The organism is Nakamurella sp., from assembly GCF_044224575.1.
Taxonomy (GTDB): Bacteria; Actinomycetota; Actinomycetes; order Mycobacteriales; family Nakamurellaceae; genus Nakamurella.
The window spans coordinates 1-113,550 of the sequence record NZ_JBGAKE010000009.1 but is presented as its reverse complement, the minus strand read 5'-3'; the positions used below and the strand labels follow the sequence as shown (position 1 = coordinate 113,550).

The 113,550-nt window shown below is 71.0% G+C and carries 106 protein-coding genes and 5 pseudogenes (1 of these 111 only partly in view); 60 read left to right on the top strand and 51 right to left on the bottom strand.

The features are described 5' to 3' along the window. Positions 1-297 carry the 3' portion of a hypothetical protein gene (locus ACILSK_RS12450; protein WP_395727480.1) on the top strand. The gene continues 1,155 nt to the left of window position 1, outside the view, so 297 of the gene's 1,452 nt are visible here — the last part of the coding sequence; its start codon lies off the left edge, out of view; it ends in the stop codon at positions 295-297. A gap of 37 nt (positions 298-334) precedes the next feature. Here the strand turns inward: ACILSK_RS12450 and ACILSK_RS12445 are convergent, their stop codons facing one another. Next, positions 335-685 (bottom strand): HNH endonuclease, encoded by a 351-nt coding sequence (locus tag ACILSK_RS12445; RefSeq protein WP_395727479.1) that lies wholly within the window; start codon positions 683-685, stop codon positions 335-337. 46 nt (positions 686-731) lie between these two features. On the opposite strand from ACILSK_RS12445, the gene denD reads away from it, so the two are divergent. The 7 genes from denD (at position 732) to sppA (ending at position 10,860) form a co-directional block, all read left to right on the top strand. Next, entirely contained in the window at positions 732-1,697 is a 966-nt protein-coding gene (denD, locus tag ACILSK_RS12440; protein ID WP_395727478.1) for a D-erythronate dehydrogenase, read from the top strand. A gap of 154 nt (positions 1,698-1,851) precedes the next feature. After that, positions 1,852-3,183, top strand: a complete 1,332-nt coding sequence (locus ACILSK_RS12435; RefSeq protein WP_395727477.1) for an SWIM zinc finger family protein — start codon at positions 1,852-1,854, stop codon at positions 3,181-3,183. Further along, positions 3,180-4,667 (top strand): DUF5691 domain-containing protein, encoded by a 1,488-nt coding sequence (locus ACILSK_RS12430; protein WP_395727476.1) that lies wholly within the window; start codon positions 3,180-3,182, stop codon positions 4,665-4,667. The genes ACILSK_RS12435 and ACILSK_RS12430 overlap by 4 nt, the downstream gene beginning before the upstream one ends. Beyond that, positions 4,664-5,761, top strand: coding sequence for an AAA family ATPase (locus ACILSK_RS12425; RefSeq protein ID WP_395727475.1), 1,098 nt, complete (start codon positions 4,664-4,666; stop codon positions 5,759-5,761). Before ACILSK_RS12430 ends, ACILSK_RS12425 begins: the two co-directional genes overlap by 4 nt. Positions 5,762-5,783: 22 nt before the next feature. Further along, positions 5,784-7,994 carry a DUF5682 family protein gene (locus ACILSK_RS12420; RefSeq protein WP_395727474.1) on the top strand — a complete coding sequence of 737 codons (2,211 nt, stop codon included), beginning with the start codon at positions 5,784-5,786 and terminating at the stop codon, positions 7,992-7,994. Then, on the top strand, positions 7,991-9,169 hold the full coding sequence (locus tag ACILSK_RS12415; protein ID WP_395727473.1) for a vWA domain-containing protein: 1,179 nt from the start codon (positions 7,991-7,993) through the stop codon (positions 9,167-9,169). The genes ACILSK_RS12420 and ACILSK_RS12415 overlap by 4 nt, the downstream gene beginning before the upstream one ends. Positions 9,170-9,231: 62 nt before the next feature. Further along, positions 9,232-10,860, top strand: coding sequence for a signal peptide peptidase SppA (sppA, locus tag ACILSK_RS12410; protein ID WP_395727472.1), 1,629 nt, complete (start codon positions 9,232-9,234; stop codon positions 10,858-10,860). Positions 10,861-10,899: 39 nt separating this feature from the next. Here the strand turns inward: sppA and ACILSK_RS12405 are convergent, their stop codons facing one another. Further along, positions 10,900-12,024 (bottom strand): LacI family DNA-binding transcriptional regulator, encoded by a 1,125-nt coding sequence (locus ACILSK_RS12405; RefSeq protein ID WP_395727471.1) that lies wholly within the window; start codon positions 12,022-12,024, stop codon positions 10,900-10,902. Between the two features lie 137 nt (positions 12,025-12,161). On the opposite strand from ACILSK_RS12405, the gene ACILSK_RS12400 reads away from it, so the two are divergent. Beyond that, a complete protein-coding gene (locus tag ACILSK_RS12400; protein ID WP_395727470.1) occupies positions 12,162-12,338 on the top strand; it encodes a hypothetical protein in 177 nt (58 codons plus the stop codon). Positions 12,339-12,345: 7 nt separating this feature from the next. On the opposite strand, the gene ACILSK_RS12395 is transcribed toward ACILSK_RS12400, so the two are convergent. After that, positions 12,346-13,218, bottom strand: coding sequence for an Fpg/Nei family DNA glycosylase (locus tag ACILSK_RS12395; protein ID WP_395727469.1), 873 nt, complete (start codon positions 13,216-13,218; stop codon positions 12,346-12,348). A gap of 66 nt (positions 13,219-13,284) precedes the next feature. Between ACILSK_RS12395 and ACILSK_RS12390 the strand changes: the two genes are divergently transcribed. Together ACILSK_RS12390 and ACILSK_RS12385 are read left to right on the top strand one after the other, a co-directional pair. Then, positions 13,285-13,764 carry a GNAT family N-acetyltransferase gene (locus tag ACILSK_RS12390; RefSeq protein WP_395727468.1) on the top strand — a complete coding sequence of 160 codons (480 nt, stop codon included), beginning with the start codon at positions 13,285-13,287 and terminating at the stop codon, positions 13,762-13,764. Positions 13,765-13,815: 51 nt separating this feature from the next. Continuing rightward, positions 13,816-14,751: a TIGR03621 family F420-dependent LLM class oxidoreductase gene (locus ACILSK_RS12385; RefSeq protein WP_395727467.1), complete on the top strand. Its 936-nt coding sequence runs from the start codon at positions 13,816-13,818 to the stop codon at positions 14,749-14,751. Positions 14,752-14,797: 46 nt separating this feature from the next. Here the strand turns inward: ACILSK_RS12385 and ACILSK_RS12380 are convergent, their stop codons facing one another. Next, entirely contained in the window at positions 14,798-15,361 is a 564-nt protein-coding gene (locus ACILSK_RS12380; RefSeq protein ID WP_395727466.1) for a DUF1707 domain-containing protein, read from the bottom strand. A 143-nt stretch (positions 15,362-15,504) separates the two neighbouring features. On the opposite strand from ACILSK_RS12380, the gene ACILSK_RS12375 reads away from it, so the two are divergent. From ACILSK_RS12375 to katG, 4 genes are all read left to right on the top strand, one after another. After that, positions 15,505-17,208, top strand: a complete 1,704-nt coding sequence (locus tag ACILSK_RS12375; RefSeq protein ID WP_395727465.1) for a M4 family metallopeptidase — start codon at positions 15,505-15,507, stop codon at positions 17,206-17,208. 115 nt (positions 17,209-17,323) lie between these two features. Further along, a complete protein-coding gene (locus tag ACILSK_RS12370) occupies positions 17,324-17,662 on the top strand; it encodes an Lsr2 family protein (protein ID WP_395727464.1) in 339 nt (112 codons plus the stop codon). Positions 17,663-17,746: 84 nt separating this feature from the next. Further along, entirely contained in the window at positions 17,747-18,175 is a 429-nt protein-coding gene (locus ACILSK_RS12365) for a Fur family transcriptional regulator (RefSeq protein ID WP_395727463.1), read from the top strand. Positions 18,176-18,239: 64 nt separating this feature from the next. Next, complete coding sequence (gene katG, locus ACILSK_RS12360) at positions 18,240-20,408, top strand: catalase/peroxidase HPI (RefSeq protein WP_395727564.1); 2,169 nt, start codon at positions 18,240-18,242, stop codon at positions 20,406-20,408. Positions 20,409-20,465: 57 nt separating this feature from the next. On the opposite strand, the gene zwf is transcribed toward katG, so the two are convergent. Then, the gene (gene zwf, locus ACILSK_RS12355; RefSeq protein ID WP_395727462.1) at positions 20,466-21,962 is read right to left on the bottom strand and encodes a glucose-6-phosphate dehydrogenase; all 1,497 of its coding nucleotides are present in this window, start codon (positions 21,960-21,962) and stop codon (positions 20,466-20,468) included. A gap of 148 nt (positions 21,963-22,110) precedes the next feature. On the opposite strand from zwf, the gene ACILSK_RS12350 reads away from it, so the two are divergent. From ACILSK_RS12350 to ACILSK_RS12325, 6 genes are all read left to right on the top strand, one after another. Further along, the gene (locus ACILSK_RS12350) at positions 22,111-23,325 is read left to right on the top strand and encodes an amidohydrolase family protein (RefSeq protein ID WP_395727461.1); all 1,215 of its coding nucleotides are present in this window, start codon (positions 22,111-22,113) and stop codon (positions 23,323-23,325) included. A gap of 615 nt (positions 23,326-23,940) precedes the next feature. Next, positions 23,941-24,894: a RimK family alpha-L-glutamate ligase gene (locus ACILSK_RS12345; RefSeq protein WP_395727460.1), complete on the top strand. Its 954-nt coding sequence runs from the start codon at positions 23,941-23,943 to the stop codon at positions 24,892-24,894. 37 nt (positions 24,895-24,931) lie between these two features. Further along, the gene (locus ACILSK_RS12340; protein WP_395727459.1) at positions 24,932-26,722 is read left to right on the top strand and encodes an ATP-binding cassette domain-containing protein; all 1,791 of its coding nucleotides are present in this window, start codon (positions 24,932-24,934) and stop codon (positions 26,720-26,722) included. Positions 26,723-26,813: 91 nt separating this feature from the next. After that, the gene (locus ACILSK_RS12335; RefSeq protein ID WP_395727458.1) at positions 26,814-27,692 is read left to right on the top strand and encodes an Fpg/Nei family DNA glycosylase; all 879 of its coding nucleotides are present in this window, start codon (positions 26,814-26,816) and stop codon (positions 27,690-27,692) included. A gap of 165 nt (positions 27,693-27,857) precedes the next feature. Next, entirely contained in the window at positions 27,858-28,634 is a 777-nt protein-coding gene (locus ACILSK_RS12330) for a hypothetical protein (protein ID WP_395727457.1), read from the top strand. 95 nt (positions 28,635-28,729) lie between these two features. Next, positions 28,730-29,074, top strand: coding sequence for a cupin domain-containing protein (locus ACILSK_RS12325; RefSeq protein WP_395727456.1), 345 nt, complete (start codon positions 28,730-28,732; stop codon positions 29,072-29,074). Between the two features lie 17 nt (positions 29,075-29,091). Here the strand turns inward: ACILSK_RS12325 and ACILSK_RS12320 are convergent, their stop codons facing one another. After that, positions 29,092-31,335, bottom strand: a complete 2,244-nt coding sequence (locus ACILSK_RS12320; RefSeq protein ID WP_395727455.1) for a hypothetical protein — start codon at positions 31,333-31,335, stop codon at positions 29,092-29,094. 276 nt (positions 31,336-31,611) lie between these two features. Here ACILSK_RS12320 and ACILSK_RS12315 point away from each other — a divergent pair, with 276 nt between their 5' ends. The 3 genes from ACILSK_RS12315 to ACILSK_RS12305 are packed head-to-tail and all read left to right on the top strand — an operon-like array spanning position 31,612 to position 36,263. Next, the gene (locus tag ACILSK_RS12315; protein WP_395727454.1) at positions 31,612-32,802 is read left to right on the top strand and encodes an acyl-CoA dehydrogenase family protein; all 1,191 of its coding nucleotides are present in this window, start codon (positions 31,612-31,614) and stop codon (positions 32,800-32,802) included. Positions 32,803-32,805: 3 nt separating this feature from the next. Then, complete coding sequence (locus ACILSK_RS12310) at positions 32,806-34,338, top strand: carboxyl transferase domain-containing protein (RefSeq protein ID WP_395727453.1); 1,533 nt, start codon at positions 32,806-32,808, stop codon at positions 34,336-34,338. Between the two features lie 5 nt (positions 34,339-34,343). After that, positions 34,344-36,263, top strand: coding sequence for a biotin carboxylase N-terminal domain-containing protein (locus ACILSK_RS12305; RefSeq protein WP_395727452.1), 1,920 nt, complete (start codon positions 34,344-34,346; stop codon positions 36,261-36,263). Here ACILSK_RS12305 and ACILSK_RS12300 read toward each other — a convergent pair. Then, positions 36,250-36,552, bottom strand: a complete 303-nt coding sequence (locus ACILSK_RS12300) for a hypothetical protein (protein ID WP_395727451.1) — start codon at positions 36,550-36,552, stop codon at positions 36,250-36,252. The genes ACILSK_RS12305 and ACILSK_RS12300 overlap by 14 nt on opposite strands. A 23-nt stretch (positions 36,553-36,575) precedes the next feature. After that, positions 36,576-36,830, bottom strand: a complete 255-nt coding sequence (locus tag ACILSK_RS12295) for a hypothetical protein (protein WP_395727450.1) — start codon at positions 36,828-36,830, stop codon at positions 36,576-36,578. A 104-nt stretch (positions 36,831-36,934) separates the two neighbouring features. On the opposite strand from ACILSK_RS12295, the gene ACILSK_RS12290 reads away from it, so the two are divergent. Together ACILSK_RS12290 and ACILSK_RS12285 are read left to right on the top strand one after the other, a co-directional pair. Next, complete coding sequence (locus ACILSK_RS12290; protein ID WP_395727449.1) at positions 36,935-39,835, top strand: AAA family ATPase; 2,901 nt, start codon at positions 36,935-36,937, stop codon at positions 39,833-39,835. Then, positions 39,832-40,659, top strand: a complete 828-nt coding sequence (locus tag ACILSK_RS12285; protein ID WP_395727448.1) for a DUF5995 family protein — start codon at positions 39,832-39,834, stop codon at positions 40,657-40,659. Before ACILSK_RS12290 ends, ACILSK_RS12285 begins: the two co-directional genes overlap by 4 nt. 39 nt (positions 40,660-40,698) lie before the next feature. On the opposite strand, the gene ACILSK_RS12280 is transcribed toward ACILSK_RS12285, so the two are convergent. The 7 genes from ACILSK_RS12280 to ACILSK_RS12250 all read right to left on the bottom strand — a co-directional run bounded on the left by ACILSK_RS12280 (position 40,699) and on the right by ACILSK_RS12250 (position 48,270). Next, positions 40,699-41,292 carry an RNA polymerase sigma factor gene (locus tag ACILSK_RS12280; protein ID WP_395727447.1) on the bottom strand — a complete coding sequence of 198 codons (594 nt, stop codon included), beginning with the start codon at positions 41,290-41,292 and terminating at the stop codon, positions 40,699-40,701. 331 nt (positions 41,293-41,623) lie between these two features. Then, positions 41,624-42,577: a sugar kinase gene (locus ACILSK_RS12275; RefSeq protein WP_395727446.1), complete on the bottom strand. Its 954-nt coding sequence runs from the start codon at positions 42,575-42,577 to the stop codon at positions 41,624-41,626. After that, on the bottom strand, positions 42,574-43,221 hold the full coding sequence (locus ACILSK_RS12270; RefSeq protein ID WP_395727445.1) for a bifunctional 4-hydroxy-2-oxoglutarate aldolase/2-dehydro-3-deoxy-phosphogluconate aldolase: 648 nt from the start codon (positions 43,219-43,221) through the stop codon (positions 42,574-42,576). The genes ACILSK_RS12275 and ACILSK_RS12270 overlap by 4 nt, the downstream gene beginning before the upstream one ends. A gap of 56 nt (positions 43,222-43,277) precedes the next feature. Then, positions 43,278-44,792 carry a GntP family permease gene (locus ACILSK_RS12265; protein WP_395727444.1) on the bottom strand — a complete coding sequence of 505 codons (1,515 nt, stop codon included), beginning with the start codon at positions 44,790-44,792 and terminating at the stop codon, positions 43,278-43,280. A gap of 55 nt (positions 44,793-44,847) precedes the next feature. Further along, positions 44,848-46,482 carry an amidohydrolase family protein gene (locus ACILSK_RS12260; RefSeq protein ID WP_395727443.1) on the bottom strand — a complete coding sequence of 545 codons (1,635 nt, stop codon included), beginning with the start codon at positions 46,480-46,482 and terminating at the stop codon, positions 44,848-44,850. A 44-nt stretch (positions 46,483-46,526) separates the two neighbouring features. Continuing rightward, on the bottom strand, positions 46,527-47,840 hold the full coding sequence (locus ACILSK_RS12255; RefSeq protein WP_395727442.1) for an amino acid deaminase: 1,314 nt from the start codon (positions 47,838-47,840) through the stop codon (positions 46,527-46,529). 52 nt (positions 47,841-47,892) lie between these two features. Next, positions 47,893-48,270, bottom strand: a complete 378-nt coding sequence (locus ACILSK_RS12250; RefSeq protein ID WP_395727441.1) for a RidA family protein — start codon at positions 48,268-48,270, stop codon at positions 47,893-47,895. A gap of 203 nt (positions 48,271-48,473) precedes the next feature. Here ACILSK_RS12250 and ACILSK_RS12245 point away from each other — a divergent pair, with 203 nt between their 5' ends. From ACILSK_RS12245 to ACILSK_RS12215, 7 genes and pseudogenes are all read left to right on the top strand, one after another. Further along, on the top strand, positions 48,474-49,184 hold the full coding sequence (locus ACILSK_RS12245; RefSeq protein WP_395727440.1) for a transcriptional regulator: 711 nt from the start codon (positions 48,474-48,476) through the stop codon (positions 49,182-49,184). An 88-nt stretch (positions 49,185-49,272) separates the two neighbouring features. Beyond that, the gene (locus tag ACILSK_RS12240) at positions 49,273-49,650 is read left to right on the top strand and encodes a DUF2200 domain-containing protein (protein ID WP_395727439.1); all 378 of its coding nucleotides are present in this window, start codon (positions 49,273-49,275) and stop codon (positions 49,648-49,650) included. 68 nt (positions 49,651-49,718) lie between these two features. Next, positions 49,719-50,171: pseudogene (gene rnhA / locus ACILSK_RS12235) on the top strand (ribonuclease HI); the annotation flags it as partial. Positions 50,172-50,412: 241 nt separating this feature from the next. After that, complete coding sequence (locus ACILSK_RS12230; protein ID WP_395727438.1) at positions 50,413-51,111, top strand: chlorophyllase/cutinase-like alpha/beta fold protein; 699 nt, start codon at positions 50,413-50,415, stop codon at positions 51,109-51,111. Positions 51,112-51,207: 96 nt separating this feature from the next. Continuing rightward, positions 51,208-51,429, top strand: a complete 222-nt coding sequence (locus ACILSK_RS12225) for a helix-turn-helix domain-containing protein (RefSeq protein WP_395727437.1) — start codon at positions 51,208-51,210, stop codon at positions 51,427-51,429. A gap of 2 nt (positions 51,430-51,431) precedes the next feature. Beyond that, on the top strand, positions 51,432-52,001 hold the full coding sequence (locus ACILSK_RS12220; protein ID WP_395727436.1) for a Clp protease N-terminal domain-containing protein: 570 nt from the start codon (positions 51,432-51,434) through the stop codon (positions 51,999-52,001). Positions 52,002-52,117: 116 nt separating this feature from the next. Continuing rightward, entirely contained in the window at positions 52,118-53,062 is a 945-nt protein-coding gene (locus ACILSK_RS12215) for an FkbM family methyltransferase (protein ID WP_395727435.1), read from the top strand. 22 nt (positions 53,063-53,084) lie between these two features. On the opposite strand, the gene ACILSK_RS12210 is transcribed toward ACILSK_RS12215, so the two are convergent. From ACILSK_RS12210 to ACILSK_RS12190, 5 genes are all read right to left on the bottom strand, one after another. Next, positions 53,085-54,386, bottom strand: a complete 1,302-nt coding sequence (locus ACILSK_RS12210; RefSeq protein WP_395727434.1) for a glycosyltransferase family 2 protein — start codon at positions 54,384-54,386, stop codon at positions 53,085-53,087. Then, the gene (locus ACILSK_RS12205) at positions 54,383-55,255 is read right to left on the bottom strand and encodes a glycosyltransferase family 2 protein (RefSeq protein WP_395727433.1); all 873 of its coding nucleotides are present in this window, start codon (positions 55,253-55,255) and stop codon (positions 54,383-54,385) included. The genes ACILSK_RS12210 and ACILSK_RS12205 overlap by 4 nt, the downstream gene beginning before the upstream one ends. Further along, entirely contained in the window at positions 55,252-56,262 is a 1,011-nt protein-coding gene (locus tag ACILSK_RS12200; protein WP_395727432.1) for a glycosyltransferase, read from the bottom strand. The genes ACILSK_RS12205 and ACILSK_RS12200 overlap by 4 nt, the downstream gene beginning before the upstream one ends. Positions 56,263-56,311: 49 nt before the next feature. Continuing rightward, positions 56,312-57,475, bottom strand: a complete 1,164-nt coding sequence (locus ACILSK_RS12195; protein WP_395727431.1) for a glycosyltransferase — start codon at positions 57,473-57,475, stop codon at positions 56,312-56,314. Positions 57,476-57,593: 118 nt separating this feature from the next. After that, positions 57,594-58,715 (bottom strand): glycosyltransferase, encoded by a 1,122-nt coding sequence (locus tag ACILSK_RS12190; protein ID WP_395727430.1) that lies wholly within the window; start codon positions 58,713-58,715, stop codon positions 57,594-57,596. Positions 58,716-58,940: 225 nt separating this feature from the next. On the opposite strand from ACILSK_RS12190, the gene ACILSK_RS12185 reads away from it, so the two are divergent. The 9 genes from ACILSK_RS12185 (at position 58,941) to ACILSK_RS12145 (ending at position 67,543) form a co-directional block, all read left to right on the top strand. After that, the gene (locus ACILSK_RS12185) at positions 58,941-59,936 is read left to right on the top strand and encodes a hypothetical protein (protein ID WP_395727429.1); all 996 of its coding nucleotides are present in this window, start codon (positions 58,941-58,943) and stop codon (positions 59,934-59,936) included. A 167-nt stretch (positions 59,937-60,103) separates the two neighbouring features. Next, complete coding sequence (locus tag ACILSK_RS12180; protein WP_395727428.1) at positions 60,104-61,672, top strand: aspartate:alanine exchanger family transporter; 1,569 nt, start codon at positions 60,104-60,106, stop codon at positions 61,670-61,672. Positions 61,673-61,713: 41 nt separating this feature from the next. Beyond that, the gene (locus tag ACILSK_RS12175; RefSeq protein WP_395727427.1) at positions 61,714-62,217 is read left to right on the top strand and encodes a GNAT family N-acetyltransferase; all 504 of its coding nucleotides are present in this window, start codon (positions 61,714-61,716) and stop codon (positions 62,215-62,217) included. 142 nt (positions 62,218-62,359) lie between these two features. Then, complete coding sequence (locus ACILSK_RS12170) at positions 62,360-62,980, top strand: lysophospholipid acyltransferase family protein (RefSeq protein WP_395727426.1); 621 nt, start codon at positions 62,360-62,362, stop codon at positions 62,978-62,980. A 53-nt stretch (positions 62,981-63,033) separates the two neighbouring features. Then, a complete protein-coding gene (locus ACILSK_RS12165) occupies positions 63,034-64,113 on the top strand; it encodes a glycosyltransferase family 2 protein (RefSeq protein WP_395727425.1) in 1,080 nt (359 codons plus the stop codon). Next, complete coding sequence (locus ACILSK_RS12160) at positions 64,110-65,312, top strand: cytochrome P450 (protein WP_395727424.1); 1,203 nt, start codon at positions 64,110-64,112, stop codon at positions 65,310-65,312. Before ACILSK_RS12165 ends, ACILSK_RS12160 begins: the two co-directional genes overlap by 4 nt. 19 nt (positions 65,313-65,331) lie before the next feature. After that, positions 65,332-65,679, top strand: a complete 348-nt coding sequence (locus ACILSK_RS12155) for a lycopene cyclase domain-containing protein (protein WP_395727423.1) — start codon at positions 65,332-65,334, stop codon at positions 65,677-65,679. After that, positions 65,676-66,011, top strand: coding sequence for a lycopene cyclase domain-containing protein (locus ACILSK_RS12150; protein WP_395727422.1), 336 nt, complete (start codon positions 65,676-65,678; stop codon positions 66,009-66,011). Before ACILSK_RS12155 ends, ACILSK_RS12150 begins: the two co-directional genes overlap by 4 nt. Then, positions 66,008-67,543: an FAD-dependent oxidoreductase gene (locus ACILSK_RS12145; RefSeq protein ID WP_395727421.1), complete on the top strand. Its 1,536-nt coding sequence runs from the start codon at positions 66,008-66,010 to the stop codon at positions 67,541-67,543. Before ACILSK_RS12150 ends, ACILSK_RS12145 begins: the two co-directional genes overlap by 4 nt. Positions 67,544-67,582: 39 nt before the next feature. On the opposite strand, the gene ACILSK_RS12140 is transcribed toward ACILSK_RS12145, so the two are convergent. The 9 genes from ACILSK_RS12140 to ACILSK_RS12100 all read right to left on the bottom strand — a co-directional run bounded on the left by ACILSK_RS12140 (position 67,583) and on the right by ACILSK_RS12100 (position 75,842). Then, a complete protein-coding gene (locus ACILSK_RS12140) occupies positions 67,583-68,464 on the bottom strand; it encodes a phytoene/squalene synthase family protein (protein ID WP_395727420.1) in 882 nt (293 codons plus the stop codon). After that, complete coding sequence (locus tag ACILSK_RS12135; RefSeq protein WP_395727419.1) at positions 68,461-69,945, bottom strand: phytoene desaturase family protein; 1,485 nt, start codon at positions 69,943-69,945, stop codon at positions 68,461-68,463. Before ACILSK_RS12135 ends, ACILSK_RS12140 begins: the two co-directional genes overlap by 4 nt. After that, the gene (locus ACILSK_RS12130) at positions 69,942-71,087 is read right to left on the bottom strand and encodes a polyprenyl synthetase family protein (protein WP_395727418.1); all 1,146 of its coding nucleotides are present in this window, start codon (positions 71,085-71,087) and stop codon (positions 69,942-69,944) included. Before ACILSK_RS12130 ends, ACILSK_RS12135 begins: the two co-directional genes overlap by 4 nt. A gap of 192 nt (positions 71,088-71,279) precedes the next feature. Then, the gene (locus ACILSK_RS12125) at positions 71,280-71,936 is read right to left on the bottom strand and encodes an HNH endonuclease (protein WP_395727417.1); all 657 of its coding nucleotides are present in this window, start codon (positions 71,934-71,936) and stop codon (positions 71,280-71,282) included. Continuing rightward, entirely contained in the window at positions 71,921-72,424 is a 504-nt protein-coding gene (locus tag ACILSK_RS12120) for a hypothetical protein (protein WP_395727416.1), read from the bottom strand. The genes ACILSK_RS12125 and ACILSK_RS12120 overlap by 16 nt, the downstream gene beginning before the upstream one ends. A 253-nt stretch (positions 72,425-72,677) precedes the next feature. Next, on the bottom strand, positions 72,678-73,334 hold the full coding sequence (locus tag ACILSK_RS12115; protein WP_395727415.1) for a DUF4389 domain-containing protein: 657 nt from the start codon (positions 73,332-73,334) through the stop codon (positions 72,678-72,680). Positions 73,335-73,499: 165 nt separating this feature from the next. Beyond that, the gene (locus ACILSK_RS12110; RefSeq protein ID WP_395727414.1) at positions 73,500-73,844 is read right to left on the bottom strand and encodes a spore germination protein GerW family protein; all 345 of its coding nucleotides are present in this window, start codon (positions 73,842-73,844) and stop codon (positions 73,500-73,502) included. A gap of 590 nt (positions 73,845-74,434) precedes the next feature. After that, on the bottom strand, positions 74,435-74,665 hold the full coding sequence (locus ACILSK_RS12105) for a hypothetical protein (RefSeq protein ID WP_395727413.1): 231 nt from the start codon (positions 74,663-74,665) through the stop codon (positions 74,435-74,437). Positions 74,666-74,678: 13 nt separating this feature from the next. After that, complete coding sequence (locus tag ACILSK_RS12100; protein WP_395727412.1) at positions 74,679-75,842, bottom strand: anion permease; 1,164 nt, start codon at positions 75,840-75,842, stop codon at positions 74,679-74,681. A 272-nt stretch (positions 75,843-76,114) separates the two neighbouring features. On the opposite strand from ACILSK_RS12100, the gene ACILSK_RS12095 reads away from it, so the two are divergent. Then, complete coding sequence (locus tag ACILSK_RS12095; protein ID WP_395727411.1) at positions 76,115-76,417, top strand: 2TM domain-containing protein; 303 nt, start codon at positions 76,115-76,117, stop codon at positions 76,415-76,417. Between the two features lie 240 nt (positions 76,418-76,657). On the opposite strand, the pseudogene ACILSK_RS12090 reads toward ACILSK_RS12095, so the two are convergent. Both ACILSK_RS12090 and ACILSK_RS12085 read right to left on the bottom strand, forming a co-directional pair. After that, positions 76,658-77,176 (bottom strand): annotated as a pseudogene (locus ACILSK_RS12090) (alkaline phosphatase family protein); the annotation flags it as partial. A gap of 6 nt (positions 77,177-77,182) precedes the next feature. Next, entirely contained in the window at positions 77,183-77,629 is a 447-nt protein-coding gene (locus tag ACILSK_RS12085) for a hypothetical protein (RefSeq protein ID WP_395727410.1), read from the bottom strand. Positions 77,630-77,970: 341 nt separating this feature from the next. On the opposite strand from ACILSK_RS12085, the gene ACILSK_RS12080 reads away from it, so the two are divergent. Then, on the top strand, positions 77,971-78,465 hold the full coding sequence (locus ACILSK_RS12080) for a GyrI-like domain-containing protein (RefSeq protein WP_395727409.1): 495 nt from the start codon (positions 77,971-77,973) through the stop codon (positions 78,463-78,465). 41 nt (positions 78,466-78,506) lie between these two features. Then, positions 78,507-79,619, top strand: a complete 1,113-nt coding sequence (locus tag ACILSK_RS12075; protein ID WP_395727408.1) for an acyltransferase family protein — start codon at positions 78,507-78,509, stop codon at positions 79,617-79,619. Between the two features lie 437 nt (positions 79,620-80,056). Here the strand turns inward: ACILSK_RS12075 and ACILSK_RS12070 are convergent, their stop codons facing one another. Then, complete coding sequence (locus tag ACILSK_RS12070) at positions 80,057-80,206, bottom strand: hypothetical protein (RefSeq protein WP_395727407.1); 150 nt, start codon at positions 80,204-80,206, stop codon at positions 80,057-80,059. Positions 80,207-80,459: 253 nt separating this feature from the next. On the opposite strand from ACILSK_RS12070, the gene ACILSK_RS12065 reads away from it, so the two are divergent. After that, the gene (locus tag ACILSK_RS12065) at positions 80,460-81,170 is read left to right on the top strand and encodes a hypothetical protein (protein WP_395727406.1); all 711 of its coding nucleotides are present in this window, start codon (positions 80,460-80,462) and stop codon (positions 81,168-81,170) included. Here the strand turns inward: ACILSK_RS12065 and ACILSK_RS12060 are convergent. Both ACILSK_RS12060 and ACILSK_RS12055 read right to left on the bottom strand, forming a co-directional pair. Further along, a complete protein-coding gene (locus tag ACILSK_RS12060) occupies positions 81,139-81,630 on the bottom strand; it encodes a nitroreductase/quinone reductase family protein (protein ID WP_395727405.1) in 492 nt (163 codons plus the stop codon). The genes ACILSK_RS12065 and ACILSK_RS12060 overlap by 32 nt on opposite strands. Before the next feature lie 64 nt (positions 81,631-81,694). Further along, a complete protein-coding gene (locus tag ACILSK_RS12055; RefSeq protein WP_395727404.1) occupies positions 81,695-82,387 on the bottom strand; it encodes a hypothetical protein in 693 nt (230 codons plus the stop codon). A 261-nt stretch (positions 82,388-82,648) separates the two neighbouring features. On the opposite strand from ACILSK_RS12055, the gene ACILSK_RS12050 reads away from it, so the two are divergent. The 4 genes from ACILSK_RS12050 (at position 82,649) to ACILSK_RS12035 (ending at position 84,556) form a co-directional block, all read left to right on the top strand. Further along, the gene (locus ACILSK_RS12050; RefSeq protein WP_395727403.1) at positions 82,649-83,224 is read left to right on the top strand and encodes a CBS domain-containing protein; all 576 of its coding nucleotides are present in this window, start codon (positions 82,649-82,651) and stop codon (positions 83,222-83,224) included. Positions 83,225-83,310: 86 nt separating this feature from the next. Next, positions 83,311-83,727 (top strand): PspC domain-containing protein, encoded by a 417-nt coding sequence (locus ACILSK_RS12045; RefSeq protein ID WP_395727402.1) that lies wholly within the window; start codon positions 83,311-83,313, stop codon positions 83,725-83,727. Between the two features lie 3 nt (positions 83,728-83,730). Continuing rightward, entirely contained in the window at positions 83,731-84,369 is a 639-nt protein-coding gene (locus tag ACILSK_RS12040; protein ID WP_395727401.1) for a hypothetical protein, read from the top strand. Then, positions 84,362-84,556, top strand: a complete 195-nt coding sequence (locus ACILSK_RS12035; protein WP_395727400.1) for a hypothetical protein — start codon at positions 84,362-84,364, stop codon at positions 84,554-84,556. The genes ACILSK_RS12040 and ACILSK_RS12035 overlap by 8 nt, the downstream gene beginning before the upstream one ends. A 93-nt stretch (positions 84,557-84,649) precedes the next feature. Here ACILSK_RS12035 and ACILSK_RS12030 read toward each other — a convergent pair whose 3' ends face one another. The 9 genes and pseudogenes from ACILSK_RS12030 to ACILSK_RS11990 all read right to left on the bottom strand — a co-directional run bounded on the left by ACILSK_RS12030 (position 84,650) and on the right by ACILSK_RS11990 (position 94,034). Next, positions 84,650-85,315: a hypothetical protein gene (locus ACILSK_RS12030; RefSeq protein WP_395727399.1), complete on the bottom strand. Its 666-nt coding sequence runs from the start codon at positions 85,313-85,315 to the stop codon at positions 84,650-84,652. Further along, positions 85,312-85,821, bottom strand: a complete 510-nt coding sequence (locus tag ACILSK_RS12025) for a flavodoxin family protein (RefSeq protein WP_395727398.1) — start codon at positions 85,819-85,821, stop codon at positions 85,312-85,314. The genes ACILSK_RS12030 and ACILSK_RS12025 overlap by 4 nt, the downstream gene beginning before the upstream one ends. Before the next feature lie 82 nt (positions 85,822-85,903). After that, on the bottom strand, positions 85,904-87,358 hold the full coding sequence (locus ACILSK_RS12020) for a glycosyltransferase (protein WP_395727397.1): 1,455 nt from the start codon (positions 87,356-87,358) through the stop codon (positions 85,904-85,906). Beyond that, positions 87,355-87,798: a hypothetical protein gene (locus ACILSK_RS12015; protein ID WP_395727396.1), complete on the bottom strand. Its 444-nt coding sequence runs from the start codon at positions 87,796-87,798 to the stop codon at positions 87,355-87,357. Before ACILSK_RS12015 ends, ACILSK_RS12020 begins: the two co-directional genes overlap by 4 nt. Positions 87,799-88,081: 283 nt before the next feature. Then, positions 88,082-89,089, bottom strand: a complete 1,008-nt coding sequence (locus tag ACILSK_RS12010; RefSeq protein ID WP_395727395.1) for a sugar phosphate isomerase/epimerase family protein — start codon at positions 89,087-89,089, stop codon at positions 88,082-88,084. 24 nt (positions 89,090-89,113) lie between these two features. Next, a pseudogene (locus ACILSK_RS12005) lies at positions 89,114-90,203 on the bottom strand (Gfo/Idh/MocA family protein). Positions 90,204-90,231: 28 nt separating this feature from the next. Beyond that, on the bottom strand, positions 90,232-91,335 hold the full coding sequence (locus ACILSK_RS12000) for a substrate-binding domain-containing protein (RefSeq protein WP_395727394.1): 1,104 nt from the start codon (positions 91,333-91,335) through the stop codon (positions 90,232-90,234). Positions 91,336-91,443: 108 nt separating this feature from the next. Continuing rightward, a complete protein-coding gene (locus ACILSK_RS11995; protein WP_395727393.1) occupies positions 91,444-92,502 on the bottom strand; it encodes an ABC transporter permease in 1,059 nt (352 codons plus the stop codon). Further along, positions 92,499-94,034 (bottom strand): sugar ABC transporter ATP-binding protein, encoded by a 1,536-nt coding sequence (locus tag ACILSK_RS11990; protein ID WP_395727392.1) that lies wholly within the window; start codon positions 94,032-94,034, stop codon positions 92,499-92,501. Before ACILSK_RS11990 ends, ACILSK_RS11995 begins: the two co-directional genes overlap by 4 nt. A gap of 107 nt (positions 94,035-94,141) precedes the next feature. Here ACILSK_RS11990 and ACILSK_RS11985 point away from each other — a divergent pair, with 107 nt between their 5' ends. From ACILSK_RS11985 to ACILSK_RS11970, 4 genes are all read left to right on the top strand, one after another. After that, positions 94,142-95,359, top strand: a complete 1,218-nt coding sequence (locus ACILSK_RS11985; RefSeq protein ID WP_395727391.1) for an ROK family protein — start codon at positions 94,142-94,144, stop codon at positions 95,357-95,359. 294 nt (positions 95,360-95,653) lie between these two features. After that, positions 95,654-97,090 carry an OmpA family protein gene (locus ACILSK_RS11980; RefSeq protein ID WP_395727390.1) on the top strand — a complete coding sequence of 479 codons (1,437 nt, stop codon included), beginning with the start codon at positions 95,654-95,656 and terminating at the stop codon, positions 97,088-97,090. A 4-nt stretch (positions 97,091-97,094) separates the two neighbouring features. After that, the gene (locus ACILSK_RS11975) at positions 97,095-97,715 is read left to right on the top strand and encodes a hypothetical protein (protein WP_395727389.1); all 621 of its coding nucleotides are present in this window, start codon (positions 97,095-97,097) and stop codon (positions 97,713-97,715) included. Positions 97,716-97,906: 191 nt separating this feature from the next. Further along, positions 97,907-98,671 carry a DeoR/GlpR family DNA-binding transcription regulator gene (locus tag ACILSK_RS11970; RefSeq protein WP_395727563.1) on the top strand — a complete coding sequence of 255 codons (765 nt, stop codon included), beginning with the start codon at positions 97,907-97,909 and terminating at the stop codon, positions 98,669-98,671. A gap of 31 nt (positions 98,672-98,702) precedes the next feature. Here the strand turns inward: ACILSK_RS11970 and ACILSK_RS11965 are convergent, their stop codons facing one another. The 6 genes from ACILSK_RS11965 to ACILSK_RS11940 form a co-directional block, all read right to left on the bottom strand. Then, complete coding sequence (locus ACILSK_RS11965) at positions 98,703-99,653, bottom strand: carbohydrate kinase (RefSeq protein ID WP_395727388.1); 951 nt, start codon at positions 99,651-99,653, stop codon at positions 98,703-98,705. 98 nt (positions 99,654-99,751) lie between these two features. Further along, a complete protein-coding gene (locus ACILSK_RS11960) occupies positions 99,752-100,645 on the bottom strand; it encodes a carbohydrate ABC transporter permease (protein ID WP_395727387.1) in 894 nt (297 codons plus the stop codon). After that, on the bottom strand, positions 100,642-101,595 hold the full coding sequence (locus ACILSK_RS11955; protein WP_395727386.1) for a carbohydrate ABC transporter permease: 954 nt from the start codon (positions 101,593-101,595) through the stop codon (positions 100,642-100,644). Before ACILSK_RS11955 ends, ACILSK_RS11960 begins: the two co-directional genes overlap by 4 nt. A 64-nt stretch (positions 101,596-101,659) precedes the next feature. Then, entirely contained in the window at positions 101,660-103,039 is a 1,380-nt protein-coding gene (locus tag ACILSK_RS11950) for an ABC transporter substrate-binding protein (protein ID WP_395727385.1), read from the bottom strand. Between the two features lie 143 nt (positions 103,040-103,182). Further along, positions 103,183-103,956, bottom strand: a complete 774-nt coding sequence (locus tag ACILSK_RS11945) for a DeoR/GlpR family DNA-binding transcription regulator (protein ID WP_395727384.1) — start codon at positions 103,954-103,956, stop codon at positions 103,183-103,185. Between the two features lie 311 nt (positions 103,957-104,267). Then, complete coding sequence (locus tag ACILSK_RS11940) at positions 104,268-105,053, bottom strand: helix-turn-helix transcriptional regulator (RefSeq protein ID WP_395727383.1); 786 nt, start codon at positions 105,051-105,053, stop codon at positions 104,268-104,270. A 359-nt stretch (positions 105,054-105,412) separates the two neighbouring features. Between ACILSK_RS11940 and ACILSK_RS11935 the strand changes: the two genes are divergently transcribed. Then, entirely contained in the window at positions 105,413-106,699 is a 1,287-nt protein-coding gene (locus tag ACILSK_RS11935; RefSeq protein WP_395727382.1) for an MFS transporter, read from the top strand. A gap of 78 nt (positions 106,700-106,777) precedes the next feature. Then, the gene (locus tag ACILSK_RS11930; RefSeq protein ID WP_395727381.1) at positions 106,778-107,872 is read left to right on the top strand and encodes a zinc-binding dehydrogenase; all 1,095 of its coding nucleotides are present in this window, start codon (positions 106,778-106,780) and stop codon (positions 107,870-107,872) included. Positions 107,873-107,927: 55 nt separating this feature from the next. Here ACILSK_RS11930 and ACILSK_RS11925 read toward each other — a convergent pair. Next, positions 107,928-108,718: pseudogene (locus ACILSK_RS11925) on the bottom strand (CocE/NonD family hydrolase C-terminal non-catalytic domain-containing protein); the annotation flags it as partial. 37 nt (positions 108,719-108,755) lie between these two features. Beyond that, positions 108,756-109,973 (bottom strand): PucR family transcriptional regulator, encoded by a 1,218-nt coding sequence (locus tag ACILSK_RS11920; protein WP_395727380.1) that lies wholly within the window; start codon positions 109,971-109,973, stop codon positions 108,756-108,758. Positions 109,974-110,231: 258 nt separating this feature from the next. Here ACILSK_RS11920 and ACILSK_RS11915 point away from each other — a divergent pair, with 258 nt between their 5' ends. The 4 genes and pseudogenes from ACILSK_RS11915 to ACILSK_RS11900 form a co-directional block, all read left to right on the top strand. Further along, the gene (locus ACILSK_RS11915) at positions 110,232-110,780 is read left to right on the top strand and encodes a hypothetical protein (RefSeq protein WP_395727379.1); all 549 of its coding nucleotides are present in this window, start codon (positions 110,232-110,234) and stop codon (positions 110,778-110,780) included. Positions 110,781-110,859: 79 nt separating this feature from the next. Next, positions 110,860-112,863: an acyl CoA:acetate/3-ketoacid CoA transferase gene (locus ACILSK_RS11910; protein WP_395727378.1), complete on the top strand. Its 2,004-nt coding sequence runs from the start codon at positions 110,860-110,862 to the stop codon at positions 112,861-112,863. Positions 112,864-112,868: 5 nt separating this feature from the next. Next, positions 112,869-113,336 carry a MaoC family dehydratase gene (locus ACILSK_RS11905; protein WP_395727377.1) on the top strand — a complete coding sequence of 156 codons (468 nt, stop codon included), beginning with the start codon at positions 112,869-112,871 and terminating at the stop codon, positions 113,334-113,336. A 20-nt stretch (positions 113,337-113,356) separates the two neighbouring features. Then, positions 113,357-113,550: pseudogene (locus tag ACILSK_RS11900) on the top strand (poly(3-hydroxyalkanoate) depolymerase); the annotation flags it as partial.

Sequence of the window (113,550 nt, the reverse complement as noted above, 5' to 3'; positions counted from 1 at the left end):
ACCTTCCACGTCGCGCCGTCCACCCGGACCCAGTCGGTGGTGAAGAACCGGGCACTGGCCGCCGCCTACGCCGGTGCCCGCCGGTTCGGGGTCGAGATCTTCGAGCCGGACACCGCCAACACCCTCATGGCCGCCCTGCTGGTCCGGGATCTGGCTGGTGGCGTCGTGCAGCACGAGCATCCCTGGCAGGACGAAGCGCACGCCGCCGTGCACGGCGGGCTCTGGCGGTCGGCCTACGAGCCCCGCAGCATGCTCGGGCTCGCCGCGGTGCTCGGCTACGCGGCGTCCCGGCGCTGACGTCGGCGTCTCCCGGCCGGCCGGGCCTGGCGCCGGGCTAGCCGGTGCCCTTGGTCATCGCCATCAATACCTCCAGATGCCTGGTCAGAAAGCGTTTCTCGTCAAGGCGATGGCGCCGGAGCCAGGCCGTCACCTCGGCGTTGCACTTGGAGGCATTGCACCGCCCGCAGGCGGGCACGACGTTGGCCAGGGTGTACCTACCGCCCCGGGAGATCGGCAGCACGCAATCCCGCTGCAGCGCGTGGTCTGCGGCGCCGCAGTAGGCACAGCCACCCCAGGCCGCTCGCAGGGCCAGCCACTGGACGTCGGTCAGGTCGTGCTCGACCGCTTTCATTCGGCGCGTGCGCCGGCGGGCGGCCCGGGCGCGTCGGGTGCGGCTCACCGTCACCGGGTTACGGTAGTCCCCGGACGACCCCGGGGAAGGGAGATCGGGTATGCGCGTCCTGATCACCGGTGGGGCCGGTTTCCTGGGCACCTTGCTTGCGCGGCGGTTGCTGGCGGGGCCGCACGCCGTGGGCGGGGCGCCCGCCCGCAACGTCACCGAGCTGGTCCTGTTCGACCTGGTCGCGCCGGGGCCGGATGTGGCCGCCGACCCTCGGGTGCGCCCACACGTGGGCGACCTCGGCGCCTTGGGCTCGGTCGGTGATGTCGACGCCGTGTTCCACCTGGCCGGCGTGGTCAGCGGGCAGGCGGAGGCCGACTTCGATCTCGGCCTGCGGACGAACCTGGACGGCACCCGGGCAGTGCTGGAGCGGGCGCGGGCGCACCGGGTGCCGCCGGTGCTGGTCTTCACCAGTTCGCTGGCGGTGTTCGGTCGAGACCCCGCGATCGGGCCGGTGGACGTCGTCGACGACGACACCCTGCCCCGACCTCAGTCCAGCTACGGCTTCCAGAAGTTCATCGGCGAGCAGCTGGTCGCCGACTACACCCGGCGTGGCTACCTGCGGGGGCGCAGCGTCCGGCTGATGACCGTCGCGGTGCGGCCGGGGCGACCGAATGCGGCCGCGTCGGGGTTCCTGTCGGGCATCATCCGGGAACCGATCCATGGCATTCCCGCGGTGTGCCCGGTCGCCCCGGATCTGCCGGTCGCGCTGTCATCGCCGGGCCGGGCGATCGAGGGCATCCTGGCCGCCGCGGCCGCGTCGGACCAGCGGTGGGGGAGCACGACCGCGATGACCCTGCCCGGCCTGGCCACCACGCCCGGGGAGATGGCCGCCGCGCTGGACCGGGTCGCCGGACCGCGGACCAGCGACCTCATCTCATGGACGCCGGACCCGGCGGTGGTCGCCATCGTCGGCAGCTGGCCCGCCCGGTTCCGCACCGAACGGGCGGCGGCCCTGGGGCTGCGACCCAACGCCGACTTCGACGAGGTCGTGCGGGAGTTCCTGGCCTCCGCCTGACTCCGGCCCGCCTACCGGGGCTGATCAACTCGGCGACGAAACCGGCATTTCGGGCGCATGCTGCCGAGTTGATCAGCCCGACAAACCGGCAGGGTCACCCGGCCTGTGCGACGGCCGACCGGCGCTGTCGGTGCCTGGACCTACTGTGGTGGCGATGGAATCCCGGTGGAGCGTCGATCAGGTCATGGCGGCCGCGCCGGATTCCGCGTCCCAGGTGGCCGGGCGCCGGCTGGCCCGGCCGGGGCCGTGGAGCGCGATCGGCACCTCGGACGGGTTGCTGTGGGGCGAGTGCCAGGGCTCGGGCCGGACCCCGTACCGGGTGACCGTGGACACCGGCACCCGCCGCTACCAGTGCAGCTGCCCGTCCCGGAAGTTCCCCTGCAAGCATGCGCTGGGCCTGCTGTTTCTGTGGGCGCAGGGGCAGATCGACGAATCCGGCGCCGTGGCCGGCTTCGCCCGGGATTTCGCCGACCGGGGTCGGCCCGCCGCCGAGTCGGAGACGGTGCCGCGAGAGCAGACGCCGGAGCAGACGCCCGAGCAACGGGCGGCCGCGGCGGCCCGGGCGGCCGTCCGGGAGCAGCGGGTCGCCGACGGGCTGGCCGAACTGGACCGTTGGTTGGCCGACCAGGTCGCCGGGGGCCTGGCCCGGGTCGCCCAGGACCCGTACGGCTGGGCGGAAGCGGCGGCGGTGCGGATGGTGGACGCGCAGGCTCCCGGGGTGGCGGCGTGGCTGCGCCGGCTGCCGGGCGTCGTGGCCTCCGGGTCGCGTTGGCCGCAGCGGCTGCTGGACGAGCTGGCCCTGCTGCACCTGCTGGCCCGCGGCTACGCCCGGCGGGCCGAGCTGCCGGCCGATCTGGTGGCCACCGTCCGCGACCACATCGGGTTCAGCGTGCCCCGGGCGACGGTGCTGACCGGGCCGCCGGTGCGGGACCGCTGGGTCATCGTGAGCTTCCGCGATCTGGACACCGAGACCGTGTCGACCCGGCGGGTCTGGTTGCACGGCCAGGAGTCCGGCCGGTGGGCGCAGGTGTTGTTCTTCGCGGCGGGCGGGGCGACCCTGGATGCCTCGCTGGTGCCGGCCACCGTGCTGGACGCGAATTTGCACTTCTATCCCGGCCGCGCCGGGCTGCGGGCCGCGGTCGGCGAGACCCACGCCGAGCCCATCCCGATGACCGGCTGGCACCCGCCCGCCGATGCGATCGGCGCGGCCGCCGACCGGTGGGCGGCCGCGCTCGCCGCCGACCCCTGGCAGCATCAGATCCCGGTGGTGCTGCGGGGCCGGGTCGACCACGACGACCGGGGCGACCAGGGGTGGTCGTTCACCGATCCCGCCGGCGACGCGGTCGTCGTGCACGGCACCGAGCTCGATCTCTGGCGGCTCCTGGCGCTCACCGCCGGAGCCACGCTCGACCTGGCCGGCGAGTGGAGCCCGGACGGGTTCCGGCCGTCCACCATCGTCACCGACGGACGGATGGTGGTCTTGTGACGATCACCGACCCGTCCACCGCGGACCTGGTGGCCGCCGCAACGGTCGGCACGGCCCACCGCGCCGTCGACCTGGGCGACCTGCCCGGGCCGGTGCGGCCCGACCCGCTGCCGGCCGATCCCGCGGTGGCCCTGCTCGACGCGGCGGCGCTGGCCGCGCTCGCCCGCCGCACCGCGCCGGCCGCCCGGACCGCCCCGAAAGAGTCGACACAGCCTGCGGCCGAACATGTTCCGGTGATCCCGGACGTGGTCCGGCAGATGCTCGGGCAGTTCCAGCGGCAACCGGTGCTGCTGGTCGAGGCGCTGACGCTGATCCGGCAGGCCGGCCTGCGGCTGCCCCCGGAGCTGGTACCGGTCCTGCTCGACGACGGTCGGCCCGCCGTGGTGGCGGCGGCCCGGCCGGTCACCGGGGAGATCGGCCGGTTGCTGATGACGAAGAACCCACGCTGGGCCGAGCCGAGCCCACCCGACCCGGCCGACCGGACCCGCTGGGACGAGGGCGCCCTCGCCGAGCGGGTGACGTGGCTGCGGGCCCTGCGCCGGGCCGATCCCGACGCGGCGCGGAACGTGCTGACGGACGGCTTCGCGCGGGAAAGCGCGACCACCCGGGCCGAGCTGCTGGCCGTGCTGGGCGACGGCTTGTCGCCGGCCGACCAGGACGTGCTGCTCACCGCCGCCGCCGACCGCAGCCGCGCGGTGGCCGAGCGGGCGCTGGACCTGCTTGCCCGGTTGCCGGCGTCACCACTGCGCCGGGACATGCGGGCGCTGGCCGGCCGGCACCTGAGCGTCCGGCGCCGCCTGCGCGGCCCGGCCGCGACCGTCACCCCCATCGCCCCGGCCGAGTTCGCACCCTGGCCGCCCCCGTCCGGCGACCCGTGGACGGCACTGCTCGGTCGGGTCGATCCGGTTGACTGGCCCGCCACCTTCGGTGGCGATCCGCTCCCACTGATTGCCGCGGGCGCCGACCCGCTGCGGCCGCTCACCCCTGGGTTCCGGGCCGCCGCGCTCGCCTTCGGCCATGCGGGCCTGGCCCGCGCGCTGGTGTCGGCCCAGCTGGCCGCCGCGTCCGCCCGAGTCCCGCCCGTGGTCGACCCGGAGCTGTGGTGGATCCTGGCCCCGGCGGACGCCCGCGAGCTGCTGGAGCGGTTGCTCGACGATCGGCGGCTTCGGCCCGACCAGGTCGAGGCGGTGGTCTCCGGGATGCCCCGGCCGTGGCCGGCCTCGCTGGGACGGCTGGTGGCCCGCTGGCTGCCCAGCTCCGGCCCGGCCAACGGTCCGGCGCCACGGTCGCTGTGGGACCGGTGGGCGACCGCCGCGGCCCTGCCCGACTGCCGGGAGCTGGCCGCACTGGCCCGCGCCATCGCCGGCCGGGCCACCGGTGAGGCGGCGTCCACCCTGGTCACCCGGGCCGGGCACGCCGCCACCCTGCTCACCGTCCGCGCCGTCCTGCACGAAACGCTCTGCCCCCCAGGAGGAAATCCGTGACCGACGTGACGGCCCCGACACCCGTCCTGCGCCCGCACGCCGAGCAGGAGTTCGCAGCGGAGCTGGCGGCGCTGGCCGCCGTCGACGACCGGCCCCGCCCGGCGAACTGGCGGCTCTCGCCGTGGGCGGTGGTCACCTACCTGCTCGGCGGAACCGCGGGTGATGTGGTCGTCACACCCAAGTACGTCGGCTCCCGCCGGCTGATCGAGGTGGCGGTGGCCACCATCGCCACCGACCGGGCCCTGCTGCTGCTCGGCGTGCCCGGCACGGCCAAATCGTGGGTGTCCGAGCACCTGGCCGCGGCGATCAGCGGTGACTCGACGCTGCTGATCCAGGGCACCGCCGGCACCGCCGAGGAGACGATCCGGTACGGCTGGAACTATGCGCGGCTGCTCGCCGAAGGGCCATCCGAGGCGGCGCTGGTGCCGTCCCCGGTGATGACGGCCATGCGCACCGGGGCGCTGGTCCGGATCGAGGAGCTCACCCGCATCCCGTCCGACGTGCAGGACGCCCTGATCACCGTGCTCAGCGAGAAGACGCTGCCGGTGCCGGAACTCGGCACCGAGGTGCAGGCCCGGCACGGGTTCAACGTCATCGCCACCGCCAACGACCGGGACCGCGGGGTCAACGACCTGTCCGCGGCGCTACGCCGCCGGTTCAACACGGTCGTGCTGCCGCTGCCGGCCGGGGTGGAGGAGGAGGTCGGCATCGTCGCCACCCGGGTGGCCGAGCTCGGCCGCATCCTGGACCTGCCGCCGGCGGCCGATGCCACCGCCGAGATCCGCCGGGTCGTCACCGTTTTCCGGGAACTGCGGGACGGGCTCACCCAGGACGGCCGCACCTCGTTGAAGGTGCCCAGCGGCAGCCTGTCCACGGCCGAGGCGATCTCGGTGGTGACCGGCGGGCTGGCCCTGGCCGCGCATTTCGGGGACGGTGTGCTGCGCGCCGCGGACGTCGCCGGTGGCATCGTCGGCGCGGTCGTCAAGGACCCGGTGGCCGACCGGATCGCCTGGACCGAGTACCTGGAGGCAGTCGTCCGGGAACGCGGCGACTGGCGCGACTTCTACCGCGCCTGCCGGGAGGTCAGCGGATGAGGGCGATCGGGGCGGTGCCGGGATGACCGGCCCGGAACCGGTCGTCCGGGTCTTCGGGATACGGCACCACGGGCCGGGTTCGGCGCGGGCCGTGCTGACCGCGCTGCAGGAATGGGAACCCGACCGGGTGCTGATCGAGGGGCCCGTGGAGGCCGACCCGCTGGTCGCCTTCGCCGCCGATCCCGAGTTGGTGCCGCCGGTCGCCCTGCTCGCGTACCGCAACGACGAGCCGGCGGCGGCCGCGTTCTGGCCGTTCGCGGTGTTCTCCCCGGAATGGCAGGCGGTGCACTGGGCGGCCGGGCACGGGGTGCCGGTGGGTTTCATCGACCTGCCGGCCGGGGTCCTGCTGGCCGACGAGACCCGTTCCGCCCCGGACGATCCCGCCGTTCGCACCGACCCGATCGGGCTGCTCGCCGGGGCCGCCGGATACGACGACGCCGAACGCTGGTGGGACGACGTGATCGAGGGTCGCCGGGACGGCGACCCGTTCGACACGTTCGACGCCGTCACCGAGGCGATGACGGCGGTCCGCGCCGAACGGCCGGAGATCGACGAGCGAACACTGCGCCGGGAGGCGCACATGCGCAAGGTGCTGCGCGCCGCGGTCAAGGCGGGCGGCGAACGGGTGGCCGTCGTCTGCGGGGCCTGGCACGCACCGGCCCTCGCCGGCACCCTGCCGGGCCGTCCCCCGACGGCCACCGCCGACAACGCCCGGCTGCGCAAGCTGCCCACGGCGAAGGTCACCCTGACCTGGGTGCCCTGGACGCATTCCCGGCTCGCCGCCACCTCCGGCTACGGGGCCGGGGTCGGCTCACCCGGCTGGTACCGGCACCTGTTCACCGCGGTCGAGCATCCGCTCGAGCGGTGGTTGACCCGCACCGCCGGGGTGCTGCGGGCGCACGACCTGCCGACCTCCACCGCGCACGTCATCGAGTCGGTGCGACTGGCCCGAACCCTGGCCCACCTGCGGGACCGGCCCGAGCCCGGACTGACCGAGGTCATCGACGCCACCCGGGCCGTGCTGTGCGACGGCAACGAGCTGGCGGTCGATCTCGTGCTCCGGGACGCCGTCGTCGGCGAGGAGCTCGGCCGGGTGCCGGATTCCGCGCCGATGGTGCCGTTGGAGTCCGACCTGCGGGCGACGGCCCGCTCGCTGCGGGTCAAGTTCGATGCGGCGTCCCGCGAGGTCACCCTCGACCTGCGGGCCGGGAACGACCTGCGCCGGTCGCACCTGTGGTGGCGGCTGGGCATCCTCGGCGTCGACTGGGCCACGCCCGTCGAGGTGGCCGGCACCGGCACGTTCAAGGAGGGCTGGACCGTCGCCTGGCAGCCGGAACTGTCGGTCCGGCTGATCGAAGCGTCCGTCTGGGGCACGACCGTCCCGGCCGCGGCGACCCGCCGGTTGATCGACCGGGCGGACACCCTGGCCGCCTGCACGCGCGCCATCGCCGACTGCATCACCGCCGACCTGCCCGCCGCGATGACGGAGCTGCTGGACCGGTTGGACCAGTTGGCGGCGGGCACCGCCGACGTCAGCGGCCTGCTCGAGGCCCTGCCCGCGCTGGTCCGGGCCCAGCGGTACGGCACCGTACGGGGCTCCGACACCGCAGCCGTCGCCGTCGTCGCGCAGGCCGTGCTGACCCGGATCGGCGCCGGATTGCCGGCCGCGCTCGGCGGGCTCGGCGAGGACGCGGCAAGGGAGATCCGGGTACCGCTGGAGGCCACCCACGAAGTGGTGCCGCTGTTGCCGGACGGTCCCGCGCGCCGCGGGTGGTACGCCGCACTGGCCGCGGCGGGGCAACGCCACGACCTGCCGCCGCTGCTGGCCGGCCGCATCGTCCGGCTGCTCATGGACGCCGGCATCATGCCCCGGCCGGCGGCCGCCGACCGGCTGCACGCCGCCCTGTCGGTCGGTTCGTCGGCCACCGAGAAGGCACAATGGGCCGAGGGTTTCACCGCCGGCGGGGCGTTGCTGCTGATCCATGACGACGCCCTGCTCACGGTGCTCGACCGGTGGGTGCGCAGCCTGACCGACGAGGAGTTCCTGGAGGTCGCGCCGCTGCTGCGGCGGGGGTTCGGCACGTTCGCGCCGGCCGAGCGCGGGAACCTGATGCGGGCTGCCGGCTCGTTGTCGGGGTCGCGGGCAGCGGCGAGCGCCCCGGCCGGCCCGGACCTGTCCCGGGCCGGCGACGTGCTGGCGACGGCCAGGCTGCTGCTGGGCGGCGGAGCATGATCGACGAGGCGGAACGGCTGCGGCGCTGGCGGCTGCTGGTCGGTGGGGACGACACCGCCGACACCACCGACACGGTGTCCCTGTCCGGCGATGACGAGCGGATCGATGCCGCCATGGCCGCGGTGTACGACAGCCACGGCCCGGGAGAGAGCGACCGGCCCCGGTCGGCCGGCCTGGGTGCGTCGGCGCCGCGGGTCGTCGGGTGGCTCGGCGACATCCGCAGCTACTTCCCTTCGCCCGTCGTCCAGGTGATGCAACGGGACGCGGTGGAGCGGCTGCACTTGCACCAGCTGCTGCTGGAGCCGGAACTGCTGGACGCGGTGGAGCCGGACGTCAACCTGGTGGCCACGCTGATCTCCATGAGCCGGCTGTTGCCCGAGAGGTCCAGAGCCACCGCCCGTTCGGTCGTGTCGAAGGTCGTCGAGCAGATCGAACGGCGGATCGCCGACCGGACCCGATCGGCCGTGCACGGCGCGCTGAACCGCTCCGCCCGCACCCGGCGGCCCCGACGACACACCGATATCGACTGGCCCCGAACCATTTCCGCGAACCTGAAGAACTGGCTACCGGAATACCGCACGGTGGTGCCGGAGCGGCTGGTCGGCTACGGGAGACGCCAGAACCTGGTGCAACGCAGCGTGGTCGTGGCCATCGACCAGTCCGGGTCGATGGCCGAATCCGTGGTGTACGCCGCCATTTTCGGCGCGGTGATGGCCTCCCTCCGGGCGCTGCGCACGTCATTGGTGGTGTTCGACACCACGGTCGTCGACCTCACCGATCAGCTGCACGACCCGGTCGAGCTGCTGTTCGGCACCCACCTGGGTGGCGGCACCGACATCAACGCCGCCGTCGCCTACTGCCAGGACCTGATCACCTCGCCCGCCGACAGCGTCTTCGTGCTGATCTCGGACCTGTACGAGGGCGGCATCGCGGGGGAACTGCTCCGCCGGGTCAACGCGATGAAGCTGGCCGGAGTGCAGGTGATCGTGCTGCTGGCGCTGTCGGATTCCGGGGCGCCGTCGTACGACCGGGGACATGCCGCCGCGCTGGAAGCCATCGGCGTTCCCGCCTTCGCCTGCACCCCCGACGCCTTTCCCGACCTGCTGGCCTGCGCGATCGAGCGCGGCGACATCGCCGCCTGGGCGCACCGGTTCCGGGCGGCGGCCGGGTCCTGAGTGCTCGTGGCGGGGTCGTCGCGGGGTCCTCGCCGTCGGGCGCCCGCGTACGGTTTGCAGGTATGGATGCCATGCACCGTCGACGGATCCTGCTCGAGCTGGACCTGACGGAGTGGCCCGTCGAACTGGAGCAGGACGATCCGCTGTCCCGGCTGCGGCACCGCGGCCGGCGTGACCTGCGCTCCACCCTGCGGGCGCTGCACCGGTCCGCCGACGACCCCCGGGTGGTCGGGCTCATCGCCCGGGTCGGCGGGGCCGCGCCCTGGCCGGCGATGCAAGAACTGCGGACGGCGCTCCGCGCGTTCGCGGCCGGCGGCAAGCCGACGGTGGCGTGGGCGGAGACGTTCGGCGAGCAGCCCGGGGCGATGGCCGGCTACGTGCTGGCGACCGCGTTCGACGAGCTGTGGTTGCAGCCCGGCGGCGAACTCGGCCTGCTCGGCGTCGGCCTGGAGACCACGTTCGTCCGCGGCGCACTCGACAAGCTCGCCGTGGAACCGCAGTTCGAGCAACGGTACGAGTACAAGAACGCGGCCGACCGGATCATGCAGACCGAGTTCACGCCCGCCCATCGCGAGGCGATGGACCGGCTGGTCGAGTCGGTGTTCGAGGACGCGGTCGAGACGATCGCCCAGGGCCGGAGGCTGGAGCCGGCCGTCGTCCGCGACCTGATCGACCAGGGCCCACACCTGGCCCCGGCGGCCCGCGACGCCGGACTGGTCGACCGGCTCGGGTACCGGGACGAGGCGCTGGCCGCGATGCGCAGGCGGATCGGCGGCCGGGCCGAGCTGCTGTTCGCGGACCGGTGGCGCCCGCGCCGCCGGATCCGGCCGCCGCGCCGGCCGGCCGGCCACGTCGCGCTCGTGCAGGTGCGCGGCGGCATCGCGTCCGGCCGCTCGCGGCGCAGCCCGTTGGGGCGCACCGCGGGCAGCGACACGGTCTGCGCATCACTGCGGGCCGCCGGCGCCGACGACCGGGCCAGGGCCGTGGTGCTGCTGGTGGACTCCCCGGGCGGGTCGGCGGTGGCGTCCGAGACGATCTGGCGGGAGGTGGTGCTGCTGCAACAGCGCAAGCCCGTCGTCGTCGCGATGGGCGCGGTCGCCGCCTCCGGCGGTTACTACATCGCCTGCCCGGCCGACCGGATCGTCGCCCTCCCCGCCACGCTGACCGGGTCGATCGGGGTCCTGGGCGGCAAGCTGGTCACCCAGGGTCTGCTGGAGAAGGTCGGCCTGACGACCGGAACGGTGGCCAGAGGTCGGCACGCCCTGATGTTCTCGTCCCGGCGCGGCTTCGACACCGACGAGCAGCAACGCCTGGGCGCCGCCATGGATGCGATCTACCAGGACTTCGTCGGAAAGGTCGCCCAGGGTCGGGACCGCACGCCGGCGGAGATCGACAAGGTCGCCCGGGGCCGGGTGTGGACCGGACGGGACGCACTGGCGGTCGGACTGGTGGACAGCCTCGGCGGCCTGCGGGACGCGGTGCAGCTCGCCCGGTCCCTGGCCGGCCTGCCCGACGACGCACCACTCCGGCCGGCCGTGCACCTCGGCCCGCTGGCCCGGCTCAGCCGTCCCAAGAATTCCGCCGACCCGCGGGCCGGTCTCGCCTCGACCATGCCCCGGATGGCCGAGCTGGCCGGGACGTTGGGCCTGGGGAACACCCTGCTGCAGGTGCCGCCGCTGCGGCTGCGTTGACCCCGCGGCGACCGCGCCCGGCGACCGGACGGGCCGCGGTCAGGCCCCGGCCGGCCGCGCCCGTCGCCGCTGGGCCTGGACAGACACGGTCGCACGGGGCGGCGCGGTGCTCCCGCGGATCACCACCCGCGTCGGCAGGACGACCTGCGTCGCGTCGGCAACCGCTGCAGAGCTGTTGGTCGGCAACGACTTGCGCTCCGCCGCCAGGACCAGCGCGGCGGCCGACCGGCGACCCTTCTCGTCGACATCCTGGTGCACCGTGGTCAGCCGCAGGCTGGGCGCCAGTGCGTTGTCGTCGAAGCCGACCACCGAGAGGTCCTCCGGAACGGCCAGGCCGCGGTCCTGCGCCGCCAGCAGCACCCCGTGGGCCAGCGAATCGGCGAAGCACAGGACAGCGGTCATGTCCGGGTCCGCGTCCAGCAGCATCCCGAGCGCCGCCCGCCCGTACTCCTGCGGCTGGTAGGGCGCCTTCGGTTGCCGCACCACCACCGGTTCGATGCCCGCGGCATCGAGCGCGTCGTGCCATCCGGACATCCGTTGGTCGGTGACGTACACCCCGAGCGGTGCGGCGCCCGGCGCCTGCCGCCCGAAGGGCTCCGTCCCGCCCATCGTGACGATGCCGATCCGCCGGTGCCCGAGTCCGATCAGATGCTCGGCGGCGAGCCGGGCGCCGCCGCGGTCGTCCACGTTGACCGACGGGATACCGGGCTGCGGCTGCTGATCGACGAACACCAGCGGCAGCCCACGCCGGACCAGCCAGTCCAACTCGGTCGTTCCCGGAGCGCAGCTGAACACCAGCGTCGCGTCCATCGGCACGTCGCGAGTGGGGATCCGGCCGCCGGTCTCGCCGGTCTTCAGCAGGGCGAGCGAGAGTCCGGATGGCGCCAGGCCGTCGACGATCGCGCCGAGGAACGCGGCGGACACGTCGTCGGAGAAGGCGGTGCGCAGCTCGGTGGTGAACACGACCCCGACGACGCCGGTGGAGCCGCGGGCCAATGCCCGGGCCGCCGGGTCGGGACCGACGTAGCCAAGTTCCGCGGCCGCGGCCAGGATCCGGCCCCGCAGGTCGGCAGAGAGCTGGTCGGGGCGGGAGAAGGCATTGGAGACGGTCATCCGGCTGACGCCGACCGCGTCGGCGACCGTCTGCAGCGTGACTCGCCCCATGTGGCCTCCCTCGGTGCTCCGCCCGAGGTGGCGTGAGTCACGAGAATTCTACCGAGGTGAGGCTTGACCGGTAAAGCGTTCCCTTCTACTGTAGCGGTACAGAGATTCTGTAGCGGTACAGAGACGGAGGAGCCGTCATGCTGTTCGACCCGAGTTCCACGATCATCGCGCTGCGCAACCAGCGGTTGGGTTTCGACCAGGTCCGTCTGGACGGCCCGGTCAGCGAGCATCGCCCGGCACGCGCCGGCCGCGCGCGGCCGGCGGTGACGAACCGCCGGTGGCGGTTCGACCTGCTGCGGGCCCGGGCCGCCTGACCGGACGTCATCCGGTTGCGGGTTGGTCCGGTGCGACCGGTCGCTGCTCCCGGGCACACCACCACGTGGTCCGGCCACCGACGGTGCCGGACACCATGGGGCCGCCACACCGCGGGCAGCGTTCGCCGGCCCGGCGGAAGGCGATCACCGTTCCGGTGTGCACACCACCGTGGTCGATGGCATCGGTCAGCGCGCCCTGCAGCGATCGGCCCAGCCGGTCGATCTCGGCCCGGCGCAACGAGTCCACCGCCCGGGCCGGGTTGATCTTGGCCCGCCACAACGCCTCGTCGGCCAGCAGGTTGCCGACGCCGGCGATCACCGACTGGTCCAGCAGGCGGGCCTTGACCGGCGCCGTCGACACCCGGCGTCCGCGCGTCAGCGCCGCGCGGAAGGCGGCCGGGGACAGGCCGAGCGTATCGGGACCCAATGCCTCGATGTCCGGATCGAGCCGCACCCGGGAGAGCCGGCGCGGGTCGAGTAGGCGCACGCCCCCACCATCGGCGAACGTGACCGCGAACCGCTGGTACGCGCCGTGATCGACGAACCGCTCGCGGTCCGGCCGGTAGTCCCCACCCACCAGATCACCGGCCAGGTCAGCGGTTTCGTCCGGCGGCGCGACGACCACGATGCCGCTCATGCCCAGGTGCACCCCGAGATCGGGCCCGCCGTCGCCGTCGGAACCGGATGTGGTCAGCCACATCGACTTTCCGCGCCGCCGGGCGGCGGTGAAGCACCGTCCGAGCAGCGCCGAGCGGAGCTCGCCGGGAGCGTGCGGCCGGCTCACGTAGTCGTCATGGTCGTCGACGTCGACGATCCGGCGGTGCAACGCCCCGTCGGCCAGGACGCGTCGCGCGGACTCCACCTCGGGTAGTTCGGGCACGGCCGCGACGGTACGCCGGCGGGGCCGGGACCGGCGGGACGGAGCCGGTCAGCGCATCCTGGAGTGATGACCGGCACCGACGCGACCACCGCGATCCGGACGGCGATGGCCGACGACGCCGGCACCGTGGCGATGCTGCTGCACGACTTCAACACCGAGTACGGCACGCCGACGCCGGCGGTCGACGTGCTGACGGGCCGACTGCGCAGTCTGCTGTCGGCCGGGACGACGTTCGCCGTGCTGGCCGGCGATCCGGCGGTGGGCACCGCCCTGGTGACGTTGCGCACCAGCGTCTGGTACGACGGATACGTGGCCTCGTTGGACGAGCTCTACGTCGTGCCCGGGCGGCGGGGGGCCGGTCTCGGCTCGCGGCTGCTCGCCGCCGTCGAGGACGAGGTCCGCCGCCGCGGCGGGGCGGTGGTCGAGATCAACGTCGACGGGGACGGCGGGGGAGCCCCGCGGTTCTACCGGCGGCACGGCTACCGCAACACCGAGACCGGCGATGACGTCCCGCTTCTCTACTTCTTCCGGGAGCTCGAAACCTGAGCGACGGTCCACCGGGCGCGGTCGGGTGGCGGCCAGGGGGAGACTGGGTCGATGCGCCCGTTCCATTTCCTGGCCGACGCCCGCGAGATCGTGCCGGGTGCGGAGCTGGCCGACCGGGCCCGGCGGGCCGAGGACCTCGGCTATCACGCGCTGGTGATCCCTGATCATCTGATGGGTCAGCTGTCGCCGATCGTCGCGATGACCGCCATCGCGGCCGCGACGACAACCCTGCGGGTCGGCGCCTTCGTGCTGAACAACGATCTGCGGCACCCCGCGGTGCTGGCGCAGGACCTGGCGGCCATCGACGTCCTGTCCGGGGGTCGGCTGGACGTGGCGATCGGTGCCGGGTGGCACCGGCCGGAGTACGAGGCGATCGGGCTGCCCTTCGACCCCACGCCGGTGCGGCAGGCCCGGCTGGCCGAATCGATCACCGTCCTGAAGAAGTGCCTGTCCGGACAGGAGTTCTCGTTCACCGGTCAGCACTACCGGGTCACCGGGTATACCGGTGAGGCGTCGATGCAGCGGCCGCATCCGCCGGTGCTCATCGGGGGCGGCGGCCGTCGCACCCTGACTCTGGCGGCCAGGGAGGCGACCATCGTCGGGCTCGCCCCGCGGGTCGGCCCGAGGGGAGTCGACGCCCGGTCGCTGACCCTGGAAGCCACCCGGGAGAAGATCGCCTGGGTGGCCGAGGCGGCCGGTGACCGGTTCGCCGACCTGGAGCTGAATGTCTACCCGTCCGCCTGGCCGCCGGTGTTGACCGACGATCTGCACGGCGAGGTGGCCACCGTCATCGCCGCCCTGCGCGAGCGGACCGGCACCGAACTCACCGAACGCGAAGTCCTGGAATCGCCGCACCTGCTTATCGGGTCGGCAGACCGGCTGGCGGAGAAGTTCGAGTTCCTGCGCGACGAGCTCGGCATCGGCTCGTTCATGGTCGGCGCGCCGGGTCCGCTCGACCCGGTGGTGAGCCGCCTCGCCGGATCGTAGGCGCCCGACGAGTCCGATCGCCGGCGGCCGTGCCCGTTCGGGGCGGCTACGCCCGCCGCAGCACGACCGTCGTCCAGTTCGCCCGCCCGCGAATGTCGACCACCGGACCGCCGGGAACCGTTGGCGGGCCGGCCTTGTCCTTGAACGTGGACATAGATCCGCCCTCGAAATCGATGGTGCGGGCGATGGTCGACGAGCCGAGCCGGATCCGGACCGTGCTCCAGCCGGCCGCCACCTCGATCACGCATCCACCCGGCGGGAGTTCCGCCGCCCGCAGGTCCAGGTCGGCTGTGCCCATCGAGCCGGAGATCACCAGATGGGCCGGTACCCGCCAACTGCCCCTGCGCTTGACCGTGGTCCAGTCGACATCGAGCGTGTCGGCCTTCGCGGCCACGTGGGCGGCGGTCCCCGGCGGGAACATCCCGACCGCCCCGGGTAGATCGGCCAGGCTGACCCGGATCTCGCCCCGGGTCTTGGCCGTGTACACCACCCGCGAACGTTCCTCGAACTCTTCCAGGTCCAGATAACCGCCGCCGACCGCATCCTGCAGCACGGCGACCGCCTGCTCGCGGTCGCGGTCCCCGACACGAAGTGCATCCGAATCAGTCATCGTGCTGATGCTACCCAGTCACCCGGAACGGAATTCATGGTGACCCGCTGACAGTCGAGTGCTAATGTCCGATTCATCCCGCCAAGCCGTCTTCGTCAGCGCCGGCGCCGTCGGCCTGGCTTCGGCGGGGACCAGGGGGTTCCATGCCCGACGAACCGACTCCGAGCAACGGCCTGTCGGCCTTCTCGGTGCACGCCTTCGACGATGCCGCGGCCGGGGCGGTGGATGACTTGCGTTCCGAGGCCGGCGATGTCGGCCACTACAGCCTCGCCGGCGCCGACCCGGGTGCCGCCCTCGACCCGGAGACAGCGGCGCGCGGCTACCTGAATCGCGCGTTGGCCAGCGCGGCGACTCCGACCTTCGCCGCCCCGGCGGTCGACGGCGCCACCAGCCGCTTCAAGACGATCGGGACGGAAACCGTTCCGTTGACCGGGACCCGGACGGTGAAGTTCCGCCAGACGATCAACGACATCCCGGTGTATGGGTCGCTGGTCACCGTCGAACTCGATGAGGCGAACGATCTGGTCGGCATCGATTCCGCCATGGGCGAGCCCAGCGGCGTCGACCCCGTCGCGAGCGTGTCACCGGCGCAGGCGCGGGCGGTGGTCGCTGCCGAACCCGACGGTTACCTGCCCGTGCTGGACGGTGTCGTGCCCCGGCTGAACTACTACTTCGATTCGGCGGACCGGCGCTGGCGGCTGGTCTACCTGCTGCAGGACGTGCCCGTCCGACTGGATCGGACGGCCGAGCCGGCGTCGGTCGGGGAATCCCGGCTCGAACCCCCGCACTACATGGACTTCGTGGTGGACGCCCACGAGGGCGTGGTCGTCCGGCTGCTGCCCCGCACCCCGAGCATGGTCGCCCAGGAGCAGACGGCCGTCGACTCGTTCGGTGTGCAGCGAACATTCCTGGTCTCCGGCGCCGGCGCCGGGTTCGAACTGCGCGACCCGATGCACAACGTGGCCACGTTCGACTTCGGCTTCCAGGACCCCGATCTCGGCGGCGACCGGCTGCCCGGTTTCGCCATCGGCAATCCGCCGGCCTGGGCGCCGGCCGCGGTCAGCGCGCACGCCAACGCGATCGCGGTGTCCGACTTCCTGCGGACGGTGCTGCAACGCAACAACATCGACGGCGCGGGCGGGTTGATGACGTCGTCGATCAACTGCGTGGTCGCCGGGGAGAGCCCCGGGCAGAACCAGTGGGCCAACGCGTTCTGGAACGGCACGCAGATGGTGTACGGGCAGATCATGCACCCGAACGGGCTGCGCACCCTGTCCGCCAATGTCGATGTCGTCGCGCACGAGATGTTCCATGGGGTGACCGACCGGACGTCCCGGCTGGAGTACGCGTTCCAGCCGGGGGCGTTGAACGAATCCTATTCGGACATCTTCGGCACGATCGTCGCCAATCTCGGCAACGAGGACACCGCAACCTGGGACTGGCTGCTCGGCGAGCGGTTGCTGCCCGACGACCGACCCTTCCGCGACCTGTCCGATCCCGCCCGGTTCAAGCAACCGGCCCACATGCGGGACTTCCAGGCGCTGCCCAACACGCGGAAGGGCGACTGGGGTGGCGTGCACATCAACAGCGGGATTCACAACAAGGCGGCCTTCAATCTGCTGACGGCCCGGGGCCCGGACCGCGTCGTCGCACTCACCCCGGCCGAGGTCGCGGCCGTGTTCTATCTCGCGCTGACCCAGCGGCTGTCCCGCACCTCACAGTTCGCCGACAGCCGGCGCGCGGCCGTGGCCAGCGGGCGCACCCTGTTCCGCTCGCTGCCGGCCGAGCAGCGTGATCGCAAGGTAGCCGCGATCGGAAAGGCGTTCGCCGACGTCGGCATCCAGTGACCGCCGCGGTCGCTCCGGCTCGGACCGGCGTGATCGAGGCCGCAGCACGTCGACCGGAGATTTGGGGGTGGGTCGCGTCGCTGCCGGCCCGGTCCGGCCGATTACCATCGCAGCTGTGGCCACCAAAACTGTGACGACCTTGGTCGACGATATCGACGGCTCGACCGACGACGTGCTGACCTGTGCGTTCGGCTTGGGCGATGCTTCTTTCGAGATCGATCTCAATGCCGCCCATCGCGAGGAGCTGGAAAGCGTCCTCGCCAAGTTTGTCGCCGCAGCGCGCTCGGTCGATGGCGGTCGTCCGGCTCGGAGGCGCCGAGGGGAGCCCACCGGACGGGCGGACAGTGACCACTCCCACGCGATCCGCCAATGGGCGAAGGAGAACGATTACGAAGTCTCCGAGCGCGGACGGATCTCCAAGACGATCGTCGCCGCGTACGAGGCCGCGCACTGATTCCTCCCTCCGGGAGGGTCGGGTTCACCGACACGAGACCATCCCTTGTCTTGACTGATTCAAGACAGGGGATACGATGCCCTCATGGACCAGGGGACCGACATCGAGCGGCAGCTTCGCGCCGCCGGTCTCCGGGTGACCGTGCAACGGGTCGCCGTGCTGACCGCGGTAAGCCGTCATCCGCACGCCGACACCTCGTCGATCATCGACGCCGCCCGAGTGAGCGTCCCGGACCTGTCGCACCAGGCGGTGTATGACGCGCTCCGCACGCTGACCGGCGTCGGGTTGCTGCGCTGCATCGAGCCCGCCGGGATGGTCGCCCGCTACGAGGCCCGCACCGGCGACAACCACCATCACCTGATTTGCCGCTCCTGCGGTGCCATCGCCGATGTCGAGTGCGCCGTCGGCCACGCCCCCTGCCTGGTTCCCGCCGACGGTCAGGGCTTCGTCGTCGACGAGGCCGAGGTCGTGTACTGGGGTCGGTGCCCCGCCTGCGCTTCCGCCGCTTCCTGATCCGCCAACCCGAAAGGACGTCACCGTGTCCGACACCCGTCACGACGATGCCGTGCTCAGCGAGATGAACGAACCCGAGAAGGCCGCCGGCACGTGCCCGGTGGTGCACGACGCACTGCCCTACCCGACGGCCGGTGACCCCAACCGGGAATGGTGGCCCGAGCGGCTGAACCTGAAGATCCTGGCCAAGAATCCGCGGGTGGCCAACCCGATGGACGACGATTTCGACTACCGGGCCGAATTCGGGTCGGTGGATCTGACGGAGCTCAAGGCGGACATCGCGGCGGTGCTGACCGAGTCCAAGGACTGGTGGCCGGCCGACTGGGGCAACTACGGCCCGCTGATGATCCGGATGGCCTGGCACAGTGCCGGTACCTACCGGGTGCACGACGGTCGGGGCGGGGCCGGCGCCGGCCAGCAACGGTTCGCGCCGCTGAACTCCTGGCCGGACAACGTGAGCCTGGACAAGGCCCGCCGGCTGTTGTGGCCGATCAAGAAGAAGTACGGCAAGCGGGTCAGCTGGGCCGACCTGATGGTGCTGACCGGTAACGTCGCGCTGGAGACCATGGGGTTCAAGACATTCGGCTTCGCCGGCGGCCGGGAGGACGTGTGGGAGCCCGACAACGACGTGTACTGGGGCCCGGAGACCACCTGGCTCGGTGACGAGCGGTACGCCGGCGATCGGGAATTGCAGGGACCGTTGGCCGCGGTGCAGATGGGCCTGATCTACGTCAACCCCGAAGGCCCGAACGGGAATCCGGATCCGCTCGCTTCGGCGCGGGACATCCGGGAGACGTTCGGTCGGATGGCCATGAACGACGAGGAGACCGTTGCGCTCATCGCCGGCGGCCACACCTTCGGCAAGACCCATGGCGCCGGCCCGGCCGACGCGGTCGCCGCCGAACCGGAGGGAGCGCCGATCGAGCAGCTGGGCCTGGGCTGGAAGAGCAGCCACGGCACCGGCGTGGGCGCCGACGCGATCACCTCCGGCCTTGAGGTCACCTGGACCTACCACCCGACCCGGTGGGACAACGAGTTCTTCCACATCCTGTTCGGGTACGAGTGGGAGCTGACCGAGTCCCCGGCCGGCGCGCACCAGTGGCGGCCGGTCAACGGCGGCGGCGCCGACATGGTGCCGGAGGCCTTCGGCGACGGGCGGCGCGAGCCACGGATGCTGACCTCCGACCTGGCGCTGCGAGTCGATCCGGTGTACGAGCAGATCTCACGCCGCTTCCTGGCCGATCCGGAGGCGTTTGCGGACGCCTTCGCGCGGGCCTGGTTCAAGCTGACCCACCGCGACATGGGTCCGCTGGTCCGGTATCTCGGCCCTGAGGTGCCGTCCGAGGAGCTGATCTGGCAGGATCCGCTGCCGCCCGCCAATGGCGCAGCCCTGGACGAGAGCGACGTGGCCGCCCTCAAGGCCGCGGTTCTGGAGACCGGGCTGTCTGTCTCGCAGATTGTCTCGACCGCATGGGCGGCCGCCGCATCGTTCCGGAACAGCGACAAGCGCGGCGGGGTCAACGGCGGCCGCATCCGGCTGGAGCCGCAGAACGCCTGGGAGGTCAACAACCCTGACCAGCTGGCGGTTGTCCTGCGTACGCTGCAGGGCGTGGCGGATGCGTACACCAAGCCGGTCTCGCTGGCCGATCTGATCGTCATCGCCGGTGCGGCCGCGGTGGAGAAGGCCGCCGCGACGGGTGGCGTCGAGATCGATGTGCCGGTCACCGTCGGCCGGGTGGACGCGAGTGCCGAACAGACCGACGTCGCGTCGTTCGGCTACCTGGAACCGGCGGCGGACGGCTTTCGCAATTACTACGGGAAGGGTAATCGGCTGCCGGCCGAGTACCTGCTGGTCGACCGAGCGAATCTGCTGAACCTGTCGGCCCCTGAGATGACCGTGCTGGTCGGCGGTCTGCGGGTGTTGGGGGGCAACTGGGACGGCTCGTCGCTGGGCGTGCTCACCGATCGCCCGGGCGTCCTGACGAACGACTTCTTCGTCAACCTGCTCGACTACGACACGGAGTGGAGGCCCGCCGACGACACGTCGACGACGTTCGTCTCCGGTGACGGGCGGTGGACCGGCACCCGCGCCGACCTGGTGTTCGGCTCGAACTCCGAGCTGCGAGCGGTGGCCGAGGTGTACGCCGCCGACGACGCCAAGGCCAAGTTCGTCGCCGACTTCGTCGCGGCCTGGAGCAAGGTCATGGACCTGGACCGGTTCGATCTGCGCTGAGCCGGTCGTTGCACGCGGCCCGGGTCCCGACGGGGCCCGGGCCGCGCGCCGTCCGGATCAGCGCGCCTCGCGCCAGGTGCGCTCGAACGGCAGCCGCCAGGCATGCGGGGCAATGAGCTGATGAATCGCGTTCGGACCCCAGGAACCCGCCGCGTAGGGCTTGACCGGAGGCGGGTTGTCCAGCAGCGGAATTGACCGCTCCCACAGGCTTTCGATGCCGTCGGCGGTGGTGAACAGCGTGTGGTCGCTGCGCATCGCATCGAGGATCAACCGCTCGTAGGCCTCCAAGACGTCGCCGGCCCGGTCGGTGTCGTGGGCGGAGAACTGCATGCTCAGCTTGTCCATCTTCATGCCCGGCCCGGGCCGCTTGCCGTAGAACGACAATGACACCTTGGTCTCGTCCGCCAGGTCGAACGTCAGATGGTCCGGTCCCTGCAGCCCGACGCCGGATCCCGGCGGGAACATGCTCTTGGGCGCCTCCCGGAAGGCGATCGAGATGATCCGCTGCCCCTCGGCCAGTCGCTTCCCGGTGCGCAGGTAGAACGGCACACCCGCCCAGCGCCAGTTGTCGATGCCGCACTTGAGGGCGATGAAGGTCTCGGTCTCCGAGTCGGGGGAGACGCCGCCCTCCCGCCGGTATCCGTTGTACTGGCCGCGGACCACATTGGCCGGATCGATGGGCAGCATCGACCGGAAGACCTTGTTTTTCTCCTCGCTGATCGCCCGCGGCTCGAGCGCCGTCGGCGGCTCGATGGCCACGAACGCCATGACCTGGAACAGGTGCGTCACCACCATGTCCTTGAACGCACCGGTCGACTCGTAGAACCCGGCCCGCTTGTCCAGGCCGAGGGTCTCGGGCACGTCGATCTGGATGTGGTCGATGAAGTTGCGGTTCCAGATCGGTTCGAACAGGCCGTTGGCGAAGCGGAACGCCAGGATGTTCTGCGCCGCCTCCTTGCCCAGGAAATGGTCGATGCGGAAGATCTGACTTTCGTCGAAGACCTCGTGCACCTGCTGGTTGAGCCGGACGGCGCTCTCCAGATCGGTGCCGAAGGGCTTCTCCATCACCACCCGGGCGTGTTCCACCAGCTTGGCCTCGTCGAGCATCTTGACCACGGCCAGCGCCGCCTTGGGCGGCACGCTCAGGTAGTGCAGGCGGCAGACGTCCGGGCCGAGCGCGGCCTCGGCCTCGGCCACTGCGGCGGCCAGCGCCTCCGGCCCGGCGCTCTGCGGCACGTACCGGAGCCGCGCGGCGAAGGTGTCCCAGTTCGCGATGTCCGTGGGCCGGCTGCTGAACTCGGCGACCGCCTGCCGGGCGAACTCGCGGAACTGGTCGGTGTCCATCTCTTCCAGGGATGTGGCCACCACCTGGATCTCGGGCGTCAATGCCGACAGGGACAGGTGGGTGAGCCCGGGCAGCAGCTTGCGTCGGGCGAGGTCCCCGGTCGCGCCGAAGAGCACGACCACGAACGGGGCGAGTTGCTCGGCGTCCCGGCGGTACGGCCGCGACCCGGGTGCCGGGTAGGCGATGGTCTGCGCATCAGGGTGACCCATGCGGATCATGATCCCACTCCGGTGTCGGGCCGGGCGGGCCACCGTGTCGACCGCGGCCCGGCCGCGCCGGTCCGGCGCCACCGGGGATCGCGACGCAATGTCGGGTCGGAGCCGGCCGTGGGATGAACCGAAGGAATAGCCTCGACCCGTGCGCGCGATCCGATGTGCCCGGGTGTTCGACGGCCAAGGATTCACCCCGGGGCCGGCCACCGTCGTCCTCGACGGCGGCATGGTGGTCGGCGTCGAAGACGGTCACCCGGACATCGGATCCGACTGCCGGATTGTGGATGCGACTGATCTGACGGCCCTGCCCGGGCTCATCGACACCCACGTCCATCTGGTCTGTGACAGCCGGCCGGGTGCCCTCGATCGAGCGGCTGGTGACGGCGACCTGGAACCGGTGATCGGCGAATCGCTGCGTCATCACCTGGCGGCCGGGGTGACCACGGTCCGCGATCTGGGTGATCGCGATTACGCGGTGCTGCGGCACCGGTCTCGCTCCGGCCCGGGACGCGCTCCGGAACCGGCGGTGATCGCATCCGGTCCGCCGATCACGGTGCCGGCCGGGCACTGCCACTTCCTTGGCGGCGCGGTCGACGGACCTGCGACCATCACCCGAGCGATCCGCGAGCACGCCGACCGGGGTGCTGATCTGATCAAGGTCATGGCCAGCGGTGGGATGTCGACGCCCGGCACCGCAACGGTGCAGACCCAGTTCACCGACGGGGACCTGGCCCACATCGTGCGGGAGGCCCACGCCGCCGGCCTGCCGGTCACGGCGCACGCCCACTGGCTGACCGCCATCGAGCAGGCCGTCGCGGCCGGCGTCGACGGGATCGAGCACTGCAGCTGCTTTCGGGGCACCGGAACCGAGCTGCCGGAGTCGTTGCTCGCGACGCTCGCCGAGCGGCAGGTGGCGGTCAGCGGGGTGATTCCCCCGACGACGAATCTGGATCTCGCCCCGCCCGCCGTGCGCGAACATCTAGCGGCCACCGGGCAGACGCCCGAACTCGTCCGGGCGTGGCGCGCGCAGATGATCCGCCGGCTGGTCGACGCCGGGGTGCCGGTGGCGACCGGGCTCGACGCCGGACTGAATCCGTGGCTCGCCCACGGTCACCTCCGGGAGGCGATCGACCTGTTCGCCGAGGGTGGGCTGTCCGCCGCGCAGGTGCTCACCGCGGCGACCTCGACTGCCGCGACGATCTGCGGTGTCGGCGACCGCAAGGGACGGCTCCGCCCCGGTCACGACGCCGACCTGGTGCTGGTCGACGGCGACCCGAACGACGACGTCGGGGCCGCCGTCCGCGCGGTGGCCGCGGTCTACCTGGCCGGCGACCCGGTCGCCGGAATCGTCGCGTCCTGACACCCGCCCGGCGATCGACCGGACCCGTGGTGAGACATCCGGCCCCGCAGCGGCGATCGGCCCTCCTCCGTCGCCGGTGCCGCGGCGCTCGAGCCGTCACGGGTGCTGCCGGATCCCTGCTGCGGCGAAAGTGAAGGAGGGCGGGAACTCTCGAATTCACTGGCCGGCGGTGTATCGCGGGAGATCGTCGCCGCTCCTGATTCGCGTTGCCGGACACAAGGTCCGGAACTCAATCCAGGAGGTTAAGCAATGTTGGCGATGCCGACTGCCCCCGTCGCGGGCCGGTTCACCCGGACTCACGATGGATACGTGCACCCGGAGCGACTCGACCGTTGGGAGAAAAGGGCTTTCGCCTCGCTCCCGCAGATGGCCCGGCCGAAGTGGCCGGGCGGCTCCATCTCCGGCTGCGACGACGGCTGGGACGATTGCGACGAGTGAGCACCTCATCCACTAGATCGAACCGGCACGACACGCAGTAACCAGCAGTACCGACCGGTGGGGAACCCGCGGGGTCCCCACCGGTCTGGCGCGCCCATCCTGAAGCATCACTGAAGCATCACTGAAATCAGACATTCTCCCGGGCTGACCGGTCGACATATCGATAGGACGACGCAAATGGCCGACATGGCGATCGTGACGTTGGAAGGCGACATCCATGCGTACCTGGTCCGGCAGGCGATGTCGCAGACGTACGGCATCGACGTGGCCATCGTGGCCGCGGACCGGATCCCGGCGGCCGGGGGAGTCGCCTGGGACAACGAGAATCCCGAGGCAACCACCCTGCCGACCGAGGACGGTGGCACGGTCGACATCTCGCGGCTCCGCCTGGTGTGGTGGCGGCGTTGCCACGGCCGGCCCGAGGTGCCGGAGTACGTCACCGACCGGGCCATGCGGCAACTCGTCGTCAAGGACAGTCGCGCCGCCACCCGCGGTGCGTTCCTGGCCGCGTTCGGCGGAACCTGGCTCAGCGACCCGTATGCCACCGAACGCGCGCAGAACAAGCTGCTGCAGCTGCGCATCGCCCGGGAGGTTGGGCTCACCGTGCCGCGCACCCTGGTCAGCAGCGACCCGGCCGCGATTCGCGAGTTCACTCGCGCCCTGGGCGGCCGGGTCATCGGCAAGACCCTCACCGGCCTGCTCGGTACCGGCTTGGAGGCGGGCCGGGTCCGGTCGGATTCGCTGACCGACGAGAACGAGTTGCGACTGGCGCCGACCATCTTTCAGGAGGAGGTCCCCGGCACCGACCATCTGAGGGTTCAGGTGTTCGGCCCGGACGTGCATGCCGCGAAGATCAGCAGCGCCGCCCTCGACTGGCGCCTGGCCGGCGACATGCAGGTCGAGCCGGTCCCGCTGGGCGAGACCCTGCAGGACGCGCTGCGCGCGGTGGTGGACCGGCTCGGTCTGCGGATGGGCATCTTCGACCTGAAGATCCGGCCGGACGGGTCCGTGGTGTTCCTGGAGATCAACCCGCAGGGCCAATTCCTGTTCGTCGAGGGAATGTCGGACATGCCGCTCACCGCGGCGTTTGCGCGGTTCGCGGCCAATGAACTCGCCCTCGTCCCCGCCTGAGCCGGGACCCGGTGACGGACGTGCCGGACTGTTCCACATGCTCCGGCGCGGGCTCCGGCTCGCCCGGGCGGGTGCCCCCAGGTTGTTCCTGGTCGTCCTCGCGGTGCAGGTCGTCGAGGCGCTGGCGGTGGTCGGCGCGGTCGCGGGCCTGCAGCTCGTCACGGCGGCTCTGCTCGGCGAGTCGGGTTCGGCGGCGCCACCCGCGGCGGGTGCCCTGGTGGGACCGGGGACGCTGCTGATCGCCGCGCTGGCGACGGGGGCGATCTGTCAATCCGCGCAGCCCGCGTTGGCCACCGTGCTCGGCGAACGGCTGGCCGCGGTGACCACCATCGAGGTGCTGCGGGTCGCCGGCACGATCCCGCTGGCCGACTTCGACCGTCCGGAGGTGCTGGACCGGCTCAAGCGGGTCGAGACCGGGTCCCTCGTGCGGCCCGCACAACTCGCGGTCGGCCTGGGGATCCTGCTGTCCGGTGCGGTCGGCGCGGCGGCCCTGACCGTTGCCGTGCTGACGGTGCAGCCGTGGCTGGCCGGGGTCGCCATCGCGGCGGCGGTGCCGTTGTGGTGGGCGGCCCGCCGGGACGGCGAGCAGACCTACGAGACCGTGCGTGGGCTGTCCCGGCTGGAACGCCGGCGAATGTACCTGGCCGGACTGCTCACCCGGCGCGAGCGGGCCGCCGAGATCCGTGCGCTCGAGCTCACCCCGGTCCTGCTCACCCGATACGGGACCCTGTCCGCGGAGCGATTCCGGGAGGTCGCCACCACATCCTGGGCCAAGGCTCGGCGCCAGCTGCGCGCGCGGGCCGTCGGCGGCGTGCTGCTGGCCGCCGGCTTCGCCGCCCTGCTCGTCCTGCTGATCGGCGGAAACCTGCAGATTTCCGACGCGGTGGCGGCCGGCGCGGTGGGCGCGGCCCTGCGTGGCCGGCTGGCGGACGCCGCCACCGGGATCCGCCAGGTGCAGGAGGCCGCCCAGTTCGTCGACGACCACGCCGCCGTGCTGGCGGCGGTGCCGTCCGTGACGGACGAGTGTCCCGACCCGCCGGCCCATGGCACGGGGGCCCACCATGCCCTCGAGGTCGCGTTGCAGGGAGTGACGCTGTGGTACCCGGGCGCGTCCGGGCCGGCGCTGCGCGACGTCGACCTGCGGATCCGCACCGGTCAGGTGATCGCGGTCGTCGGCGCGAACGGATCGGGCAAGTCGACGCTGGCCGCCGTGCTGGGCGGCCTGCTCACGCCGACCGCGGGACGGGTGCTCTGGGACGGGACCGACCGGGCGCAACTCGCCGCCGACCGGTGGCGGCCGGACGTCGCCCTGCTGCTGCAGGACGCGGGGCGCTATCAGGAAACGCTGCGGGACAACGTGGCGTTCGGGGCGGTGCACCGACCCGGCGATGACGAGCGGATCCGCGCCGCGTTGGCCCGGGCCGGTGGCGAGGACCTGCTCCGCCGGTACCCGGAGGGTCTGAACACCGATCTGGGCCGCGAACAGGACGGCGGCGCGGAGCTGTCCGGCGGCCAATGGCAACGGATCGCGTTGGCCCGCACGTTCTACCGCGGCGGCCGGATGCTCATCCTGGACGAGCCGTCCGCCCCGCTGGACCCGATGGCCGAGCGCGACCTGGTGGACCGGGTGCGCCGATCGTTCACCAACCGGGCGGTGCTGCTCATCACCCACCGGATGCCGGCGGCGATGTCGGCCGACCACGTCGTCGTCCTCGACCGGGGGTCGGTGATCGAGCAGGGTGCGCCGGAGGAGCTGCTGGCTCGCGGTGGGGCGTTCGAGCGGATGTGCCGGGCCGCCGACCGGCTGTGGGACCGCCAGGCCGCTTGACGCCCGCCGTGCTCGCCGACGGCCCGAGGTGCCCGGACCGTGCGCGGCCGCCGCGGTCGATCGACGTCACACACCTGGCAGACTGCCGGGCATGCCCGAAGGTCACGTGACCCACCGCCTGGCGGCCGGGCTCACCGACCGGTTCGCCGGTGACCCGGTCCGGTCGACCAGTCCGCAGGGGCGGTTCGCCGACCAGGCCGCCGATCTCGACGGTCATCGGTTCGAGTCGGCCGAAGCGTACGGCAAGAACCTGTTCGTCCGCATCGGTGACCGGAGCGTGCACGTGCACCTCGGGCTGCTCGGCAAGCTGAATTTCATCGACGGCGACGCACGACCGGTTCTCGGCCAGATCCGTTGGCGCCTGGAGAACGACCGGCACTGCGCCGACCTGCGCGGACCACAGGCCTGCCAGCTGGTCGACGCGGCCGAGGTCGCCGCCATCACCGACCGGCTGGGACCGGATCCGCTCCGCGAGGACGCCGAACCGGAGGCGGGCTGGGCCCGGGTCCGCACGTCCGCGACGCCCATCGGCCTGTTGTTGATGGATCAGCGGGTGGCCGCCGGGGTGGGCAACATCTTCCGCGCCGAGGTTCTGTTCCGGCAGCGCATCGACCCCGGCATGGCGGGTCGACTCCTGCGCCGTGCCGAATGGGATGCGATCTGGACGGACCTGGTCGGTCTGATGCACGACGCGGTCCTCCGCGGCCGGATCGATACGGTCCGACCGGAGCACGGCCCGGTCGCCATGGGCCGTGCACCTCGGGTGGACCGGCACGGCGGCGAGGTGTACGTCTACCGGCGCGCCGACCAACCGTGCCTGGTCTGCGGCACTCCGGTCCGGATGAAGGAGTTCGGCGGACGGAACCTGTTCTGGTGCGTGCGATGTCAGCGCACCAGTCGCCGAAAGGCGCCGCCGGCCGGCCGGCCCGCCGGCGATCGTCCGGCCACGAGGGCCCGTCGAGGCGCATAGCCGCGAACCGAGCGGTCCGCACGGGATGACCGCTCCCTCCACCGATCGGCGGACGGCGCATCCACCGCGTCATCGGCCGGTCGAACGACGGTGCGCGCGGCCGATTCGGCCGACAGTGGGGTCATCGGCTCGCCCAGGAACGAGCCGGCACCGAACGGAGGACCGATGATCATGTCGCTGCCGTCCATCACCGCCGACCGCGACCGGACTCACCCGGGCACCCAATTCGTGGACACCACAGCCGGCACCGGAGCGACCGCATCGGCAGCGGTGTCCGCCGGTTCCGGCCATCAGGTCGGCCGGCCATCCGGTCGGGCGACCGCCGCGCTGACCGTCGCGGTCCTCATCGCGTTCGGCGTGATCCTGTGGGGCGGTTACACGCAGGGCTGGGCGTGGACCGGCATCACCGCGAAGGACACCCTGTGGCACTGGCTGCAGCTGCTGCTGGTGCCGATCGCCTTCGCGGCCCTGCCGACGCTGTTGCGGCAGCACCAGGCGATGCGCGCCGAGCGGAAGATCCTGATGGGGGGACTGACCGTCGCCTTCGTCGCCTTCGTGATCATCGGCTACGCGGCGCCGCTGAACTGGACCGGATTCACCGGAAACACCTTGTGGGACTGGTTGTCGCTGCTGCTGCTGCCCATCGCGATCACCAGCGTGCGCTTCCTGCGCGCCGAGCGGACGATCACCGCGGTCCACTACGGCATCGGAGCCGCGCTGCTGGCGATGCTCGGCCTGCTGATCGCCTGCGGATACCTGGTTCCCTGGTCCTGGACCGGGTTCACCGGCAACACCTTCGTCGACTGGGTGCAGCTGCTGGTCCTGCCCGTGCTGTTCCCCACCGTCGTCGTGCCGGCCACCGCGGCATGGCTGACAGCGACCACGTCCCGGCCCAAGCACCGTGGCGGCCAGCCGGTCGCCACCCCCGTCGAGCGGCTGTGACCTGCGGCCGGCGTCGTTGGGCGTGACGGATGCGCCGGGCGGGGCCCAGTCCTACGGTGAGCACCAGGCCTCGGAAATGCGGCAAGGAGGGCACGATGAACGACGACCAGGCGGCGTGCGAAACGAAAGGGGTGACCGTGCAACCACTTGCCACGGTTGACCTCGGACCCGAGATCGACGGAATGGCGGGACGACAACTTCGGATGCGCATGGTGACGATCGAACCCGGCGGAGTCTTCGGTCCGGTTCACGACCACCGGGACCGGCCCGGCGTCGTCTACGTCCTGTCGGGCACGATCACCGATCATCGCGACGGGACGGTGACGGATTACGGTCCCGGGGTCGGGTGGCCGGAGGATCGGCGGACCCTGCACTGGCTCGAGAACCGCGGCACAGTGCCCGCGGTGGAGATCTCGATCGACATCGTGCGATCGGAGTAGACCGCTCACGCCGGTCCTCAGGCAGCCGCGGCGATGGCGGCAGACCCGGCCGGCCCGGTCGGTGCCGGGTTCGGACAGGACAGCCCGCGTCGCCGCCGGAACGCCGTGATCTGGCCGACGGCCACCGCCGGGCCGCTGCTGAAGGATTGACGGGCGAACGTCAGCTGCTCGACCCCGTCCAATGGACGATCTGGGCTGGTGAACGCGGCGAACTCGGATTCAGTGATGTCGTCGAGGAAGACCTCCAGGACGGTGGCGCAGAAGTAGAAGTAGGCCAGCAGGCCATCGATGACCGGCTCATGGCCGTCGCGCACCGTGGGGGCGGATATCTGGCGACTCGAAATGCAGTCGAGCAACCAGGCGGGTTCGGCGACCGGAACGAGCCCGCCCACGAATTCCATATCGGCCGCCGCCGGGGCGGGATGTCGGGACAGCGCGACCGTCGACGCGAAGACCTTCCGCTGCAGATCCTCGCCCACCAGGTGGCGAGTGAGGGCCTCCAGACGATCGCCGACCTTCCCGGACTGCACGAGTGCACGCGTCCACCGGATGATGTCGCGCGGCAGACCCGCGCCGAGGCAGTACACCAATGCGGTGTGCGGGTTGGACAGCCCGATCACCCGTTGTCGGATGAGCTTGCGCGCAGTCGGGTAGTCCAACGGCCGGACGGGAACGACGTCGTCCAGCGCGCTGTCGAAGGCGTCCCGAAGGGGCAGGCCGCGCCGCTCGAAGCTGGAAAGGGCGTCCTCGGAGATCGAAATCAGGAAATAGCACTGCTCGACGCCGAACAGGGACTTGATGTCATTCAGAAAGTCGTGCGCCCGTTCCGCCGTGGCAATCTTGTCGAGTTCGTCGACGCCGATGATCACTGGCTCCGTCGCGGCCAAGGTGGTCACGAAATCCTTGAAGGAGGACACTATCTCGGGAAGGCTCCAGCCGGTGGCCACACGGGCAACCGAACCGGTGACCCCGGCGCCGACCTCGAAGGCGGCGAACCCGGCTTTAGCCGAACCGGACCAGCCGCTGGTATAGGTCCGCTGGTATCGAATCAACTCCAGGTACTCGGCGGCCAGGAGAGCGGTGGCCGGCGCGACACCCTCGAGCGGCTGGACCAGGGATGCGGTCGCCGCCCGCGAAGCCGAACGCGATGCAGCGAGCCACCGATCGGCCGCCAGGAGGACGACCAGCAGCACACCGCCGACCAGCAGGCCGTATCCACCCCACTTCCGCCAATCCACGTCCGGCATTCCAAACGTCGGGAGCAACAGCAGGACACCCGCGACAATGCATACCAGAGCACCGGCGACCGGAGCAGATCCACCGTTGCGGCCCGAACCACTCCATGGAGGCGACTGACCACCAGGCCGCGCAGCCGGCGCAGCCGTCGGCGGTCGAGGGACCATCACCGACTCGCACAGCGTGGCAAACACGTGGAGAATGAAGTCCCGAGGGTCGTATTCGACCGGCGCCGACACCTGAATCGCGCGCGCCCGCCGATTGTCCGATCGTCGACTCCGACCATCGACGAACGACGCCAGCAGAGTGCTCTTCCCGGTGCCCCGTGGGCCGGCCAGGCCGATGCTGCCACCGGGAGTCCCGTCCAGAAAGCCCCGGACGCGCCGGACAGCGGGAGTCTCGACCTCAAGCAGGGTGGGGTCGAATATCTGACTCAGACCCCGAGCCGAGACATACTGAAGTCGAGTCGTATAAGCCGGGTTGTCGCGTTCCGCCCTGAGCTGAAGAACGATCGGACGCAATCCGCGATCAACCAACGCGGTGACGACCGCGGCGCGGGCGGTGTGCACGCGGTTGCGATGCAGGTCGATCTCAGCCCGCCACCGGTCCTTCGAAGCACTCCCTCGGCGGCGCCTCGACCACCACACAGCGGCACCCGTCCCCATGATCGCCATGACGAGGGCGCCTCCGAGCTTTGGCAACACGTTGGGAAAGTCGACTCCGAGCGCGTCCGTCACCCCGAGCGCATCCATGAGCGCGACCGCACCAACGACGAGTCCGCCGATCAGAAGGGCGAGCCGAACGGGCCGACCCGAGGAAAGGTGAAGCCGGACCCCGGTGGCCATCTGACGTTCCGCCGCATGAAGCTGGGACTCGGCGATGGCGAGTTGATCGATCTCCGGTGTGGCACCGCGAAGGATCCGATCGCCGTGCGGCATCGCCAGGGTCACGAGGTCGGGTTCGGCCAGGTTGAGTCGGCGCAGCCCGACAGCCAGATCCGGGTCCTGCTCGAGCAGCTGGCGCACCAGATACGACAGCTCCGGGAGCACTGGCGGCCGAAGCGGTTCCATGTCCGTCCTCCCCTGAGCAACTTTCCGCCGGTCCAGTGTGACCGAATGAATCGGACAGAGCGACCTATTTCGGCCCAGCGTGCGACCTCCGGGCCACGCTCGGCGACCCGAGACCGACCCGCACACGGTCTGGACGCTGCCGTGAGTCGCTGTTAGTCTCGTTTCCTGGGGTTAATGAGTGTTAACCCCACGGCTCGCCCCCGGGTCGGGCCCCAGCAGCCAAGGAGCATCATGTTCGAGCTCTCGGAAGAGCACGAGGCGTTCCGCGCCGCGGTCCGCGATTTCGCCGAGAAGGAGATCGCCCCACACGTCGCCCAGTGGGATCGGGACCACCATTTCCCGGTCGACGTCGTGCAGAAGATGGGGCAGATGGGGCTGTTCGGCCTGACCGCGCCCGAAGAATTCGGTGGCGCCGGCGACGACGGTGACTTCACCTCGCTGTGCGTTGCCATCGAGGAGCTCGGCCGGATCGACCAGTCCATCGGCGTCACCCTGGAGGCCGGGGTCGGACTGGGCATCAACCCGATCCTGACCTACGGGTCGGCGCAGCAGCGGCAACAGTGGCTGCCCGACCTGGTCGCCGGCCGGGCGCTCGCCGGCTTCGGCCTCACCGAGCCGGGCGCCGGCTCGGACGCCGGGGCCACCCGGACCAAGGCGGACCTGGTCGACGGCCAGTGGATCGTCAACGGCGCCAAGCAGTTCATCACCAACTCGGGCTCGTCGATCACCAGCCTGGTGACGGTCACCGCGCGCACCGGGGTGCTGGAATCCGGCCGGCCGGAGATCAGCACCATCATCGTGCCGGCCGGCACACCGGGCTTCGTCGTCGAACCCGCCTACCACAAGCTCGGCTGGCACATCTCCGACACCCACCCGCTGACGTTCATCGACTGCCGGGTTCCCGACGGGAACCTGCTGGGGGAGCGGGGCCGTGGTTACGCCCAGTTCCTGCACACCCTGGACGACGGGCGGGTGGCCATCGCCGCCCTGTCCGTCGGGCTCATCCAGGCCTGCCTCGACGAGTGCCTCCAGTACGCCGGCGACCGGCACACGATGGGCGGTCCGATCGGCCGCAAGCAGGGTGTCGCGTTCCAGATCGCCGACCTCGAGGTGATGCTGCAGGCCGCCCGGGGGTTGACCTACCGGGCAGCGGCCATGAAGGACGCCATGCTGGCCGGCCATCCGGGCGCGCCGACGCCCGCGCAGTTCAAACGGGCCGCGGCCGTGGCCAAGCTCTACAGTTCGGAGTCCGCGGTCACCGCGACCAGGACCGCCACCCAGGTGTTCGGCGGTTACGGATTCATGGAGGAGTACCCGGTGGCCCGCTTCTACCGCGACGCGAAGATCCTGGAGATCGGCGAGGGCACCTCCGAGGTCCAGCGGCTGCTGATCGCCCGCGGCCTCGGGCTGCCGGTGGAGTGAGTGGTGGACTCCCTGCGGGACCTGGTCGACCAGCTGCGTGACCGGCTCTCCACCGTGCGGCGGGGGGGCACCGAGGCGTCCCGCCGCCGGCACACCGATCGCGGCAAGCTGTTGGTCCGGGACCGCGTCGATCGGCTGCTCGACCCCGGCAGTCCGTTCCTGGAGCTCAGCCCGTTGGCGGCGTACGACATGTACGGCGGGGCCGTGCCGAGCGCCGGGATCGTCACCGGGATCGGCCGGGTGAGTGGGCGTGAGGTCGTCGTGGTGGGCAACGACGCGACCGTGAAGGGTGGCACCTATTACCCCCTCACGGTCAAGAAGCACCTGCGCGCCCAGGCCGTCGCCGCCGAGAACCAGCTGCCGTGCATCTATCTCGTCGACTCGGGCGGTGCGTTCCTGCCAATGCAGGACGAGGTCTTCCCGGACCGGGAGCATTTCGGCCGGATTTTCTTCAACCAGGCCAATCTGTCCGCGCGGGGTATCCCGCAGATCGCGAGTGTGATGGGGTCCTGCACCGCGGGCGGGGCCTACATGCCGGCGATGTCGGACGAGACGGTGATTGTCCGGAACCAGGGCACCATCTTCCTGGGCGGCCCACCGCTGGTGCAGGCCGCCACCGGCGAGGTGGTCACCGCCGAGGAACTCGGTGGTGGCGACGTGCATGCCCGCACGTCCGGGGTAGCCGACCATCTGGCGCAGGACGACGCGCACGCGCTGGCCATCGTCCGCAGCATCGTCGGCACCCTGGAACGCCGGTCACCCGGCGCCCCGTACCGGACGGTTCCGGTTGAGGAGCCGCACGAAGACCCCTTGTCGCTGTACGACGTGGTGCCGGCCGACACCCGCACCCCCTACGACGTCCGCGACGTCATCCGCCGGATCGTCGACGGCAGCCGGCTGCACGAGTTCAAGAAACTCTACGGTGAGACCCTGGTGTGCGGGTTCGCGCACATCTGGGGGCACCCGGTCGGCATTATCGCCAACAACGGGATCCTGTTCAGCGAATCCTCGCTCAAGGGAGCGCATTTCATCGAGCTGTGCAACCAGCGCGGCATCCCGCTGGTGTTCCTGCAGAACATCACCGGGTTCATGGTCGGCCGCAAGTACGAGAACGGGGGCATCGCCAAGGACGGCGCCAAGCTGGTCACCGCGGTCGCCTGCTCGGTGGTCCCGAAATTCACCGTGGTGATCGGCGGATCGTTCGGCGCCGGCAACTACGGTATGTGCGGCCGCGCCTATGACCCCCGGTTCCTGTGGATGTGGCCCAACGCCCGGATCTCGGTGATGGGCGGCGAGCAGGCCGCCTCGGTGCTGGCCACCGTGCGCGGCTTCGACGGCCCGGCGGAGGAGGAAGCCTTCAAGACGCCGATCCGCGCCCAGTACGAGGCGCAGGGTTCGCCGTACTACTCGACCGCGCGACTCTGGGACGACGGCATCATCGATCCGGCCGACACCCGCCGCGTGCTGGGCATGGGCTTGGTGGTGGCGGCCAACGCCCCGACCCCTGCGCCCTCCTACGGCGTCTTCCGGATGTGAGCGAGTTGTCGAACCCACCCCTGCGCACCCTGCTGGTCGCGAACCGCGGCGAGATCGCACTGCGGGTCCTGCGAACCGCCCGCCGGATGGGCATCCGGACGGTCGCGATCTTCACCGAGGCCGACCGGACCGCCCCGCACGTCCGCGCCGCCGACCGGGCCATCGCGGTGCCCAGCTACCTGGACATCGACGCCGTCGTCACCGCCGCCGGGGCCGCCGGCGCCGACGCGATTCACCCGGGCTACGGCTTTCTATCCGAACGCGCGCCCTTTGCCCGCGCCGTGCAGGAGGCCGGAATCGTGCTGGTCGGACCCCCGGCCGCGGTGATGGACGCGATGGGCCGCAAGGACGCGGCCCGCGAGATCGCCGTCGCGGCCGGTATTCCGGTCGTGCCGCGAGGTGAGGACGCCGGTTACCCCGTGCTGGTGAAGGCCGCCGCCGGTGGTGGCGGCAAGGGCATGCGCATCGTGCGGGCAGCGCAGGAGTACGACGAGGCGATGGCCGCCGCCCGCCGCGAGGCGCTGTCCGCCTTCGGCGACGACACCATGCTGGTCGAACGGTACGTGGAACACGGCCGGCACATCGAGGTGCAGATCATGGCCGACGCACACGGCGGCGTCGTGCACCTGCACGAGCGGGACTGCTCCAGCCAGCGCCGTCATCAGAAGGTCATCGAGGAGGCCCCGGCCCCGACGATCAGCCCGGAGACCCGCGAGCTGGTCACGTCCAGTGCGGTCGCGCTGGCCAAGCACGTCGGCTACCGGAACGCCGGCACCGTGGAGTTCCTGGTGGACGACGACACCGGTCACGCCTACTTCCTGGAGATGAACACCCGGCTGCAGGTCGAGCATCCGGTCACCGAGGCGATCACCGGGCTGGATCTGGTCGAGTTGCAGCTGCGGATTGCGGCCGGTGAGCCGCTTCCGATCGCCCAGTCCGACGTGACCGCGACCGGTCACGCCATCGAAGCGCGCGTCTACGCCGAGGATTCTTTCCACGGGTTCCTCCCCCAGGCCGGGGTGGCCTCGATCGTCCGCTGGCCGGCCGGCGTCCGGGTCGATCAGGCATTGGACCCGGGACAGGTCGTCAGCACCTCCTTCGACCCCATGCTGGGCAAGATCATCGCGCACGGGGCCGACCGGGAGGCGGCTCGCCGGAGCCTGCTGGACGCCCTCGACGACACCGCCATTCTCGGCCTGACCACCAACACCGGCTTTCTCCGGGCGCTGGTCGCCAGTGCCGAATTCCGCGACGCACTGATCGACACCGCCTGGCTGGATCGGAATGCCCTTGAGGAGCCGGGTGTCGACGTGCCCAGGGTCATCGCCGGCTGGGCCAACGCGGCGCTCGCCGCCGACGCGGACCGGGGTCCGTTCCGGGCCGACGGCTGGCGGTCCGGCGCGGACCCGGCCCCGACCGTCGTCGAGCTCGACCGGACGGTGATCGTCGACCGGGCCGGTGGACGGGTCGACGACTACGCGGTTCGCGAGATCCTCTTCGAGGACGCTGTTCTCACCCTCGAGGTCGACGGTACCGCCCGGTCCGGGATCGTCGACGTGCGGGCCCACCGGACTGAGCTGGCCTACCAGGGGCAGCGGTTCGTCTTCGCCCGACCCGACATCTTCGGCGACCAGGTGGCGGCGGCCGGGGACGGGGTGGTGACCGCGCCGATGCCGGGCACCGTCATCGATGTCCGCGTGGTGAACGGCGACCACGTCGACGCCGGCCAGGTGATGCTCGTGCTGGAGGCCATGAAGATGGAGCTCGCCCTCAAGGCGCCGTTCGCCGGCACCGTTGGTGGTCTGACTGCCGCCGTCGGGACGAAGGTCGCGCTGGGTGCCGTGCTCGTGCAGGTCGGCGCGGCCACCGACGCCGTCGATGACGCGGCCGGGGCCGCCGCCGCGGGCCCGATCATCGCGGGGTGACCGGGAAGAGTTCCGTGCGGGCGACCGTCCGGTCCCGTTCCCGGGCCAGGGCCGCCCGACGCGGGTCGCGTAAGAAACTCTCGAGCCCGCGTCCGGTGGCGAATTCGATGAGCTGAACCTCGTTCGGATGACCGTCGTCGCCCGATCCGACCGCTCGCTGCCGCACGCGGCCGCCGTGGTCGGCCAGGATCGCCAGGACCCGGTCCTCGTACCGGCCGAGTGCGGCGGCCTCTCCCGGATGCGCCCACAGCAGACAGCACAGCAGCCGGGTGTCGTCGTCCGCGTCCATGCCCGGTGATTCTGCCCGGCCGGTCAGACCTGACCGAGCACCGCCACCAGTGGGGCGGGAACGCGGTCCGGGTGGACCGCTTGGACCAGCAGGGCGGCATGGCGCTCCTTGCCTCCGGCCCGGGAGCCGAAGAACCGCCGCAGCACCGCCGCCCGCGGCCAATCCCGCTGGGCCGGCATGCCGTGCAGCCGGCGCAGCGACGGTCCCACACCCGATCCGTCACCCGGCCTGCTCTCGGCGTCGCCCGGACCTTCCATCGTCCGAAGAATTGAGTCCATCGACAATTGCTTCGCCGAACGAAGCGTACGGTGGCACGACCGGGCAATTCACCAATCGGACCCACAAGCCGCAAGTCGCATCATTCCGCGTATCGTCAAATCCCGTGGTGGGGAAGGTTGACACGCCGATTCTGCTGGGCCGGGCCAAGGAGCTCGCCCTGATCACGGCCGCGTTGACCGACCATCGCCCCGGCCCCCGCGGCGTCGTGCTGACCGGTGACGCCGGGGTCGGTAAGTCGAGTCTGTTGTCCGCGGTAGCCGCCCAGGCTGCCGAACGCGGGGCGATCGTCCTGGGCGGGGCCTGCGTCGATGTCGGTGAGACCTGGCCATTCTATCCGATTCACACCGCGGTACAGGACTTGTCGACGCGGGACGCGGCGAGCGCGGCCACTCTCGGGCGAATCCTGGATCCCCCGGGCGAACCGGCGCCGGGGCCGGTGATGCAGCATCTGCACCGGGAACTGGTGCGCCTGGCCCACGATCGAGCTGTCGTCCTCATTCTCGACGACCTGCAATGGGTCGACGAGAATACGAAACGTCTTGTCCTGACGGTCCTGGCCGATCAGTCCCGGGCGAACCTGTTCTTCCTCGCCGCCGTCGGCGCCGATCATCTGGGCACCGTGCCGCAGATGCGGCGCCTGCTGGTCCGGCTCCGGCGGTTGCGATCGATCAGGATGCTGGACGTCGGTCCACTCGCTCATGACGACGCCCTCGAACTTGCCGCAGCGATGACGCGGCAGGCGCTGCCCGAGTCGGTGGCCGAGGTGATCTGGGAGCGAAGCGCGGGTAACCCATTGATCATCGAGGAGATCGTTCGAACCGGACCGACCACCTCGGCGACGCCGGAAACGCTGCGTTCGATGACGCTTGGCCAACTCGACGACCTGGGGCCGGCCGTCCGCGCCGTCGTCCGGACGATCTGCATCGGGGTGGGCCCGGTCTCCGACGATCTCCTGCGGCACGTCACCGACCAGCCCGACCAGGCCCTGGCCGAGGCGGTCCGGGCCGCTCTGGACGCCCGCCTGATCACCCCGCGCGGGCCGGGCCTGACCATCCGCCACCAGATGCTCAAAGAGGTGGTGGAATCCGATCTGCTGCCGGCCGAGCGGCGGTTGCTGCACCGTCGATTTGCCGAGGGACTCGAACTGTTCGGCGGGGATGACGCGACCTACAGTGCCAACCTGGCGCACCACTGGTTGCTCGCCGGGCAGGCCGAACGTGCCCTGCCCACGCTGGTCAGGGCGGCCGAAGGGGCACTCCGGCAGCACGCCTACGGCGATGCCTGGCAACACTGGCGGGTGGCGATCGACATCGCGACGTCGCTGCCGATGCGGGCATCGGAGCCGAACCTGTTGCGCCGAGCCGCCGGAGCGGCGCAGCTCGCCGGCGACTACCACGCGGCGCTGGCGCTCCTCGACCGCATCGAATCCGTGGCCGGCCAACCACCGTCGCCGTCGCGAGACCTCATGCGGATCACCTGCCTGACCGCGGCCGGCCGGTTGGCCGACGCCGAACGGCTGTGCCGGCACTATGCGGACGGGACGGGAGCCGCCGACCCCGACCGGGCGGCGATCGCGGCACGGACGGCCGAACTACTGGTCCGGCTGGGCAAGTACTCCGACGCCACCAACTCGGCCGAGCTCGCCCTGGTCATCGGCGGTCCGCGGACGGAATCGACCGAGATCGAGGTGATCGCACGTTCGGCGCTCGGGTTGAGCCGGACGTTTCTCGGCAACCGGGAGGCCGGTGAGGTCGAGCTGCGCGCGGCGATCGCGGCAGCCGAACGGACCGACCGCGTGGACCTGATCGGGACCGCCTACCTGAACCTGACCGAACAGCTGCTGGCCGGTCCGCCCGACGATCTCAACGAGGGGGTGCGCATCGCACTGCTGGGCGCGGCCCGGGCGGAGCAGGCCGGCGGTGGGCGCACGTCGGCCGCCCTGCTCTACTCGGCGGCCGCCACCGGTCTCTTCCGCCTCGGACAATGGGCCGAATCGGCCGAGTGGACATCGAAGGCGATCCGCACGGATCCGACCGGCGTGGTCGCGGTCGATGCCCTGCTGGCCCGGGTACGGCTGGCGCTGGGCTTCGGCGATCTTGAATCCGCGGAGAGCGACCTGCGGTCGATCGAAACACTGTTGGCCGACGGCGCGAGCAGCAAACAGACGATTCAGGTGTCGACTCTCCGCTCCGGGCTGGCGATCTGGCGCCGGAACCTGGTCCGGGCCCGAGCGGCGGTGCGTCACGGGCTCACCGCGATCGACGGTGGATTCGAAGACGCCTCGCACCTGGCTCCGCTTGTCTGGCACGGCTTTCGGGTTGAGGCAGAGTCGGTTGCGGCCGGTGAGGGGTCGGATTCCGACATGCTCGACCGGCTTGACGCCACGGCGAGGCGGGTGGAGCGGAGCGGCACGCCGTCGTCATGGGTGCGCGACGTCGTCGAGGGTTACGTGCTGCTCTGCGCGGCCGAGCGGACCCGCATCGACGGCCGCTCCGATCCGGCCGGTTGGGGTCGCGCCGCCGATCACTGGGCGGACCGTTCGCACCCCTATCCGAGTACCTACGCCCGGTATCACCGCGCCCGGGCGCTGCTGGAAGGCCGATCCCGGGGCCGCGAAGCCCGGGAGCTGCTGACCCGCGCCCGCACCGACGCGCTGCGGCTCAATGCCGTCCCGCTCCGGTTGGAGATCGAAGCCCTCGCCAGCCGGGCAGGGATCGTGGTGGCCGACATCGAGGACGACGGGAATCCGCGCCCGACGCGCCACCCGGTCAGTCCGGCCCTGAGCAGGTTGACCCCGCGGGAGATCGACGTGCTGTCCGAGGTGGCGGGTGGTCGCACCGATCGCGAGATCGGTCAGATCCTGTTCATCAGCCAGCGCACGGTCGGCGTCCACGTCTCGCACATCCTGGCCAAGCTCGGCGCCCGGTCGAGGCTCGAGGCCGCCACCATCTTCCTGCGGGCACCGACGACACCGCAGGTCGCCACCAGGGAGGGAACGCCATGAGCAGCACGCTGACGGACGACCATCGGGACGACATCAAGTCGGTCTTCCAGGCCCCCGCACCGACCGAGGTCAAGGGCGTCGTTGGACGGCTGACCGACCTGCAGGCGGTGATGGAGCAGTTCGGTGGCCGACCGAATAACCCGGTCGCATCGTTCAACGGGCTGTACACCACCATCACGCAGGAGGTTGAAGCACGGCTGGCGGTCAATGGGTTTCAGGATCCCGATTTCATGATTGCCCTCGATCTGCGCTTCGCCGAGCGGTATTTCCGCGCTCTCCAGGATTGGAGCGATCGCTCCACCTGGGCACCCAGGTGCTGGTCGGCGCTGTTCAACAAATGGAACGACGACGACATGGCCCCCATCCTCGGGGCGATCGCCGGCGTGACCGCACACATCCGGTTCGACCTCGGCGCGGCACTGGTCCGGGCGTTCAAAGACATCCAGGGGTCGGTGGTCGCGGCGACACCCGAACAGATCGCCGATTACAAGGTCCTCAACGAGATCTTCGCACAGGAGATTCCCCAGTTGCGTCGAGGGATGCTGGAGGGCAATCTGCTTGCCGGTCTCTTCGACAAGGTCACCTGGAACTGGGATGATCTCGCGCAGGCGGAGACCGTGACCGTTGCGCGTCAGTGGGCGTGGGAACGGGCCGAGTCGCTGTGGCCGGTGCGGGACGACCCGGACCTCTACGCGGACCAACTCGTGTCGTTGGACGGCTCCACGGAGTCCCTCATCAGTACGATGTTCCGGCTCTTCGACAACTGGCTGGGCAACTACGTCCTCGGATCACGATCGTCCGGCTTCTGGGGCACCGAGGACTGACCAGCCGATCTCGCCGCGGACGCCGGCGACCACCGTTCGTTAGGCGGCCAGGTCGGCCACCGCCCGGGTGCGCCGCAGCTTCTCCAGGCACCGGGCTCGCGTCGGGCCGATCCGGCCCGGCGGGATGCCCAGCGTTCGGCTGATGTCGCGGTACGAGAGCTCGTCGTCCCCGAACAGCATCAGCATGAGCCTGCGGTCGTCCGATCGGAGCTCACGTAGACCGGTCCGCACCGATCGGCGGACCTCGGCCCGGACCAGGTTGTCGTCCACCGGCGGAACATGGCGGCCGCCGTCGCCGACGATCTCGCCGATCTGCAGCGAGTCCATCGATTCACCCCGTCGACGGGCGGAGGTGCACCACCGGGCCGCCTCGTGACGGGAGACGGCCGCGATCCAGCCGGGAAACGCACGGGGTTCCCGGACGTCCCGGACATGCGCGATCACACAGGCCCAGACGTCCTGACGAACGTCCTGGAGGTCACTGGGGGAGAGGCGATATCGGCGCAGGATCGAGGTGATCAACGGGTCGAACCGGGTGATCAGTTCGGCCCACGCTGCACGGTGACCGTCCAGCACGTCGACCATCAGGTCGGACAGGTCGCGCACGGGCACCGGGCCGAGAGACGAAGGCATGACGGAGTGCTCCTCGTGGTGATGGTGCCTGATCGGGGCAGGCAGCGGGCAGGACCCCGTTCGACGCTGCTGGGCACCGCCGAACGGCGCGCACCGGATCCGGCGCCGCTGTCGGGCGGAGGCCTTGCGTCCGACACGGGACCGTGCGTAGCGACCGATCGTCGGGCGGCGTGCCCGCTACCGGATCCGTTGCACTGGAGCTGCGATTGATCCTGTCAGCGTCGGCCCTCACCCGGATCAGGACGAGTACGTATCTTTGACCCGAAGACCTACGTAGCCGGCCGGCGAGCGACGGCTCGACAGCGACCCGGGGGCGACCCGACCCGGCGAGCTATCGGTCGACCGCGTCCGCGGCGGGATCGACCTGCAGGTCCGCCCGGGTGGGCATGGATTCCCAGTCGCCGGGCCCGAGGCAGGCGTAGGCGCCGACCTGGGTGCCGGTGCGCAGACGGGCCGGCACCGGGGCGCCGGCGAGGATCTCGCTGAGATAGCCGGCAACGAAGCCGTCGCCGGCGCCGACCGTGTCGACCGGCTCGATGGGCATGGCGGACTGGCGGTGCACGGTGTCGGCCGTGCGGGCCAGGGCGCCGTGCTCGCCGAGCTTGATGACCGCCTCGGTCGGGCCGAGTCCGGCGAGGGCGGCGGCAAGTTCGGCCGGATCGTGGATCTCGGGGAACAGGATGCGGGCCTCGTCGTCGCCGGCGAAGACGACGTCGGTAAGCGGCAGGATCTGCCGGAAGGTCGCGGCGGCCTGCGCCCGGTCCCACAGTGTGGACCGGTGGTTCAGGTCGAAGGACACCCGGGTGCCGGCCTCGCGCGCGCGGCGGGCGACGTCCAGGACGGCCTCGCGGGCGCTCGTCGAGATCGCCGCGGTGATCCCGGTGAGGTGCACCACGGCGGCCTCCTCGAGTTGCTCCCGGGTGACGTCGGCACCGGTCAGCCGGGTGGCCGCGCTGGTCGAGCGGTAGTACCGGACCCGGCTGCGTCCCAGTGGCCGCCGCTGCTTGACCATCAGCCCGGTGGGGTCGGTGTCGCTGCGGGTGACCCGGACGGTGACGCCCTCGGCGCGCAGCTCCCGCTCGATGAGGTCGCCGAACGGATCCTCACCCAGCCGGCTCACCCAGGTCACGGGCACGCCCAGCCGGCGCAACGCAATGGCCACGTTGGATTCGGCCCCGCCGAACCCGACGCGGGTCCGGTGCTCGTGCAGGGGCCCGTCGGTGACGACCAGGCCGAGGCTCTCGCCGATGGTCAGGACGCCTCCGGTGGCCGCAGCGCTGCTCATGACCGCGCCCGACGGACCGCATCGACGGCGTCCCGGCAGCGCCGGGCCAGGTCGGCCAGGCTGCCACCGCGCAGGGCGTCGCCGATCAGCGACGATCCCATGCTGACGGCGACCGCTCCGGCGCCGATCCATTTCCCGATCTCGGGAAGACCGAAGCCGCCGGAGGGCAGCAGCGGGATCTGGGGGAACGGCCCGTGCAGGTGACCCAGGTAGGACGGGCCGACGGTGGACGCCGGGAACAGCTTCACGGCCGTGGCGCCGGCCTGCCACCCGGCGAGCACCTCGGTGGGGGTCAGCGCCCCCGGGTAGACCGGAATGCCGGCGTCGACGGCGATCCGGACGACCTCGGGGGACATGGTCGGCGTGACGATGAACTCGGCGCCGAGATCGATTACCTTCCCAGCTGTTTCGGGGTCCGTGACGGTCCCGACGCCGAGGGCGGCTCCGCTGCCGGCGATCCGGCCGCGGAGAGCGGCGACGGCATCGAGGGTGCCGGGCGTGCTCATGGTCAGTTCGATGGCGTGCACGCCGTTCTCGGCAAGAACGTCGACGACGGGCGCGTACCGGTCGGCGTCCGTGGCGCGGAGCACCGCGACGACACCGGACTCGCGCACGGCGGGTGGAAGGTCCAGACGGGTGGGCATTTCAGGTGTCCTCGGTAGGTGTGGGGAGGTCGGTCAGGGAAGGGCCGAGCGGTGGGTCAGATCACCGCGAATAGGGTGCCGGCGACCGCGAAGCTGACGACCGAGAGCACCGTCTCCAGCACGGTCCAGGTCTGCAGGGTCTGCTTCACCGTCATGTTGAAGTACTTGGCGATGATCCAGAACCCACCGTCGTTCACGTGGCTGCAGATGATCGAGCCGGCGGCGATGGCCATCGCGATCAGGGCGAGCTGGATCTGCGAGTAGCCGGCGGTGGCGACCAGCGGTCCGACGATGCCGCCGGTGGTCACGATGGCCACGGTGGCCGAGCCCTGGGCGATCCGGAGGCCGCAGCTGAGCACGTAGGCGAGCACGATCACCGGCAGGCCCCAGGCCGAGAGGGTTTCGGCCAGGGCGGCACCGATGCCGGTCGCGGAGATCACCTTGCCGAAGAAGGCGCCGGCCCCGACGACGAGCAGGATCATGCCGATCGGTCGCAGCGACTCGCCGGTCAGCTTGCCCAGCGACGCCACCGACATGCCGCGCCGCACGCCGAGGAAGTAGAACGACAGCAGCACGGCGATCAGCAGGGCGACCGCGGGATTGCCGAAGAAGGTCAGCCAGGGCAGCAGGCCGCTCTCCGCCGGCAACAGCATGGTGCCGAACGTCGCGCCCAGGATCAGCACCAGCGGGGTCGCGATGACGAACGCCACCAGCGGCATCTTCGGTCCATCGACGCCGAGCTCGACCTTCGACTCGACCGCCGTCCGGGCCACACCACCGCCACCGCCGCCGCTGCCGGGCACCGTGCCCGAGCCGGATCCGCCGGCCGCCCCGGACTCTCCCGGGGTCTTGTCGGCCAGCCCGTGCTCCATCTCGCCGACGATGAAATCGGCGGGGACCTCGACCATGACCCGCTTGCCGATCCAGGTGCCCCAGACCAGACCCGCGGCGACGAACCCGGGCAGGCCGCAGACCAGGCCCATCATGATCAGGTAGCCGAGATCGACGCCGAGCAGGCCGGCCAGCGCGACGGGACCGGGATGCGGCGGCAGGAACGCGTGGGTCATCGACAGGCCGGCCAGCATCGGCAGCGCGTAGAGGACCAGCGACCGGCGGCCCCGCAGCGCGGTGACGTACACCAGCGGTGCCAGCACGAAGATGCCGATGTCGAAGAAGACCGGGATGCCGACGATCAGGCCGAGCAGCCCCATGGCGATCGGGGCCCGCTTCTCACCGAACAGCCGCATCAGCACGTTGGTCAGCGTGTCGGCGCCCCCGGACCGCTCCAGGATCGCGCCGAGCACGGTGCCCAGTCCGATGATCACTGCGATGTGCCCGAGGATCCCGCCGAAGCCGGTCTCGAGCAGGGAGTCTCCAGATTTGAGGGCTGTACCGACGAGCTCGGTGACGGACAGGCCGGCGGCCAGGCCCAGGCCCAACCCGACCAGGACGAGCGCGATGAACGGTTCGAGTTTGACTTTGATGATCAGGAACAGCAGGACGGCCACGGCGATGGCGCAGAGGGTCAGCAGGCCCCCGGTGGTGTCCTGAAACCAGGAGACGACGGTCATTGTCGGTCCAATCGGATGAGTGGGAGGGTGGGGTGACCGGGTGGGCAGCGACGGGTCAACGGACCGCGCGGTCGTCCCCGCGCCGCAGCGCATGTCCGGCGCGGTGCCCGGTCGGGCGGTTGCGGTCGACGGCGAGGACGCCGTTGACCAGGACGAACGGAATCCCGGTGGCGGGTTGCCGGGGATCGGCGAAGGTCGCCGTGTCGGCGACGGTGACGGGATCGAACACCACCAGGTCGGCGGCGTAGCCCTCGCGGACGAACCCGCGATCGGCCAGCCGCAGCCGGTCGGCGGCCCGTCCGGTGAGGTGGGCGACGCACTCCTCCAGGCCGAGCAGGCCGAGTTCCCGGCTGTAGTGCGCAAGGTAGCGCGGGAAGGTGCCCCAGGCCCGGGGATGTGGCCGGTCACCGACGAGAATGCCGTCGCTGCCGCCCATGTGGGTGCGATGCTGCATGATCGCCCGGACGTTGTCCTCGTGGCCGACGTGTTGCAGGATCGTGGTGGCGAGTTCGTCGCGGCGGAGCAGATCGAAGAACACGTCGGTGCCGGAACGCCCTTCCCGGGCGGCGATCTCGGCGACGGTGGATCCGACGAGACCGGCCAGGTCGGCGTTCCCGACCCCGCTGATCTGGATCGTGTCCCACTCCACGACGACGCCGTGGCAGCCGTCGGAACCGGTTTGCTCGACGTCGACCCGGATCCGTTCCCGGGCCTGCGGGTCCGCCAGTCGGGCCAGCAGCGCGTCGGGCCCGCCGGCGGCGGCCCAGCTGGGCAGTAGCGCGGACAGGGTGGTGCAGCCCGGCAGGTAGGGGTAGGTGTCCAGGCTGATGTCGCACCCGTCGGCGAGGGCGGCGTCGACCAGGGCCAGGAACTCGCCGGCCCGGCCGGCGTTCTCGGCGAAGTTCATGGTGGCGTGGGTCAGGTGCACCGGGCAACCGGTCGACCGGGCGAGGTCCAGCATCTCGGTGTAGGCGGCCAGGGCGCCGGCGCCGTAGGACCGGGTGTGCGGGCAGTAGTAGCCGCCGTGCGCGGCGACCACCTCGCAGAGTGCGGCCAGCTCACCGGTATCGGCGTACATGCCCGGGGTGTAGGTGAGCCCGCTGGACAGGCCGACCGCACCCGCCTGCAGGCTCTCGGCGAGAACGTCCTGCATGCGGGCGATCTCGTCGGCCGTGGCCGGCCGGTCGTCCGGGCCGACGACCAGCAGCCGGAGGGTGCCCTGTGGCACCAGATAGGCGGCATTGGTGGCGATGCCCTGGTCCAGCCGGTCCAGAAACTGCGCCACGGTGCGCCAGGAGAAGTCAAAATCCGCAGGGTTGCCGTTCCATCCGGCGATCTGCCGGCGCACCTGGGCCAGCACGGCGTCGTCGACCGGGGCGTAGGACAGTCCGTCCTGGCCGAGTACCTCGGTGGTGACCCCTTGGCTGATCTTGGCGACGTGGTCCGGGTTGAGCAGGATCTGCAGGTCGGAATGGGCGTGCATGTCGATGAAGCCTGGCGCGATGACCAGGCCGGCGGCGTCGACGACGCGCGTCGTCGCGGTATCGGTGACCAGGTCGGCGCAGTCACCGATCCGGATGATGGTGGGGCCACTGATCGCGATGTCGGCGCGGTAGCGCGGCTCGCCGGTGCCGTCGACGACGGTGCCACCGACCAGGACGACATCGGCCGGGCGGGTTGGGGTGGTCATGATGTCCTTCGGGTTCCGGGATACGTGGATCAGAAGCAGGCGGGTCAGAAGTAGGTGGGGATCAGGTCGACCACGGTCGGATCTGAGCTGGTGTGGTCGTCGACGAGCGGGATCAGCCGCCACTTGTCGAAGGCCGTGCAGGGGTGGGACAGCCCCAGCCGCAGGACGGTGCCGACGACGAGCTCGTCGGCGACCTCCGCGGGGAAGCGCAGGAAGCCGTGCTGGTCGTTGAGGGCCGTGACTCGGGCGTCGGCGAGCACCCGCGCGCTCTGCTCGTCGGACCGTCCGCGGATCGCCTGGGCCGTGGGCAGGCCCTCGTCGAACGGCAGGTCGCGCTTGCCGGCGTCGAACAGCGCGAGGCCCGGTTCGGGCGTCGAGACGATGGTGACCCAGGCGTGCATGGCCGATGCCAGGTGGTCCGGTTCGCCGCGGGCGGCCCCGTCCAGCGGTGAGATCGACCGGTAGAAGCCGTCGTCGTGGATGGGATAGGCGCCGGACCGCAGCACCACCCGCGTCGGTATGCCGCGGGCGCCGTCGAGGTCGACCAGGCCGCCGAGTTCGTCGGCCACCAGGTCGAAGTACGCGCTACCCCCCGCGGTGACGACGGCCCGGTCGGTGTCGTAGAGCCGGTCCGCGGCCAGCCGGCCGTGGAGCTCGGCCAGTGACCGCAGGTAGCCGCGCACCGCGGCCAGTCCGGCAGCGGACCGGTCGTGGGCCAGTGCCCCCTCGTAACCCCCGGCCCCGCCCAGGCGTAGCTCGGGAGCCGCGGCCACGTCGCGGGCGATGGCCAGAGCCTCGTCCGTGCTGCGGGCGCCTGTGCGGCCGCCCGGGCCGCCGAGTTCGACGATGACGTCGAGCGGTCGGACGGCGCCGCGGGCGGCCAGCGCCGCCCGCAGGATGCGCACCGCGTCGCGGCTGTCGACCCAGCTGGAGAACTCGAACGACGGGTGGGCGTCGAGTTCCGTCGAGATCCACCCGATGCCGCCGGGGGAGACGAGAGTGTTGGCCAGCATGATCTTCTCGACCCCGAACGAGCGGGCGACCTGGACCTGCCAGGGCGTGGCCAGGGTCAGTGCCGTGGCACCGTGGTCGAACAGCCGGGACCAGAGGGCGGGCGCCATCGTGGTCTTGCCGTGCGGCGCGAGATCCAGGACCCGGGCGGCGGTCCAGCGCTGCATGACGGCCAGGTTCGCGTCCAGCACTCGACGGTCGATCGTCAGCAGGGGGGTGGCGAAGTCGGCCAGTCGTGGCGATCCGGCCACCGCCCGCGAGACCGGGCTGCCCCAGAGGGCGGCCGGGATCGACTTGTGCTGGGGGCCGATCACCAGGTCCTGGTGGACCGGACGGGGGGCGGGCATCGGGTGGCTCCTCTGGGTCGGATCGGGGGGTGCGGCGGGACGGGAGGCCGCGTCAGGCGGCGGCGACGATTGCGTCGATCTCGATCTCGAATCCGGGCAGGTCGACCGGGATGGTGGTGCGCACCGGCGGCTGCGCCCCCATGTACTGGCCGAACAGTTCGTTCATCGCCGGGAAGTTGGCCCAGTCCCGCAGGTACACGGTGACCTTCAACGCGTTCGACAGGTCGGTGCCGGCGGCCGCCGCCAGGGCCTGCAGGTTGTCGAACGCGCGCCGCGCCTGCTTGTCGAAGCCGCCGTCCACCAGTTCTCCGGAACCAGGGGTGTGCGGGGTGGAGCCTGCCAGGTAGACCAGGCCGTCATGGATCACGATCTGCGAGTAGGGGCCGCCGGGCGGCGAGGACAGCTCACTGGAAAGGCAAACCTTGGGCATCTGATCGCACCAATCTTCTCGAAGGGGGCAGCGCTCCGCCGGGTCACGGGGCTGGACCGGGACGGGGTTCCGGGCCGTCAACCTCCGACCATCCGAACAGACCGTCTACCGCTGAACAAAGAGTAAGGCACCTTGGACTATCTGTCCATACCCAATACAGATTGTTAAGCTAGCCGGAGGGACCGGCCCGGGAGGAGACAAGGATGGCGAGTCAGAGTGCGCGCGCGACGGGCGGTGACGCCGTCGACCCGGGCACGGTGGAGACCATCGAGGAACTCCAGGCGCTGCTGGCCCCGGTGATGCGGGCCATCGCCACGGCCGTGGGGCCGCATTGCGAGGTCGTCCTGCATGACCTGTCCAGCCGGCACGTCGATCTGCGCCACACGATCCGGGCCATCGAAAACCCCCAGGTGACCGGCCGATCCGTCGGCGGGCCGTCGACGAACCTCGGCCTGCAGGTCCTGCGGGACGAAGCGGCCGAGCACAACGCCTTCGGCTATCGCGGCCAGACCGAGGACGGCCGGCAGCTGCACTGTTCGTCGGTCTACTACCGCAACGCGGCCGGCCACATCATCGGCGCGCTCTGCGTCAACGTCGACATCACCCCGCTGCAGCACGTTCAGGCGCTGATCGGTTCGCTGCTGCCCGCAACGGGTGCGGACACCCGGGCCAAGGAGACGCACGCCCCGGACATCGCGACCGTCTTCGACGCACTGTTCGAGTCGGCGGTCGACGCGGTCGGCAAGCCGGTCTCGATGATGGACCGGGCCGACCGGATGGACGTCCTCGCCACCCTCGACCAGCAGGGTGCGTTCGAGATTCGCCGGTCGGTCGAGCTCGTCTCCCGTCGCCTGGGCATCTCCAAGGTGACGGCCTACGCCTACCTCGACGAACTGCGCAAGGCGGCTTCCTGACGGTGCCGGCCGTTCCACCGGTCAGTTCGCGCCGGTGGCCGGATGGTCGACCGGCCGATCGAGCACCAGGGCCCCGTATCGTGCGGGGGTGCACCGGATATTCACCACGAGCGTCGCGTCGGTTTATCCGCTGTACCTGACGAAGGTGGAACGCAAGGGCCGCACCAAGGACGAGCTCGACGAGGTCATCGGCTGGCTCACCGGATTCGACGAGGCCGAACTCGGCCGCCACCTCGACCAGGAGAGCACCTTCGAGGAGTTCTTTGCCGCCGCTCGGCCCAATCCGCACGCTGCCCTGATCACCGGCTCCGTCTGCGGCGTGCGGGTCCAGGACGTCGAGGATCCCTTGATGCGGCGGATCCGCTACCTGGACAAGCTGGTCGACGAACTGGCCAATGGCCGGCCCCTGGTCAAGATCCTCCGCATCGACCCGGCGGCCGCGCGGCCGGCCGCCACCCGCGGGTGACCGTTCCCTCGCGGGGCCGACACGCCCTGTCCGCGCCGGTGCCCGTCGACCCGGGTTCGTCAGGCAGGATCGTCGTCGTGGACGAGCAGCGGATCCGGGTGTGGTCGGACGGAGCCTGCCGGGGTAATCCCGGCCCGGGTGGTTGGGGTGCGCTGATCCGCGCGGACGGACGACCGGACGTCGAACTGTCCGGCGGCGAGGCGGCCACCACCAACAACCGGATGGAGTTGCGTGCAGTCGTGGAGGCGCTGCGCAGCCTGCCCGATGGCACCGTGGTCACCGTGCACGCCGACTCCACCTACGTGCTCAACGGCATCACCAAGTGGCTGCTCGGGTGGCGTCGCAACGGTTGGTTGACCGGCAGCAAGCAGCCCGTCAAGAACGTCGACCTGTGGCAGCAACTGGACGAGCAGGCGAACCGGCACACGGTCGAGTGGCAGTGGGTGAAGGGGCATGCGGGCGACCCCGGGAACGAACGGGCGGACGCGCTGGCCAACGCAGGGGTGCCCGGCGGCATGGGCGAGGGTCCGGCCGGCGACGGGCGTCCGGGCCGGCGCCGGCCGGCTCGTTCCCCGAGCACGTCGGGCACGTCGGGCACGTCGGGCACGTCGGGCACGTCGGGCAACGCGGGCTCCGGTGGGCTGGCGGCCCGGTTCCCCGGAACCTGCCCGCAGTGCGCCGGCCGGATTGCCGTGGGGGATCGGATCGGTAAGGCCGGGGCGAAATGGGTGTGCATGGGCTGCGCGACGGCAGCCTGACCCGGTGCTGACCGTCGAGGGAGCGGGACCCGACCTGGTCGTCCTGCTGCCCGGCTTCATGATCGCGCCGCCGGCGTACTCGACGGTCGCCCGGACGCTGGCTCGCGCCGGGCCCACGGTGCTGGTGCCCCAGTTGTACCGCCGCGGTCTCGGCGTGCTCGCCGGCCGGGTCGACATCGCCGATGAGGCCGGCCGGGCGGCGGATCTCGTGCGGGTGACGGCGGCTCGACACCCCGGATCGCGGGTTCACCTCGCCGGCCACTCCCGCGGCGGGCAGGCCGCCTGGCGGGCGGTGACGATGCTGCCCGCCGGTGATCTGCCGGCCTCGCTGATGGTGATCGACCCCGTCGACGGCGCGGGGCGGGCGCCGAGCAGACCGACGAGCACGGCGGCTCCGGTGACCTGGCCGGCACCCACTCTGGTCGTCGGCGCGGGTGTCGAGGGTCGATGCGCGCCCGGTCCGGTCAACCACCGGCAGTTCGCGCGGGCCAACCGGGCCGCCCGGCACGTGGTGGTCGACGGGCTCGGGCACGCCGATCTGCTCGACGGCCGGCCGCGGACCATGGGCCGCCGGCTCTGCGGTGGCGGCGCCGATCCGGACGGCGCCCGGGGCGTTCTGACTGCCCTGTTGATCGCCTGGATCGCCGCGGTCGACACGGCCGCGGACCTTCCCCCGGTGGCCGGCACGACTGTGTTGCGGTGAGCCCCGGCGGTAGCGAGCGATCACCGGCGACCGGGACCGGTCCGGGGGACGTCAGCATGTGTTGACGATTGCTCGACGTCAGCTTATGCTGACAACATGACCGAGACCCCCACCGCCGCCGAGCTGGCCGGCGCACTCGACAGCACGGATCCGGCGGTCGGCCTGCGGGCGGTTGCCTCGCTGCGCGTTCTACTGGAACGGTTGGAAGCCCTGCACGTGGCCGGCGCCCGCGCTCGCGGCTGGTCCTGGCAGGAGATCGCCGACCGGCTCGGGGTCACCAAACAGACCGTTCACCGCAAGCACCATCGGAGGATCTGACCATGTTCGAGCGATTCAGCCGGGACGCCCGCGCGGTCGTGGTGGCGGCCCAGGAGGCCGCGCGAAGCACCAACGACCGGAAGATCCGAGCCATTCACCTGTTGATCGGGCTGTCCGATCCCGATCGCTCCACCGCGGACCTGCTGGCCGAGCGGCACCTCGAACCAGCGCCGTTGCTGCAGTGGGTGGCCGAGCACCATCGGGGCGGCCTGGACGCATCGGCCCTGTCCGCGCTGGGCATCGATCTGGGCGCGATCCGGACGACGGTGGAATCGACCTTCGGCCCGGGTGCGTTGGACGAGGACCCACCGGCCGGTCGCCGGTGGCCGTTGCGCCGGCATCGCCGAGCGGACGGCCGGCACGTGCCGTTCACCGAGGGCGCCAAGAAGTCGATCGAGCTGTCGCTGCGGGAAACCATTCGTCTCGGCCAGGATTCGATCGGCGCCGAGTCGGTCCTGCTCGGCGTGCTCCGCTCCGACGACCGGGAGATGCGCGCGGCGCTCGCGCATTTCGACGTCGATCTCGCGGCCCTGCGCCGCGCCACCGAGAGCCGGCTACGCCGCGCCGCTTGATCGGGCCATCGGCCGCCGCGCTACTCCGGCCCGCGGCGGCCACCGCGCGGTGTCACCGACCCCGGTTGATTCCGGCGTCGCCGGGGTACCGCCACGAGGTGAGGACTGCGCCGCCGGTGACGGGCGATCTCGACCGTTCGGTCCGCCGACCCGATCCGGTCGGCGTGCTCCCGGACCCGGAGATCGTCCGCCAGGTGCGCGATCTGCTGGCGCCGGCGCTGGCCGGTGATCGGCCCGGCCGGTCGCCGGTCGAGGTCGTCGACATCGGCGCCAACCCGATCGACGGCGATCCGCCGTACCGCCCGCTGCTGGACGCCGGATGTTGCCGGGTCACCGGTTTCGAGCCGCAGGCGCCGGCGCTGGCCGACCTGCTGGGCCGGGCCGGACCGGACGAGCGATACCTGCCCTACGCGGTCGGCGACGGCGGCCGGCACACCCTGCACCTGTGCGCCACCTCGGGCTTCGCCAGCCTGCTGGAGCCGGATGCCGCCCAGCTGGACCTGCTGATCGACTTTCCGCAGCTGGCCCGGGTGACCGGCCGGGAGCCGGTGCAGACCCACCGGCTGGACGACATCGCCGAGATCGCCGACATCGACTTCCTCAAGATCGATATCCAGGGCGGCGAACTGCCGGTGCTGACCGCCGGCCGGGCCCGGCTCGAAGGGGCCGTAGCCGTGCAGACCGAGGTCGGGTTCCACCGGCTGTACCACGACCAACCCACGTTCGCCGATGTCGACCTGGAACTGCGCGGCCAGGGCTTCGTGCCGCATCAATTCGTGACGACGCGGACCTGGCCGATCGCTCCGGTGGTCTGGGCCGACCCGCTGGAGCGGTCCGCCCGCCAGCTCGTCGAGGCCGACCTGCTGTACGTGCGCGACCCGGTCCGCCTGGACGAGTACACCGACGCCCAACTCGGCCGGCTCGCACTGATCGCGGACGTGGCCTACGGCAGCTTCGGACTGGCGTTGCGGTGCCTGCTGGCGTTGATCGGCCGGGGCGTGCTGGACCGGGCGGCGCAGGACCGGTACCGAAGGTTGGCCGGCGGCCGGCTGCCCGGCTGACAGACGCGAGGATCCGGGCCGCTCACCATCCCGCCCACCACCGCTCCAGCGACACGTCGTCCGGGATGGGTCGGATCGGCGGCGCCGACCAGCCGGGATCGGCCGGGATCCCGGCCGGCGCAGGTTCGTTGCGGTTCAGCGCCCGGGTCCGCCGGATCTGCAGCCAACCCGCCCGCTCCCATTCACCGGCGGCGCAGCACCGGTCGAGCGGGGCGGCCAGCTGCAGCGGCCGGTGCACGGTCACCAGATGGCGGGCCCGTCGAGCGATCTCGGTCGGCACGTCGCCGGCGTGCACCCGGGGGTCACCGGTCAGCAACGGCGGCAACGCGGAACCCGATGATCGGTCGGCACCGCCGGCCGACCCGAGGTCGGCACACCGCGGGAACCACACGGCGGCATCGACATCGGCCAGCAGGCCGGTCACGCAGGCGACCACGGCCGCGTCCGCCGAGGTTCCCGTCGTGGGGCCGGCGTACCGCACCACGATGTCCGGCTGGTCCAGCACGAGCCCGGGTCCGCGCACCGACGGCAATGGCACGGTCCTGGCCAGCCGCAGGCTTTCGGCGTTCTTGACCGTGGGGTCGGTGCCCCGGCCGGCCGCATCGGGCCCGTCGTGCCAGGCGACGGCGCGTGGTTCGTGGGCCATTCGGGCGCCGGCGAGCCACGATCGCCAGCCGAGATCCCAGTCCTCGCCGCCGTACCCGACGAAGCTGCCGTCGAACCCGCCGGTGGCCTGCCAGAGCCGGCGGTCCAGGCCCAGGACCGCGGAGATCACCAGCCGGAAGTCCTCCTCCCCGGCCGAAGCGAGGTGGTCGGTGCGCGCGTACCCGCGGTGCAGCCACGCGGGATCGTCCAGGATTCGCAGCCCGGCCGGCCCGGCCGGGAAGGCGGTCGCCGGGTCCTGCCGCAGGAAGCGCAGCACCTGCGCCGGTTCGATCGATCGGAGATCCGCGTGTCGCCGGCGACCGACGACCAGGCTGCCGTGCCCGTCGTCGATCGTCCGGAGCCGGTCCACCATCGACCGCAGGTACCCGGCGGTGGGCAGGGTGTCGCCGTCCAGGAAGAGCAACAGATCGGCTCGCGCCCGGGTCACGCCGAGGTTCCGCGCGGCCGCCGCGCGGAAGCCGGCGTTCGGTTGCCGCACGACGCGGCAGGCGAAACTAAGGTCATCCGGGATCGTCGGCGGGATCGGCGATCCGTCGTCGGCGATCACCACCTCGAACCGCACCCCACCCCGCTGCTGGGCGAGCGCCGCGAGGAGCAGGGTCAACCGGGTCTGGTCGTCGTAGTACGGCACGATGACGGAGACCTCGACCGAGGTCACGGTGCGGCCGTCGACGCTTCATCCGCCGCCGCGGCGTCGACCACGGTCCAGGCGTCGCGGTCCGGGTCGTACCGGGCCAGGCCCAGGTCGGCGAAGGCCGTCAGCCATCCCTGCATGGGCCAGAATCTCCAGCGCCGGTGGAAGATCGTTGCGTTGCGGACGATGTCGACCAGATGTGGTGTCGGCGGCGAGGGCGAGTCGTGGTACTGGTGGAACGCGTCGGCGTCACCCCACCACCGCAGGTCGATGCCGAGCCGGAACGCGTGGTAGCCCAGATCGGTGTCCTCGCCGCCGTAGCCGCGGTACTCCTCGCAGAACCCGCCGAGCCGCCGCCAGGTGTGGGCCGAGACCGCAAACGACAGCGACCAGAACAGCTGCCAGTCCGCCGACGGGATCGATCGTCCCCGGTCCGGTCGTGGGCGGGCGGGGTGCGGCCGCCCGTGCAGGGCGCCGGGATCGATGCGGGCCGCGTCGATCCCTTCCGCCAGGTACTGCACCACCCCGCAGTGCAGGGCCGGCCGGGCCTCGTTCAGGACGGCGGTGGTGTAGGTCTGCACGAGCGATAGGCCCGGCACGCAGTCCACGTCCAGGAAGACCAGGATGTCGGCCCCGGCGGCCAGCGCGGCCGCGGCGCCGGCATTGCGCGCGGCGGCCAGCGGAAGTGCTCCGTCGCCGGGGATGTCACGCAGCAGCAGGGTGCAGCCGGATCCGGCCAGCGGTCCCGTGCGGGTCGCGGCGGTGGCGTCCGGATCGCCCATGCCGACCACGACATACAGGTCGGGGCGGCGGTGGCCCAGGCGCAGCCCGCGCTGCTGCGCGTGCAGATGCTCGTGCCGGCCACGGACGATGGTGACGACCGCGGTCGTCATGCGGTCGGCTCGACGACGCAGTGCCGGACCTCGTCGGCGGTGGCCCGGAGAAACTCCGCGGCCCGGCGGGCGGCGTCCGGAGGCGCCCATCGGGTCCACCGGTCACCGCCGAGCGCGACCGCCCGGGCGAGCAGGTCGGGCCAGCGAGTTGCATCGGGGAACGCGTCCAGGCCGACCGCCAGACCGGACCGGGTGAGGGTCGCGACCGTGGCCGCCTGCTCGCCGTGCGGGCGCTGCTGGGCGATGACGACGGCCGGCCGCCGGGCGGCGGCCACCTCGGCGACCGCGTTCTGGCCACCGTGGGTGACGACGACGTCCGACCAGCACAGCAGGTCCCAGATCGAACGGCCCGCGTCGGGGCCGACTCCGGCCTGCCGCCACCGGCAATGCGGTGTCGCGCGCACCGCGGCGTCGAAAAAGCCACCGGGTTGATCGTTCCCACCCTGGCCCCACAACACCAGCACGCGAAGGGGCCCGCCGTGGCCGCCCGCGGCGGCGGGCCGGCGGCCGGCGAACCGGGAGATGGCGCCGGCATGAAAGGTCTTGGCGGGCCAGCGGTCGGACCACTGGCCGGCGCTGAACTCGGCCGCCCAAGGAGCGAGAATCGCGTGGGCGGAATCGTAGGCGGACCGGTGGGCCCGATCCGATCGGTCTCCAGGCATCGCCGTCACCACCGTGGGCACGCCCATCAACCGGCACATGACGGCGACCTCGACGGAGACGTCGACCACCATCAGGTCCGGATCAGCGGCGTCGATCCAGTCGGCGAGCATCGCCATGCGGCGCCGCAGGCCTCGATCATGCCGCGGCACCCAGTGCAGGGTGCCGTGCGCGGTGTGGTCCACCGGGCGGGACAGGTTGTCCAGGGGCAGCTGCACCCAGGACAGGTCGGCGTCGGGAGTGGGCAGCGAACTGAGCAGGGTCGCCGAGCCGTCCAGGTGCGTCAGGATCGAGCGGGCTCGCTGCAGATGCCCCAGTCCATGGTGGTGGACGTAGTAGCCGATCAACGGTGCGCACCGGGGGTCCGGCGGTCACCGATCGCTCTGGCCGGGCGGCTCATGCCGCGTTCCATTGCCGCGTCAGATCTGCGTAGACACCCTCGTACCCGCGGATCATCGCCACCCGGCCCAGTCGGGCGACCGCGCGACGCCGGACGGCCCGCCGGTCCAACGCGGTCGCCGCCGTGACCGCCCGGACCGCGGCCGTCAGGCGGTCCCGCCGCCACTCCGGCCCGGAAACCGGTGGGATCAGCCGGCCGACCGCGGGATCGACGATCTCCGGCAGACCTCCGCGAGCGAATGCCACCACCGGCGTGCCGCAGGCCAGCGCCTCCGCGGCGACCAGCCCGAACGGCTCGTTCCAAACCGGGGTGACCAGCGCGACTGCGCTGCTCCCGACCAGGTCCGCAAGGTCGGCCTGGGCCAGATGCCCGGCGTAGCGCACGCGCGGTCCCAGACGGGGCGTGATGGCCCCGGCGAAATAGTCCTCGTCGATGACCGGCCCGGCGATGGTCAGCTCGATCCCGGCCGCCCGCGCCAGGTCGATGGCCAGGTGCGGGGCCTTCTCCGGAACGATGCGTCCGGACCAGACGGCCCCCGGGCCGCCGGAGCCGGCTCGCCAGACGGTGGTGTCGACGCCGTTGCGCACGACCCTCGGGTTGATCAGCGGACGCCACAGGGCGGCAGTGGCCCGGCTGACCGCGACGAAACTCGGATCGCGCCCGGGCGCCCGGGTGACGGTCGCCCGGGCGGGACTGCCGAGCAGCCGGCCTGCCCAGGGCAACCGCGGTGTGTGCAGGGTGGTGACCATGGGGCTGGGCAGGGTGCTCGCCCGTTCGACCGGAACGGGATGCAGCGCGTTGTTGTGGATGACATCGAACGATCCGAGCAGGCCGTCGCGGAGCTGGTCCGTCAGTCCGGCGTAGGCCGCCCGCTCGGCCCGGCTGACCAGGGGATGTTCGGTGATGTCGGGCCGCTCCGCGCGGCCGATGACCGGAAGCTCACCGAATTCGTAGTCGACGACGCCGGTATCGCTCCCGGCGGCGCCGGCGACGAGGACCGAGTGACCCCGGGCGCGCAGCCCGCAGGCCAGCGACCAGGTATGCGCCTCGAGCCCACCGGCGAAGGGCTGACCGATCGGGTACCGCAGCGACGCGACGATCAGGACTTTGAAGCTGGTCGCCGGCGCTCCGCCGCGACGGGTCGTTTCGGATACCAACAATGCACCTCCTTCTGCTCGGAGCGAGCGCCTCACCCACGGCCGGTGGTCGATGCTGCTGCCGTCCAACGAGGTACCCGGACCGCGTGCGCGCCAACCGTGCGCACCGGGTGACGGGCCGTCACGGAAGCGATCTCACCCCGGCGGTCGCCACTGCGCTTCGGTAGATCCGCACGTGGGCGTCGGCGATGTGGCGCCGCTGGGCGCGGCGGTCCGGCTTGGGTGGTGTGGCCAGCGCCGGGTCGCGCCGGATCCGGCGCAACACCGCGGCGAACCCGGCGGGGTCGACGGCGCCGTCGGCCGCGCGGGGGAAGGTGGGATGCCCGTGTTGCTCGGCGTAGTGGCCGATGTCCGGTACCAGGACGGCAGTTCCGACATCGACGCAGGCCTCGAGCCAGCCCGAGTGGGTGCCGAACGCGTAGGGCAGCACCGACAGGTCCAGCGAGTGCAGATGGGTCCACAGTTGCGCATCGGTGAGTCGCGGGTGGGGCCACACCGACCAGCCGTCGGCGGCCTTCCGGCCGTCGAGGAAGGCGCGCAGGGCCGCGGCGCTGGGGTCGTCGCGGGTCAGCAGTTCCGGGTGCAGGTCGACCAGGACGGTGGTCCCGGGCGACTCGGGCAGCGCCTTCGCCAGCGCGGCCAGCACGGGCAGCGGGTCGACGTTGGCCCGTAGGTCCTTGACGCTCAGGCCCACGACGAAGTCATCGTTCGGCCGAGGCGGCGGGCTCGGGGCGGTCCAATCGAGCGCGACGATGTGCGGATGCGGGATCACGGTGGCCCGGCGACCCCACCGTTGCCGGATGGTGGCCGCGGCACCGGCGGTCAGGGTGATCAGCCCGTCCGCGCGCGGGATCAGGACGTCCAGCAGCGCGACATGGCGGCGCTGGTCGACGAAATGGGGGTTGGCCAGGTCGTGCACGGTGACGACCAACGGCTTTCCGGCGCCGGCCAGGTCGGCGCACCAGCCGGCCAGGGTAATCGGGTCGGCCGACTCGAAGCCGAAATGCAGGTGCATCAGATCGAACTCGTGGCGATGCTGCTCGATCCACGCACGGTCCAACATCACCGGCGGCCACCATTGACCGGGGACCGGGTCGGCCACCGCCGGGACCGGGTCGGGCAGCCGGACCACCCGGTCGGGTCCGTCGACGGCGGCGAGGTGCCGGACATAGGGATGGCCGGCCGGGATCGACGCGACGCGCAGGGTGGCGCCCGCGGCCATCAGCGCCTCCCTCATCGTCATGGTTCGTCACGCCTGCTCCACCCCGGGGGCCGCGGCCGCGTCGCCGGCGTCGCGGACGAGCCGCACCTGTCCCACCGCGAGGTACCCCGCCCGGCGGTGCCCACACCCGGCGCACGGCGGCTGTTCGTGGGATCAGCGACGGGGAACAGGGCAGTGGTGGCCGGCAACCGACATCCCCTCGACAACCGCATCGCCTTGGGCACGTGCGGACCGGAGGGTCACGGCGTGTCGCGGTTGGCGCGATGCATCGCAACAACCGGCCGTGATCTCGGCTTCACCGGTGCGGTGCTCGACGAACCGGACCCGGCCCGGCTGGCCGACCTGGCGCACCGGCTGCCATCGACGGTTCGGTTGCTGCACCTGCACGTCAGCGACTGGCTGATCGCGGATGCGGCGGCCGATCCCGATGTGGTCCTGCCCGCGCTGGTGCACGCGCTGGCGGGTCGCGGTGTGCGCCTGGCCCTCACGCTGCACGACGTTCCGCAGGTGTCGGACGGGCCGGCCCTGGTCCGTCGCCGGGCCCACACCTATGGCGCGCTCGTGGCCGCGTCGGCCGGTGTGGCGGTGTCCAGCGGCCACGAACGTTCGCTCCTGCGCGAGGTGGTCGGGGTTCCGGAGGAGGGCGTCACGGTCGTTCCACTGCCCATCGACCCGGCCGGAGGCCCGCCGCCGCGTCCGGCCCTGCCGGCCGGTCCGCCGATCGTGGCCGTCCTCGGGTTCCTGTACCCGGGCAAGGGGCACCGCGAGCTGCTGGACGAGCTGGCCGGTATCCGCCCCATGGTCACCGTGCTGGCGATCGGGCGACCGTCGGCCCGTCACGGCGACCTGCCGGCCGAACTGTCGTCGGTGGCCGAGCGGAACGGGATCCTGTTCCGGACCACCGGATACGTCCCGGATCACCAACTGGTGGAACAGCTTCGGGCGCCGGTCGTGCCGGTCGCCCCGCAGACCCGGATCTCGGCGTCCGCCTCGATCAACTCGTGGATCGGCGCGGGACGGCGGCCGCTGGTGCGGGCCGGCCGCTACGCGCAGGAGCTGGGGGACAGGCTGCCCGGAGCGGTGCGGCTCTACCGGCCCGGACGGCTGCGCGCCGAGGTGGAACTCGCGCTGGCCGATCCGGTGCTCACCTGGCTGCCGGACCGTCTGCGGGTCGGCCCGACGACGGGGGACGTGGCCGAGACGTACCTCGCCTGGCTCCGCGACAAGGTCCGGACGGCCTGACGGCATCGCCCTGATCAGGGACTTCCTGCCCTGCCCCGGACGACCGGTCGCGCGGGACAGTGGTGCTCATCGCCGTCCCCGAGGAGGTGGGCAGCCATGCCGGCAGCCGAACGACCCCGGTGTGGATGCCCGGAGCCCGTCCGCGGCCGACTTGAGCCCGGCGCACGATGACCGACCTTCTCGCGGCCAGCCCCCTGCTGACGGTCATGCTGGTGGTGGCCCTGGGCACCCTGCTCGGGATCGTGCCGTTCGGTGCGGTCAAGCTCGGACCGGCGGGCGCCCTGTTCGTCGGCCTGGCCTTCGGAGCGATCGACCCGCGGCTGGGTGAGGGCCTGGACCTGGTCCGCACGCTGGGCCTGGCCCTGTTCGTGTACACGGTCGGCCTGGCCTCCGGAGCGGCCTTCTTCCACTCGGTCCGGAGCCAACTTCCCATCATGCTCAGCGCGCTCGGCGTGCTGGCGATCTCCACCGTCCTGGTCATCGGAGTCGGGGGTGCGCTGGGGCTGGACTCGGCGGTCCGGGGCGGCGCGTTCGCCGGCGCGTTGACCAGCACCCCGGCCCTGGCTTCGGCGACCGCGCGGGCGGCCAGCAACGAACCGGCGGTGGGATACGCGCTGACCTATCCCTTCGGGGTGGTGCTGACCATCGTGGCCATGTCCGTCATCCTGAACCGGACCTGGGCGTGCCCGAAGGATCAACCGCCCGTGGCCGCGCAGGCGCTGGTCGACTTCACCATCGAAGTGCAGCGACCGGCCCGCCTGTCGGACGTGCCCGGATTCGCCGAACACCTCATCCGCTTCTCCTACCTGCGTCGCGACGAGGTCACCCGGGTGGTCCGGGACGACGAGCAGCTGGCCCCGGGGGATCGGGTGGTCATCATCGGCCCCGCCGGACCGGCGGCCGCTGCCTGCGACTTCCTGGGCCGCCGGGCGAAGCGCCACCTGGCCCATGACCGCTCCGAGGTCGACTACCGGCGGATCCTGATCTCGAGCCCGATGATTGCCGGGCGGACGGTCGGCAGCCTGGACATCCCCCGCCGGTTCGACGGGATCATCACCCGGGTCCGCCGCGGTGACACCGAACTGCTTGCCCGCGAGGACCTGGTCGTCGAACTGGGCGACCGGCTCCGCGTGGTCGTACCGCGCCGGTGGATGAGCGACGTCGGCCACTACCTCGGCGATTCCGAGCGCAAGATCAGCGAGGTCGACGCGCTGAGCCTGAGCATCGGACTGGCCGCGGGCCTGCTGGTCGGTCTGGTCAAGGTGCCCATCCCCGGCGGTATCAGCCTCAGTCTGGGCGCTTCGGCCGGGCCGCTGGTCGTCGGCATGATCCTGGGCCGGCAGGAGCGGACCGGGCGGATCGTCTGGGGCCTGCCGAACTCGGCCAACCTGACGATCCGCCAACTGGGACTTCTGCTGTTCCTGGCCGCCACCGGACTGGCTTCCGGGCAGGCGTTCGCGTCCCAGGCATTCACCGGCGCGGGACTGCGGATCGTGCTCACCGGCATCGTCGTGGTCGTGATCACCGACGTCATCCTCGGTGTGGTCGCCAGGATGTTCGGCACCAGCCCGGTACGTGCCGCCGGCCTCCTCGCCGGGCTGATCAGCCAGCCGGCCATCCTGGCCTACGGCAACTCCAAGGTCGACGACGAACGTCTGGGCGCCGGATTCACTGCCCTGTTCGCCGTCGGCATGATCGCCAAAGTGATCCTGGTGCAGCTGATCGTCGCGATCTAGGACGAGCGGCGGGCCGGCGTAGGACCGTACCCTGGGACGGGATGAGCGATCAGGACCCGGCGTGGGTGACGTTGCGCGACGGCCGGCAGGTGCTGATCCGTCCGCTCCACGCCGGTGACGGGGCCGCGCTCGCGGACGCGTTTCAGCAGCTTTCGGCAAACTCGAAGCGGCTCCGGTTCGGCTCGGCACCGCGGAACCTCGGCGCCGCCGCGCTCCGGCATCTGGTCGACTCGGTCGACGGGGTCGACCACGTGGCCTTCGCCGCCTTCGATGATTCCGATCGGCTCGTCGGGGTCGCCCGGATCCTGCGCTATCCGGACGACCCGGACCTGCTGGACGTCGGGATGGCGATTGCCGACGACTACCAGGGCGCCGGCCTGGGCCACGTCCTTGGACATCTGCTGGCCGCCAACCGGCCCCGCCCGGCCAAGCGGATCGTGACATCGGTGGCCGTCGAGAACGACGCGGTGATGACCCTGTTCCGGGCCTTCGGGGCAACCCCGACCCGGTCGGGCACCGGCATCGTGATCGAACTGCCTGACTGACGAGATCTCTCTCGACCGAGCCCAGGAAGATCAACCAGGGCGGGAAGGTCCGGCCTACGGTGGTTCCGTGCGACAGACAATGGGCGGAGCACGCCCGCCCGGGTCGCCGCGACGGCGAAAGATCGGCGCAGGTCCGGCGCCGATGGCGAGCAAACCCGCTGCCGCGGCGAGCTTCTGCCTGGACCGGCTGGTCCGCCGGAACCTGCGGGGGGTCTGGGTTCGTGGCGAACTACCGACCGGGTCAGCGATCTGGGCGGCCAATCATCACAGCTGGTGGGACTACTTCGTCGCCCTCTCGGCCCTGCGGGCGGCCGGTCGGAGCGATGTCGGCGTCCTGATGGATCCGGCCAACATCGCGTCCCGGACGGTGTTCGGCTGGGCCGGCGCGGTGGGCTCGGACCGGTTGCGCGCGGCCGCCGAGCTGGCGGTGTCGGGCGGGGTGCTCGTCATCTTCCCGGAGGGTGAGCTGCGTGCGCCCGGCCCGCTGGGCCCGGTGCGACCAGGCGCGGCCTGGCTCGCCCGGCGCGCGGGCGCGACGCCGCTGGCGGTCGCAACGCGGATCGTGCTCCGCGGACATCAGGCCCCGGAGGCCTACCTCGACGTCGTCCCGGTGCCCGCCGTGGCCGGACTGCCGAGAATCCTGGCGGATCGGCTCGCGGTTCTCGACGACGCCCTGGCGGCGGCGGATCCCGCGCATCCGTTGCCGGGGTACCGGCAGGTAGTACGAGGTGTGCGCAGTTGGTCCGAGCGGATTTCCCGGTGACGAGCCCGCGACGGCCGGGGCCGATCGGAGGGGGCGCGATCGACCGTGCCGCGGTGCCGGTGCTCGCCTTCCTCTCGGTCAAGCTGGCCGTGCTGGTCGCCAACCTGTGGTGGTTCCCCACCCTGCCCGGGCATCCTCCGGCGAGTCGGTCGAACCACCGGGATGCGGCCCTGCTCGTCCCGCTGCGCGACGAGGCCGAGCGGATCCCGCTGGCGCTGCCGGGCATGCTGGCGGCCGGATTCGGGGAGGTGGTGCTGCTCGACGACGGGTCCACCGACGGCACCGCGGCCGTCGTTCGGCGGATGCTGCGGAGCGCGCCACCGGACACCCGCACCCGTCTGATCACCGGCCGTCCGCGACCGCCGGGTTGGGCGGGCAAGACGTGGGCCTGCACGCAGCTCGCGCAGGCCAGCGACGCCGGAACGCTGGTGTTCTGCGATGCCGATGTGCTGCTGGCGCCCGGCGCGGCCCACTCGTTCCTGGGCGAGATGGAACGCCAGGAGGCACGGGTGTTCTCGGTGTTCCCGCGGCACCGAACCGGGACCTGGAGCGAGCGCCTGCTGGCTCCGCTGATCGTCGACGTGCTGCTGTGCTGGCTCCCGTTCGGCCTATTGCGGATGCCGGTCAGGTCCGCCGCCACCGCCCATGGGGCGTTGTTCGCGTTCCGCCGCGACGCGTACGTAGCGGTGGGTGGTTTCGGTGCGGTCCGCGCCGCGGTCGTGGAGGATGTCGCCCTGGCCCGGGCCGTCCGGGCGCGCGGTCTGCGGCTGGGTCTGGCCCTCGGCGGCGCCACCGCGCAGGTGCGGATGTACCGGAACCGGCGAGAGGTCGTGGCGGGCCTGGGTCGCGGCCTGCTGCCCATGGCGGGCGGCCGCCGCTGGCTGGTGCTGGCGGCCTGGTGCTGGCATGTGCTGGCCTACACCGCGCCGCCGTTGCTGGGGATCGGCCGGCCGCGGTGGCGGCTGGCCCCCGCCCTCGGCCTGGCCGAGCGCGCCCTGCTGGAGCTCAAGACCGGTGGCCGCGACTGGGTGGCCGTGCTGGCGGTCGCCGCCTCGCCGATCGCCGCGATTCCCGTCATCGGGCAGGGCCTGCGCCGGCGGCAGGTCTGGCGGGGCCGAAGTTACGCCACGTGAGCCGCCCGCACCTGTACCCGGGCGTCCCACCGCAGTCCGCCGAGCAGTTCGACCCCGCTCCGGGGTCGACCGTGCCGAGCCCGGCCGGCGCCCGGCTCAGCGGTCACCTGCCCCGATGGGGGCGCGACGCGATCGCCCTGCTGGAGGAGGGCGCCCGGCTGGGACCGGTGTTCCGGGTGCGGCTCTGGCGCAGCGCGCTCGTCGGCTACCGGCCCGAGTGGAACCGGATGATCCTGAGCGACCTGGAGACGTTCCGCAGCCGGGGCAGCATGAGCCAGCTGTCGCCGTTCCTGCGCGGCGGCGTCATCGCGCTCGAGGCCCCCGGGCACCGCCGCCGGCGAAGCCGGCTCAACCCGGCGTTCCACCGCCGTGCCGTCACCCCGTTGTTCTCCGGCCGGTTCGACGGCGTCGTAGATCGATGGCTGCCCACCGGCGTCTTCGACGCGGTCTCCTGGGCCGCGGCGATCGTCCGCCGGATGCTGGCCGACGCCTTCTTCGGTCCCGGCGACCCACCGGTCGACCTGGGCCGGTTTCTGGCCCCACTGGACCGGGCGCTGCCCGCGCCGCTGCTCCCTCGTCCGGTCCGGATCGGGCGGATGACCGCCGTCCTGAAGGACGCGATGGCCGATCCACCCCCGGCGACGCTGATCGAGGCGTTCGCCGGCCTGCCCGGGCCGGTTGCGGCCGAGGAGGCCCGGGTCGCGCTGGCCGCGGGTTACGACACGACCGCACACACGCTGGCCTTCACGTTGTGGGAGGTGGCTGGACGGTCCGACCTGAACGACGTGGATCGCACCGAGGTCGCCGTGCGGGAGGCGCTGCGGCTGTATCCGGCCGGATGGATCGGCAGTCGCGTCGCGACCCGGCCCGTCGAGATCGACAGCCGGTTTATCCGAGCCGGGCAGCTGGTCCTGTACAGCCCGTACCTGACCCACCGTGACCCACAGATGTGGTTGCAGCCCAACGAGTTTCGTCCCGAACGCTTCGACCAGCCGCTGCCGGCCTGGGGGTACCTGCCGTTCGGAGCGGGCGAACGCAGCTGCCTGGGGGCAGCACTGGCCATCGCGATGGTGGAGGCGGCGACGCGCGCCTTCGCCCGGGGCACGCTGCGCCGGGTCGCCGGTGACCCGCGGCCGGCCGGCGTCCTGACGCTGACCCCCCGGGGGCCGCTGATACTGGAACACCGGCCCCGCTCGTGACCGATTCGGAGGTGTCCCGGTGCAGCACCTGACGTACCTGGCGGTGTTGCTGGCCTGCCTGGTCCTGACGGCCCCACTCGAATTCGTCATCGGAGCCCGGGTGTACCGGCAGTGGCGGCGGGCCGCGGCGGCGATCCTGCCGGTCGCCACCGCGTTCGTGCTCTGGGACTATCTGGCCACCCACGCCGGCTGGTGGTGGTTCGACGAGCAGTACCTGACAGGCCTGTTCGTCGGCGCGCTGCCCTGGGAGGAACTGATGTTCTTCCTCGTCGTTCCGATTTGTGCCCTCCTGACGTTCGAGGCGGTGCGCCGGCTCAAGCCGCGCTGGGCCGGCGTCGCCGCGGACGATCTGGAGGACCGGCGATGATCGGCGCCTACACCGCTGCGGCGCTCGTCGCGATCGGGGTGGCCGTGCTGCTGGACCTGGTGGTCCTGCGCACGCGGTTGCTGCGCACCCGGCTGTTCTGGGCGAGCTATGCGATCGTCGTGTTCTTCCAGCTGATCGTCAACGGCATCCTGACCGGGCTGGGGATCGTGCAGTACGACCCCGAGGTGATCCTGGGGATCCGGCTCGGGTGGGCGCCCGTCGAGGATCTCGGATTCGGTTTCGGCCTGGTGACGCTGACCCTGGTGGCCTGGACCTGGCTGGGCCGGCGCGCGGCAGTGCGGCCGGTCGATCGGGAAGGGGCGGCATCATGAGCGCGCAGTGGCGGCCGGGACGGGACCGCAAGGCGGTCCGGCACCCGGCGGCCGGTGGGGCGCTGCGGGCGGCGGCGCCGGCGCCTCGGGTGCTGGTGGTGGGCGGCGGAATCGCCGGGATCGCGGCGGCCGTTGGCCTCGCCGAACGTGGGATCCGGGTCGTCCTCGCGGAGCGGGAACCGCAGTTGGGCGGCCGGGTCCGGTCGTGGCCGGTGTCGCACGGCGGGGACCAGGTCACCATGAGCCGCGGCTTCCACGCGTTCTTCCGCCAGTACTACAACCTGCGGGCCCTGTTGCGGCGGGTCGACCCGGCCCTGGCCGGCCTGCTGCCGGTGCCCGACTACCCCGTGGTCATGGCCGACGGGGCGGCCGATTCGTTCGCCCGGGTGCCCCGGACCCCGCCGGCCAATCTGTTCTGGTACGCGCTGCGGAGCCCGAATTTCGGGCCGCGTGCGCTCTTCCGGGCGGACATCGCGGCGTCGTCGAGCATGCTCGATCTGGACTTCCCGCGGTCCTTCGACGACTTCGACGCGATCAGCGCCGGCACTTTCCTGGATGAGCTCAACTTCCCGCCGGCCGTCCGCCACCTGGCGCTCGAGGTCTTCACCCGCAGTTTCTTCGCCGACCCCGCCGAGTACGCCGCCGGGGAGCTGCTGGCGATGTTCCACCTGTACTTCGTCGGCTCGTCCGAGGGATTGCTGTTCGACGTCGCGGCCGACGACTTCGGAACGGTGTTCTGGAACCCGCTGCAGCACCACATGATTCGATCCGGAGTCGAGGTCCTGACCGGGACCGCGGTGGACGATCTGCGGTTCACCGCGGCCGGCCCGGTACACGCGCGAGCCGGTGCCCGGGATATCGAGGTGGATGCCGTCGTGCTGGCCGCCGACCCCCGCACCACCCGCCGGCTCGTCGCCGACGCCACCGGGTTGCCCGCACAGGGCTGGCGGGAGTCGCTGACCAGGACGGGCAACGCACCCCGCTTCGTCGTGTGGCGGCTGTGGCTCGACACCCCACTCCGGGCCGACCGGCCGGCGTTCCTGGGCACCGGCGGCTTCGAACTGCTGGACAACGTGTCGGTGCTGGACCGGTACGAGGCGGGGGCCCGTCGTTGGGCGGGGACGCGCGGGGGATCGGTTGTGGAGGTGCACGCCTATGCGATCGACGACCGGTGGTCCGAACCGGCGTTGCGGTCCGCTCTTCGGGCGGAACTGGCCGCCGTCTACCCGGAGAGTCGTTCGGCCGCGGTGCTGGCCGACGAGTGGCTCGTCTCGGACGACTGCCCGTCGTTCCGGCCGGGGGAGCGGCGGCACCGGCCCGGTGTCCGCACCGACGACGCCCGGCTGGTGCTGGCCGGGGACGGCGTGCGCTGTGATCTGCCGGTCGCGCTGATGGAACGGGCGGCCACCACCGGTTGGCAGGCCGCCAACGCGTTGCTGGCCGGCTGGGGCCTGCGTGGGCACGACCTGTGGTCGGTCCCGCTGTCGTCGCGGGTGCCGGCGATCCGCGCGTTGCGCCGACTCGCGGTGTGACGAGGCGTCGCTGGGGCAGTTCTGCTCAGCGACGGGTGATCAGGGACCGGTGACCAGGATCCGGGCTGCGGTGCCGGCCTTGCGCCAGGTGGGCACCCGCGCCCGGACCCGGAAGACGTCGTAGTCGGCGGCCTCGATCCGGTCCAGGATCCGGGAGTAGAGCACCCGGGCCGTGGCCACGCAGCGGGCCGAACGCGGCGGGAGCCAGGGCAGGCCGCCGTCCGCGACCCGGTACAGGCCGCGCGCGCGTTCGATTTCGTGGGCCATGAAGTCACGCCACTGGGGGGTCACCCGGCGGCGGCCCAGGTCCACCGGCCGGACGCCGAACCGGCGCAACTCCTCCTGCGGCAGGTAGATGCGCCCGCGGTCGAGATCCTCGGCGACGTCGCGCAGGAAGTTGGTGTACTGGAAGGCGAAGCCTAGGGCCCGCGCGGGCTCGATCGCCTCAGGGCCCAGCGGTTGCAGGACCGGCAGCATCATCTCGCCGATCACCGCGGCCGACCCCTCCATGTAGCCGAGCAGGTCCTCCCACGTCTCGTACCGCGTGATGGTCAGGTCCATGGCCATGGCCCCGAAGAAGCGATCGAAGCACTCCTGCGGGATGCCGACGGTGCGGACCGTGTGCGCGACCGCGGCCAGGACCGGATCGGTCGGGCCGCACTGCCCCGCGCTGCGGAACTGATCGGCAAAACCGAACAGTTCGGCCCGGATCTCGGCCGGATCGCGACCCGCGGTGGCGGCCGGATCGTCAACGATGTCGTCGGCCCGGCGGCACAGGGCGTAGACCGCGTGGACGTGCCGGCGCCGTTCCCGCGGCAGCAGTTGGGTACCCCAGTAGTACGTGGTGCCGTGTCGCCGGGTGATCTCGGCGCACTGCCGGTACCCGGTCTGCAGCAGGTGCTCGTCGACCGCCAGCGTCATCGCGCACCTGCTCCCACGTAACGGTCGATCCGGTCGGCCGCCAATTTCCCGGAGATCAACACCATCGGGACGCCGACGCCGGGGACCGTCCCGGAACCGGCGAAGAAGACGCCGGGCACCCGCTTCTCGATGTTCGGCGGCCGGAAGGGGCCGGTCTGCCGGAACGTGTGCGCCAGCGAGAAGGGCGTGCCCAGGTGCATTCCGCCCCGCTCCCAGTCCAGCGGGGTGACGAGCTGCTCGACGACGATGTCGGTCGGGTACCCGGCGTCGGCCAGGAAGGCCAGCAGCCGCTCGCGCATGGGACCGGCCTGCACGGTCCAGTCCAGGTCGGCCGTCAGGTTGGGCACGGGTTCGAGCACGAACAGGGTGCTGCAACCGGCGGGCGCGGCTCCGGGGTCGGTCCGGCTCGGCACCGTCACCAGCCGGGACGGGTCGGGCATCAGCCGACCGTCGCGCAGCAGCGCGGTGAACGCGCCCGCCCACTCGTCACCGAAATGAATGTTGTGGTGGGCGGTGTCGTCATCCGGGCGGCCGCGCACGCCCAGGTGCCAGACGACGGCCGATGGCGAGTAGGTCCCTGATCGCACGGCTGCGGGCGGGCGCAGTTCCGGTAGCAGCCGGCGGTAGGCCACCGGCAGGTCGGGGGTGAGCACCACCGCGTCCGCGCGTTCGATTTCCCCGTCCGCGAACCGCACTCCTGCCACGCCCCCGGTGTCGCCGCGGCGCAGGATCTCGGTGACCTCCGCTCCGTACAGAATCCGGCCGCCCGCCTTCTCGCACGCGGTGGCCAGCGCGGCTGGTATCGCGTGCATGCCGCCGTCGGGGTACCAGACGCCCTGCACCGTGTCCATGTAGGTGATCACCGCGTAGAGGGCCAGCGCGTCGTCCGGAGACAGGCCGGCGTACAGGGCCTGGAAGCTGAACAGCCGGTGCAGTCGCGGGTCGGCGAAGCGCCGCCGCACGGCCGGGCCGAGCCGGCCGAACGCTCCGAGCCGCAGCAGCCGGGCGGCCGCCCGCGGCGAGGACACCAGGTCGAGCGAGGTGGCGAAGTTGCGATCGATGAACCGGGACCACTCGGCGTCGTAGAGCTGCGCGAGCCAGCCGGTGAACCGGTCGTATGCCGCGGCGTCGACCGGCCCGCTGGCCGCGTCGATCTCGGCTCGCATGGCCGCGTGCTCGGCGCGCACGCGCAGGGTGCTGCCGTCCGCGTACACGGCCCGGTACGCCGGGTCCAGCCGGCGCAGGGTCAGCACGTCGGTCATCCGCACGCCGGCGGCCCCCAGCGTGTCGGCGATGAGTTGCGGCATCGTCAGCACCGATGGGCCGGTGTCGAAGACGAAACCGGCGGATGCCTGCCGGCCGGACCGGCCGCCGGGAATGGATTCCCGTTCGGTGACCAGCACGTCGTGACCGCGCCCGGCCAGGTGACAGCCGGCGGCGAGGCCGGCCAGGCCGGCCCCCACGACGACGATCCGGCTCATCGCTCGCGCCAGGCGATGGTGTGCGCGAGACGCCGGAGTTCGTCGGCGGCGTCCGGGTCGAGCGACGGGTCGTCGAGGGCGTGTAGGGCCGCGTCCACCGCGTCCCCGATCATCCGCTCGACGGCCGACCGGGTTCCGTTGCTGACCAGTTCGTCCAGCAGCAGCGCCAGGTCCACCCCGTCGAACGCGGGCGTGCCCACCCGATCCAGCGCCCGCCGGGCGGCGCCCGATCGGGTCCGGTCGTGGGCGATGGACAGGAGCACCGTCGGTTTCCCGGTGATCAGGTCGTCGCCCGCCGGCTTGCCGGTCCGGTCCGGGTCGCCCCAGATGCCCAGGATGTCGTCGCGCAGGGCGAACGCCTCACCGAGGGTCTGGCCGTACCGCCGAAGCCGATGCGCAACCGCCTCCGGCGCGGACGCCGCGGCCGCGCCCAGCTCGAGCGGACGCTGCACCGTGTAGCACCCCGACTTGAGGATGGCCACCGTGCGGGCGAAGGTCAGGTCGCGGCGGCGGGCCGCGGTGCCGGTCAGGTCCTCACGTTGGCCGACGACGAGTTCGATGACCAGATGCCGCCAGAGCCGACGGATACCGGGCGTGGTCTCGGCGATCAGTCCTTCCGCCTCGGCCAGCGCCAGGTCCCCGGCCAGGATCGCAATGCTGGTGCCGAACAATCGGGAGTCGCCGGCGGAGCCCGCCGAGATGTGGCGAAGCCCGGCCTGGCGGTGGATGGTCGGCACGCCGCGGCGAGAGTCCGACTCGTCCATGACGTCGTCATGGACGAGGGCGAACAGGTGCAGCAGTTCGAGCGCGGCACTCACGGTCACGATGGTCTGGCGATCGCCGGCGCGGTGCGGTCCACCGGCCGCCGCCCAGCCCAAGCAGGTCATGGTCGGGCGGATCCGCTTGCCGCCGCTGCGCAGCAGCGTGGTGAGCAGCTGCGGCAGATCGGCGCTGCCGAGCACGTCCGCCGGCCGGCCGCCGACCAGTTCGGCCCACTGCTCGGACAGCGCGGCCATGGTCCGGTCCAGGAGGCCGTCGACGGCGGTGAGGTGGTCCCGGACACGTGTTCCGTGGTCGGGCAGGGCAAGAAGCCGGCCCGTCGCGGCCGGCTCCGTTGGCATCAGTTCGATCGGCTGGGTCACGTCACTTCCGGCGGTGCGTCCGGTGGGTTGTCGCTTCCGGTACCTCGCGAACGACGCCTTTGGAGGCGGCCGCGGCGATTTTTCGCGCTGAGACCGCTGCACGTCCGGGTCGATCGGGTGAGCCGGTGGGGGGTCAGACCACGGATGACGCCGGCCAGGTGGTCGTCGTGCATGGTTGTGAGCGGGGCTGGATCACGGATCCAGGGGACTGCTCCGGGATACCCGCCGGCTGAACTTCTCGGCGGGCCAGTGGATCTCGATCCGCAGTGGGGGTCGAGCCGGGGGCCTGCCGGGGCCGGGGGACTGCCGCGGTTTCCAGGGTGGGGATGTCGGGGGCCGGAGTGGCCGGCTGTGGTGGGCGTGTCCGGTGGGTGTGGTGGTGGTGATGACGCCGGTGTCGTCGACGTGGGTGGTCCAACCGTCCAGGTCCTTGACCAGGTTGCACGCGGTGCACCGGCCGTTGCCGTTGCGCAGGTCGGTGGGACCGCCCCGGCTGACCGCGACGGCGTGATCGGCGTGCCGAATGGGGGCCCCACACCAGGGGGTGCGGCAGATCTGATCACGGGCGGCGAGGAACTGGCGCGCGGTGTCGGGGAAGTCGCGGCGGCGGGCGTCGGCGGCCAGCAGGTCCCCGGTGCCGGGGTCGGTGAACAGCCGCCGCACCCACACCCGGGTGCGTTCGTCCGCGGTGAGCAGGTCACGGGAGATCGCGGCGGGGACGGGTCCGTGGCCGATGAGGTGGGCGGGTTCGTCGTCCCGGTCGGCCAGGGTGCGGTCGGTCATGACCGGGTGCAGCTCGACGGCGGGCCGTTCGGGCTCGCCGTTGCCTGGGGTCATGGTGCGGCGCACGCCGATCGTCCCGAGCGTGCGAGGGCGTCCATGGGCACTGTGTCGGCCATGACCTGGCCCTTGCTGCGGTGGTCGTCAGGGTCGCAGTGGGCGGTCATCGCGGCCCGGTGCAGCACCCCGTAGACGCCGACGCCCTCCTTGACCGGTAGCAGCGCGGTCACATAGGTCATGCAGTCGGGGGCGGGGCGGATGGTGACCCGCCGGTCGGTGACCGCTGTGCGGGCACGGTCGACCGCACCTTCGGGGTCGATGCGGTGCGCCCAGCCGCGGGCCTGGTGCGCGGTGTGCTGGTCGCTCCACCCCGCCCTGATCAGCGTCGCGCGTTGGGACACCGCGAACGCGTCGGTGAGCCGGGCCTGCCGGGCGGTGATCGCGGTCTTGAGTCGTTCCAGGGCGGTGATCTCGTCGATCCGCTCGGGGTCGGTGCAGGTGGTGTCGAGCGCGGCCAGCATCGCGACCATCGCGACGGCCTGTTCGGTACTCGACATGTGTTCGATGGTGCCAACAATCACGACCGCTGGCAACGCCGTAATACCTTCTCAGTTCATGTTCATCGAACGTAGTTCCGCAGATGAACCGGGCGGCGAACCAGCTGCCGGAGCCGGACCGAGCGGGGCAGGGGCCAGCCGCGTCCGTGCGGACCGGCACCGGCCGACCGGAGGTACCAGTACGTTTGCGATCGCCCGGTGGCCACCTTGACCAGCGCCAACACGCCCAAGATCACGATCTCCGACTGCAGGACTAGCCGAGGCGGAAGGGCGGGTAGCGGTCGGTCAGCAGTAGGGTTGCGTAGGCGCTGACCCGCAGCGCCCACCGGGTGACGCCCACGACGTAGTCGAACAGGCCGCGCGGGTATCGCCCGGTGAACAGGATGGCGAACCAGGCGATGATGACCGCGAAGAAGGCGCCCAGGAACAGGAACGCGAGCACGATGATGTGCGGGATCACCAGCAGCCACTTGACCAGCGGTAACCAGCGGTTCAGATCCTTTTCCGCGTCGGGGTAGTCGAGGTCCAGGTGGACGGACTGCTCCTCGACGGTCGACGGGTACCGGTCGGTGAGCAGCGCCCCGTACGCGGCGACCCGGGCGCCGAACCGGTTGAACTGCAAGGCGAAGTCGAACCACCAGCGCGGGTAACGACGACGGAACACGACCATCAGCAGCGTTGCCGCGAACAACCCGCCGGCGATGCCGCCGCCGGTCCGGCTGACCTGGGTCACGACCTGACCGGTGTCGGTGATGACGGTGACACTGGACGTGGCGGCGGCGGACAGCGCTCCCAGCACGATGGCGATCGGGATGATCCAGATGAACCGGAATGCCGTGGTGATCCGGTCCAGGTGCTCGGGGTAGTCGATCTCGAGCCGGGCAGCGTACGGCTTGGTTGGCGCGGTCATGGCAGTTGCTCCTTCGGTTCGGTTCCGACGGGCAGCGACGCCGGGAGTGCCCCGTCGCCAGGGTGGGTGCCGGCGCCGCTGTGCCGCTCATCGGTGAGGTGACCGCGACGGCCAGGAAGGATCGACGGCCGCGGCCGGCCCGCAAACAATCCTTCCGAGAGGAATTCAGGAACTGGCCGGGCCACGGGCGCGAGCCATCCGCGGTCGCATGAGCAGGTACGCGATCACCGCCAAGCCGACCATGACGAACAGGCGGTTGGGGTCCACCGCGGGGAGCCACTTGACCTTGCCGCCCTGGACGACGTACGCCCCGGCCGGGCTGCCGGTCATCCCGAAGCCGCCGCCCTCACCCTCCTGGCCCTTCTCGTCGTGACCGGAGCCGCCGCCCGCACCACCCCTGACCGAGGCGGCCGGAATGACTGCGAGGCCATCCTTTTCGAACGGTTCGGCGTAGACCCTCTTGACCGTCAGCGCTTCCCGAGTTGAGTTGACCAGCTCGTCGAGTTTCATGGCTGCTCCTTGCCTCCGGGGGCCAGCACGCGGATCGGCCCCGCTGGAGCCAACTCTCGTCGGGCCGCAGCCGGCAACGGAAGGGGAGAAGGTCCTGGCGGGCCGGGCGGTCACGCAGGGACTCATCCATCGAGGCGGGCGCGGCGAACCGGAAGGTCGAGCCGTCGGCCGAGTTCGGTGAAGTCGATGCCGAACAACTCCCGGACCCGACACCCTCGGGCCGGATGAGGAAGACACCGTGGTCGGTGTAGACCCGCGTCACGCAACCCAGTCCGGTGAGTGGGTCGGTGATGACCGGGACCGTGCCGGCGTTGATCAGATCCGGGCCGATCTCGACCTCATTGCGCCTCGGGACCCATGTTGAGCATGCCGTTCTCGGTGTGCAGGACGACCCCGAGCCGGCCGGCAGGTAGTTGGGCACTTGGCGCGGGAACGAGCAGAGAACTTGCGTACCCGCCGTTCGCGGATCAGCGCGGCCAGGCCCCGGTCGCCGTTGCCCGCGTTGTTGCTGACCACCACCAGATCGCCGGCACCGCACTCGACCAGGGCCTCGATGAGGTCGGCAGTCGGGTCGGCGGGGCGGCGCTCGATCAGTGCCAGACCGGAATGATCAGGTACAGCCCGAACAGGACCACCGCGCCGGCCGCTGCCAGGCACGCCCAGCCGGCGATGCTCGCCCACCACACCCGGGCCGGTGTGGCCGGTCCTCGGGCTGCCACCGTCAGGGCGACGACTCCGGCCGTCACGACGCCGACCACGACCAGGGTCACCGCCACGGTGGTCACGGCGACCAGGGCCAGCGACTCCCAGTCGATCTTCACGGTCAACCACCCGTCAGGTGCTCGTCGAATCCACGGGTTCAGTGGATCGCGCCGGAATCGGCGACAGCCGGACGTCGGCGGAGTCGTTGACCGTGCTGCTGGACACCGGCGCCCGCCGGGAGACCGCGTAGATCCCAAGCCCGCCGACGATCAACGCGGTCAGCACGATGAAGACACCGAGCGCGCCGGACAGCGCCACCGCGGCGGCCAGCGCACCCATGACCGCCGCCGCGGGCAGCGTGAGCAGCCAGCCGTAGACGATCCGACGGGCAGTCGACCAGCGCACCGGGGCCAGCCGGTGACCGATGCCTGCACCCAGGATCGAACCCGAGCAGACCTGGGTGGTGGACAGCCCGAATCCGAGATGAGAGGAAGCCAGAATGGCGGCGGCCGAGGCTGTTTCCGACGCGAAGCCCTGCGGTGCCCGGATGTCGACGATTCCCCGGCCCATTGTCCGCATGATCCGCCAGCCGCCGGAATAGGTGCCCAGGCCGATCGCCAGGCCGGCGCTGGCGATCACCCATAACTGCGGCGCGGACCCCGACTCCTGATAACCGGCGGTGATCAGCACGAGGGTGATCACGCCCATGGTCTTTTGTCCGTCGCTGGTGCCGTGCGACAGCGCCACCAGGGACGCCGAGACGGTCTGCGCCCGTCTGAACCAGTTCGTCGCCGGCCCGAAATTGTCGGGTCGAACGAGGCGATAGACGAGTGCGGTCGCTAATCCGGCGGCGACGCCGGCAATAACCGGCGCGGCAAGCGCCGGCAGCAGGATCTTGGAGACCACCACCGGAAAGTTCACCCCGGAGATTCCGGCACCGACCAGCACGGCGCCGATCAGCCCGCCGAACAAGGCATGCGAGGAGCTCGAGGGCAGCCCGAACAGCCAGGTCACCAGGTTCCACAGGATGGCCGCCGCCAGGCCGGCGAAGACCATCGTAGGCGTCACCAGGGCGTCGTCGACGATGCCGCCGGAAATGGTCTTGGCGACCGCGGTGGACAGGAAGGCCCCGGCGACGTTCAGTACCGCGGCGATCAGCACCGCCACTCGTGGCCGGAGCGCTCCGGTCGCCACCGAGGTGGCCATCGCATTGGCGCTGTCGTGGAATCCATTGGTGAAATCGAAGAACAGCGCCGTGATGACGACCAGCGCAACCAGCACCATCGTTGTTGTCATAGCCCGGGCAGCACCGCCTTTCGGGGTTGCCACCGACAGTAGGGACCGCGAATTGTCCGCATCCAGGGCCGAAGGTCCTGGTGGATCCGACCGCGGGCCACCACCGTGCGGGACCGGCTCGGGAGACAGATCGGGACCGACGGCCCTGTCGGTGCGCAGCACCGGAGAGCGACGATGAGGGCAGGCCCGGCCGCCGGGGCCGGGTTGTCGTGCCCCAGCGCGGGGCACCGCGGGGAGGCGTCCGCGCTGGGCCGGTGGAAGGGACGGTCGACATGACTGACGCAATCAACCAGATCCGTTCGGAAGACACCGCCCTGCGCCAGGTCGCGCTGGGCCGCCTCAAGAAACAATCGGACTTCTGGTTGCACCTGATGATTTACCTGATGGTGAACGGATTCCTGATCATCATCTGGGCGATGGCGGGAATGCCATTCTTCTGGCCCATTTTCCCGATCTTCGGCTGGGGCATCGGAGTCGCGGCCAATGCGTGGGATGCATTCCTGCGTCGCGAGCCGACGGAGTCCGAGCTGCAACGCGAGATCGCCCGATTGCGCGCGATGAACGCCACCGGCTGACCGGCGCCGGTCAACCTCGCGGCCGTCCACACAACCTCGCCGAGAAGAGCCCTGGCACGAGCAGGTTCGCGACAGAGGCATCCCGTGAGGCGAGCGGTGGGACGTCGAAGACCGTCTCGACGGTCGCCAGTACGGAGGTGGTGTCGTGCGACGTGCGTCCACGGCGAAGTCGCGGGTGAGCAATGGCGAGACCACGAGGGCCGGGAACCGGGTGCCCGGACCCCACCGGTCGGAGATGCCGCGGCGGCCGGCCGGCGGGGCGATGTGGTCAAACTGCCCGCCGAACTCGTCGTAGGTGACGATCACCAGGGTCGAGGCTGCCTGGGGGCCGTGCTCGATCGCCGACAACAGGTCGACGAGATGGTCGCTGCCCTGGTGCTCGCTGGCGCAACCGGGATGCTCGTTCTCGGCGCCGATCGGTTTGACGAAACTGACCGGCCGCAATGTGCCCGCCTTGGCCGCGCCGATGAACTCGACCTCGTCGCGCAGGTGCAGTGTGCGCGCTGCGGTGCCCGGTGCATAGTTGGCGTAGTAGTTGAACGGCTGATGGTGGTACTGGAACAACGCGTCCGGGCAGTTCGGGTAGCCGGCGCCCACGGCGGTGGCGGAATCGGTGCAGGTATCGGGCGTATCTCCGTTGGTCCAGCCCGGACCGGCGACATCTCCGTTCGCGTTCGACCAACCGCCCGAATACCACGCCCAATCGACGTACGCCGCGGACAGCCGGTCGCTAGCACTGTGTACGGCACTGCGGAACACCTCGGATCAGGGGCTCCGGACGGGCGGGGAGTAGGTCCATGCCCCGTCGGCCAGCGGCCGGTACGGGCTGGCATCCACCCGGACCAGGAAGGGAGTCCAGCCCGGGCCGGCCCGACTCGTGCCGGACGGGCGGGCCGCGTCAGCCATCCGATCGGCCAGGATGAGTTCGAGTTGCCGTTGCGGTGAAACCGATCCCGGGTGGGTCAGTTGTTGTCGAACTGCGACGGCCAGCGCGACCGCGCTGACCGTGGCCGGATCGGACGGCCCGTCCTGCACCTCGCGTCCGGCCCGGTGCGTACGATCGGCCGGCCGCGGCCACCTCGTCGGTCGTCGACGGACCGCTCGCCGGGACCACCCTCCCGGCCACCGGAACCGGGAGGCGGTCCCCGGCGCCGGCCGGGCGACCACGTCCGGCAATTCGTCGAACCCCACCATCACGAGTGTGGTTGTCATGCGAACTCCTTCGTCACCAACGGCCGGCCCGGACCGTGGCCGGCCCAGTCGGGCACCCGTCCGACCCCCGGTCGTGGCCGGTGCCGTCCGATCAGTTCCGTTGCGTACTCGATCGTTCGTCGGACCGGACGTTGGCCGGGCGGTTGCCACGGGCGCCGCGGCCGGCTGAAACCAGCGTGGCCGGTCCGGCTGTCGATGCATCGGGCCGAAGGTCCCCGAATGGGCCGACCAGTGGTCGGATCCGTCACCGATCGATTTCCCGTTGTCCGGCCGGGGGAGTAGCCACCCTCAGGGACCAAATGCCCTGGCCGGGGTGACCCGGCCGGCCGGACAATTCGGTCATGTCCAGCACTGTTCTGATTCGGCAGCGGGCCGCGTCCTTTGCGGCGACCCGGACGACGACACTGCCTGTCGCCGAGCTTGCGGAGTGGTTGGGGCTGACCTATCGCCGTATCGCCGACCACCTCGCCAGTGTCGGGCGCCGTCCGTCCGGGCCGCCGTTCGCCCGCTACCACCGGCATGACGACGGCCGGTTCGATGTCACGGCCGGGTTTCCGGTGGACGACAGGTTCGCCGGGAACGGCGATATCGTTGTCGAATGGATCCCGGGTGGCCGGGTCGCGGTGGTGCAGCATCGCGGCGGTGACGAGGCGATGGTCGCGGAGTACCGCAGGTTGGCGGAATGGCTGATGTCCCACCATGCGATCGCCTCGAGCGGTCCGTACGAGGTGTACCGCAAGGGACCCGGCGACGTCCCGGATCCGGCGGCTCAATTGACGGACATCGTGCAGCCGTTCCGCCTCGACGCGCCGCACGCTCGCCCGAAAGGGCCTTGACCGGCGACCGCCGACCCGGCCGACACGGCGACGGATCCGGGATGGCGCCACCGCAGGCATCGCGACGGTGGTGGATCGACCGGTTGCGGGTGACCGTGATCGGCGCGGTGATCGCCGTGCACGCCGCCACCGCCTACGTCGTGCCGATCTCCTGGTACTACGAGGAGCGGACGACCTCGGACGTGACCCCGACGCTGCTCGGCCGGCCGGTCGAACTGCTGGCCGCGTTCGGGCTGTCCCCGCTGTTCCTCGTGGCGGGGTTCTTGGCGGCCGGCTCCCTGGCCCGGACCGGCCCGGCTGCGTATGCGGTGACGCGCTTGCTGCGGCTCGGGGTGCCGGCGGTGGTGTACGTGCTCATCCTCGACCCACTGGTGCGCTGGATGGCTGCCGGCGCGGAAGGTCATGACCGGTCGTTGCTGGCCGAACTGACCGATCTGGGCAACGGTCGGGGATTCGGGCCGCTGTGGTTTGTCGTTGCCCTGCTGGGGTTTTCCCTGCTGTACGCCGGATGGCGATGGCTCCGCCCGGTCCCTCCGATGCGGGCGGAGTTGATCGGCGTCCGGCCGCTGCTGCTCGTCGCGGCGGCGATCGCGGTGGTCGACCTGCTGACCTGGCCTGGGCTGCCCGGCACCGTCGACCGCTACTTCGACTTCGGATGGCCCCACTGGCAACAGGCGGCCGGTGTCTTCGTACTGGGCGTGCTGGCCGGCGAACGGGGCTGGTTCGACCGGATGCCCGCGGCGCTGGTCCGGTCCTGCGGCCACCTGGCCCTGCTGATGTTCGCCGGACTGGCTGTCCTGGCCGCCGCGAGCATCCCCGGCGAGGCCGGGCCGCTCGCGAACGGTCGGTGGCCGGGCGTGGTCATGGCGCTGCTCGACGGCGGCACCGCCGTCGTGCTGATGATCTGGCTCGTCGACGTTCTGCAGCGCCGCTGGTCGGCCCATCCGTCGGCCGTCGCCATGCGGGCCGCCCGTGGCTCCTATGCCGCCTACGTGTTCCATCCGATCGTTCTCGTCGCTCTGTCCATCGTCTTGCGCACCGTCGGCTGGGCCCCGGAGATGAAGGGTCTCCTCGTCGCCGTCATCGGGGTGCCGGTGGCCTTCGTCGTCGGCTTCCTGGTGACCCGTCTGCCGACCGTACGCAACGTCCTCTGATCGGTTCCGCCGGAAGCGGGCGGGTGCCGGAGCCACGCCACATCCCGGCCGACCGAGGGCCGGTGCGCTCGAGCCGGGGGCGCCGGCGGCGATCGACGAGCGATCTGCTGCGGGCGGCGCCGCGGCCGGATGGCGGGTACCGGTACGCACTCGGAGGCGCGGGGGACGGCCGGTCCCAGGACCGAGTCACGGTCGGCGTCACCCTCCGGCCGGGGTCGACGCCACTCGCTGAGGCCGACGACCACGGTCATCCACCCGAGCAGGCCGGCCGGCCCACTCAGCAGCCCGACGAGCACGCTCGCGATGACCACCGCGATTGCTCCGGCAACCACCGCCAGCCGGCTCTGGCGGGCGGCGCGGGACAGTAGATGTGCTCCCCAGCCGAAACCCGCCGCAGCAATCAGATACACGCCCGCCGTGCTCGGATCCACGGGTGCTCACCGGCCGATCGGCCCGTTCGCCGCCGGCAGGTCGGGGTTCACACCGGCCCAGGCGATGTCGGCGAGCGTGCCCTCGACCACTGGCGCGCCGGCAGGCTCGGTCAGCCGGCTACCGATGGCGTGTGCGGCGGTGCGTTCTCGGGTCATCGTCGATCCTTGGCAGGTGCTCGGCTCGAGCTATCCCGGGCGAGGGCGACCCGGTGCTGTCGACTCCTTCCACCTCACTTCTGAATCATGCTGATCGGTAGAGACTTTGGGCCTGCGACCCGGTCGTTGCGGGTGAGGCGGTCAACGCCCGGCGGGAAGGGCGCGGCAAACGCGGGGCATCGAACCGTCGGGACCTCGGCCCCTACCGGGTCGGCGGCGCCGCTGCAAGCATGGCCGGAAGGAGGCGACCGACATGGCCGATATCGTGCGCTCCCCGGCGAGTTCCTCGTCGTCGGTACCCGGCCCACCGGCCGTGCTGCGCTGGACCGCCCTGTGTGCCACGGCGGAGTCCGTGGGCATGGCCGCATCGGCGGCCGCGGCCAGGCTTGCCGGCGCCACCGTCGGCGATGGCCCGACGACGGCGCCCGCGGCACTGGCCGCTCTGGCCATCATCGTCACCGGCGGTCTCATCGAGGGCACCGCGCTGGGCGTCGCCCAGGCCAGTGGCCTCGCCGCCTGGCTACCCGGCCGGCGATCCAACTGGATCATGGTGACCGTGATCTTCGCCGGGGTCGGCTGGGCCGCGGCCTCGGCCCCGGCGGTCCTGCTCCCGGACGACGGCGCAGGCGAGCCGACCCCGTTCCTGCTCACGGTCACGGCGGCCGGGCTGGGCCTGCTGATGGGCGCGGTGCTGGGCGCCGGGCAGTCGCTCGTGCTGCGCGGCCGGGTGCCGCACCCGTGGCGATGGAGCGGGGCCAGCGCCCTGGGCTGGGCGGTCGCGATGCCGATCATCTTCGTCGGCGCTTCGCTGCCCGGACCGCAGTGGCCACTGGCGGTCGTGATCACCACCGGAGCGCTGACCGGCCTGGTCGCCGGTGCGACCCTCGGGGTGATCAGCGGATTGCTGTTGCCCTTCCTCGTAGATGGTCGGGTCAGGGCGCGGCCGGCTCCGGGAGCGAAGTGAGCGTGATCATCGCGATATCGAACTCGCGGGCGGCCTCGGACAGGTCCTCGTGGGTCGGCTGCGCGCCGGGCTGGATCTCGAGACCGAGGCGTCGCTTCACCCCGGCGACACCGAACCGCGCCAGGATCTCGGCGACGATGTCGGCCACCGGATCCGGATCCTCATCGAGTTTCGCGTGCATCCGGAATCGCCGGCCGAAGCGAGTCACTTCGACGTCGCCGCCGCCGCGCAGGTTGCGACGCCAGCGATGCTGGGTGACGACCAGCAGGCGGTCGCCCAGATCGACGAATCCCACCGGTATGTCGTAGCGGCGCCCGGTTCGGCGGCCGATCACGTGGAGCATCAGGACCGAGTCGTCCAGCCAGCGGTGCAGCGGCGACCGCAGGCCGACCTGGACGGCCGGGTTCAGCACAGTGATCAGACGTTGCGGCGGAACGGTGCGGTGAATGGTCGAGGTCATCACATCTCCTTCGCTCCAACTGGTTCGACCCGGAATCGGCGGCCCGCGACCGATCAAGGCCCGATCAGCCGGTGACCGTGATCCGGATCCCCGGGCGGGTGGCCCGCCACCGCTCCTGCAGCAGCATGACGGTCGGTGTCGTCGCCAGCCAGACGACCGGCACGACGTAAAGGAGGTAGCTCAGCCAGCCCTGCGGGGCAACCGGCCCGGTCGGGTCGATCAGTGAGAGAGTGAGCACGGCGCAACATCCGGCAGCAGCGGCCGACAGCCAACCCAGCCACGGCGGGAACACTCGCTCCCGCAGCGAGACGACCGCGACGGCCGCATACATCACCGCGATCGGCAGATTGGCCACCGTCAACATCACGTAACCCAGATCGACCGTCATGGCGGCGGTGGTGGCGTCGATCCAGCCGCGATCCGGCAGAGTCAGGGCGAGCTGAGGGCACAGCGCCAGCATTGTCATCCCGTAACCGACCATGCCGGCCGTGAAGGCCACCATCGTGACCTGGCCCCGATGCGGCTCGCCGCGGATCATGAAAGTACGCAGGCTGCCCAGGAACCACATGAAGAAGGCGCCGCCGAGCAGGAACAACAGCGCTTGCCAGAGGACTGCCGTCCGATCGGCCACCAGGAAAGCGGGTATGTCCTGCGGCGTGCTCGGCCATGGCCGCTCCAGGGCCGCGGCACCAATGCCGCACAGCAGGGACAGATAACCGGTTGAGATCGAAAAGTTCCTGATCAGTGTGGATGTCATCGTCGTCACCTTGTCGCGAAGCCGGTCCGCACCGCGGCTGTCGCCGACCTACATCGCATCCGCCCAGGACCGTGCCTCGACCGTAGCCATGACCCGGTGGTATCCCCAGAGGCAAAGGTCCCATGGCGCCGACCGTCCCGGCTCCACCCCCGGCCGGTGCCCACGGGCAGGCGGGAAGCACCCGAATCGGGACTTTCGGCCGTTCCCGCTCCCTCGGCACCGGATCAGGCTGAATGGATACGCCAGGCGAAGGAGCCGACGATGAAGGCTCGAGAAGTCATGTCCTATCCGGTGATCACGGTGACCCCGATGACGACGGCCGTGGACGCGGCGAGGCTGCTGTACTCGCACCGTTTCACCGCGCTACCGGTGGTCGAGGACGACCGACTCGTCGGCATCGTCACCGAGGCGGACCTGATCGACGACTCCGGCCGGCCCGATGCGTCGCCGCTGCTCGTGCGGGACGTGATGTCCACCCCGGTGGAGTCACTGACCCCGGCCGCGGACCTTGCCGCCATCGCCCGGATCATGCTCGCCGTCCGGATCCGGTGCCTACCGGTGGTGGACGGCCTTCGCGTTGTCGGCGTCGTCACGAGACGAGACCTGCTGCGCGCCGGCCTCTCACATACCGACCAGGGCCTGGCCGATGAGATCGGCCGGCAACTGGCCGAGCTGGACACGCCGAACCGTTGGCGAGTGTCGGTGGAGGCCGGGGTGGCCGACATCGAGGACTACGGCAACGATCGACGGATGCGGGATCGGGCCGCGCAACTGGCCTCGGAGGTGCCCGGAGTCGTGCAGGTGCATGCCCGGCATCAGACCCCCGATCCCTTCTGACCGGCATCCGAAGATCGAATCCGGGCCGCGCTGACCGTTCGACGGGTCGAGCCTTGCATCGACCGAGTTCCCAGGAGGTGTTGACCGTGTCCGAGCCAGATCTGGTGCCGGAGCATGAGACGGCGACCGGAGTCCGCCGCGTCCGCCGAAGCCGGAAGGACCGGGTGTTCGGGGGGGTCTGCGGCGGTCTCGGACGCTACCTGGACGTCGATCCGGTCCTGCTTCGCGTTGCCGCTGTGGCGCTGGCCCTCTCCGGTGGGTTGGGCGTGCTGGCCTACCTCATCGCCTGGATCGTCATTCCCGAAGAGGCCGGGCCCGAATCCGACGCCCCGGCGCCCGCGGTCAACCGGCACGGCGTGGCGCTGGTCGTGGGCACCTCGTTGGTTGCCCTGGGCGCGCTGTTGCTGGTCCAGCAGGTGGTCCCGTGGTTCAGCAGCGCGATCTTCTGGCCGGTCGTCATCGTCGCGATCGGTGTCGCGGTCGTGTTCTCGGCCCGGCGGTGACCGATGAGCACCAACGTGGAGAGCGGCTGGACGGCACCGGAACAGGCCGGCGACGTCGGTGGTCCACGGTTCGACCGGATCGTGATCGGGTTGCTGCTCAGCGCGGTCGGTGTGGGCTGGTTGCTCGACCTGGCGGGCGTGTCCGTGCCCTGGCGGATGTTCCCGGCCGGTGCTTTGGTCCTGATCGGTGGCGCGCTGCTGGCGACGCTGATCGGCGGGCGCGGGCGGGGAGTGTTGATCGCGCTGGGGATCGTGGCGACCCTGCTGGGGGTGGCCATCGGGGTCGGCGCCGACCGATACCAGGGACCGGTCGGCGACCACCTCGTCGCCCCGACGTCGGCCGACTGGCCGGTCCAGGAGCACATCAGTGCCGGCACCCTGACCGTCGATCTGACCCGTCATCCACTGCCCGACACGGGCCGGCTGGAGGCGGATGTCGGGGCCGGCCGGATCGTCGTCCTGGTGCCGCCGGAACGGAATCCGAGCATCAAGGCATCCGCCACCGCCGGTTCGATCACGGTGGACGGCGTCAAGGTGGACGACGGTGTCGACCTGCAATGGTCCGGGCCCGGCGAGCGCGCGGACGCCGTCGAGCTGGTGCTGCACGCCGGGCTGGGGGACATCGAGGTGCGTCATGAGTAGAGCCCAGGGCGGCGCCGCGGCCGCAGGCTTCGGTCTCACCTTCTTGCTCACCGGGATCGCATTGCTGCTGCAGGAGATGGGCTTGCTGGCGGTGCGTTGGTCGCTGGTGCTCCCCCTGATCGTCCTCGGCGTCGGCCTGGTGGTGGTCGTCTCCGGTCTGGTCGGCGCGCACCGGTCGGCGCGATGAACGCCGGTCGACGGGGTGGAGGACCGGAGGACTGTCGACCCCTCGATTGCCCACCACCAAAAGGCGGTGCACGCGCCTTCCGGGACGGTCTGCTCACCGCCCGGGAGCCTGCACCCGCCGTGGAACCGGTCGAGCACCCAGGTCGGCACCGGTGATCCGCCACCACGATGGATCGTCGGAGCCTCCGCTCGGGTCAGGTGCTCCATGTACGACATCGTCGCGCCACGATCCCGCCAGGACGTGATAGCGGATGGAACCACGAACGGACACCAACGACAGGACCCGCCAGAGTGCTCGGGCGTACCGTTCGGCCTGCTGCGCTCCGTCCCATTGGTAGACCCCCCGGTACCGGCCGAACTCATCGGCGGCGAGCCACCATTTGGCCACGAATCCGGGGAATCCGACGAACAGTGGGGTGTTCACGATGCTCGTCCACCGGAACACGTCGTGCCCCCGGCCGCGCGCCCACCGCAGTCGGAAGCCGACGACCAGCACGCACGGATCCTCGGTCGGGGCGCGGACGGCGATGGTCTCCCGGTAGACGGGGGCGGATGTGCCGTCCGCGAAGTGGAACCAGGTGCCCACCCAGGCGCGGGGCATTCGCAGCCGCCCCCGCAGCACCATCCCGCCGGTCACCGCAACGCAGCGGGTCACCGAGGCGACCGCGACCCGAACCGGCGCCGGATACTGCTGCCGGGTCACTGATCTCGTCGACGTGCCGGGACCGGCGGCGCGTGGATCGGCCGGGCCCGCACTCATGACCGACGGGTGGTGGCCAGCTGCCTGCCCCACTCCGCCGCGCGCTGGAGTTCGCCGTCCAGAAGGGGACCCTCGGTGTCGGCGACCAGGAAGCTCTGGGCGTGATCGGCCTTGGCGTACCCATGGCGGCCGGCGACCTTGCCCGCCTTCTTCGCCGCGGAACCGGGCAGGTGCTTGACCCGGCCGGCCTTGGTGTCGAACGTCGCCACCGTCTGGGGGTGGCGGCCGACCGGCAGGGCGTCGAGCCATTCCCGGATGCCGATGGCTTCCGATCCGTTGGGAGCTCCGCGATGGTGCGCCTCGGCGCGGGTCGCCGGCCTGCTCATCGAGAAGGCGTGGGTGGGTCCACCCGCCACGATCAACGACACGTCGACGCCCGGCTCCGCGGGGGCGCTGGCGACCTCGACCACCTCGACGGTGTCGGTCTCGGCGATGCCCTCCGCGATCGCTCGGGCGACCTGCTCGGTGTTGCCCCACATCGATTCGTAGACCACCAGTGCCCGCATGACAATCCTCCTGGTTCGTTGGTTGGGTCCTTCTCCGGGGGTGGGCCATCCGGTCGGCCGCGCCGTCCCAGTGGGCCGGCCGTCAGCCGGCCCGCGTGGCCGCACACAGAGCGGCTGGTTCCGGGTCGGCGATGCCCCCGATCAGCTCCGCCCACGCCATGAGACTGCGGTCGGGCAGGAACTCGGCGGCCCGGTCGGCGGCGCCGCGGCCGATGGACTCGGCCAGCCGCGGGTCCTGGACCAGCCGCCGGATCAGCCGGCCGAATCCGGCCAGGTCGTACGGGTCCGGCAGCAGCAGACCGGATTCCCGGTCCCGGATCTGGTCGCGGATACCGCCGATGGCGCTGGCGACCACCGGCCGACCCTTCCACATGGCTTCCAGCACTGTCAGCCCGAATCCCTCGGCCAGACTCTTCTGGGCGACCACCGTTGCCTGCCGTTGCAGGGCATTGACCAGAGCCGCATTCTCCTCGACGTCGGTGACGGGCAGGCAGGCCAGGTGGATGCGTTCGCGTTGGTCCGGCGGCAGGTGGTGCCAGATATCCACGCACCGTTGGAATTCGGCGGCACCTTCGGGATCATCGGACACGCCGCTGACCATCGGGCCGGCCAGAACCAGATGCGCCGGCGTGCGCGGGGCGACGTGCTCGGCGAAACCGATCATCACGCCGGGCATGTCCTTGAGCCGGTCCCACCGGGACACCTGCACGACCAGCGGCTGGTCCGGTGCGGGCGGTGGCCCCGACTGCACGACCTCGGCCCGCCGACGAACGCGACCCAGGGAACCGTCGCGCCGACGGTAGGCCGCGGCGGCGCCGCTGCCCGGCTGCAGCAGTCCGGCCTGGGCCAGCATGGCCCGGGCGCTGTCCATGGGCAGCGGGCTGTTCTTGGCCGACAGCGGATCCAGCGTGGGGGTGATGATGCGGGTCCGCTCGACGGGAATCGTCGGCGGCCGGAACGCCGCGCGGGAGAACACGAATCGATCGACCTCGGCCAGGTACGGCCGCAGGAAGCGCCAGGCCCGGCGGCTGGTGCCGTTGCTCCGGTCGATTCCGATGTGACAGCGCCACACCGTCCGGATCCCGCGGCCGGCCAGCAATGGCGCCAGCCCCAGCGTCTGCGGGTCGTGCAGCACCACGATGTCGTCGGAGCCGAGCTCAGGCAGTAGATCGTGACCCGCATCGGCCAGCACCCGCTCGTAGACCAGGCGTTCGGCGTGGTCGAGCGGGCCGGCGTCGCCGGGGTGGCCGTGCAGGTGATTGTGCAGCCGCTTGGTGACCCGGAAGAACTCCGGCCCACCGCCCACCACCGCCCATCGGGTGCCGATGCCGAAGCCACGGGCGTATCCGAGCAGGGTCGGCAGCATCTCGGCGACGCCACCACCGGTCGCCGTCGCGTTGACGTGGACGACGGCGCGCCCGTCGAGGATGGTCCGGGCGGTGGCGGCGGTGCGGCGCAGCCCGATCAGGCGGTCGTCGCGGATGGTACCGGTGAGTTCCACCGGGTCGAGTGCGGAGAAGGGTGGCCAGATGATCATGACGGCACCGGCCGGCCACGGAGGGCGGTGACGAGGCTGACGATCATCGCGATCGCGGTCCCGGCCATGGCGACGACGAGCAGGACGCGGACCGCCGTCGCCCAGGCACTCGGCTCGGCGCCGAAGTCGAAGGGGAACACCTGCCAGAGCCGGACGATGGCGACGACACCGACGATTTCGGTGACCAGGTCACCGAGGCCCTTGACCCGCGGGTCGTCGCGGAACAGGTAGACCGCGTTGGCCAGGATGCCCACCAGCATCGAGGCGTTGATCCACGGCAGCACGTCCACCATGTCCGCGGTCAGGAAGGGCAGGGTCGACCAGCCGGGGGTCACGTTGATCAGAAACAGCAGCACTGAATTGATCCCGACGGCGACGGCGTAGCCGGCCCGCCGCGCGCCGACGCTCACCGGTCGACGACCGGTCGTGGTGCTGGCCATCGCTGCACCCGCTTTCCGCCATGTCGGAAGGGGCCCGGGATGGGCCCGGAGGGTTCCTACGATCAGCAAACCCGCCAGCAGGGTGCGGGACCAGGGACCTATGACCCGAAGGTCTCGTGCCCTTTCCGGACACGTCCCGAGCCGGGCCAGCAGCCGGTCCGGCCGCCGACCCGGCCGCCGGTCGGACCCGTTGCCCCACTGTGGCTTCGGAGACAACGGTGTCGGGCGCGGCGAGTGGCGACGCCGGCCCGCGCCGACAGGACGAGCGTCGGACCTCGCCCGGTCAGTCGGCCCCGGAGAACGCGGCGTCGAAGGCGGCGGCCGGCGGGTCGAAGGCGAGCGATCGGACGAACGCCAGCGCCTCCGGGGCACCCACCAGCCGGTCCATGCCCGCGTCCTCCCACTCGACGGAGATCGGGCCGGCGTAGTCGATGGTGTTCAGCATGCGGAAGCAGTCCTCCCACGGAACGTCCCCGTGGCCGGTGCTGACGAAGTCCCAGCCCCGGCGGGGGTCGGCCCAGGCCAGGTGGGAGCCGAGGACGCCGCGCCGGCCGTTGCCGGTACGCAGCTTGGCGTCCTTGCAGTCCACGTGATAGATCCGGTCCCGGAAGTCCCACAGGAACATGACCGGATCCAGTCCCTGCCACACGAAATGGCTCGGATCCCAGTTGAGCCCGAAGGCGGGCCGGTGGTCGATCGCCGCCATCGTCCGCTCCGTCGTGTAGTAGTCGTAGGCGATCTCGCTCGGGTGGACCTCGTGGGCGAACCGCACCCCGACCTCGTCGAAGACGTCCAGGATCGGATTCCAGCGGTCGGCGAAATCGCGGTAGCCGGCGTCGATGAGTTCCTGCGAGGCGGGCGGAAACATCGCAACGTACTTCCAGACCGCCGACCCGGTGAAACCGATGACGGTGTCCACCCCGAGCCGGGCGGCGGCCCGCGCGGTCAGCGCCATCTCATCCGCCGCTCGCTGGCGCACCCCTTCCGGGTCACCGTCGCCCCACACCCGGCCGGACAGGATGTCCCGATGCCGGGCGTCGATCGGGTCGTCACAGACGGCCTGACCCGCGAGGTGGTTCGAGATGGCGTACACGGACAGCCCGTGCCGGTCCAGGATCTCCCGCCGGCCGGCCACGTAGTCGTCATCCTCGGCGGCCCGGGCGACATCCAGATGATCGCCCCAGCAGGCGATCTCCAGGCCCTGATAGCCCCAGTCGGCGGCCAGTCGGGCCACCTCCGCGAAGGGCAGGTCCGCCCACTGGCCGGTGAACAGGGTGATCGGTCGTGCCATCGTTTCTCGCTCCTTCGTCGCTCCTCAGCCCGCGGCCGGGATCGCCTGCCATCTGCTGTCGTGCGCCGCACTCTCCTGCACCGCGGCCAGAACTTCCTGCACGTGCAGGCCGTCGGCGAACGTCGGTCGGGCGGGTATGCCGGAGTCGATCGCCCGCACCAGGTCGATGACCTGGTGGGTGAAGCCGTGCTCGTAGCCGAGTCCATGGCCGGGCGGCCACCAGGACGACAGGTAGGGGTGGTCGGGCTCGGTGGTGAGGATGCGGGTGAACCCGGCCGCGGCCGGCGGCCGGCGGCCGTCGTAGTACTGCAGCACGTTCATGTCCTCGAAGTCGAATGCGATACTGCCCTCGCTGCCGCTGATCTCGAAACGCATCGCGTTCTTGCGGCCGAGCGCGAACCGGCTGGCCTCGAACGATGCGGTGGCCCCCGATTCGAGCCGCCCGAAGAACAGGGCGGCGTCGTCGACGGTGACCGGCCCGTACCCCGCGGACGCGTGACCGCCGATCGCCGATGCCCCGGGGTCCCGGGGGCCGGCCAGCGGCCGCTGGGTCACGAAGGTCTCGAGCAGGCCGGAGACACCGGTGAGCCGCTTCGTCGGCCAGCCAGTCCTGCAGGTACTGGGCGCGGACCTGCCGGACCGTGCCGACCGCACCGTCGGCCACCATCTCCCGGGCCAGCGCGACGGCCGGCGTGCGCCGGTAGGTGAAGCCGACCATCGCCTGCCGGCCCGGGGCGGCACCGGCCGCCTCGACCATGCGACGGGCCTGCTCGACCGTATTCGCGAGCGGCTTCTCGCACAGCACGTGCTTGCCGGCGGCCAGCGCCGCGACCGCGATGTCGGCGTGGGTGTCCCCCGGTGAGCAGATATCGACCAGGTCGATGTCGGGGTGTTGCACCACCCGCCGCCAATCCGTGTCGCTCGCGGCCCAGCCGAGCCGATCGGCGGCGGCCCGCACCCCGTCCGCGGATCGGCCGACCACCACCGCCATCTCCGGGCGCCGGGGCAGGTCGGCGACCCTGGCCGCGGTCCGCCAGGCCTGGGAGTGGGCCGCCCCCATGAAGGCGTATCCGATCATGGCCACCCGTAGCGCGGGTGCGGACTCAACGGTCATCGCCGGCTCCCCGAATCACCCTCGCCGGTCAGGACTCGAACGCGGTCGGCAGGAACTGGTCGACGTTCTCCTTGGTGACCACCGGCGCATACAGCACGATCTCCCGGGGCACCGCAACCTCGACCAGATCGCCCAGCGCCTCGTCCTGCACGACGAGTCGGGCCAGCCGGATGCCGTCGGCGGCCTGGGTGGAGGGGTAGATGACGGTCGCCTTCAGAACCGTGTCGTCAGCCTGGATGTCCCGCATGACGTTGGCCGAGCCGGCCCCGCCGACCATGACGAACTCGCTCCGGCCCGCGTTGTTGATGGCGGCCATCACGCCGACCCCTTGATCGTCGTCGTGGTTCCACAACGCGTCGATCTTGGGCGCCGCCTGCAGCAGGTTGGAGGCGGCGGCCTCACCGGACTCGACCGTGAATTCGGCCGCGACCCGGTTCGTCACCGACAGCCCGCAGTCGGCCAGCGCGTCGGAGAAGCCCTTGGAGCGGTCCTGGGTCAGCGGCAGCGAATCGATGCCGGCGATCTCGGCGACCACCGCGTCCGGCTTGCCCGACAACTGCTCGCAGATATACGTGCCGGCGGACACGCCCATGCCGTAGTTGTCGCCCAGGATCGTCGCGCGGGCGGCGAACGGGCTCGCGAACTCCCGGTCCACGTTGATCACCGGGATGCCGGCATTCATCGCCTTGATCGCGACGTCGGTCATCGCGGCGCCGTCGAACGGCAGCAGCACGATCGCGTCGACCTTGTCATTGATGAACGTTTCGACCTGGCTGATCTGCAGATTCACGTCGTTGGTGCCCTCGGCGACGATCAGGTCGACGTCGCCGAGCGCCTCCGCCTCGGCCACCGCCGACTTGGTGATCGACCCCATCCATCCGTGATCGGCGGCCGGGGCGGAGAAGCCGATCCGGATCTTCTCGCCGGTGGCGCTGCCGCCGGTCGCTCCGGACGATCCGGTGCCGCCGGCCACGGTGCCGGTGTTCGCCGCGCTCGAGTTCTCGGCGGGCGTCGTGCCCGAACTCGATGACGAGTTGGTGCAGGCGGTCAGGGCCAGGGCACCGACGGCAACGGCCGCCAGCGAGCGCAGGACGGGGCGGCGGCGACCGGTGGGTCGGGACGGCGATGGCATTGTCGGCTCCTTCGAGTGGGCGGGATGGTCCGGATGACGTGGCGGCCGCACGGGACCGCCGTCGGGCTCGCGGTGGGCGAGACCGGCGATGTCGCTGGTGCGGCCGGCTCAGCCGCCGCGCGACCGAGCGGCGATCCGTTGCTGCAGCAGGACCGCGACGACGATGATCACGCCCTTGGCGATCGCCTGGGCCGAGATCGACAGGTTGTTCAGGGTGAACACATTGGTCAGGGTCGTGAAGATCAGGACGCCGAAGATGGTCCCGACGATGGTGCCGCGCCCACCGGACAGGAGCGTGCCACCGATGACGACCGCCGCGATGGCGTCCAGTTCGTAGAGCGTGCCGTGGGTGGACGAGCCCGCCGTGGTGCGGGCCATGATCATCACGGCGGCGATGCCCGCGGCCAGTCCGACGAGCCCGTAGAGCAGCATCGTGTGCCGCTTCACCCGGATGCCGGCCAGCCGGGCGGCCTCCGGATTGCCGCCGACCGCGAAGGTGCGCCGCCCGAATGTGGTGCGGTTCAGCAGCACCCAGCCGGCTACCGCCACCAGCGCGAAGATCCACACCAGCACCGGGATACCCAGCAGATTGCCGGTGAACGTGTCGAGGAACCCGCGGACCCGGATGATCTGCGTCTGCCGGTTGGCCAGGATCTCGGCCAGGCCGCGGGCGGCCGCCAGCATCGCGAGAGTGGCGATGAACGGCACGATCTGGCCGTACGCGACCAGCACTCCGTTGATCAGCCCGGCCGCCGCGCCGACCAGCAGCGCGGTGCTGACCATGATGATCCAGTGCACGCCGGTGGCCAGCAGTTGGGTGCCGGTGGTGGTGGCCCACACCGAAGCCAGTCCGACCACCGCGCCCACCGACAGGTCGATCCCGCCGGCAGTGATGACGAACGTCATCCCGATCGACACCACGCCGATCACGGACGCCAGCCGCAGGATGGTCAACACGTTGTCGGCGCTGGCGAACCGGTCGCCGGCGGTGATCACGCCGACCGCACAGAGCAGCAGTAGAGCGATGACCAGTCCGAGATTGCGGGTGACGCCGGACGGCAGGGACCGCCGGCCCCCGGGACCGGTGACCGGCGCCGTGGGGGAGACCGCGGTGGCCCGCGCCGGCAGGCCGGGGTCCGGTGGCTCGGGCGTCGGCTGGCCGGTCATGCCGCCGTGCCTGCCATGATCAGATCCAGCACCCGGTTCTCGTCGATGCGGTCGGCATCGCCGTCGTACAGCACGCGACCCCCGCCGATCACCAGAATCCGATCCGCCAACCCCAGCACCTCCTCCACCTCGCTGGACACCACCACCACGGCCACCCCGGAATCCGCCAGCTGCCTGACGAGTGCGTAGATCTCGGTCCGGGCGCCGACATCGACCCCGCGCGTGGGTTCGTCGAGCAACAACACCCGGCAGTCGTGCAGCAGCCAGCGGGCCAGCAGCACCTTCTGCTGGTTGCCGCCGGACAGCGTGCGGACCGGCCGGTCGGGGTCGGCCGGGCGAACGTGCACGGTCGCCGCGACCTGCATCGCGGCGGACCGCTCCGGGGCCGGGCGGGTGAACCCGGCGGAGGCGAACCGGCGCAGGCTGGCGAGCGAGATGTTCTGGTAAACCGGCTGATCCAGCAGCAAGCCCTGGAACTTCCGCTCCTCCGGGCACAGTCCGACCCCCGAATCGACCGCTGCCCGCACCGATCCGTTCGGCAGGACCCGGCCGGCGACCGACACCTGCCCGCGATCGGCGCGCCGGGCTCCGAAGACCGTCTCCACGATCTCACTGCGCCCCGCCCCGACCAGACCGGCCAGTCCGATGATCTCGCCCGGCCGGACGTCGAAGTCGATGTCCGCGAACTCGCCTCGCCGGGTCAGCCCGCGTACCGACAGCAGCGGTTCGATGTCCGGCGCCGGTGTCTTGCGCAACCGGGGCGGGAAGACGTACTCGATGGACCGGCCGGTCATCAGGCGGATCAGTTCGGCCGTTGGGGTCCCGCGGGCGTCGAGACCGGACGCCACGCTGCGGCCGTCCTTCAGGACCGTGATCCGATCGCCGATGCGCCGGATCTCTTCCAGCCGATGGGAGATGTAGACGACGGCCACACCGGCCGCGGCCAGGTCGTCGACGATCTTGAAGAGGTTCTCCACCTCCTCGCCGTCGAGCACCGCGGAGGGCTCATCCATGACGATGAGCCGGGCCTCGCGCGACAAGGCTCGGGCGATCGAGACGATCTGCTTGCCGGCGGCGGACAGGGTGCCGACTTCCCGACTCGCCGATATCTCTTGATGACCCAGCCGTTCCAGCAGTTCTCGGGCCCGGCGCAGGGTCGCCGCGCGCTGCGAGAAGCCGGCCCTGGCCAGCTCATGGCCGAGAAAGATGTTCTCGCCCACGGTCAACCAGTCGACCAGGTCGAGCTCCTGGTAGATGGTGGCGATGCCCTGGCGTAGGGCGGCCACCGGGGAGGACAGCTGAACCGGTTGACCCGCCCAGAGCACCTCGCCGGCGTCGACCTGGTGCGCTCCGGCCATCACCTTGATCAGCGTCGACTTCCCGGCGCCGTTCTGACCGAGCAGGCAGTGCACCTCGCCGGCGCGAACCTGCAGGTCGACCCCGTCCAGCGCCCGGACCCCGGGGAAGGTTTTAACGATCCCCCGCATCTGGAGAAGGGGAGCAGTCGCGCGGTCGTCGTCGACCTGGGTCATACCGGGGACCGTAGTTGCACTTATGTTTGTTGGTCAAGCAAAAGCCGCGAACTGCGGATAACGAAGGGGTCACTGCTCCATGCATAAGGTTGTGGTTCACTGACGCAATGGCGACGCTGCGGTTCGGGGCGATGGCGTCCGGGGATCTGTTCCAGCTCCTGCGCGACGGCTCCGCGCGGACCCGCGCGGAACTGGCCGATCGCACCGGTCTGGCCCGCTCGACGATCACTGCCCGGGTCGACGAGTTGCTGGCCACCGGTCTGATCAGCGCCGCCGGTGAGGCGCGATCGTCCGGCGGTCGGCCGCCGACCCGGTTCGCCTTCGATCCGGACGCTCGCGTCGTGCTCGCCGCCGACCTGGGCGCGACCCACGCCACGCTGACGGTCACCAACCTGGACGCGATCCCGCTGGGCGAACGGACCGAGGCGCTCGCGATCGCCGACGGGCCGACGGCGGTCCTCGAGCACATCTGGACGGTGTGGTCGAGGATGCTGGCGGACGCGCGACGCGAGGTCGCCGATGTCGCCGGGGTCGGGGTCGGCGTGCCCGGCCCGGTGGAGTTCGCCACCGGCCGGCCCACCAGCCCGCCGATCATGCCCGGTTGGGACGGATTCGACATCCCCGGCTATCTGTCCCGCCACCTCACCGCCCCGGTGCTGGTCGACAACGACGTCAATGTGATGGCGCTCGGCGAGTTCGTCCATGCCTGGCGGGACACCGGCCATCTTCTGTTCGTCAAGGTGGCCACCGGTATCGGCGCGGGTCTGGTGTCGGACGGGCGACTCAACCGCGGGGCCCAGGGATCGGCGGGGGACCTGGGTCACGTCCGGGCGTTCGGCGGCTCGACCGCGGTCTGCACCTGCGGGAACATCGGCTGCCTGGAAGCCGTCGCCGCCGGCCCGGCGATCGCCGCGCGGTTGCGCTCCGCCGGCCTGCCGGCCGAATCGACCGCCGACGTCGTGCGGCTGGCTCGCGAGGGCAACATGCTCGCCGTCCAGGAGATCCGGCAGGCCGGTCGGGACATCGGCGCCGTCCTGGCCACCTGTGTGAACCTGCTGAACCCGTCCGTGGTGGTCATCGGCGGTTTGCTGGCCGAGGCCGGCGAGCACCTGCTGGCCGGTGCCCGGGAGATCGTCTACCACCGCTCGCCGCCCCTGTCCACCCAGCATCTGCTCATCACGACCAGTCACACCGGTGCCCGAGCCGGCGTGCGCGGGGCCAGCGCGATGGTGATCGAGAGCGTGCTGGCGCCGGACGCGGTCGATCGACTGGTTCGCCGGTCCCTCGGCGAACAGATCGAGCCCACTCGGACCGAGAGCGCCTGACTATCAGCTTGTTTCGGTCGGTGACGACCGGAGCGCGGTCCGTATGGCGGGCCAGCCGGCCGCCGACGTCGCCCGGCCCAACGGCGCCGCCATCCGTGGAGCGCCCGCCGGAGCCATGACTCGTCCCGGGCACGGGCCGTTGACGGCCGCTCCGCTCGCGGCCGGCCTCGATCACCGTGATCAGCGGCCGGTGAATTCCGTCGGGGCCACCGCAACCCGTCCGTGCCGCTTCCCTTTGGGGCAGAGTTCATCCCCTTGCTGCGAATCGCCGATCGGGGTGCGGATACTCGAATCATGAGGGCACACGAACGGCTCGGTACGGCGCCTGATCACCGCGCCGACCGCGACGCCGGTCGGCCGACCTCGGCCGTGTTGCGGCTGCAGCGGTCGGCCGGCAACGCCGCCGTGGCCGGTGCGCTGCAGCGCGCGTCCAGAACCGATGTGGCGAGCCGGGACGCCGCGGGTGCTGCCGGCCCGTCGCCCGTCGAGAGCTTGGCCGCCAAGGCCGGCAGCCCCTCCGGTCTGCGAGCGATGCTGGCGGCGAACCCGGGTTTGGCCCACCAGGTCGTCGCCTGGTTCGCCGCCGGGCACGTCGACGAGGCGCTGAACGCGATGCTGGGCCAGGCGTTCTCACCGGCGACCGCCGGGCAGCAGCAGGCTCCGTCCGGGGGTCAATCCGGAACCGGGACGTCGGCTGAGCCGGGTTCGGCCGACGGTGGTGCTCCCGAGAAGGCGCCGAAGGATCCGACCCTGCCATTGCCGCCCGCCCTGACCGGGACCAAGACCCTGCTCAAGGGTGACCTGACCTGGAGCCTGGCGCCGGCCAACCATCAGAGCGCGCGGATCGACCTCGACTTCAAGCCGGACGCGACCAAGGTTGACGCGAAAACGGTCAGCTACGGCCAGACGGTGATCAACAAGATCGGCTCCGATCTGGCCTATGCGGGTGGGTCGGAGGCCGACCCGGCCCGCAACAAGGCCAAGTTCCAGCCGTTCGAAGATCCGACCTCAAAGCATCGGATCGATCACCTCGTCGACTCCGAGAACGACCCGTTCTATGGCGCGGAGTGGAACCAGACGACCAAGTCGTGGGCCAACGAGTCGCCCGGTCGGGTCGTCGGCGCGTCGTCGACGAAGACAGGGGTGTCCACATCGGCGACCATGGACGACACCCCGGAGGCGCCGTCGCCCCGAACCGGCAAGGGCGACTCGGAATTGTCGTTCGAATCAGTGCCGATGGTGCTCGAGACGCGCGAGCCGTTGGGCGCGATCCTGTGGGGCTTCAAGATCGAGGACAAGGAGAACGCGCCGATCGTGCTCACCGGCGCCAAGGATGCCGATGTGACCGACACGCCCTCGGCGGCCTGGGGCGCCACGATGGATCAGTACTACGCCGGCAAGTACGCCGAGATCCTCGACGACTTCGACATCGGCAAGTCCGATCTCAAGGACGCCCACAAGACCCAGTTGGACAGCGTGGTCACCAAGCTGCAGGGCAACGCCGCGCTGCGCGCGCAGCTCGGGGGAGCGGCGGACCTGACCGGCAGCGCGAAGCTGAACATGGCGCTCAGTCTCAAGCGGGCCGAGAACGCCCGGGACTACCTGGTCTCCAAGGGCATCGACGCCGCCCGCCTGGAGGTGCAGAGCTACGGCGCCGACTGGGCCCGGGTCGAGACCAGCACCGGCGCGAGCGAGAGCAAGAACCGTCGCGTCCAGGTGTGGGTGCACTGACCCGATGGACGCTGCCCTGCGCCGAGCCCTCGATGCCGAACTCGAGGTGATTCGCGCTGATCCACCGGGCGCGGTCGGCTTCGGGGAGAAGGCCTACCTGCCGTACTCGACGACCGTCGGTCAGGGGCTGGTCTCCGCACCGGACCGGGAGGTGACGCGGTTGTTGTCCGACGCCATCGACCGGGCCACCGAGATCACCGAGATCACCGAGCCGCCCGATCCCGTGTTCGCGCTGGCCCTGCTGCATGTGGTCGGGCAGCGAGCGGACGACCTCGTCGACGGGGTCTTGATACGTGCCCTCGGCGCGGAGGCCCTGATGCCGACGGCGGCCTACCTCCTGGGCCGGGCCGGCTATCGCGGATACCCGGCCCGGCGCCGCGATGAGGCCGCGGTGCTGCGCGCGCTGCGCGAACACCTCGACGACCCCGGTGATTTCGTCGACCCGTTCCTGCGCAGGTCTTTCCCGGGCCGCGACTTCGTGATCGCCGCCCTCGTCCGGCTTGTGGGGGTCGAACAATTCACCGGGGTCGACGAGCGGCAGGCGCCGATGGTCGGGTTGGCCCTCCCCGACTTCTCGGACGCCCAGCGCACGGAGCTGGTCAGGCAGCTGACCCGCCCCCGCTGACCGAGCGGCGCGGACGTCGGCCCGCTCATCGCCGCCCGGAGCCGGACGTCGCTGCCCGACGTGGCCGAGACCGGCCGGGAGAGAGGGTCGGCTGTGTGTGAGGAGCCCGCGAAGCCACGACCTGTCACCGTGTGATAGTCCAAGGCACGAACGACTGCACACTCGAGGATGATGGGCGGGGGCCGGTGGTGGTGAATGCCGAGGAACGGCGTCGACTCATTCTCGAACAAGCCCGTCGGACCGGTCACGCCACTGTCTTCGATCTTGCCGAGCAGATGGAAACGTCACCGGAGACTGTCCGTCGGGATCTGCGGGTGTTGGAGGACCACGGGCTGATTCGACGGACCCACGGCGGCGCCTACCCGATCGACACGGCGGGTTTCGAAACGACGGTGTCGCGGTCCGCGGGACTGCTCCTTCCGCAAAAGCGGCGCATCGCCATGGCGGCCGCCGGCATGGTCAACGACGCCGACACGCTCTACCTGGATGAGGGGTTCACCCCCGGCCTGGTCGCGGACGAGCTGACCAAGCAGGCCAGAAGGCTCACGGTGGTGACGTCGTCCCTGTCCGCCGCTCAGACCCTCGCTCCGGTGAATTCGATCTCGGTGCTGCTGCTGGGCGGACGGGTGCGCGCTGCCTCCATGGCCACCGTCGATCATTGGGCGACCGACATGCTGTCCGATCTGGTGATCGATGTGGCCATCCTGGGGACCAACGGCGTTTCCATCGAACGTGGCCTGACCACCCCCGAACCCTCGGTGTCCGCGGTGAAACGCAAGGTGGTCGAGGCTTCTCGGCGCCGGCTGATGGTCGGCGTGCACACCAAGTTCGGCTACAACAGCTTCTGCCGGTTCGCCGATGTCGCCGAGTTCGAAGCGCTGGTCACCGATACCGGACTATCGGTGACGGCTGCCCACCGGTACGCGGCCTTGGGGCCCGAGGTCGTTCGTGCCTGAACGGCACCCCGTCACGTCGCGGCAGGGCCGCTCATAGTTCCGCAGCCCAGGGCGGATCGGCGCCCGGACGTGAGCAGGTGACGGCGGCCACCCGGGCCGCGAACTCCAGCGCCGCGCCCGTTTGGCCGATGGTGAGGTGGTCGAGCCGCCCACCGAAGGCGCCCGCCTCGGCGAGGTGGTGCAGCAGCCCGGCGTGGAACGAGTCGCCGGCGCCGACAGTATCCACCAGAGCGGTCGGGGCGATGGGCACGGTGATCCGCTCCCCGCGCAGCGACGCGAACGCGCCGGCCGCGCCCAGGCTCACGACCACCAGCGCGACTCCCAGCTGGTGCAGGTGGGTGGCTGCCTGTCCGGGTGTCCATCCGGGCCAGAGCTGATCGAGGTCGTCCTCGGACAGCCGGATGATGTCGGACAGCGCGGCCCACCCATCGATGCGCTGCCGGTAGACGATCGCGGGAACCAGGTTGGTCCGGAGGTTCGGATCAACGGAGATGGTCATCCGGCCGCGGGCGCGGGCGAGCAGGTTCTCGATGGCCGTCCCGGAGGGTTGGAGGGCGAGCGCCAGAGTTCCGGTGTGGATCGCCAGGGGGTGGCCGGCAGCGCCGCCCTGGGCGTCCAGGACCGGGGCGAGGGACTCGTCGGTCCAGCCCCAGTCGGCCGTTCCTTCCGTGTAGAACTCGTAGCTGGCGGCCCCGCCGGCGTCGAGCCGGGCGATGGCCAGCGTCGCGGGCCGGTCCACCACCACCGAGGTGGACAGGTCGACCCCGGAGGCTTCGAGTGTGGCCCGGCACAGTGCGCCGAGCGCCCCGTTGGACAGGCGGCCGGCGAAGCGGGCGGTGGTACCCAAGCGAGCCAGGGCGACGGCAGTGTTGGCCGGGCCGCCTCCGGGGTGCACGGTGAGGTGGGCGACTCCGTCGACCACTGCCCCGGGCGGCAGGACGGCATCGGCCACGATCTCACCGACGACGGCGATGGTGGACATCTGGTGCTACACCGTCCTCGGGTCGTCGGAGATCCCGGCGGGCGGCCGGAGAAGCGTGGCCGCGCCGGATATCAGGAGGCAGCCCGGATCGGTGCGGCTCACTTGACGGCCCCGAGGGAGAGTCCTTGGACCAGCTTGTCCTGGGCGGCGAACCCGGCGACCAGCACCGGCAGGCACACCACGGTGGTGGCGGCACAGAGCTGGGCCAGGAACAGACCTTGCGAGGTGACAAAGCCGGTGAGGTAGACCGGGGCGGTCTGGGCGACGACCCCGGTCAGGACCTTGGCGAAAAGCAGCTCGTTCCAGGCGAAGATGAAGCAGATCAGCGCGGTGGCGGCGATGCCGGGGGAGATGATCGGCATGATGATCCGGCGCAGGGTCTGGATCAGGTTGGCGCCGTCGATGGACGCGGCCTCGAACAGCGCCGGGGGAACGTCGGCCAGGAACGACCGGAGCATCCAGATCGCGATCGGCAGGTTCATCGCCGTGTAGATGATCATCAGGAACCAGATGTTGTCCAGCAGGCCGATTCCCGCTGCGATCAGGTAGATGGGCATCAGGCCGGCCACGGCGGGCAGCATCTTGGTCGTCAGGAAGAAGAACATCACGTCCGTCCACTTGCGGACCGGCTTGACCGACAAGGCGTAGGCCGCCGGGATCGCCAGCATGATCACCAGGATCGTCGACCCGACGGAGGCCCAGGCGGAGTTGATCAGCGAGGGCCACGGGCTGGCGCCGGATTCGCCGCCGAAGAAGGCCCGGTACCCGTCGAGGGTCAGCGGCGCGAAGAGGTCCGGCGGGTTGGACGCCGCGTCGATCTCGGAGTGGAAGCTGGTCAGCACCATGTACAGCACCGGGGTGATGAAGACGATGCCGATGGCCCAGGTGAGCACGGTCAGGGCAGCCTTGCCGAGCCGGTTCTTGGTCGCCGGTGTGCCCGGCGCGGTCCGGCCGGCGGCGGTGGAGGCGCGGGGCGCGAGGGTGGTGGTCATTTTCCGCCGTCCTTTGCGAGCAGGCTGGACACGTTCTTCACCGCGAAGGTGGCGATCAGGATCGAACCGAGCACCACGATCACCCCCTGCGCCGAGGCAAGTCCGTAATCCTGGGCGGTGAATAGCGTCTGGTAGATGGTGAACGGCAGGTTGGCCGTGCCGAGCGCACCGGAGGTGATCGTGTAGACCGCGTCGAAGGTCTGCACGACGTAGATCGCGCCGAGCAGGCCGGCCAGTTCCAGGTACTGCCGCATGTGGGGCAGGGTCATGTGCACGAACATCTGCCAGGGATTGGCGCCGTCGACCGCGGCGGCCTCGAGCACCTCGGCCGGCCGGGACTGCAGGCCGGCCAGCAGGATCAGGGTCATGAACGGGGTCCACTGCCAGATCAGGGTGACCTCGATCGAGCCCAGCGGGAACTGGGTGATCCAGTCGACCTGCGGGGCGTCGGTGCTGCCGAAAATGCCCCACACCCAGGTGATCACCCCGTTGAGCAGGCCGAAGATCGGGTTGTAGATCGCGTGCTTGAACAGCAGGGCGGCGGCCACCGGGACGATCAGGAACGGGGTGATCATCATCGTGCGGACCAGCCCCCGACCCAGGAAGACCCGGTTGAGCAGCAGGGCGATGCCCAGGCCCAGGACCAGGCTGACCAGCACGACGGTGACCGTCATCAGGATCGTCACCCAGACCGACCGCAGCAGGTCCGGGTCGGTGAAGACCTTGACGTAGTTGGAGAGTCCGGCGAATCCCTTGAGGTCGGGGCGGTAGGCGTTCCAGTTCATGAACGAGATGCCCAGGGTCGCCACGAAGGGCAGCTGGGTCAGGATGATCGTGAAGACCAGCGCCGGCAGCAGCGGGATGCGCCGGATCCACGCCTGTTTCGGGGTGAGGTCGAGATTGTTCGGCGCGTGGGCCGGTGGGGGCGCGATGGCCGTGGTGGTGCTCATGCGGGAACCTCCGAGTCGGAGCGGATGCCGGCGGGCGTCGGTGGGCGTTGAGTGCGGCGGCTGGTCATTGCTGGTAGGTCACCCCGACCTTGGTGGCGAGTTCCTGGCCCCGGTTCAGGGCGTCCTGGACACTCAGCTGACCGGCAATGGCGCTGGAGATGTCCTGCGAGACCTTGGTTCCCAGTGCGGTGAATTCCGGGATGCCGACGAACTGGATGCCGACGGTCGGTCGCGGCTGCACGCCCGGATCGGTGGGATTGGCTTCGGTGATCGCTGTCTTGGTCGGCTCCGCGAAGGCCGCGGCCGCGCTCAGGTACTGCGGGTTCTCGTATGTCGACGAGCGCTTGCCGGCCGGCACCCGGGACCAGCCGAGCTCGTTGCCGACCAGGTTCTCGTAGCCCTTGCCGGAGGCCCAGGAGATGAACTTCCAGGCATCCGTCGACTTCTGGGTGTTCTTCTCGATCGCCCACGACCAGGCGTAGAGCCAGCCCGATGACGCGGTCTTCTCCACCGGGGCCTGGGCGTAGGCCAGCTTGCCCTTGACCGGCGAATCCGCCGCCTCCAGGATGCCGGCGGCCGAGGTGGCGTCATACCACATCGCGACCTTGGACTGCGCCAGCGCGGTCAGGCATTCGGTGAAACCCGCTGACGGGGCGCCGAGTTCGCCGTGCTGCTGGACCAGGTTGACGTAGAAGTCGGTCGCCTCGGTGAAGCCGGGACCGTTGACCTGCGCCGTCCAGTCCTTGTCGAACCAGGTACCACCGAAGGTGTTGACCACGGTGGTCAGCGGCGCGATGACCTGTCCCCACCCGGGCTGGCCGCGCAGGCAGATTCCCCGCATGTCGGGCTCGGCGTGGTCGACCGTGGCGGCGATGTCGGCGACCTGCTGCCAGGTCGGCCGTTCCGGCATCACCACACCCTTGGCGTCCAGAATGTCCTTGCGGTACATCAGGAACGAGGACTCGCCGTAGAACGGCTCGCCGTAGAGCACGCCGTCCGCGCTCAGCGATTGGGTCATCGACGGGAAGATGTCCGGCTGGTCGAACTCGGGGTCGCCGGCGACGAAGTCGTCGAGCGGGTAGAGCCAGTTGTTGCCCGCGTAGATCGGGATCTCGAAGTTCGACAGGGAGGCCACGTCGTACTGGTTGGCCTGGCTGCTGAACTCCTGGGAAACCTTGTCCCGCAGGTCGTTCTCGGGCAGGACGGTGTAGTTCACCGTGATCCCGGTCTGCGCGGTGAAGTTGTCGGCGGTGAGCCGCTGCAGGTCGACCATCTGCGGGTTGTTCACCATCAGCACGTTGATGGAGTGGCCGGTGTCCGATTTCCCGCCGGCGCCGGCCGCGCAGGCGGTGGTGCTGGCCAGCAGTGCGACGGCGACGACGCCGATGGCGATCCGCCCCCGGGATCGACTGGCTCGACGGGCTCTCCGGTGAGGGGCTCGCATGGGTTTCCTCTCGGTTGAACAGGATGGTGGGGGCGCGCGGGCGACACCGGTCGAGCGGATCGCTCGACCGGTGGCCGGTGGTGGGTTTCTGTGGGAGGTGGTGGGACCGCCGGGGATCGGCGGTGCGCGGCGGGGGTGGCCCGCTACACGCGGATCACCTCGGGGCCGAGCGCGGCATAGCGACGGGCGTCACCGGCGGACAGGCCGGTGTCGCTGACGAGCGTGTGGAAGTCGGCGACGTCGGCGAACTTGCAGAAGCTGTTCGTGCCGAACTTGGTGTGGACGCCGACGAACAGGCGCCGTCGGGACACTTCGATCACCTTGTGCTTGACCGCGGACACCGCCGGATCCGGTGTGGTCAGGCCGCGGTCCCGGGAAATGCCGTTCGTGCCCAGGATGGCCAGATCGATGATCAGGTCGGACAGCATGGTGGTTGCCCAGTGGTCCACCGTGCCCAGCGTGCGTCCGCGGACCCGGCCGCCGAGCAAGATCACCGACATCGTCTCGACCGGGGCCAGTGCACCGGCGACGGCCAGCGACGCCGTCACCATGGTCAACGGGCGCTGGAGCTTGATCAGTTCCTCGGCGACCAATTGCGGGGTGAAGCCCTCGTCCAAATAGATCGTCTCGGCCTCACCCAGCTTGCCGGCGGCGGCCGCCGCGATGCGACGCTTCTCCGGCACCCGGTGGCCCGAGCGGTACGTCATGGTGGTCTCGAAGCCGGCACCGTCGGTCGGGTAGGCGCCGCCATGGGTGCGCCGCACCAGGCCGTGGTCTTCCAGCACCTTCAGATCGCGGCGGATCGTCTCCGCGGCCACCTCGAGCCGGCCGGCAATGTCGGCGACATCGATGTGCCCGTTCCCTCTGGCGTGCTCGAGGATGAGCCGGCGCCGCTTCTCACCCGCCTCCGTACGCATCGACCCACACCCGTCCTTCGCCGTTGTTGTCCGAGTTCACCTGCACGTGCCTGCCATACCGTGGATCTTCGGTGGCGTGCCCGGTCAGGCCCGTCGTGCGGTGGGGCCGAGACCCGCGGTCAAAGAATGACCCCCGGCGGCGCACCCGTCCAGTGTTTGTCCGGTCATGGCCGTGCCCGGTTCGTGCCCGCTTTGCCGGGCCGTCCTGGGGCTGATCGGCGGTGTCGGTCCGCCCGGCGGCCGCGGTGATGCCCGAATGACCGACTCCTGATGCCCGAAGCGGTTGGCTTTCGGGCAATGATGCCGCCGGGTCAGGTCGCCAGAACCCCGCGGGCGACTCCGGTGCGGACCTTGGTTCGGTACTCGCGTGGCGTCATTCCGGTCTCGGCCCGGAACTGGCGGTTGAAGTTGGAGAGATTCTGGTAGCCGGCATCGAAACAGACCTCGGCGATGGGGCGGTCGGTCCGGAACAGCAGGGTGCACGCCCTGATCACCCGCAGGCGGCGGACGGTGTCGGCAAAGCCACTTCCCGCGGCGCGCAGGAAGAACCGGGAGAGCCCGGACGGCGTCATGCCGATGATTGCCGCCGCTTCGTCCAAACGGATCTCTCCGGCGAGGTTGTCGGTGATGTAGCGAAGCACCGCATCCACCTTCAGCTGCGCCGGCGCGTCCAGCGGAGCCCCGGCGGGGCTTTGCGAGAGCGTGTGCTGCTCATGCGTGGGTGCGTCGGCGAGCAGGCTCAGGAGGCCGAAGACCCGTTGCAGCCGGTGCAGACCGCTGCTGCTTCCGATGCGTTCCAGTTCGATCGCCGCCTCGGCCGCGGTGCGGCCGGTGTACTCGATTCCCCGGTTGGCCGCGTGGAACAGGCTGATCGCCTCCGCGGCTTCGGGGAGGTCCTCAGCCAGCCGGTTGATGCGCGCGGGATCGATCTGCAGAACAACGTCGCGACCCACGACCAGTTCATCGGGATCGAGGTCGGAGATCCAGTTGTGGGGCAGGTGCGACCCGACCAGCACGAAGTGTCCCGGCCCGAAGGGGCCGATGTGATCCCCGACGAACGCGAGCCCGCTGCTCCGCCGGATCAGGTGCACCTCCACCTCGGGATGGGTATGCCACCGAGCCAGTGGGTGCGGAAAGTCGTGCTGGTGCCACCGAACGCTGCTGGCCAGATCGGGCACCACGATCTCGGCCGCCGGTGACCGACCGGTCAGCGGCGTCGACGGATCACGCTTGACGACCCCGTCGGACTCGACCACCGAACCTCCTTCAACCAGCCTGCGTCGATACCGGCCTAGCCCTCAGCCGCCACCCGGCAAGTCAAATTAGTACCAGTCAGGCGGTTCTGTGGCTATAGATCGGAACCCGTCCGGCCGCCAGGATGGTCTTACCGGTTGCTGCTGAACGTTGCAGAGCGGCACTCGGCCCCGCCCCCCATCCAGCACAACGAGGTGACCCCGTGTCTGCACGACTGCCACGTTCCTTGATCATCGGCTACGCCGCGATCGCCCTGTTCATGACCGGCGACGGTTTCGAGTTGACCTTCCTGGCAAGGTATCTGGTCGACCTGGGCTACACGCCGGTGGATGCCGCACTGGCGTTCAGTGTGTACGGCTTCGTCGCCGCGATCGCCGCCTGGTGTTCGGGGGTGATCGCGGAAATGTTCGGCGCCCGGCGGGTCATGGTGATCGCCGGCATCGCCTGGCTGGTGTTGCAGGTCGTGTTGCTCAGCGTCGGCCTGAACTCCGGCAGCCTGCCGCTGATCCTGATGATCTACGGGTTGCGAGCCGCGGCCTACCCGATGTTCATCTATTCCTTCGTGGTGCAGATCGCCCAGACCGTTGACCGGTCGCGGCTGGCGACGGCAATGGGCTGGTACTGGGCGGCGTACTCGCTGGGCATCGGGGTGCTGGGCACCTACCTGCCGAGTTGGTTGCTGCCGGTGCTGGGTGAGCAGCTGACCCTGTGGTTGGCCCTGCCGTGGGTCGCCGCCGGTGTGGTGCTGGCCGCGTGGAGCGCCTACCGCTACCGGGGCACCGCCCAGGAACGGCCGACGGGTATGAATTCGTCGCAAAAGCTGCGGGAAATGGCCCGGGGCGCCACCATTCTGGTCGAGAACCGGCAGATCCTGGTCCTGGCGATCGTCCGGGTCATCTGCAACCTCACCCTGTTCGGGTTCCCGGTCATCATGCCGCTGTACCTGTCGACCAACAGCTACGACGGTGTCGCGGTACTGGAGGTGACCCAGTGGATGCAGCTGTGGGGCCTGATGTTCGCCGTCACCATCGTGACCAACGTGCTCTGGGGCCGCATCGGTGACCGGTTCGGCTGGATGCGGCAGATGCGCTGGTACGGCTGTGTCGGCTGCGCCGTGGCCACCCTGGCCTTCTACTACCTGCCGCAGTGGACCGGCCCGAACATGCTCGCCCTGGGTGGCGCAGCGGTACTGCTGGCCGTCGCCGTCTCCGCCTTCGTCCCGATGGGTGCGGTCTTCCCGGCGCTGGCTCCGGAGCACACCGGTGCCGCCGTCTCGGCGCACAACCTGGCCGCCGGGGTCTCCACGTTCCTCGGCCCGGCCATCGCCATGGTGCTGCTGCCCATCGCCGGCATCGGCGGGGTCTGCTGGGCCTACGCCGTGCTGTACCTGATCGGCGCCGGCCTGACCTACTTCGTCCGGCCCGACCAGCCCGGCATCACCACCAAGACCAAGACCCACTCCACCGAGCTCGCGGCGACTGCTGCCTGACCGCTGCCTGACCCTTCAGCTGCCCGTGCACCACCAAGCTTGCCCCCCACCCGCTGTTCACCGACGAAAGCGATGATCATGACCACGATTCCGACCACCACGACCGCCCTGACCAACCCGGCCGCGGCCGAGGTCCCCGGCCCGATGCGGCGGGCCGTGGCCGAGCCGAACCACGGCGTCCGGCTGGAGACGGCGCCGATCCCCACGCCGGCGCCGGGCCAGGCCCTCGTCCGCAGCACCCTGATCGGGATCTGCGGATCGGACACCCACGCCATCGCCGGCCAACACCCCTTCCTGACCAGCCGCTACCTGCCCGGCCACGAGGCGACAGGCACGGTGATCGCACTCGGCGACGGCGTCGCCGAGTTGACCGTCGGGCAGCGCGTGCTGCTCAAGCCGAACGTCGCCTGCGGCGACTGTCAGAACTGCGGCGCCGGCCGCTCCAACGCCTGCGAGAACCTGACCTGGATCGGATGCGATCCGTCGTTGGGGTGGGCGGGCGCGATGGCCGACTACTTCGTCGCCCCGGAACGGAATTTGTTCCCGGTGCCGGACGGCGTGGACGACCCGACCGCGGCGCTGGTGGAGTGTCTGGCCACGCCGGTGCACGCGGTCCGGATCGCCGGTGAGATCAAGGGCTCCCGGGTGGTCGTGCTGGGTGCGGGCACGATCGGTGTGCTGTGCGTCGTGGCGGCCCTGCACGCGGGCGCGGCCTCGGTCGTGGTGACCGATCTGGATCCCGGCAAGCTCGAACGGGCCAAGCGGGCGGGTGCCCACGGTGCGGTGCAGGCCGGCGATCCGGACGTCAACGAGCAGGTCCTGGCCGAGTTGGGTGGCCCGGCCGACGTCGTGCTGGACTGCGTCACCAACCAGCGGTCGCTGAACCAGGCCGTTGCGCTGCTCCGGCGGGCCGGCACCCTCGCGGTCGTCGGCGTGCCGCCCCGCGACGCGACGCTGCCGATGCCGCTGATCCAGGACTGGGAGATCCGCATCCAGGGCTGCGCCGCCTACACCGAAGCCGACATGCAGACGGCGCTGACCATCGCCGCCGACGGGGGCCTGCCCACCGACGAGATCGTTTCCCGCACTTTCGGTCTGGACGAGGTCGACGAGGCCTTCGCCCGGGCCAAGGCTGACAGCTCGGGCAAGGTTCTGGTCACGCCCGCACGCTGACTCCACGAGCCCCTCACCGGCCGGCCGACTTCGGCCGGCCGGTGAGGCGTTTCGGTCAGCCGGGGCCCGTGGCTGGCAGTACCGGTAGCAGTAGCTGGGAGTCGGCGAAGATCTCGTTGACGGCACTGGTGCCGACCGGGGTGTGCCGGAAGTTCATGATCGCCGGGCGGTCCGCCGGTTGATCGTCGGACGTCAGGACCAACCGGATCCGGTGGCGGCCCGGAACCGGCGGGCGTTGGGCACCAGCGGGATGCGGTACTCGACGGGTTCACCGACCGGCACGATCTGTGGATGACGGCAGGGCAGCGTCGGCGCGCCGGGACGGCTGGTCTGTTCGTCCACGGCGCGCATGCTCGCCCGCAGGAAGCCCGCGGTGACGTCGACCGTGGTGCCGTCCTCGTCGACGTCCTGCAGGACCGCGATCCAGGCAGTATCGGATGCGGTGCTGGCCGCGTGCAGCCGCAGTTCGATCTCGCCGACCACGTCGGTGTCCTGGGCCAGCGGGACGGTGTCCCAGGACAGCAGGCCCGGCAACGGGAACGGGTTGGCGTTGGGCATCCGGTTCAGGCCGGCGCCCTCGCACAGGTACCGGCGCGATGCCGCCCCGTCCGGGTCGCCGCCCAGGGTGCCGTCGGCGCCGAGCGCGAACACGCGGTGCTCCGCAGACGGGGGCCAGGCGTCGGCGGTGCGCCAGTCGTCCTGGCCAGGCAGCAGGTAACGCACCGCGGGCCCGTCCATGATCCCGGTGTCCCGCCCCTTGAGCCAGTGGTCGAACCAGGCCAGCGCCTCCACGTGCAGGCTCTCCCACGGCCAGGTGAGACCGAACTCGCCGAGCATGCCCATCCGGGCCGGTACGTCCGGACAAGGTAGTTCCACCCGAGACTCAGGATGTGGACGGCGAGGGCAGGCGGCGGAAGGCCTCCAGAGCGACGTACATCTCGGCGGCCGCGACGGGATCGTCGAACGACTTGCCGGTCAGCTGCTCGATGCGGCGGAGTCGGTGGCGCACCGTATTGGGATGGCAGAAGAGATACTTGCCCATCTCGATGGTGGATCCTTTTGCCTTGTAGAAGGTGTCGATGGTTTCCAGGAGCAGGTCTCGTTGCTCGGCGTCGAGGTCCAGGATCGGACCCAGGGTCTGCTGGGCGATTCGGTAGGAGGTGGTGGGTGAGCTGGCGACCAGGGTGGCCATCGGCGAGTCGTCGAACACGCAGACCTCGACCCGGCCGGCCGGGACGCTGGCCAGCGCGATCCGGGCCAGGTGCATCGCCTCGGCGGTCCGTTCCAGATGGCTATAGGTCGGGCTGACCCCGATCCGGCCGTTCGCCGCGCCCTGCAGCACCTCGGTGAGGATGCCGACCGGGGTGGCCGGGCGGAACGACACGATGCCGACCTGCTGGTCCGGCCGGAGTCGCCACGCGGATCCGATGTCACGGGCTCGCAGGTGATGCTCGACGGTGGGGAGGGCCGGCTGGGCCAGCGAGATCGTCTCGGCGACGACGACGACGAATCTGCCCTGGTACGGCAGCGACAGCAGATCAGCGGCCTCCCACACGGTCTTGGTGGTGGTGGCGGTTCCCTCCAGAAGGGCCGCGACCAGGGCCGATCGGGTTTGATCTTCCCGCACGGCCCGTTCGGTCATCACGTCCCGGTAGGCCGAGATCATCTCCGTGGTGAACATCTCGTTCAGCGTCCACACATCGGAGGCGGCGCGGACCAGATCAGCGTCCGAAACGAGTGCGGTGCGGTGCGCCTCGTCCGCGACCACGTCCCACATGAACGCAAAGCCGATGCGGAATGCGCTGAGCACGGCGGACAGGGGAGCGCCCTGCGCGGCGCGCCTCGCCCCGGTTCGGCGAGGTGCCGACAGGTCGTGCGGACCCAGTGCACCCAGGCGGCCGAACATGAACTCGAGATTGTCCCGGCAGGATTCGATCAGGTCCGATCGGGGGACCGGCCCACCGGGCCGGTAGAGGTGTACCTGGTCGGCGATCCGCTCGGCCAACTCCTCGGCCAACCGGTCCAGCCGTTCCAACAGCGACGTGGCCAACACCGTGATGGAGGCATCGGGGTCACGCCTGGTGGGGTTCGGGTCCTGCACGGGGCGAAGCATAGGCACCCGGACGAGTCTCCGCCGCCCGTTGTGCGGCGCCACTGAAGAACGGGTCCGATGGTGTGCCGGCGTCCATCGACCGATGCCGGGCTGCTGAGTTTGGATGTGATGGCGGGGAGCTGCGGAACCGTCCGGACCGGAAGTCGGACGGGGCGGCCGGACAAAGGAGTCATCGTGGACCCGGGACCAGCATCGGGAAGGGTGCGAGAGCCGGATCGGCCGACGCCTTCGGCATTCCGGCCGAGCGTGACCGGTGACGCGGGTACCACCGCGTCGAGCGTGGTGAACCGGCCGGCGGGGATCGTCGTCGACCGGATCAACCAGTACACCGAACGGATCATCGGCGCGTCGCGATCCACCCACTACGGGCTCCTGCAGGCTCACGAGCATGCGCTCCGCGAGATCGCGGACTGCGGTTCGGACGGGTCGGGTTCGGCGTCCGAGTGGTCGCGGGCGCTGACCCGGGCCCACGCGATCTTCCTCGAGGAGGTCTGTTCGGCCTACATCGCCACGGCCGATGGCCCGTCCGTAACGCCGCAGGCCACCGACCGGCACACCGTCGAGCGAATCCATGCCCTCAACGAGCAGATCATCCGGCGCACCGCCGGCGAGGGGCCGCGTCTGCTCGAAGGGTACCGGGCGGTGTTACAGGCAGTCGTCGACTTCTCCCGGGACACCCTGGGCGCCAACCAACTCGAGTGGATTGCGGCGGTCACAGGTTCCTATACCCGGTTGCTCGACGAGCTCAGTTCCGTGGACGGCGGCGCGAACGTGGCCGTGGTGGGTCCACCGTGAGTGATCGTCCGCCCACGCCCGCGACGGCCTGCTCGCCGCTGCTCTCGCCCACCCATTCCATCGCACCGAGGAGTGCCGCATGAGACTTCCCGTCGAGTCGCTGACCGGAGGGCTGGCCCGGGACAAGGTGGTCACCGCCGCCGAGGCGGTCGCCCTGATCCGCGACGGCGACGCCGTGGTGGTGGAGGGCTTCGCCGGCCAATGCTTCGCCGAGGAACTGACCCTGGCCCTGGAGGAGCGCTTCCTCAAGACGGGTTCGCCGCGCGACCTGACGATCGCGTTCGCCGTCGCGCAGGGCGACCGCCAGGGGCGCGGGACCGAACGACTGTGCCACCCGGGTCTGCTGCGGCGGGCGGTGGGCGGGCACTGGGGGATGTCCGGGGCGCTCGGCCGGCTGGCCGTGGAGAACTCGATCGAGGCGTACAACCTGCCCCAGGGGGTGATCGCCCAACTGTTCCGCGACACCGCCGCGGGTAAGCCCGGCCTGCTCACCAAGGTCGGCCTGGGCACCTTCGTCGACCCGCGGCACGGCGGCGGCAAGATCAACGACCGGACGACCGACGACGTCGTCGAGCTGATGACGATCGGCGGCGAGGAGTACCTGTTCTACAAGGCGTTCGACCGGCTGGACATCGCGTTCCTGCGCGGCACCACGGCCGACCCGGCCGGCAACATCACCATGGAGCACGAGGCGCTCTTCCTGGAGCAGTTGGCGGTGGCCACCGCCGTGCACAACCGCGGCGGCCTGGTCGTGGTCCAGGTCGAGCGCATCGCCGACGACGGCGTGCTGCGACCCAAGGACGTCAAGATTCCGGGTGTGCTGGTCGACTGCGTGGTGGTGTCCACCCCCGAACGGCACTGGCAGACGTTCGGCACCCGCTATTCGGCGGCCCTGAGCGGCGAGCTGCGGGTGCCGTTGTCCGGCGTGGCCGCGTTGCCCCTCTCGCCGCGCAAGGTGGTCGCCCGGCGGGCCGCCATGGAATTGCGGCCCAACTCGGTGGTGAACCTGGGAATCGGGATGCCCGAGGGAGTAGCCAACGTCGCCGCCGAGGAACACGTCCTTGACTACATCACGCTGACCGCGGAACCCGGCGTCATCGGTGGAATGCCCCTCGGCGGGCTCGATTTCGGTTCGGCGATCAACGGCCACGCCATCCTGGACCAGCCTGCGCAGTTCGACTTCTACGACGGCGGCGGGCTCGACGCGGCCTTCCTGGGGATGGCCCAGGCCGACCGGCAGGGCAACGTCAACGTCAGCCGGTTCGGCCCGAAGCTGGCCGGCTCCGGCGGCTTCATCAACATCAGCCAGAACGCCAAGAAGGTGATCTTCATGGGGACCTTCCTGGCGCCCAGCCGCACCCAGGTGCGGGACGGCCGGATCGAGGTCACCGACGGCGTGGCCGCCGCGAAGTTCCTCAACGAGGTCGAGCAGCGCACCTTCTCCGGGCAGTACGCCGCGGCCGCGGGCCGGCCGGTGCTGTACGTGACCGAACGCTGCGTCTTCCGGCTCACCCCGGACGGGCTGGAACTGATCGAGATCGCGCCCGGTCTCGACGTCGAACGGGACGTGCTGCGGCACGTCGGATTCAGCCCCATCGTCAACGGCGATCCCGCGCCGATGGACGCCCGGATCTTCCGGGACCCGCCGATGGGGTTGCAGGACGACCTGTTGACCGTCCCGTTGGAGGCCCGGTTCGCCTACGACCCGGAGCGCAACATGTTCTTCCTGAACATGGAGGGGATGTCCCTGCGGACCCCGGCCGACGTCGAGGCGATCGGCACGGAGGTGGACAAGCGGCTGTCGGCGATCGGCAAGAAGGTCCGGATCGCCGTGAACTACGACAACTTCCACCTGGCCCCGGACATGGCCGACGCCTACATCGCGGTCGTGCGCGGGCTGGCCGACCGCTACTACGCGAGCGTGACCCGCTACACCACCAGCTCGTTCATGCGGCTCAAACTCGGCGGCCAGTTGACCGAGCGGGGGCTGTCACCGCACATCTACGAGAGCCGCCAAGAGGCGGTCGGCTGGCTCACCGCCACCGGCGCCGGGCTCGACCCCTACCTCATCAAGGGGAGCTGACGACGATGCCCACCGGCACGCACACCGAGATTGCCACCCCGACGGACCTGCTGGACCTGCCCGGCAGCGTGCTGGGCACCAGCAACTGGGTGGACATCACGCAGGACCAGGTCGACACGTTCGCCGACGCGACCGGAGATCACCAATGGATCCACGTCGACCCGCAGCGGGCCAAGGACGGACCGTTCGGCGGCACGATCGCCCATGGGTACCTGACGCTGTCACTGGCGCCCATGTTCCTGGCCGAGGTGGTCCGGGTTCAGCACTGCTCCGAGGTGCTGAACTACGGGGTGAACAAGGTCCGGTTCCCGGCGCCCGTGCCGGTCGGCAGTCGGGTGCGCAGCGTGATCACGCTGACCGCGGCCACCGAACGAACCGGCGGCGGGGTGGAGGCGACATTCGGCCTGCGGTACGAGATCGAAGGGGCCGACCGGCCCCCGTGCATCGCCGAAACCGTCTATCTCTACCGGTGACTCGAGCCAAGGAAGCGATGATGACCACCAGCGACGTCGGCCGGTCCGAACGCGCATCGATGCTGACGATCGGCCGCCGGCCGCTGGCCGTCCGGGTGCGACCCGGCGCAGGCACCGGCCCGCCGCTGGTGCTGATGAACGGCATCGGGGCGACCATGGACGTGCTGGATCCGTTCGTCGACGCCCTCGACCCGGCCATCGAGGTGGTGCGCTT

Coding starts and splice junctions, on each gene's coding strand:
- denD (WP_395727478.1), top strand. CDS start 732: ATGCGCGTCCTGATCACCGGTGGGGCCGGTTTCCTGGGCACCTTGCTT.
- ACILSK_RS12435 (WP_395727477.1), top strand. CDS start 1,852: ATGGAATCCCGGTGGAGCGTCGATCAGGTCATGGCGGCCGCGCCGGAT.
- ACILSK_RS12420 (WP_395727474.1), top strand. CDS start 5,784: ATGACCGGCCCGGAACCGGTCGTCCGGGTCTTCGGGATACGGCACCAC.
- ACILSK_RS12415 (WP_395727473.1), top strand. CDS start 7,991: ATGATCGACGAGGCGGAACGGCTGCGGCGCTGGCGGCTGCTGGTCGGT.
- sppA (WP_395727472.1), top strand. CDS start 9,232: ATGGATGCCATGCACCGTCGACGGATCCTGCTCGAGCTGGACCTGACG.
- ACILSK_RS12405 (WP_395727471.1), bottom strand. CDS start 12,024: ATGGGGCGAGTCACGCTGCAGACGGTCGCCGACGCGGTCGGCGTCAGC.
- ACILSK_RS12400 (WP_395727470.1), top strand. CDS start 12,162: ATGCTGTTCGACCCGAGTTCCACGATCATCGCGCTGCGCAACCAGCGG.
- ACILSK_RS12390 (WP_395727468.1), top strand. CDS start 13,285: ATGACCGGCACCGACGCGACCACCGCGATCCGGACGGCGATGGCCGAC.
- ACILSK_RS12385 (WP_395727467.1), top strand. CDS start 13,816: ATGCGCCCGTTCCATTTCCTGGCCGACGCCCGCGAGATCGTGCCGGGT.
- ACILSK_RS12380 (WP_395727466.1), bottom strand. CDS start 15,361: ATGACTGATTCGGATGCACTTCGTGTCGGGGACCGCGACCGCGAGCAG.
- ACILSK_RS12375 (WP_395727465.1), top strand. CDS start 15,505: ATGCCCGACGAACCGACTCCGAGCAACGGCCTGTCGGCCTTCTCGGTG.
- ACILSK_RS12365 (WP_395727463.1), top strand. CDS start 17,747: ATGGACCAGGGGACCGACATCGAGCGGCAGCTTCGCGCCGCCGGTCTC.
- katG (WP_395727564.1), top strand. CDS start 18,240: ATGAACGAACCCGAGAAGGCCGCCGGCACGTGCCCGGTGGTGCACGAC.
- zwf (WP_395727462.1), bottom strand. CDS start 21,962: ATGGGTCACCCTGATGCGCAGACCATCGCCTACCCGGCACCCGGGTCG.
- ACILSK_RS12345 (WP_395727460.1), top strand. CDS start 23,941: ATGGCCGACATGGCGATCGTGACGTTGGAAGGCGACATCCATGCGTAC.
- ACILSK_RS12340 (WP_395727459.1), top strand. CDS start 24,932: ATGCTCCGGCGCGGGCTCCGGCTCGCCCGGGCGGGTGCCCCCAGGTTG.
- ACILSK_RS12335 (WP_395727458.1), top strand. CDS start 26,814: ATGCCCGAAGGTCACGTGACCCACCGCCTGGCGGCCGGGCTCACCGAC.
- ACILSK_RS12330 (WP_395727457.1), top strand. CDS start 27,858: ATGATCATGTCGCTGCCGTCCATCACCGCCGACCGCGACCGGACTCAC.
- ACILSK_RS12325 (WP_395727456.1), top strand. CDS start 28,730: ATGAACGACGACCAGGCGGCGTGCGAAACGAAAGGGGTGACCGTGCAA.
- ACILSK_RS12315 (WP_395727454.1), top strand. CDS start 31,612: ATGTTCGAGCTCTCGGAAGAGCACGAGGCGTTCCGCGCCGCGGTCCGC.
- ACILSK_RS12300 (WP_395727451.1), bottom strand. CDS start 36,552: ATGGACGCGGACGACGACACCCGGCTGCTGTGCTGTCTGCTGTGGGCG.
- ACILSK_RS12295 (WP_395727450.1), bottom strand. CDS start 36,830: ATGGACTCAATTCTTCGGACGATGGAAGGTCCGGGCGACGCCGAGAGC.
- ACILSK_RS12285 (WP_395727448.1), top strand. CDS start 39,832: ATGAGCAGCACGCTGACGGACGACCATCGGGACGACATCAAGTCGGTC.
- ACILSK_RS12280 (WP_395727447.1), bottom strand. CDS start 41,292: ATGCCTTCGTCTCTCGGCCCGGTGCCCGTGCGCGACCTGTCCGACCTG.
- ACILSK_RS12275 (WP_395727446.1), bottom strand. CDS start 42,577: ATGAGCAGCGCTGCGGCCACCGGAGGCGTCCTGACCATCGGCGAGAGC.
- ACILSK_RS12270 (WP_395727445.1), bottom strand. CDS start 43,221: ATGCCCACCCGTCTGGACCTTCCACCCGCCGTGCGCGAGTCCGGTGTC.
- ACILSK_RS12265 (WP_395727444.1), bottom strand. CDS start 44,792: ATGACCGTCGTCTCCTGGTTTCAGGACACCACCGGGGGCCTGCTGACC.
- ACILSK_RS12260 (WP_395727443.1), bottom strand. CDS start 46,482: ATGACCACCCCAACCCGCCCGGCCGATGTCGTCCTGGTCGGTGGCACC.
- ACILSK_RS12255 (WP_395727442.1), bottom strand. CDS start 47,840: ATGCCCGCCCCCCGTCCGGTCCACCAGGACCTGGTGATCGGCCCCCAG.
- ACILSK_RS12250 (WP_395727441.1), bottom strand. CDS start 48,270: ATGCCCAAGGTTTGCCTTTCCAGTGAGCTGTCCTCGCCGCCCGGCGGC.
- ACILSK_RS12245 (WP_395727440.1), top strand. CDS start 48,474: ATGGCGAGTCAGAGTGCGCGCGCGACGGGCGGTGACGCCGTCGACCCG.
- ACILSK_RS12225 (WP_395727437.1), top strand. CDS start 51,208: ATGACCGAGACCCCCACCGCCGCCGAGCTGGCCGGCGCACTCGACAGC.
- ACILSK_RS12220 (WP_395727436.1), top strand. CDS start 51,432: ATGTTCGAGCGATTCAGCCGGGACGCCCGCGCGGTCGTGGTGGCGGCC.
- ACILSK_RS12205 (WP_395727433.1), bottom strand. CDS start 55,255: ATGACGACCGCGGTCGTCACCATCGTCCGTGGCCGGCACGAGCATCTG.
- ACILSK_RS12190 (WP_395727430.1), bottom strand. CDS start 58,715: ATGACGATGAGGGAGGCGCTGATGGCCGCGGGCGCCACCCTGCGCGTC.
- ACILSK_RS12180 (WP_395727428.1), top strand. CDS start 60,104: ATGACCGACCTTCTCGCGGCCAGCCCCCTGCTGACGGTCATGCTGGTG.
- ACILSK_RS12175 (WP_395727427.1), top strand. CDS start 61,714: ATGAGCGATCAGGACCCGGCGTGGGTGACGTTGCGCGACGGCCGGCAG.
- ACILSK_RS12170 (WP_395727426.1), top strand. CDS start 62,360: ATGGCGAGCAAACCCGCTGCCGCGGCGAGCTTCTGCCTGGACCGGCTG.
- ACILSK_RS12150 (WP_395727422.1), top strand. CDS start 65,676: ATGATCGGCGCCTACACCGCTGCGGCGCTCGTCGCGATCGGGGTGGCC.
- ACILSK_RS12145 (WP_395727421.1), top strand. CDS start 66,008: ATGAGCGCGCAGTGGCGGCCGGGACGGGACCGCAAGGCGGTCCGGCAC.
- ACILSK_RS12140 (WP_395727420.1), bottom strand. CDS start 68,464: ATGACGCTGGCGGTCGACGAGCACCTGCTGCAGACCGGGTACCGGCAG.
- ACILSK_RS12135 (WP_395727419.1), bottom strand. CDS start 69,945: ATGAGCCGGATCGTCGTCGTGGGGGCCGGCCTGGCCGGCCTCGCCGCC.
- ACILSK_RS12120 (WP_395727416.1), bottom strand. CDS start 72,424: ATGTCGAGTACCGAACAGGCCGTCGCGATGGTCGCGATGCTGGCCGCG.
- ACILSK_RS12115 (WP_395727415.1), bottom strand. CDS start 73,334: ATGACCGCGCCAACCAAGCCGTACGCTGCCCGGCTCGAGATCGACTAC.
- ACILSK_RS12110 (WP_395727414.1), bottom strand. CDS start 73,844: ATGAAACTCGACGAGCTGGTCAACTCAACTCGGGAAGCGCTGACGGTC.
- ACILSK_RS12100 (WP_395727412.1), bottom strand. CDS start 75,842: ATGACAACAACGATGGTGCTGGTTGCGCTGGTCGTCATCACGGCGCTG.
- ACILSK_RS12095 (WP_395727411.1), top strand. CDS start 76,115: ATGACTGACGCAATCAACCAGATCCGTTCGGAAGACACCGCCCTGCGC.
- ACILSK_RS12085 (WP_395727410.1), bottom strand. CDS start 77,629: ATGACAACCACACTCGTGATGGTGGGGTTCGACGAATTGCCGGACGTG.
- ACILSK_RS12080 (WP_395727409.1), top strand. CDS start 77,971: ATGTCCAGCACTGTTCTGATTCGGCAGCGGGCCGCGTCCTTTGCGGCG.
- ACILSK_RS12075 (WP_395727408.1), top strand. CDS start 78,507: ATGGCGCCACCGCAGGCATCGCGACGGTGGTGGATCGACCGGTTGCGG.
- ACILSK_RS12070 (WP_395727407.1), bottom strand. CDS start 80,206: ATGACCCGAGAACGCACCGCCGCACACGCCATCGGTAGCCGGCTGACC.
- ACILSK_RS12065 (WP_395727406.1), top strand. CDS start 80,460: ATGGCCGATATCGTGCGCTCCCCGGCGAGTTCCTCGTCGTCGGTACCC.
- ACILSK_RS12060 (WP_395727405.1), bottom strand. CDS start 81,630: ATGACCTCGACCATTCACCGCACCGTTCCGCCGCAACGTCTGATCACT.
- ACILSK_RS12055 (WP_395727404.1), bottom strand. CDS start 82,387: ATGACATCCACACTGATCAGGAACTTTTCGATCTCAACCGGTTATCTG.
- ACILSK_RS12050 (WP_395727403.1), top strand. CDS start 82,649: ATGAAGGCTCGAGAAGTCATGTCCTATCCGGTGATCACGGTGACCCCG.
- ACILSK_RS12040 (WP_395727401.1), top strand. CDS start 83,731: ATGAGCACCAACGTGGAGAGCGGCTGGACGGCACCGGAACAGGCCGGC.
- ACILSK_RS12035 (WP_395727400.1), top strand. CDS start 84,362: ATGAGTAGAGCCCAGGGCGGCGCCGCGGCCGCAGGCTTCGGTCTCACC.
- ACILSK_RS12030 (WP_395727399.1), bottom strand. CDS start 85,315: ATGAGTGCGGGCCCGGCCGATCCACGCGCCGCCGGTCCCGGCACGTCG.
- ACILSK_RS12025 (WP_395727398.1), bottom strand. CDS start 85,821: ATGCGGGCACTGGTGGTCTACGAATCGATGTGGGGCAACACCGAGCAG.
- ACILSK_RS12020 (WP_395727397.1), bottom strand. CDS start 87,358: ATGATCATCTGGCCACCCTTCTCCGCACTCGACCCGGTGGAACTCACC.
- ACILSK_RS12015 (WP_395727396.1), bottom strand. CDS start 87,798: ATGGCCAGCACCACGACCGGTCGTCGACCGGTGAGCGTCGGCGCGCGG.
- ACILSK_RS12010 (WP_395727395.1), bottom strand. CDS start 89,089: ATGGCACGACCGATCACCCTGTTCACCGGCCAGTGGGCGGACCTGCCC.
- ACILSK_RS12000 (WP_395727394.1), bottom strand. CDS start 91,335: ATGCCATCGCCGTCCCGACCCACCGGTCGCCGCCGCCCCGTCCTGCGC.
- ACILSK_RS11995 (WP_395727393.1), bottom strand. CDS start 92,502: ATGACCGGCCAGCCGACGCCCGAGCCACCGGACCCCGGCCTGCCGGCG.
- ACILSK_RS11990 (WP_395727392.1), bottom strand. CDS start 94,034: ATGACCCAGGTCGACGACGACCGCGCGACTGCTCCCCTTCTCCAGATG.
- ACILSK_RS11985 (WP_395727391.1), top strand. CDS start 94,142: ATGGCGACGCTGCGGTTCGGGGCGATGGCGTCCGGGGATCTGTTCCAG.
- ACILSK_RS11980 (WP_395727390.1), top strand. CDS start 95,654: ATGAGGGCACACGAACGGCTCGGTACGGCGCCTGATCACCGCGCCGAC.
- ACILSK_RS11975 (WP_395727389.1), top strand. CDS start 97,095: ATGGACGCTGCCCTGCGCCGAGCCCTCGATGCCGAACTCGAGGTGATT.
- ACILSK_RS11965 (WP_395727388.1), bottom strand. CDS start 99,653: ATGTCCACCATCGCCGTCGTCGGTGAGATCGTGGCCGATGCCGTCCTG.
- ACILSK_RS11960 (WP_395727387.1), bottom strand. CDS start 100,645: ATGACCACCACCCTCGCGCCCCGCGCCTCCACCGCCGCCGGCCGGACC.
- ACILSK_RS11955 (WP_395727386.1), bottom strand. CDS start 101,595: ATGAGCACCACCACGGCCATCGCGCCCCCACCGGCCCACGCGCCGAAC.
- ACILSK_RS11950 (WP_395727385.1), bottom strand. CDS start 103,039: ATGCGAGCCCCTCACCGGAGAGCCCGTCGAGCCAGTCGATCCCGGGGG.
- ACILSK_RS11945 (WP_395727384.1), bottom strand. CDS start 103,956: ATGCGTACGGAGGCGGGTGAGAAGCGGCGCCGGCTCATCCTCGAGCAC.
- ACILSK_RS11930 (WP_395727381.1), top strand. CDS start 106,778: ATGACCACGATTCCGACCACCACGACCGCCCTGACCAACCCGGCCGCG.
- ACILSK_RS11910 (WP_395727378.1), top strand. CDS start 110,860: ATGAGACTTCCCGTCGAGTCGCTGACCGGAGGGCTGGCCCGGGACAAG.
- ACILSK_RS11905 (WP_395727377.1), top strand. CDS start 112,869: ATGCCCACCGGCACGCACACCGAGATTGCCACCCCGACGGACCTGCTG.